Source organism: Haloferax sp. Q22 (assembly GCF_001482285.1).
In the GTDB taxonomy this organism is placed as follows: Archaea; Halobacteriota; Halobacteria; order Halobacteriales; family Haloferacaceae; genus Haloferax.
The window spans coordinates 110,751-220,148 of the sequence record NZ_LOEP01000005.1 but is presented as its reverse complement, the minus strand read 5'-3'; the positions used below and the strand labels follow the sequence as shown (position 1 = coordinate 220,148).

Sequence of the window (109,398 nt, the reverse complement as noted above, 5' to 3'; positions counted from 1 at the left end):
GGCGACGACGTTCTGGGAGGCGAACGACGCGCGCTACCTCGGCTATGAGGTCGACTACGAGGTCGACGCCGACGCCCGCAACCCGGACATGGTGGTCCGCTTTTCCGACACCATCCCCGAGTGTAGCGGACAGGCCGACGCGGTCGGCTGCGCGCCGTACATCACCCGCGCCGGCCAGATTGACCGCCCCGAGACCGTCTACATCCGAACCGGGTTCAGCGACGACTCGACGGTCGAAATCATCGAACACGAACTGGGCCACACGCTCGGTCTCGCCCACGGCGACGAGCCCGCAGCCCTGATGAACGCCACGGGCATCCTCTACACGCTCCCGCGGACGAACGCGACCGAGAAGGCGTTCCCGTGGGACGACCCGAACTTCACGGTCTACGTCGACGACGCGAACGCCTCGGACCCCGACGCGGCCCGCGAGCAGATCCGTCACGCCCTCGATTACTTCGCCGACGGCGCACCGGGGATGCCCGACAACCTCACCTACACCTACGTGGACGACCCGGCGGACGCCGAGGTTCGTATCTCCTTTGCGGACTCCTCGCCGTGCGCCCCGGGCGCGGTCTCCTGTGCCGCCGCCAGCGGCTACGACCCGGACGGGGACGGCGCGTTAGAGACGTATGGGAGCTATCGGGTCATCCTCGTCGACCTCGACACCGAGGCTGTCGGCTGGCACGTCGGCTACTGGACCGCACACTACCTCGGCGCGGAGGCCGACGACGAAAAGCCAGAGCCGTTCCGGAACGCGACGTACAACGAGCGTCGGAGCGAGTGGTGGACGTAGCGCGGTCGCCACGTCGGCCGCTCCGGCGTGTTTCGCGCCGAAAACGGCTGTGCTCGTCCGTTCGAATCGGCCGAGTCCTTCTTTGGTACGGCCCCCGTAGACACGGTCGTGATTCCCACCGACAGGCACGGTGACGCCCACCCCGCCTTCGACGAGGAGTCGTTCCGCGACGCGCTCGCCGAGTTCGGGGGCACGGACGCGGAGCGCCGGGTCGTCGCGCGGCAGGCCCGCGACCTCGCCGACTCGGGGCAGGCCGAAGCCGACCGCGGCGCGGCGCTCACGGGTGACGAAATCGTCCGCAACATGCGCGACGCGCCCGAGGGCGGCCCCGCGACGCGCTGGAACTGGTGGCTCGGGGCGCTCGAAGCCGCCCACGGCGGCTACCGCGAGTTCCAAGTCCGCCGCATCCCGAAAGCCTGACCCCCGCCCCGCGCGACGTTCTGTGGCTACGTGGCCGCCGTCTCTCTCCGTCGAGTGATGCGTCGCACTCTCCCTCGCCCGTCGTCTTTCGGGTATATTTGTCGCCTCAGTGTGGTCGGAATCTGCCGAACGTCCCCGCCGCTCCGACCGTTCAAAACCAAAGCAGATTACACGCTTGTTACAGAAAGGGTGTGTAACGCGTACGAACAACCTACCGGTGATGCCTACTCTACAATGACAGACAACTACGACGTGATTATCGCAGGCGCGGGTCCTGCAGGTGGACAGGCGGCACGAGACCTCGCCGCCCGAGGCTACGACGTGTGCGTCCTCGAAACCGAGTCCGAAGACGAGTTCCCCTCCAGGAGTAACAAATCGACCGCCGGGACGTTCCCGTCGACGATGGCCTCGTTCAATATCCCCGACGAGGTCGTGATGAACTTCACCGACGACGTCGTTCTGGAGTCCCCGAACGACCACTACCACCGGCACCAACCCGGTGCGGTCCTCGAGTTCGCGGACTTCAAGAACTGGCTCGTCGACGAGGCGGAAGCCGACGGCGCGGAGTATCTATTCGACGCGCGCGTCTCCAAGCCAATCATGGAGGGCGGCGAAATCGTCGGCGTCCGGTACAACGGCGACAAAGAGGTGTACGCCGACATCGTCATCGACGCGACCGGTCCGAGCGCACCGCTCGCCAAGGCGCTCGACGTGTGCGACCTCGACCGACAAAAGCAGGCTATCGGTATCGAGTTCGAGTTCGAGGGCATGGACCTCGCGCCCGAGGGCTACGGCGACCTCACCGACGCGATGATGCTCCGACTCGACCACGACATCGCGCCCGGCGGCTACTCGTGGATATTCCACACCGGCGGCGACACCGCGAAAGTCGGCGTCTGCTACATCCAAAACGAGGGACACCGCCACAACGCCAAGTCGGGGTACACCATCGACGACTACCTCCAGTACTGGCTCGACACCGACCCGCGCTTCGCGAACGCGGAGCGCATCGAGGGCAAACAGCACCGCGGTTCCGCGCACATCCAACTTCCGGGTCGCATGAGCACGGACAACTTCATGGCCATCGGCGACACGGTCCCGACCGTCGACCCGCTGTGGGGCGAGGGCATCGACAAGTGCATGCGCTCGGGCCGGGCCGCGGCCGCGACCGCCGACCGCGCGCTCACGAACTCCGAGCGCGACACCTCGGCGTCCGAACTCGCCGTCTACGACCAACTGTGGCACGAGCGCGTCGCGCCGAAGGTCAAAAACCGCCTGTTCATGACGGAGATGCTCTACCGCGCCTCCAACGAGCGCTACGACAAACTGCTCGAAGACCTCCATCGCCTCCCCAACGAGCAGTTGGACGCCGCGAACGGCGGCAGTCCCCTCGCCATGTTCCGCATGCTCAAGTTCGAAGACCTCTCTATCCTCGCGTCCACCGCGCGAGACTGGTTCTCGAACTAACCACCGGACGGAACGGGCATCTCTCCCGGTCCCCGCGACTCTCGTCTCTCGTCTCGATTCAGTCTCTCTTCTCTCCGCCGCTCACTCGCTTTCGTCGCGCTCGTCGCGCTCGTCGCGCTCGTCGCGCTCGTCGCGCTCGTCGCCGCCGTCACCGAGCGTCGCCAGCGCGTCGGCCAGTGCGGTCCGCGCCGACGCGACGTGTTCGTCCGCCGCCTCGTCTTCGGTCTCGCCGACGTTCGACAGCAGGTGTTCGACGTGGCCGAGTCGCGTCCGGACCACCTCGTCGTCCGGGAGCGGGCCGACTGCGAGGTCGCCCGCGACGGCCTCCGCCTCGCCGAGCCACCGGCTCGCGTCCTCGCGGACGGGCCGGGTCGCCGTCGCGGCGAGTCGGTCGTGGAGCGCCGTCACCAGCCGTTCGAGGGAGTCGCGGTCGGTTTCGGCCTCGGGTTCCGTGTCGCCCTCGGCGTCGGATTCGGGTTCGGAGCCGGTCACACCTCGGGAGACGGCGGCCGGCGTGAAAAGCGTCGAGTGCGGACTCCGGCGGGACCGACGAGCAAAAGCCCCTCCGGTCGGTACTGCCGGCAATGAAACTCCAGTTCCTCGGCGGGGCCGAGGAAGTCGGGCGCAGCGCGATTCTCGTCAACGACTCGCTGTTGCTCGACTACGGGATGCTGACCGGGAACCCCCCGCAGTTCCCCGTCGGCTCCGTAGACCCCGACGCCGTCGTCGTCTCGCACGGCCACCTCGACCACGTCGGGACGGTCCCCTCGCTCCTCTCGGGCGACGACTGGCCGGCGGTCCATTGGACGCCGCCGACCGACGAACTCGCTCGGACGCTCGCGCGCGACACGCTCAAACTCCACGGCGGGAGCTACAACTGCCCGTTCACCGAGACGCACGTCAGGCGGATGACCCAGCAGTCGGAACACCACGACTACGGGGAGGCGTTCGAGGCCGCCGGCCATGAGGTCACGTTCTACAACGCGGGCCACATCCCCGGGAGCGCCCACGTCCTCGTCGACGACGGGGAGACCCGCCTGCTCTACACCGCCGACTTCCACACCGACGACCAGCGGTTGGTCCCGGGCACGACCGACCGTCCGGACGCCGACGTGGTCATCTGCGAATCCACCTACTCCGACGTGGAACACGACGACCGCGCGACCGTCGAAGAGCGCTTCGTGGAGTCGGTGCGGACGACCGTCTGGGAGGGTGGCACCGTCGTCGTCCCCGCGTTCGCCATCGGCCGGACGCAGGAGCTTCTCATGGTGCTCGACGCCCACGACATCGACTGCTACGTCGACGGCATGGGGACGCGCGTGCTGCGGATGCTCCGGAACCACCCCAACTACGTCCGCGACGCGGCGGCGCTCAAGCGGGCGAAATCGAACGCACGCATCGTCTCGGGCCGGGACGGCCAGCGAAAGCGCATCGCCCGGCAGAACTCGGTCATCGTGACGACGAGCGGGATGCTCTCGGGCGGGCCGGCGATGACGTACATCCCCGAGATTCGGGGAGACCCGACGAACAAAATCTGTCTCACCGGCTATCAGGTCGAGGGAACGCCGGGAAGGGAACTGGTCGAACGCGGCCGGTGTGAACTCAACGGCGGGGTCGTCCCCGTGGCCGCCCGCACCGAGATGTACGACTTCTCCGCCCACGCCGACCGACACGGGCTCCTCTCGTTCCTCGACGACTACCGCGACGCCCCGGTGTTCGTCAACCACGGCGACCGCTGTGCGGCGTTCGCCGAGGAACTCCGCGCCGACGGCTACGAGGCCGCGGCTCCAGAAATCGGAACGACGGTTGAGGTCTGAGGCGCGCGGCGGCCGACGTCGGCCCACGAGTCACCGAACTCAGGGGCGTTCGTCGTCCGTCTCCGGGACTTCTATCGATCGGCTCGCGGCGACGCACGCGGACACGCGAAGTCGCGTTCGCCGCGACCGAAAGCGACCGAGGAACGAGCCGAGCGCCCCATCGAATGAATCCGAACTCATGGTTTTAGGTTGGCCTAAACAATGATAGTCGTTGCGGTCAGCGCGCGCACACTCTCCGACGGGGTCGGCGAGCGGCCGACTCCCCGCGACCGCTACCCGACCGTAACTCCTTCATTCGACCGAAACCCCTTCATTTCGCCTGCAACGAGGCGACTGTCTCGAGTTCCGACGCGTCAGTCGCGGTCGAGTCGCTCGCGGCGACGGTCGAACTCCTCGTCGTCGATGTCGCCGCGGGCGTAGGCCCGGCGGAGTTCGTCGAGCGCGTCGTCGCCTCCGTCGCCCCCGTCGCGCAGGGCACGGAACAGGAGGACGCCGCCGCCGACGACGACCGCGAGGACGAGCAGTTGACCGAGCAGTCCCATCCCCCACATCCACCACGGGACGGTCCCGCCGGTCCCGCCGTGCATCCACGTATCGTGCATCCAGCCGCCGCCCCACCCCATCGGCATGCCGCCGCCGAAGCCGGCCATCCCGAAGAGGACGGGAAGCGCGAACAGCGCGGCCAGCGCGAGCAGGACGATGCCCGCGAGTCGCGTCGAGTCGTTTGTCGTCGTCATGGTGTTCACCGGAGCGGTGGTGTCCGCTCCACAGGTGACAGTACGCGCCCCACGTTTACGTCGATTGTTGCTTCGAGCCTTCGGCTCCGCCGTCGGCAAAGCTTCCATTCCGCCGATTTGCGTCGCCCTGACTTTGGAATCCGTTCACTCCTCCGTCAGTCGTGGTTTTTCGTCGACAACTGTCGGTTCATACTTGAACCTCGCTGTCCTCTCGCCGGTATGCTTGGTCGGCTGAACGTCCTCGTCGTCAGCGGGGACGCCGCCGTTCGCGAGCGTCTCGCGACCGAACTTCCCGATTCGGTCGGCGACGCCACGACCGACGTCCGCGTCTCGACTGCTGACAGCCTCGATGCGGTTCACGCGGTGCTCGAACGAAGTCGCATCGACTGTCTCGTCGTCTCGACCGAGGTCACCGACTCGGAGGGCCGACCGCTCGTCTCGAAGCTCCGCGACGACGGCGTGCCGCTCGTCTCGTTCGAGCGGTCGCCCCCCGACGAACACGATCTCGACAACCTCGGGCACGTCGTCTACGATGCCGCCCGCAACACCGTCGGGTCGCTCGACCACCGCGCGCTCTTCGAGGCCGTCAACGTCGGGCTCGCGGTTCGCAACCTCGAAACGCTCGAACTCGTCGACATCAACCAACACTATCTGGACATCCTCGGCATCGACCGCGCGTCGGTCATCGACACGACCCCCGCTCACGTCACCGCAGCCCTCGACGGCTACGACGCCGAACGCGCCCTCGACGCGGTCGAGACCGCTCGCGAGGAGGGCGAGCACGTCTTCACGTGGCCCATCGAGAACGCGTCGGGCGACACCGTTTGGATTCGCGTCAGCCTCACGGTCGCCGAGATATCGGGACGGGACCGACTCATCTCGACGGTCGAGGACGTGACCGAAGAGCGCCGGCGCGAACGCGACCTCGAGGCGTTCAAGGGCGCGGTCGACTCCGTCGACGCCGGCGTCACCATCACCGAGAACGACCGACACGTGTACGTCAACGAGGCCGCGGCCGACATCTGCGGCTACTCGGACCCCGAGTCGATGCTCGGGACGGGTTGGGGCCACCTCCACGACGAGTCGGAGCTCGAACGGCTCAGAGAGACCATTCCGCCCGCGCTCGAAGCCGACGGCAAGTGGCAAGGTGAGGTGGCGATTCGCCGGCCCGACGACGAGCTCGTCCCGGTTCGGTTCTCCATCACGTCCCTCGACGGCGACCGCAACGTCATCGTCTTCCAGAACCTCTCCGAGCAGAAGGCGCGCGAGGACGAACTCGAACGGAGCCGCGACTTTTTGGAACGCACCCAGCGCATCTCGAAGGTCGGCGGCTGGGAACTCGACCTCGTGACCGACACACTGGCGTGGACCGACCAGACGAAGCGCATCCACGAGGTGCCGCTCGACTACGAGCCGAACGTCGACGACGCCATCGAGTTCTACGCCGCCGAGGAGCGAGACCGGGTCCGCAAGCTGTTGAACCGCTGTCGGTCCGAGGGCATCCCGTGGGAAGACGAGTTCCGACTGGTGACCGCAGAGGGATCGGAGCTGTGGGTCCGCGCCCGCGGCGAGCCCGTCATCCGCGACGGGCGCGTGGCGGCGCTCAGAGGGACGATTCAGGACGTGACCGCCCGCCGCACCCGCGAGCGCGAACTCGAACGGACGAACGCCGAACTGGAGGCACTCAACCGAATCGTCCGCCACGACATCCGCAACGACATGGCTGTCATCGTCGGCTGGGCGGAGCTACTCCGAGAACACGTCGACGGGGAGGGCGCGGACATCCTCTCGCGCATCCTCTCGACGGGTCGCCACACCATCGAGATAACCGAGGTCGCCCGCGACCTGATGGAGACGATGAGCGGCGGTGGCGTCGAGACGCGCCCGATGTCGCTCGTGAACGCCGTCGAGCGCGAACTCGCGGTCCGCCGCGAGGCGTTCCCGCACGCGACGTTCGAGGTCGACGGCGAGATACCCGACGTGGCGGTGCGTGCGAACCCGCTCATCGCGTCAGTGCTCGGCAACCTCTTCAACAACGCCGTCCAGCACAACGACGGCAGCACCGTCGTCACCGTCTCGGCGACCGTGGACGACGATGCCGACATGGCGGTCATCCGTATCGCCGACGACGGTTCGGGCATCCCCGACGCGCGGAAGCCGGTCGTCTTCGGGAAGGGCGAAAAGGGGCTCGAAAGCACCGGCACCGGCCTCGGGCTCTACCTCGTCCACCAGCTGGTCGACTCGTTCGGCGGCGAGGTCCACTTCGAGGACAACGAACCCACGGGCACGGTCGTCGTCGTCTCGCTCCCGCTCGCGTCGGCGGACTGAGCCGAGCGCAACGCGCTCAGACCGTGTCGGTCGGCTCGTGCGACTCGGCCATCTCGGTCGCGGCGGCCGCGTACGCCGCCTTTGTCTCCTCGTCGGAGACGCGGCCCAGTTCGTCCTCGGGTACGTCGATGGCGGCGTAGGTGTCGCGTACGTCGGACTCGAAACTCGTCAGCGAGCGCTCTTTGCGGTGGTAGCGCCTCCCGTCGGTGGTCGCGTACACGAGGATGATGATGTTCTGTTCGTCGTCCGAGTAGGTCCGTTCGACCAACCACGTCCGCACCTCGTTCGCCATGGTCAAGCGTACGAGCGGAACCGTGATACGTCCCCGGTCGATTCTCAGTCCTCGATACCCAACTCGTCGAGGAGCGTCTCCAGCGTGTAGCTCTGGAGCGCCCGGTGGCTGTCGCGCATCGCGGAGATGACGAACGTCGAGTTGGTCCGCTCGACCTCCGGCGTTGCCTCGAAGTCGCTGATGAGGCGCTCCACGCGGTCGGAGTCCGCGAGATGGGCGACGACGATGAAGTCTGTCTCGCCCATCGTGAAGTAGAGTTGGGTGACGCCCTCTATCTCCAGCAGTTTGTTCCCGACTTCCTCGTACGACCCGCTGTAGTCCGCCAGCACCTCCACGACCACGGTGACGCCGAGTCCGAACGCCTCTAAGTCGATGTCGTAGAGGTCGTTCTCGATGACGCCGTCGTCCTTCAGGTTGTTCAGGCGGTAGTGGATGGTCGAGACCGGGATGTCTGTCTCTTCGTGTAGCTTCTCGGGACTGCCCGTCCCGAGGTCCGCGATGGCCTTCAACAGGCGCACGTCGCGTTCGTCCATACCCTCTCGTTGCGGTCGGTGACGTAAGTCCTTGTTCTGTCCGCCGTTTTCGCCACCTCTCTCACGCTCTCGGACTATCACGAATTATAGAGAATTTACTACAGCAAATACGACTATATTCAGTTTAAAATCCAACTCAAATCGAATCACTTGTAGAAGGATTTAACAACACGCGTCTCTGAGAACTGAAACAGATTCGACCATGACGCGAACCACTTGGAGAAACATTCCGACCACGCCCCTGCTTTTCGTCGCGCTCGCGGCGATGTGGGGCACTTCGTTCGTCGCCATCGAGGTCGGCTTGGAGTTCTTCCCGACGCTCTCTTTCGCGGCGCTCCGCTACGAACTCGCGGGGCTCGTGATGCTGGCGTACGCCTGCTACTCCACCGACCGCTGGCGACCCGAGACCAGAGACGAACTGCTCGCGACGACCATCGGCGCGGTGTTCATCATCGCCGCCTACCACGGCCTGCTCTACCTCGGACAGGAACACGTCCCCGGCGCGGTGGCCTCTATCATCATCAGCCTCTCGCCCATCCTGACTGCGGTCTTCGCCTCGGTCATCCTCACCGAGGGGTCGCTGGGGAAGACCGGGACGCTCGGGCTGCTCGCCGGTTTCGCCGGTGCCGTGCTCGTCGCCGACCCAGTCTCGGCGTTCTCGGGATCGTCCGGGTCGGCGCAGGGACTCGGCATCGTCCTCATCTTCCTCGCGGCGGTGTCGTTCGCCCTCGGTGCGGTCCTCACCCGCCCGCTCCGGAGTGACCTCCCGGTCCAGTCGATGCAGGCGTGGTCGATGCTCGGTGGCGGTGTCCTGCTTCACGGCTGGGCACTCGTCCGCGGCGAGTCGCTTTCCACTATCGAGTTCGCCCCCGCCGGTATCGCGTCGTTCCTCTACCTGACGCTCGTCTCCGGCGCGGTGGCGTTCCTCCTCTACTTCGAGCTTCTGGACCGCCTCGGACCGACCGAACTCAACCTCATCGGCTACGTCGAACCCGTGGTCGCGGCGCTCATGAGCTGGGCGCTCCTCGGTCACGTCATCGACACGACGGCGCTCGTCGGCTTCGGAGCCATCTTCTTCGGCTTCGCGGCGATGAAAAAGGAAATGCTGGTGTCGGTCGCCGTCGCGGTCCGGCGACGGGTTGCCGCGTAGGTTCGGTTTCGTTCTCTGTCTCTGTGTTTGCCTTCTCGGTGAGTGCGATGCGCTTTCAGACGGCGTCAGGCGGTCGATTCGCACGCGTTGTTCGTATGGACTCGTCACGGAGGGAGTAACCGATGGCTAGCATGGCGAGAGCCTGCAAACTCCCGAAGAGGAACGGTGCCCACGGGGGAGTCCACGGACCCAGGACCGCGACGCGGGCGACGTTCACAGCGAAGGCGACAGCCGGCACGAACAAGAGAACACCGAGGAACTGTGGGTGTGAGCCAGTCCGCAGACTCGCGATGCCGACGAGAAGGAATCCGAGAACCATTGGGACGATATTCGATAGCTGAGCGGCTTCAACCCAGGTTGGCGGAGTCATCGCCACGAACTCGGCGCTCCCCACGAGGAACGTCAGCGTGAATCCGACCACGCCGAGTACTGCAAGGATGCCGCCGGCGCGCGCCAACTGGGGACCCCGGTCCGTGAGTCCATAGCACAGCCCTCCTAATCCCAAGAACGCCACCGCGTGACCGACGCCAGCAAAAACGTTCCGCGGAACGGGTAGGTCTACGAGCCACGTAACAGCGAGGCTCGCAGCATGAGCGACCAACACTACCCCGCCGACGAGAAAGAGTGCCGGACTCCACCGTTCGAGTGTGGTTAGGTGCGAAGACGCGGCGCGTTGCATGGGCGAACGTCGTCGGTGTTCGACATAATTCCCGGGATACCTGCGTACTCGGCGTGCGCCGTACTCAGCACGCTCTCAACGAACTGGCAGCGAGTACGCGTCTCAAAAAGCCCGTGTTCTCACTTTCACTCCGCTTCCGCGGGGACGCTTCCCCGGAGTCCGACCACCCGAGCCACGCTTTCGCGCTGCACGAGGAGGAATCCGGAGAGGATGACCCCGAAGCCGAGGACGGTCGCCGGCGAGACGGACTCGCCGAGGAACGCCCAGCCGGTGACGGTGGCGACGACCGGCATCGCGTAGGCGACGAGGTTGCCGCGGACGGGGCCGGCCTCGGCGAGGAGCGCGAAGTAGACCGGGTAGGCCGCGGCGGTCGCGGGCATGCCGACGTAGAGAATCGCGGCGACGAGCTCCGGCGACCACGCGACCTGCGCGACCGACTCGCCGAGACCGAGGCTGGCGGCGTGGATGCCGACGGCGGCGGCCGCCATCGCCCACGCGGTCTGCGGGAGCGTCCCGATAGAGGGGCCGACGCGCTTGAGCAGGACGGTCCCGAAGGCGACCGACAGCGCCGAACAGACGATGAGCGCCTGTCCGACGCTCCCGCCGCCGAGGACGCTCTCGGGGCCGACGATGACGACGACGCCGACGAGTCCGAGCAGGATGCCGGCAGCGTCGACCGCGGAGATGCGCGCGTCATCGAGGAGCAAGACGGCGAACACCGGGGAGGCCACGGGCATGATGCTGTACATGACGGCCGCCGCGCCGGTCGTCGCGTGCTGCTGGCCGAGGAAGAGGAACACGTTGTTCGCCCCGAGGACGAACGCGGCGCTGGCGAGGATGCCGAGCGCGTCGGCGCGGGTCCGCGGGAGCCAGTAGCCGCCGCGGACGGCGACGAGCGTCAGGAGGACGACGGCGGCGACGTCGACGCGGAAGGCCGCAAAGAGCACTGGTGGGACCGAGCCGATGGCGGCCTTGATGCCGACGAAGGAGGTGCCGAACAGCACCGCGGCCGCGACGAAGAGGACGAGGGTCCGGTGACGGCTCACGCCACCACCCCCCGCGCTGTGGCCGGCGTTCGATTCGCCGGGTGAGCGCGGGAGGTGGAGTGCGGTCGACGCTCGGTGCGTGGACGGCGTAAGGGCGTCGTCTGTATCACAACACATCCTGCGGCTTCCGAAGGCATATGTCTAACGATTGGTCTCGTTGCAGTAAGAATCGAACATTCGAGACACGGTTTCACACGATTCGTTGACTAAACAGGGATAGAAATTCTCATGGGTTGTGTTGTCACGAACCGTCGAGTTCGCGCGGACGGTCCCGCCGCTCCGGGCCGTCGAACCGGCGTCGAAAATCGGGGGACTGCGGTCAGTCGCGCTGTTCGGCTTCGACCCGATCTGCGTGTTTTTCGAGGTCGGCCGCGAGCTTCCGGGCCTCGTCGGGCGACAGCGTCAGCTTGTCCGCGTGCGGCGCGAGCGCGTCGAGTTGCGTCCAGTCGAGTTCGAGTTCGAGGGTAATCTCGTCGGGGTGTTTCCGCGGCGAGGTGACGTTGCACACCGCGAACGCCGACTCCTCGAAGTCGTGACCCGTCGCCGACGCGTCGACGAGGTCCAGCGTCGTGTAGGCGTTGACCTTCAGGATTCGGTCTGGCATCTGTGAGTAGTGTATGGTGTCGTCGTAAATAGGTAGCGCGGCGGAGTCGTCACCGACGCGAGCCGGTGCCGGGAACCGGCGACGAGCGCAGTCTGCGCGCTCAGTCGTCGCTCGTGATGGGCGTGCCGTCGCCGTGGGTCGGCGCGGGACTCGCGTCCATCGAGTCGTCTTCCGCGTAGGGGTACCACGTGCGCTTCGTGTTGTGCATCATCGGGTCCTCGTAGCTGGTCTCTTCGGGTTCGACCAGTTCGGCGAGGTCCTCTTCGTCCGTCCGGGCGACGAACTCGCGGAACGTCTCGTCGCCCTCGCGGCGCTCCTCGAAGTTCGCAAGCAGGTTCTTGATTGCGCCCGGCACCTCGTCGACGGGGACGCGCTGGGTGACCCACTCGGCGAAGTTCGGGTTCTCGCCGAGACCGCCACCGAGGCCGATGTCGAGCGCCTCGACCGGCTCGCCGTCCTTGCGGGTCTTCATGCCGCGGAGGCTGATGTCTGCAATCTGCGGCTGGGCGCAGGAGGCCGTACAGCCCGAGAGGTGGATGTGGAAGTCCTCGACGCCCGCGGGGAGTTCGACGTTCTCCTTGAGCCAGCGGGCGTAGCGGACCTGCCGGTTCTTCGTCTCCACGATGGAGAGCGAACAGAACTCGGTGCCCGTACAGGCGATAGAGCCGCGCATGAACGGGTGCGGGTCGGGCGAGTAGTGGTCGAGGAGGTCCTCGTCCTGCAGCGCGTCGAGCTTCTCCTCGGGCACGTCGGTGATGATGACGTTCTGGCGCTGGGTGATGCGAATCTCACCGGAGCCGTACTCGTCGGCGACGCGGGCGAGCTCCTTCGTGTCGTCGACGCCCATGCGACCGACGAGGACGTCGAGTCCGACGTAGTAGTTGCCGTCAGCCTGCTCGTGGATGCCGACGTGGTCGGAATGGCCGCCGTCGGCGTAGCCGGAGTTGTAGGAGTACTCCGAGCGCAGGTCGTCGCCGGCGGTCTCCAGTTCGAAGTCGACGAACTCCTCCTGGAGGACGTTGCGGAACTTCTCCGCGCCCCACTCGTCCATCAGGAACTTGATGCGGGCGTTGTAGCGGTTGTCGCGGTCGCCGTTCTCGCGGAACAGCGCGGAGATGGCTCCCGAGACCTCGGCCGCCTGCTCGGGCGTCACGAACACGTCGATGTCGCGGGCGAGTCGCGGCTCGTTACGCGAGAGGCCGCCGCCGATGCGGATGTTGAACCCCTTCGTCTCCTCGCCGTCTATCTCCTTGGTCGCGGGCTCGAGCGCGAGGTCGTTGATGTCGCCCTGTCCGCAGCCCTCGCGGCAGCCGGTGACAGAGACCTTCCACTTCCGCGGGAGGTTCGAGTGGTCGTCGTTGCCCTTGAACGTCTCGTTGAGCTCCATCGCGACGGGGAGCGCGTCGACGTGCTCGTGTTTGTCCTTGCCGGCGACGGGACAGCCGACGATGTTGCGCCACGAGTCACCGCAGGCCTGTTGCGTCGAGAGACCGACCGATTCGAGCTTCTCGAAGATTTCCGGGATGTCCTCCAGTTTGATCCAGTGGAGCTGAATCGACTGGCGGGTCGTCCAGTCGACGTAGCCGTTGCCGAAGATGGGGTTCTCGGCGGGGCCGCGGGCGTACTCGTCGGCGACCTCCGCGACGACTTCGGTCTGGCCGGGCGTCAGCACGCCGTTCGGCGTCCCGATGCGCATCATGAAGTACGACTCCTGACCGTTGCGCTGGTGGTACAGTCCCCACCATTTGAAGCGCTCGAACCAGGCGTCTCGCTCGTCTTCCGGGATGGTGTCCCAGCCCTGCTCGGCGAATTCGAGCAGGTGCTCTCGTATCTCGTTACCGTAGACCTCCGACTTCCAGCGTTCGACGTCCGTGGGCATTCGTATGAATGTCCATATACGTGCCCACGTAAGGCCCCGAGCGTACCGTCAACCCTTCCCGGTGCTGCCCAAAAGCGGAGAATGTTGCCTATTCGTCGTCGTCGCCGCGTCGAACCGGGAGGACGACCCGCTCGCGGTCGATATCGACGAATTCGCCCTCGCGGAGCCTGCCGACCGGAACCCAGCCGGGCACGCCCGTCTGGCCGCAGGCGATGCACTGGCCGTACACCCTCGCGGAGATGGTTCTACCGTCCGCGCCGACGTCGAGGATGTTCTCGACGACGAAGTCGGGAAGCTCGCACCCACAGAATGACGGGTCGTCGAGCCGCCAGAGTTCGCTCACGCTCACTTCTCTGGCGTCGTTCACGGAGACCCACGCCCCGTCGTCGAGGACGCGCAGGGAGACGCTCATACCTCACCTTCCGCGCTCCGGCTACCTATGCGGGGCGGCGCCCGCAATCCCCGCGGGGGAGCGCGACGCGCGTTTTGGCGGTCGTTCCGGCGTAGTCGTGCGATTGTGCCCGAAACCGGCCGTCAGAGGTAGGGGCAACCCGTTCCGGTAGCCGGGAGTGGGGGTACACATTACAGGTGCGGATTCCCTTATGCGGGTCCGGCCGGTACGTGGTGGTGATGAGTGACCACCGCACCGCCGTCCGACAACACGCCTCCGCCGACGTCGCCCCAGAGCTGTTCGAACAGTCGCAGGAGGGTGACGCATGACCGGCGAGGCAGAACTCGAACCCGAACGCGACCGCGAGGCTGACGCCGAGGTCGAGTCGTCGACTGAGGCGGAGGAAGAAGACCCCACGGCTCACCTCAAAGACCTCGAAGACGGTGCGGGCTGTACCGAAATCTGGTCGCACCTCTCGGAGTCTCGCGAGGAGTAACCGCCCGCCGCCCACCCGGAATCGGTCGCCGTCAGCGAATCCCCGCCCTCTGCCGTCCCTCGTTTGCGGGCCTCTAGCTACTTGCTCGTATTCCGCCCGCCGACCGCTCGCGCGCGAATCTCGCCTCTCGGGGGGACGTTTTTAAGTCCGAACGCGTTACCGTCTCGTAGATGACGAACGACGAACGCCGAACGACCGAGGTTCCGGCCGACCGACGAGAACCGGTCGGTGAACCGGTCGTCCGCGGCGACCCCGCCGTCACGGGCGATCGCGCCCGCGAGGCCGTCGGGTTCGACCCCACCGACCCCGACAGCCTTGCCGAGGCCGCCAGAACGGTCCGCTCGTTCTCCGAGTCCACCGCCGGCGACGACGACCACGTGTTCATGCTTCGCGGCGCGGCCGCCTGCGCCGCCCTCGTCCGGGGCGTCGGCTCCTACAAGCGCGCCGCCGAACGCGCCGGCGGCGACGTGTCCGTCTCTTTCATCCGCAAGTGGGCCCGCGTGCACGACCTCCCGCAATCGGTCCGCCGACACGTCGCCCGCGGGCGCATCGCCCCCACGGCCGCCAAGCACATCGCCCGCGTCTCCGGCGACGCCAGGCTTCACCTCGCGTGGGCGACGCTCGACGCCGGACTGACCGTCCGCGAGGTCCGCCGCCTCGCCAGCGAGGTCAACGACGGCACCCCCGTCGTGGACGCCCTGTCGGCCCACGGCGTCGATATCGGCACGCTCGACGTGACGCTCCCGGCCGACGTCTACCTCGAACTCCGCCGCCGCGCCTCGCTCGAAGACGCCGCCCCCGGCGACGTGGTCGCGGACGCCCTCGACGACTACCTCGACTGAAGAAAGCGCGTCGCCGTCTCCCGAATCACGTCGCGCGCCACCTCGACTTCTCCCCACTCGACTGTCTCGTCCGGAAAGTGCGCTTGGTCGATGTCGCCCGGCCCGAACAGCACCGTCGGGATACCTGCCTCGACGTAGTGCCGCGAGTCCGCTCCGTAGGTCGCACCGACGGGGTCCTCGTCGCGGCCGTCGGCTCGGAGCGCCGCGCGCAGCGACTCCACGACCGGTTCGTCGGCGTCGATTTCGGCCGGCTCGAACTGCACCGAAAAGCGCTCGAACGTCGGCGGGTGCGCCGAGAGCCACTCGTCGTCGGCGACGACGCGCGCCAGCCGTTCCTCGAACGCGGCTTCGACCTCGGCGACGGTCTCGCCCGGCGCGACGCCGAGTCTCCACTCCGCGGTGAGCGTCCCCGCGACGCTCGACGCCCACGTCCCCGCCTCGACGCGGCCGACGCAGACGGGCCACGGTATCGGGTAGTCGAAAAGCGGATGGGCGACCGCGTCGGTCCGCTCCGCTTCGAGGTCGAAGAACGCCGCCCGAATCGCCTCGAACTTCTCGATGACGTCCACGCCGCGCCACCGCGAGGCCGCGTGCGCCGTGCGCCCGGTCAGTCGGAGACGCTTCATGACCGACCCCTCGGTGGCGACGACCGGCTTGAGCCGCGTCGGTTCGGCGACGAGCGCGGCGTCTCGCTCGAACGGGTAGGGGTTGTCGAGCGCGGCCGCCGCGGCCCCGATGCCGCCTTCCTCCTCGCCGACGACGCTCTCCACGACGACCCGCCCGTCGAGGTCGAGGCCACTCGCTTCGACGGCATCCCGAAGGTCGAGCGCGGCGAACACGCACGCCGCGAGCCCCGCTTTCATGTCGGCCGCGCCGCGGGCGCTGACGGTGCCGGCCTCGTCGTCCCAGTCGGGTAAAAACGGGTCGTGGGACCACAGCTCTCTGTCGGCGGGCACCACGTCCACGTGGCCGTCGAGGACGAGCGTCCGGCCGGCGTCGGGGTCGCCGAACTCGAACGCGCCGGCGACGCTCGGTCGGTTCGCCGCGTCGATGTCGTCGGGGTCGTCGGGGAACGACGGGTGTTCGGCCAGACGCGCCGGGTCGGCGGTCCACTCGTAGGTGTCGAAGCCGAAGTCGTGCAGTCGGTTTTTGACCCACTGCTGGGCCGGGGCCTCGGCGCGGGCGACGCTCTCGAACCGGAGCAGCGCGTCCACGAAGTCGCGAAGGTCCATATTGTGGGGGACGGGAACGGGGTACAAAGCAGGAGGGGGCGGCGAAAATAAACGCTTATCAGTATCCCCACTTAAGAAACCGATGAGGGCTGGTAGCTCAGTTAGGCAGAGCGTCTGGCTTTTAGCGGGACTACGCGAGTCGCGTGGTTTCGGAAGACACCAGACGGTCGGGGGTTCAAGTCCCTCCCAGCCCGTTTCTGCGACGAACTTCGTGCGGAGTGACGCTGCTCTTCCAACTTCTACGTCAGCGAGCGACAGCATCACCGGGCTGTCTTTCGAATCGCGTTGACTACTTTCACTCTGTACCTGCCGTTCTTTCCAAACAGAACCCTTGTGGAGCTATGGACGAGATTAGTCACCCAAAGCAACGGGGACAGTGTAGTGAGGCAGCGATTCTCTTCGAATTCACTCGCCGTGGAGTCACCGTATTAGAGCCATTTGGTGACAACGAACGGTACGATTACGTCGTCGAAATCGCTGGTACATTCTATCGTGTTCAAGTGAAGACTGGCCGGTTGACGAATGGGCGAGTTCAGTTTGAAACTCGTAGCTCAGGTACCCTAACTCGACGAGTCAAAAAAGAGGGATATGACGGGCAGATAGACATCTTCGCGGTTTACGCTCCTGAGCTTGAGGAATCGTATATCGTACCAATTAACGAAGCGCCGAAAACATCCATGGGTCTCCGTGTTGAACAAGCACGCAAGAAGTCTCCAAACGTCAATTGGGCTGATGAGTTCGAACTCGACAGCTGGGTTAACAGCGTCCGGGCGTAGGCTGTGTCACTCCTTTCGTATCTCTGCTTGTAGCGGCGGTTCTAACACCGCAAGCTCGTAGTACTCACCTCCCTTTCGAAACCCGAGCACCACCTCGTCAACGTCTGTCTGTTCCCCCAGAGTTAAACGAAAATACTCGTCTGACATCGATAGTCCCTGCACAAATGTTATTGATTCAACTATATCTTGGTTTGGGCAGGTTCTGGCGGCGAACCCCCCGAAACAGAGGGTCGCGGCCCCTCAGCCCTGTTTGAACACGACGCCGCCGCCGGTCTTCGGATAGGTCCATTCGACGTTGTCGTACGGACAGCCGTAGCGGCAGGTCCCGCACTCCAGACAGTTCTCGTAGGCGATAGACGGCACGCCGTCGCCGTCCGGGTCGACTGTCCAGACCGCAGCCGGACAGACCGACGTGCACTCGTTCGTGGTGCAGTCGGCGCAGACGTCCGGGTTCTCGACGCCGAGGTGTGACTCGCCGGCGTCGCGGTACTTGACCGTGTATAGACGGTCTTCGATGCTCACGTCGGGGACGTGGGGTTGTGCGGTGCTCATGATAACATCCTCCGGAAGCGCCAGGCGCGTTTCGCCGCGCCGAACCACCCGCCGGCGGCGGCGACGAGGTGGTCGCGGGCCGCGCCCGTGTGTTCGTCTTTCGACGTTCGGTCCATCTTGAAGTACTCCGTCTCGGCGCTGGCCAGCGCGCGCGGCAGGTCCTCGAAGAGGAACTGTCGGTCCGCCGCGATAGTCCGCTGGAACCAGTCGTAGTGGCGGAGGTTCTCGACTACGAACGACTGGTCGAGGTCGCGCGTGTAGGCGGCGAGCGCCTCGGCGTCGCTTCGGTCGTCCGCCAGCGCGGCCGCGATGGCCTTGCCGGCGTGGTAGCCGCTCTCGACGGCCATGTTCGTCCCTTCGAGGTGGACGCCGCTGTTCAGCACGAGGCCGGCGGCGTCGCCGACGACGACCGCCCCGTCGTGGACGAGGTCGGGCATCGCGCGAGCGCCGCCCTCGGGGACGACGTGCGCGCTGTACTCGATGCGGCGGCCGCCGCGGATGAGCGGGGCGACCGCCGGGTGCGACTCGAAGGCATCGAGCGTCGCCTCGGGCGTCTGGCCGGCCGCGGCGTCTTCGACGCGGTAGACGACCCCAACGCTCACGGAGCGCTTGTTCGTGTAGACGAAGCCGCCGCCGACGGCCTCGCCGACGGCCCCCTCGCCGAAGTACTGGTAGGCCGCGCCGGCGTCGCCGTCGAGACGGAAGCGGTCGTCGATGGTGTCGCGGTCGAGTTTGAACACCTCTTTGACCGACACCGCGACCGCATCGCGCTCGGGGCGTTCCTTGAGGTCCGCGCCCTCGCTCACGAGCGAGTTCGCGCCCTCGGCGAGGACGACGACCGGCGCGTGAATCTCCCCGTCCGGGCGGTCCGTCGTCACGCCGACGACAGCGCCGCCGTCGCGGAGCAGTCCCGTGACCGTCGTCTCGGTGACGAGCGTCACGCCGGCGTCGACCGCCTGCTTCGCGAACCACTCGTCGAACCGCCGCCTGAGGACGGTGTACGAGTCGTTGTGGGGGTCGTCGCGCCACGCGCCGGGCCGCATCGAAATCGCGGTTTCGTCGCCGTCCGACGAGAGTATCGAGAAGCGCTTCTCGGCGATGTAGCGTTCGAGCGGCGCGTCGTCGATGTCGACTAACTCCCGAATCGTCGGCGTGTAGAGCACCCCGCCGAAGACGTTCTTCGTCCCCGGTGCGGGGCCGCGTTCGAGCATCAGCACGTCGAGGCCGTCGCGGGCCATCGTCAGCGCCGCGGCGGTGCCAGCGAGACCGGCACCGACGACGACGGCGTCGAACGCGTCGTCGTAGTTCGGCGTCTCGGTCTGGAGGTCCGGGCGTTGTAGGCCGCCGGCCGTGGTCGCCTCGTGGCTCATGCCGCCACCTCCTGTTTCTCGCGAACCATCGCAGTCAGCGCGGGAAGCACCTCGTGGAGGTCGCCGACGATGCCGTAGTCGGCGTGCTCGAAGATGGGCGCGTTGGGGTCGGTGTTGACGGCGACGACCATGTCGCTTCCGTTCATCCCTTCGAGGTGCTGGACGGCGCCCGAGATGCCCGCGGCGATGTAGAGGTGCGGCCGGACAGTCTTGCCCGTCTGGCCGACCTGTCGCGCGGGTTCGACCCAGCCCTCCTCGACGGCGGCGCGGGTGGCGGCGACTTCGCCGCCGAGCGCCTCCGCGAGTTCGACGAGCGGCGTCACGTCGCCCTCGCAACCGGCCCCGCCGGCGACGATGACGTCCGCGTCGGTGATGTCCACGACGCCGCCGACGACCCGTTCGAGGACGGTCGAAAGCGTGTCTTCCTCGGCGACGACGACGTCGACCGATTCGACGGCGTCCGCCGCGTTCTCGGTCGCTTCTGCGGGTTCGCCGGCGTCGAACACCCCGGCGCGGACCGTCGCCATCTGCGGGCGGTGGGCGGGACATTTGATGGTCGCCATGGCACTCCCGCCGAACGTCGGCCGGCTCGCGAGGAGGAGGCCCTCCTCGTCGACGGCGAGTTCGGTGCAATCCGCCGTGAGGCCGGCGTGGGCGGGCACGGCCACCCGACCAGCGAAGTCGCGGCCGGTGTGGGTCCCGCCGATGAGGACGATGCTCGGTTTGCGCGCCTCGACGAGCGCGCGGAACTGCTCGCCGTAGGGGTCGGCGCGGTACGGTTCGAACACCGGGTCGTCGGCGAGGAGCGCGCGGTCGGCCCCACGGGCCACCGCCTCCTCGGCGAGGTGGGCGACGCCGTCGCCCACGACGAGCGCGACGAGCGCTTCGCCCGTCTCGTCGGCGAGTTCGCGGCCCTTCGCGAGGAGTTCCCACGACACCGGCGCGGCCTCACCCTCGTGCTGTTCGACGAACACCCAGACGTCCCGGTAGTCGGCCACGTCGATTTCCGGCCCGCTCGCGGCGCTCATCTAGAGCACCTCCGCGAGGTGGTCGTAGAGGGCTTCGACGCTGTCGACGCGCGTCCGCTCCCGTTCGACCGGCGAGGCGGTGTCCATCCCGCCGACCTTCGTCGGCGAGTTGGCGAGGCCGACCCGGTCTTCGATGTCGAGGTCGGCGGCGGTCCACTGGACGGGTTCGAACTCGGTCTCGGCGAATATCTTCCGGTGCAACCCGGCGGGTCGCGGGTCGTTCGCGCCGAACACCATGGCGACGACGACGGGGAGCGCGGCGGCGACGCGCTCGTAGCCGCCCTCGACGTCCCGCGTGCCGACGAGGACGCCCTCGTCGGGTCGGGGGTCGAGCGACTCGGTGTAGGTGAGTTGGGCCCACCCGTTGTGGGCGGCGATGCCCGGCGGTACCTGTCCGGTCGAGGAGTCGGTGCTCTCCTCGCCGCAGATGACCACGTCGGCGTCGAGTTCTTCGGCCGCCCGCGCGAGTGCGAGGCTCGTGGGCCACGTGTCGCTGCCGCCGAACGCCCGGTCTGTGAGCAGGACGCCGCCGTCTGCGCCCGCGGCGACGGCCGCCTGCAGGACGGCGCTGGCCGGCGGCGGTCCCATCGTGATCGCGGTCACGGTCCCGCCGACGGCGTCGCGGAGCGCGAGCGCGGACTCGACGGCGTTGTGGTCGGGCTTGTTCAGCACCGCCGGCGCATCGGAGCGGTTCAACGTCCCCGTATCGGGGTCTATCGTAACGTCGTCCGCATCGGGTACCTGCTTGACGCAGACGACGATGTTCCATCCGTCATTCATAATTTGACGACGCCGTCGTGTGCGGCGCTTACCGAACATAGCACGCACCGGGCTACATACCGCCCCGCTCATTCTCGAAATATAGGAACCAAATACCCGATATTACCCCGCTCCCGACGTATCCTGGCTCAGGAGGGCCAACAAATGTACACTCACATCCTCGTTCCCGTCGATACCAGTCCGGAGTCAATGAACGCGGCGAGTCACGCGATTCGCCTCGCGGACGCGGTCGGCGCGTCGGTTCACGCGCTGTACGTCACCCGACCGCCCGTGGACACCGACGGCGACGGCGACGGCGAACGCTCGCAGTCGCGGAGCGAACGCGCCTTCGCGGACGTGGTCGAACGCGCCGAAGAACGCGGCGTCGACGTCGAGACGACAATCGTCGTCGGAGAGCCCGCGGAGTCCATCGCCGACTTCGCCAACACGTGTCGCGCCGACCTCATCGTGATGGGCACCCACGGCCGCGAGGGTGTCGACCGACTGGTGAACGGCAGCGTCGCCGAGCGCGTCGGCCGACTCGCCAGCGTCCCGGTGACGACGATTCGGCTCCGCGACGGCGAGCAGTCGGTCCGCTCGGCGCTCGAGGCACAGCGCATCGCGCGCGAAAAGCTCGCTCACACCGGCCACGACGACGCCGTCATCGAATCGCCGTCTCGACAGCGGTCCGCGTGGGTCGTCCGCGCCGCCGACGACCGCGGGGAGTACAACGTCCACATCGACAGCGCGTCCGGGCAGGTCAAACTCGTTCAGGTCGGCTGAGCCCGCCCTGCGATTTTTCGGTTATTCGAGGTCGAGGAGCGTCGCGGCCTCGTCGAGGAACTCGGCGTAGACCGACATCGCGTCCTCGATGGGTTCGGGCTCGGTCATGTCGACGCCGGCGGTTCGGAGCACGTCGAGGGGGTACTCGCTGCCGCCGAGCGCGAGCGCCTCGCGGTAGTCCGCCGCGGCCGACTCGCCCTCCTCGCGGATGCGCTCGACGATGGCCGCCGCCGCGGAGATGCCCGTCGCGTACTGGTAGACGTAGTAGTTGTAGTAGAAGTGCGGAATGCGCATCCACTCTCGGGCGATGCGGTCGTCGGTTGCCGCGGGCTCGTAGTACGCCGCTTTCAGGTCGCCGTACAGCTCGTCGAAGCGGTCGGGCGTGAGCGCGCCGTCGTCCTCGACGATTTCGTGAATCTGGAGTTCGAAGTCGGCGAACATCGTCTGGCGGAACAGCGTCGAGCGGAAGCGTTCGAGGTACTCGTCGAGGACGTGCATCCGGAGTTCGTCGTCGTCGACGTTCTCCAGGAGGTATTCGGTCAGGAGCGTCTCGTTGACCGTGGAGGCGACCTCGGCGGTGAAAATCTCGTAGCTCGCGTCGTGCCACGGCTGGGCGTCGTTGGCGAGTTCGGAGTGCATCGAGTGGCCCAGTTCGTGGGCGAGGGTGAACATCGACGCCGCGTCGTCCTGGTAGTTCATCATGATGAACGGCTGGGTGTCGTAGGTGCCCGCGGAGTACGCCCCGGAGCGCTTGCCGCGGTTCTCGTACACGTCAACCCAGCGGTCTTCGAGGCCCTCGGCCATCCGCGCTTGGTACGCCTCGCCGAGCGGTTCGACGGCCTCGACGATGTACTCTTTCGCCTGTTCGTACGGAATCTCGGGGCCGTGGTCGCCGGTGAGCGACACGTACAGGTCCCACATCTGGAGTTCGTCCGCGTCGATGGCCTCGCGCTTCAACTCGGCGTGGCGGTGGAGGTGGCCGAGGTTGTCGCGGACGGTGTCGAGCAGGTTGTCGTACACCTCGACCGGGACGTTGGGGCCGTCGAGAGCGGCCTCGCGGGCGGTCTCGTAGTCGCGGATACGCGCGGTCTTCACGTCCTTCTTGACGCTGTTTTTCAGCGAGGTGCCGACGGCGTTGCGCACGTCGGCCCAGCGGTCGTAGAACTCCTCGTGGACGGTCCGGCGGAACTCGCGGTCGGGGTGTTTCTGGAGCTTCGTGAAGTTACCCTGCGTGATTTCGACCGACGTGCCGTCGGGCTTTTCGACGGTCGGGAACTCGAGGTCGGCGTTGGCGAGCATGGAGTAGATGTCGCTCGACGCGCCGGTCACGTCCGAGAGGTCGGCGAGGACTTCTTCGACCTCCGCGGAGCGGGTGTGCTCTTTCGTCCGGAGCACGTCGTCGAAGTGGTGTTCGTAGGCTTCGAGTTCGGGTTCTTCTTCGACGAACTCGTCGACGCCGTCGCGGCCGAGTTCCTGTAGCTCGGGGTCCAGATAGCTGACCGCGCTCCGGGCCTTCGACGCCAGCGCCTCGGCGCGACCGGCCTGCGCTTGGTACTCCTGGTTCCGGGTGTCCTGGCTGCTGCGGAGGTTCGCGTAGGAGACGACCATCGACACCTCGCGGAGCACCGACTCCATCGTCTCGAGGAGTTCGAGGAGCGTCTCGGGGTCCTCGGTGGCGCGGCCCTCGTAGCTCGCCAGTTCGGGGACGCGCTCTGCGACGTCCTCGTACGCCGCCTCCCACTCCTCGTCGGAGGCGTAGATGCTGTCGAGGTCCCACTTGTACTCCTCGTCGATGTCGCTCCGCTCGGGAACCGAACTCATGTCGGGTGATTCGACGCACGCGCGGGTGGTAAGCCTTATCAATCGACGGGCGAAGCGGGGTCGAGGAGGGCGGCCGGGCCGCGGTTAGTGTCGGGTCGCTCTCGCTTCTCGGACCTGCGATCCGTCCCGGACTAAGTCCTCACAGTGCGGACAGACGCGGGGGGCGTCCATGCCCTCGGGGGCGAACACCCTGACGTAGCCTTCCGTGACGAAAGAATTGCAGTTCTGACATGTAGGCATGGCGGTCGTGCGTACCACGTCAACTGAGTTAGATGTTATGGGCGATTTTCGGCAGCCGACACCGACTCCGGCCCCGACCGCAGGGGGGTTCGATCGGCGGGGTCCGGCGGCGCAAACCCCTTTGACGGGTGAGCGTGTGGATGCCCTATGGACGACCTCTCTCCCGCAGTCCGCGAGGCGTTCGCCCGGACGTGGGTCGACGACCACCCGTGGGCGTTCCTCACCGACCTGACCGCCATCGGCGACCGGATGGCCGGCGGGCCGGGCGACCGCCGCGCGAGCACGCTCGTCGCCGACGCCCTCGCCGACGCAGGTGTCGGGCGCGTCGAGTTCGACCCCTTCGAGATGGCGCGCTGGACCCGCGGCGACACGACGCTCGACCTCACCGCACCCGACGAGCGGCGCTTCGAGGCCGTCGCGCTCCCGTACGCTCCGCGGGCGACGGTCTCCGGCCCGCTCGTCGATGTCGGCTACGGCACGCCGAGCGAAATCGACGCCGCCGACGTGGACGGCGCGCTCGCCGTCGCCAGCACGACGACCCCCGCCGGCGGTCGGTTCGTCCACCGAATGGAGAAGTTCAACTACGCCGTCGACTCCGGCGCGGTCGGTTTCGTCTTCGTCAACCACCTCCCCGGGCAACTCCCGCCGACCGGGGCGCTCCGCTACGACGAGGAGGCCGCTGCCCCCGCGGTCGGCGTGAGCGCCGAAACCGGGTCGTGGCTGACCGACTACGCGGCCCGCGGCGGCGAGGCGACCCTCGCGGTCGACGCCGAGACGACGCCCGGCGAGAGCCGGAACGTCGAGGGTCGCGTCGGCCCCGACAGCGACCGCGAACTCGTCCTGTGCGCCCACTTCGACGCCCACGACATCGCCGAGGGCGCGCTCGACAACGGCTGCGGCATCGCGGTTGTCGTCACCGCGGCGCGACTCCTCGCCGAGATGGACCTCGACCTCGGGGTCCGCGTCGTCGGCGTCGGTGCGGAGGAACTCGGGCTGACCGGCTCCGAACATCTCGCCGACCGCCTCGACCTCGACCGCGTCGCCGCCGTCGTCAACGTCGACGGCGCGGGGCGGTTCCGCGACCTCGTCGCCCACAGCCACACCTCGGAGGCGACCGCCGAGGTGGCGACCCGTGTCGGCAACGAGACGCGCCACCCGGTCGAAATCGAACCGGAACCGCACCCGTTCAGCGATCAATGGCCGTTCGTCCGCGCCGGCGTCCCGGCGCTTCAGCTCAGGAGCGAAAGCGGCGAGCGCGGCCGCGGCTGGGGTCACACCCACGCCGACACCCGCGACAAGGTCGACGACAGAAACGTCCGCGAACACGGGATGCTCACTGCACTTATCGTCCGCGACCTCGCCGCGGCCGCCGCCGACGGGGAGGTGCCGCGGCTCGACGACGACGACCTCGCCGCGGCGTTCCGCGACGCCGACTTCGAGACGGGGATGAAGGCGGCGGGTATCTGGCCCGACGGCTGGGAGTGAGTTCGGCGGTCAGTCGCGCGCGGAGGGGTCGGAACCGTCGCCGCGGTTGTCATCTGAGTCGTCGCGGTTCTCCTCGCTGTCGGTGACTTCGACCGTCAGGTCAGCTTGCGACAGCGCGCTTTCAGTCGCGGCCTCGACGACCATTCCGGCCCCGATGACGACGTAGTACATCCCGTAGACGAACGTCGGGACGGCGACGAGGAGGTAGAGTGCGAGGCCGGCGATGCCAGTCATGCTGGCGAGGAAGCCGCCGACGGCGTTGCCGACGCCGATGATAAACAGGCCGAAGACGATGCGGAGGGTGGCATCCCACGCGGCGGACCGGTCCATGCGTGAGCCGACGGCGAGCCGCGTGATGTGTCTACTGGTCGATACGCGGCGCGGGGGTGCGGCACGGGCCCGCGGTGAGGTTTGCGTGGTCGTTCTCCCGCGCGTCAGCACACCGCGAGCAGCTCGTCAAGCGAGTCGAGTTCGTAGGTCGGCTCGGCGGCCAGCTGGTAGCCGTCGCGGTGGGGTCGGCGGATGAACGCCGAGTCGATGCCAGCGCGGTCGGCCGCGACCACGTCGACGTTGCTGTCGCCGACGTAGAGCGCCGAGTCGACGCCGAGTTCGCCCATCGCGCGCTCGATGTAGTGCGGGTCCGGCTTCTTCACCCGCGCGCCTTCGACCGTCGGGTCGCGGCCGTAGGCCACCTCGAAGCGGTCGTCGATGTCGAACACGTCGAGGATGTGTTCGATGGTCGCGTGCTGGTTGTTGCTCACGACCGCCAGCGGGTGGTCGATATCTTCGAGGGCGGTTACGTCGTCGTACAGCGGTTTCGTCCCGTTTTCCAGACACGCCCGCTGGGTCGCCGCGGCGTGACTCTCGTGGTGCGACCAGAAGTCGTCGACCGGTACGTCGTGGACCGCGCAGATGCGGCGCAGGCGCGTGAGGCCGCCGTTGATGACGCCGTCGACCGTCTCGGTCGTCGGTTCGACGTCGAACTCGGCGAACGCTCGTCTGACCGCCTCCCGCTGGACTTCGAGCAGCGTCGGCTTCGTCAGCACGCCGTCGTTGTCGAAGATGACAGCGTCGTAGCACATGGTCGGCGATTCGCACCCGAACCAGGATAACGTTGCTATGTGCGACCCCAACCGCTCCGGAGGGCTATTGACTCCTCCCGCGTCCGTCAACTGCTGTCCTCGCCGACGCCGCTGCTTCTGGCGTCGTCCGCCCGCTCGACCCCGTCGCGGATGCGCGAGCCGACGCGCCAGCCGATGCGGTCTGCGAGGGCCCGTTCGCCGAAAGCCGCGGCAGTACTCTCGGCGGCCATCGAGTCCACGTCGAACTCGACGTTCGGGTAGTCGACCGCCGTGAGAAGCAGGGGCGTCGGCGGTGCGGGCGGGACGCCCTCGGGACCGTCGAGGTGGTCGGGACCGAGCACGTCGTCCACCTTCGACGGCGGGGCCGCGCCCGACCCGACGGCGCGGACGAGCGAGACGAGTCGGCGGACGAGTTCGCGGGCGAAGCCGCCGGCCTCGACGCGCACGAGGAGGAAGTCGCCGTCGCGGGTCAGGTCGCCGTCGATGGCCCGGACCGTTCCGTGGTCGTCGGGCGTGAGGTTGTGGAAGTCGTGTTCGCCGCGGCAGGCGTCGAAGGCGTCTCGCGCCCAGCCGTCGTCGAATCCGTCGCTCGGGGCGTGGAGGTCGTAGACGTACTCGCGGCGGGTCGGCCGGTGCCGGGCGTGGAAGTCGCCCGGGGCGTCGGCGGCGGCCCACGCCCGGACCGTGCCCGGTAACTCCGAGTTCAGCGCCCGCGGCGTACACCAGTCGGGACAGTCGAAGGCGACGGTCTGTGCGAGCGCGGAGACGCCCGCGTCGGTCCGCCCGGCGGCGGCGTAGTCGGTCGGTTCCTCGTCGTCGTCGCAGACGCCGAGCGCGCGGCAGGCGTCGAAGAGGGCGTCCTCGACGGTCGGCACGTCCGGCTGTCGCTGGAACCCGTTGTACGGGCGTCCGTCGTAGGCGACGCGGAAGGCGCGCATGTCGGGTGATTTTCCGGCGGACTACTTAATCGACTCCACCCGGTTCGACGACCCCGATTGACCTGTCGTCTCCACACCGTCGCCGTGACTACACGTCCGCGTCCAGTGACTGTTCGTCTTCGACCGGGGAGTCCTCGCTTCGGATGGTGAGCACCGGCACGTCGGCCATCCGGAGCACGCGTTCGGTGACGCTCCCGAGTAGGTAGCGCTCGATGCCCCGGCGGCCGTGGGTGCCCATCACGATGAGGTCCGCGTCGACCTCCTCGGCGTACCGGAGAATTGCCCGGTGCGGCGAGCCGTGTTCGACGGCCGTGACGACTTCGAGGCCGTCCGCCTCGGCCGCCTCGACGGCCTCGGAGACGATCCGCTCGCCTTCCTCCTCGTAGGCACGGACGAGGCCACCGGCGTCGAGTTGGGTCGCGTGGAGGACGCGTTCGTCGACGACGTAGAGGGCATAGAGCGTCGCGTCCGTCGTCGCGGCGAGGTCGATGGCGCGGTCGAGCGCCTCGTCGGCGGGGGCGCTGCCGTCGAGCGGGACGAGAATCCTGTCGTACATGTCACTCGTCTGTACGACGGGCGGGAACAAAAGGGCGCGCGCCGGTATCGGGGCGCGGGAATCGCGGGGGCGACTGGCGGCGCTCAGATGGACTGTCTACTCGTAGTCCTCGTAGGTCGGCGCGTCGCGGTCGCCGGGGAAGTCGTCGACGGGGACGGTGGTCTGGTCGCCGCTCGCCATGTCCTTGACCGTCACTTCACCGTTTTCGAGGTCGCGCTCGCCGACGATGACGACGGTGTCGGCGTTGACGGAGTCAGCGTAGGACATCTGCGCGCCGAAGCTCCGACCGGACACGTCTACTTCGACGACGTTGCCCGCCTCGCGGAGGTCGCGGGCGATGTCGGAGGCGACGGCCCGGGTGTCGCCGACGGTGAGGAGGTAGTAGTCGGTCGCCAGTTCCTCCTCGGGCCAGACGCCGGCGCGCTGGCAGAGCAGTTGGAGCGTCGCGCCGCCGATACCGACGCCGACGGCGGGGGTGGGCTGGCCGCCGAACGACTCGATGAGGTCGTCGTAGCGGCCGCCGCCGAACGTCGCCCGCGACACGTCGCCCGTGGAGTCGAAGCACTCGAAGACGACGCCGGTGTAGTAGTCCAGTCCGCGGGCGGTCGTCAGCGACACCTCGCAGAACTCGCCCGCGCCGAAGTCGTCGGCGGCGGCGAGGACGTTCCGGAGGTTCTCGACCGCGGCCTCGACGTTGTCGCCGCCGAACTCGGCGATTTCGTCGAGGTCGCCGCGCTCGATGAGGTCGGCGAACTCGCCGGCTTGGTCGTACGAGAGGCCGGCGTCCGAGAGCAGGCCGAGGTACTCCTCGCGTTCGACCTTCTCGGACTTGTCGACCGCGCGGACCGCGTCGGCCACGTCCACGTCGGCGTCGAACGACCGGAGCAGGCCGCCGAGGATGTCGCGGTGGGAGACGCGGAACTCGAAGTCGTCGGACGTGAGGCCGAGGTCGGTCAGCGCGTCGGCGCAGAAGGCCAGAATCTCGGCGTCGGCCTCCGGTTCCGAGGAGCCGAAGATGTCGGCGTTGGTCTGGTAGAACTCGCGGAAGCGACCCTGCTGGACCTGCTCATAGCGCCAGAAGGGCCGGGTCGAGACCCACTTGATGGGCTTCGACAGCGCCTGTTGCTTGGCGACGACCATCCGGGCGACCGTCGGCGTCAGTTCGGGCGTGAGGGTGACCTCGCGGCCGCCCTTGTCCTCGAAGGCGTACAGCTCCTCGACGATTTCCTCGCCGGACTTGTCGACGTACATCTGGGTCCGTTCGAGGTGGGGCGTCCCGATTTCGCGGAAGCCGTAGCGGGCGGCGGCGGTCTCGACGGTGTCGACGACCTCGCGCCGGGCCGACATCTCGCCGGGATAGAAGTCACGAAATCCCTTGAGTCGGTCGTACATGCGCGTTGGTTGGCGAAGGTCGCGCTTGAAACCTGTTGTTCGGGTCGACGGGCGCTCGTCGGTTTGCTGTCGGTTCACCCTCAGTTCGTCGTCGAGTCGCCGGTGCGGCGCGGTTCGTCGGGGTCGCGGACGGTTAGCCGACCAGCGCCGCGAGTGCCGAGAGGTCGCCGAGGGCGATGAGCGAGACGCCCGCGACGGCGAGGACGGCCGCGGCGAGGCGGAGCCCGAACTGTGACTCCTTGAGGACGACCCCGCCGAGGACGACGGCGACGATGGCCTGCGTGTTGACGATGGGCGAGGCGATGCTCGCCGGTACCATCCCGAAGGCGGTCGAGGTGACGTGCTCGCCGACGGCGACGAGCGCGCCGGCCGCGACGAACTTCGGAACGTCGCCGCGAACGCTCGTCCAGTTGCGGGCCGCGACGGGCAGGACCGCGAGCGCCGCGCCGGTGAACAGCACCGGGACGAACACGCTCGTCGGGATGCCGAGTTCCTGCAGGGCGACGCGCTTTCCCACGTCGCTGGCGGCGTAACAGGCCGCGCTCGCCAGCGCGAGTTGGGCGGGCCGCGAGCGGACCGCGCGCCGCAGCGGGTCGAGGAACGCCCCGCCCTCGTAGTTCGCGACGTAGACGGCGACGGTGGCAACCGCGACGCCGAGGACTTGTAACCCGGTCAGAAACTGGTTCAGAAACAGGATTTCGATGGGAAGGACGAACACCGGGACGAGCTTGTTGATGGGCGCGACGTAGGACACGTCGCCGGCGGCGAGCGCGTCGACGAACAGGATGAACGCGACGCCGACGAGCACCGCCGTGCCGGCGACGATGAGGACTCCCATCGCGCCGAGTTCGGCCAGCGAGGGGACGGCCGTGGGGTCGTACGTCACCACCGTGACCGGGAGGTACAGGAGGACGGCGAAGGCGTTGACGACGACCGTGATGACCGCGCCGGAGTACCCCGGGAAGTACCGCTTCAGGGCGAAGATGTAGACGCCCCAGACGAACGCGGCGAGAACGGAGTAGGCGATGCCGGGGTCCATGATTCATCCGGCGCGCGGCGGGGTGAAAAACGACGCGGTACGGACCGAGCCGGCGGTTACCGGACAGCGGCGTCCTCAGCGTCGGCCGTGGACGTAGCTCTGGATGTGGTCCGGGAACACCTCGTCGACCACCGCCTGCCCGTGTTCGGCGGCGATGAGTTGGCGGAGTTCGCCCTCGTAGTCGGCCTTCGGAATCTCCTCGGACGGACCGGTCTCCACGTCGAGATGCGACTCCACGAGGCGGTCGACCGCGCCGCGGCCGAACCCGGAAAGCGGCGAGAGGTAGTCGACGCCGTGGCGGTCTTCGAGGCTCTGGGCCTGCGCCCGGGAGATGGACGGGACGCGGTCGTCGCGGCGGGTGCCGTCGGCGACGGCGTCGAAATCGAGGCCGCAGACCGCTTCGAGAGCGTGTTCGTGGACGCGTTGGATGCCGCCGCGGGGGTAGCCGTCTTCGACCATGCGGGCCGTGGCCTGCGCTGCGACCTCGCGGTCGAGTTCCAGCGTCTCGAAGGCGTAGCCGAGTTCGGCCGCCGCGTCGCGGGCGTGTGTCCAGTCTTCCGTGACCCCGAAGTGGGCGGTCACGAGCGTCACGTCGTAGAAGGTATCGAGAAGCAGCGCAGCGAGCGAGGAGTCCTTGCCGCCGCTGTAGAGGAGCGCGAGTTCCACGTGTTACCGACGGCGGATGTTGAAGCTCTTCGACTCGGGCTGCAGCTCTTTCAGGAGCGCCTTCATCTTGTCGTCGTCGATGCGGCCCTGGATGCGCCCGCTCTGGGCGAGGGCGACGATTTGGCGCTCGACCTGCTCTGCGAAGTCCGGCTTGGACATCTGCACCGCGTTGAGGCGCTGGCGGGCCTCGTCGGTCAGGTGCTGTTTGAGAAGCGCCTGTTTCTGCTGTTCGGCGCGCTGTTGGGCGGCTTCCTCGGCCTGCTGTTGCTCGGCGGAGCCCTGACCGCCGCCGCCCCGCTGTTCTTGGAGTTCCTGCATCTTCTTCTTTCGAAGCTCCTCCAGTCGCTCATCGTCGGGACTGCCACTCATACCCTAGCGCACGGTCCGATGTCTGAAAACCATTACGGACCCGCATACAGACGGCTCTCGGGGAATCCGCCGTCGAAGAAGAACTCTCGGTGTGTGTCGGCGGCTCTACGCGTAGCGTTCGAGTTCCGGACGGTCGAGGTCGGAGAGCACGTCGGACGCGGCGTTGTCGAGGAAGCTCGTCCCCTCGGCGGTGATGCGGCGGCCCTCGCCCTTTGCGGTCTCGACGAGGCCTTCCTCTTCGAGCTGCTGGAGGAGCGTGCGGATGATGTTCTTACTGCCGGCGTCGCTGTGCGCACCGGAGACGCTGTAGCGGTTGGAGCCGCGCTTGAGGCCGCCGTATTCGGTGGAGAGGCGGTCGACACCGACGGGGCCGTTCATGGCGACCTTGCGGAGCAGGCTCGCGCCACGGACGTACCAGAAGTCGTCCTGCTGGGGCGGGAGTTCGCGGGTCTGGCCGCTCTTCGCGAAGGCCATCCAGTCGGGTTGCTCGATACGGTCCTCGAGTCGTCCGGCGACCTCTTCGATGAGGGCGTCCGCCGGGACGTCATAGATGGTTACCATGGCTATTGGTTCATAATCGCGGCGTTTAAAGGCATCGTATTCGCCCGATACGGGCGGTTGGAGGCTCCTGCGCCCCGACCGGCGTCTGCCGGGCCGACAGCCCGCGTCCGCGGCGTCAGGACCGCCACCCGCGCGCGCTCTCCGTGCTCATCACGAGGCCGCCGAGGACGACGGGCACCCAGTAGACGAACCCCCGGAAGACGACGACGCCTGCGGTCGCCACGTCAAACGAGACGGCGGAGCTCGCGGCGGCGACGAGGATGGCAAGCGTCCACTCGATGCCGCCGGCGCCGCCGGGAAGCGGCGTCACGCCGGCTATCGCCCCGATGGGGACGACGAACAGCGCGATGGAGAACGCGATTGGCGCGCCGATGGCGTGAAACGCCACCCAGAGCGCGACCATCTGGCAGAACCAGCCGAACCCCGACAGGCCGAGCGCGACCGCCAGCCCCCGCGGGTTCCGGCCGACGCGCTCGATAGAGCGGAAGAAGCCGTTGATGCGGCGCTCGATGCCGTCGTTCGTGGGTACCGACACCCGCGGAACGTACCGCGAAACGGTTCGGATGAACGGCGTCAGAACGCCGATAATCCGTCGTTCGAGGTCGTAACGGCGTTTCCACGCGGTGTAGACGGCCGCTGGCACGCCGACGGCGAGGCCGACCACGGCGACGAGCGCGATTTCGAGGTTGCGGCCGAGCGTCACCTCCGTGGCGTAGTAGCCCGCGCCGATGAGCGCGATGGTGATGGAGGGGACGAAGTTGATGGTGTCGACGCTGGCGATGGCCGCCAGTCCGGTCTCGTACTCGGTGTCGGCGCTCCGGGAGATGAGAAGCGCGGTCACGGGCTCGCCGCCCGCCTGTCCGAACGGGGTGATGTTGTTCGAGAACGTCGCGCCCGTGAAGATGAGAAACGAGCGGACGGTCGAGACATCCACGCCGAGTACGCCGAGGACGGTCTTCAGCGACGCGCCCCACGAGACGAGCCAGACGAGCGTGATGGCGAAGATGGCGACCAGGTAGGTCGGCTCGGCCATCGTCACCCGGTCGATGAGTTCGTCCACGCCCGCGAAGTAGAACAGGACGGCAAAGACGACGACCGCCGCTGCGAAACCGAGCACCGTCGCGCGGAGGTTCTCGCGGGCCATTTGCTGGGGATGCGTCTACGACGGGCATTAAGTCACCGGATTCGACGGCCAAGAAACAGGTCCGGACCGACGCAGTCGTGGGCTCGCGGTCCGCACCGCCGCCCGTTGTCGGATAGGTGGACATTTCCGCTCCGCCCGACACGTCCGCATATGGACGAGCGCGCCGCCCTCAGACTGCTCGCCGCGGACCTCCCCGGTGCCGGCGACGACGCCGCCGTCGTGGACGACCTCGTCGTCACGACCGACATGCTCCACGAGACGACGGACTTCCCCGCGGGGACGACCCGCTACACCGCCGGTTGGCGGGCCGTCGGCGCGTCCCTCTCGGACGTGGCCGCGATGGGCGCGAGCGCCACCTGCGCCGTCGCCGCCTACGCCGCCGTCGAACTCGACGAGACCGAACTCGGCGACTTCGTCCGGGGCGCGCGGGACGTGTGCGAGGCGGTCGACGCGGCGTACGTCGGCGGCGACCTCGACACCCACCAGGAGTTCACGACGGCGACGACGGCCATCGGCCGCACCGACGACCCGGTTCGGCGCTCGGGCGCGGAGCCGGGCGACCTGCTCTGCGTCACCGGCGAACTCGGCCGCTCCGCCGCCGCCGTCCGCCTGTTCGAGGCGGGCGAGACCGTCCGCGCGAACGACCTCTTCCGGTTCACGCCCCGCGTCGCCGCCGGCGTCGCCCTCCGCGGGTCGGCGACGGCGATGATGGATTCGAGCGACGGCCTCGCCCGCTCGGTCCACCAGCTCGCGGAGGCCAGCGACTGCGGTTTCGAACTCGACTTCGACGCGCTCCCGGTCCACGACGGCGTCGCCGAGGTGGCGACCGATTCCGACGACAGACGCGACCTCGCGGCGTTCTTCGGCGAGGACTTCGAACTCGTGTTCACGCTCCCCGAGTCGGCGCTCGACGCCGCCCGCGACGCGGCGGACGTGCCGCTCACGGTGGTCGGGAAGGCGGTCGAGAAATCCGCTGAGGCCGCCGTCATCGCCGACGGCGAGCCCGTGCCGGACCGCGGTTACACCCACGGCGGCGACGAATAGCTGACGCCGTTGGCAGCTACGGTTACTATCCGGTCGTCGAAGCCCCGGACACAGCCGAACTAACTGCCGGTCAGTTGAACCGCGATGTCTGCGATAACGTACGACGGAGCGATGACCATCACCGCGTAGGAGATAATCTGCGCAAGGCCGCCGAATATGCTCGCTGGGAAGGTGAACCCAGAGAAATCGCACGTCAGTGTTACCATCGCCAACAGGAATAACCCGACGACGTGGTAGAGTTCGTTTCTCTCCATAGGCGACGTCGAAGCTGTCTGGTGAAATACATTATGTCCGATTCGGCCCCGGCCTCACGGCGGCTTCACCCGACCGGTAGCCAAACGAACGGGTGGCGATTTGTGGCAGTCTCAGCTAGCTATTCAACACATCATACCCGTCCTATTGAGCTGTTTCACGGCCCGAGTAACCCTCTCTTCGCACTGCCGTCCGCCCGCGCCTCACCCCGGAATGACCTGAACCGGCACGAGGAGGAAACACGCCGCGCCGAGGGCGAACGTGAACAGGCCGACGGCCATCCGAACCGGTCCGAGCGGCGTCTCGTCTATCGGCTTCGCCGGCCCGTTGTAGGCGATGAACGTCGACATCAGCCCCCAGAAGAACCACAGGCCGACGGACTGGTTGAGGCCGAGGCCGCGGACGTAGTGGAGGTAGCCGGCGATGCCGAACAGGACGAGCGGGACGGCCGCCGCGAGCGACTCCTGGCGCTCGCCGAGCATCGCCCGGACCATGTGGCCCCCGTCGAGTTGACCGACGGGGAGCAGGTTGAGGACGGTGAAGAACATCCCGACCCAGCCGCCGATGACGACGGGGTGGACGACGGTTCGGGGGTCGGCGTACTCCGTCGGCTGACCGAGGACGGTCGCGATAGCGTCGAGGAGTGGCGGATTGTTGAAGACGATGGTGTCGGCCGACCCGGCGAGGACTCGACTCGGGACGGTCATCGGTTCGAGCGAGAGGCCGATGACGGTGACGACGATAGTCGCCGCGAGGCCGGCGAGCGGGCCGGCGACGCCGATGTCGAACAGCGTCTTCCGGTCGGGCATCTGCCCGCGCATACGGATGATAGCACCGAGCGTGCCGAACGGGAAGATAAACGGGATGAGATAGGGCAGCGAGACGTTGACGCCGTGGTATCGACCGACTGCGTAGTGGCCGAGTTCGTGGACCGAGAGGACGCCGAGGACGGCGGCGGTGAAGGGCCACGCCCGCAGGAGCACGAGCGGGTTCGCGGTGATGTCAGACAGGGGGATGTAGTACCACGCGTACGCGCCGACGAAAAGCGTCGAGAGGACCGTCAGCGCGAACAGCGTGATGTTCTTCCACGGGATTCCCTCGACACCCTGCGAGGCCGGCTCGACGATGACCACGTCAGTCTGTCCGAGTTCCGAGACCTGCGCTTGCACGTCGTAGCCGGCCTGCCGGAACGACGGCCAGATTTCGCGGACGAGCATCTGCTCGGGGACGAGCGACTCGCCGTAGTAGATTCGTCGGCGACCGTCTGACCGCACTTCGTGAACGTCGAAGACGGCGCGAAGTGCTTCCACCGGCGGTCCGTCCGCCGATTCGGACTGTTCCATCGACGGCAGGTAGGCGCGGGACGTTCATAAACCCCGTGACGGTCCGTCTTTGAGCCGCCGGCGACGACCGAGACGGCTCTCGCTCGGTTCGTCTGCGACCAACTTGAGAAACCGGAGCGTCGCCGAAAGCGTGCGGTCGTCGCCGTGGAGCGGGCGGGCCGTCACCGGGGGTGTGTGGTGGAGACCGTTCCAGCGGGCTTACGCGGGGGTTCGGTTACCTGTGCCGTGGGAGGGGTATCGGTTCGTCGGCGTCACGAACCGGACGGGGCAGTCGGGCAGTCGGGTGGTCGAGTCGCGTCTCGGCTTGGGTTCCGAGCGCGCTCGGTGTGTGCTGTGGGGCTGTGGGTCGTTGCGGGGTCGCGTTCAGTTCGTCCGGGGACCGTCCGGGCGGTGCGCGGTGTTGGCGCTGGCGTCGGTCGGGACCGGGGCGGGCAATGCGGGCTTCAGGCGGTCTCGACGCGCCACGTGGTCGCGCTCGTGTACGACCACTTCTCGATGGTCAGGTCCGTCGCGGAGTCGCGGAGCTTGACCATCAGTGCGCCGATTTCCTTGGGAGACAGGCCGACGTCGTCGGCGATGAATTTGCTCTTGAAGTACATCTCGCCGTCTTTCGCACGGTCGAGCAGGTACTGCTTGAGGCGGTCTTCCTTGGAGCTACTGTCGGTGGAGGGGGGTACTGTTGCGCTCATCTGGTACACCTCACTTCCACCTAATGGCCTATCACCTGTTATAAAGGAAGGTCCGTTAGAATTAGTTCGGCCGCTTTCAGCTTGAATCGACTCAAAGGGTACATTTTAGGAATCTTTGAAATCAGCTTAGATTTTTTAGAATCGATTTTGAGAAATCCTTTCTGAGAGAACTATGTTGAATATATGGGGGCAAATACGCCCCGTTTCACCCCGTCAGACGCCGGATTTTGCGGCAACAAAGTCCGCAATATCGGCCGATTTTCGCGCCTTCGCGACTATCCGCGTATTCTGAATAATCCGCCCCACCTCAGCGGTCGTGGACCCAGAACTCCTCGTCGGTGGTCGTCTCCTTCTTGAATATCGGTACCTCGTCTTTCAGGCGGTCGATGCCGTCTTCGACCGTTCTGAACGCCTCTCGCCGGTGGCCGGCGAGGACGACGACGAACACGATGTCCTCGCCGTCGCCGATGACGCCCACTCGGTGGTGCATGAGGACGCGGAGAACGCCGTCGCGCTCCTCCAACTCCGCCGAAATCGCGGCCATCTTCGACTCCGCGACGCCGTCGTACTTCTCGAATTCGAGGCTGAGCGTCGGGTCGTCGTCTTCCGATTCCTTCGCGCGCACCCGCCCGGTGAACGTCGCAATCGCTCCGGCGTACACCTCCAGCGGGTCCGCCTTCGCGCGCTCGACCAGCGTTTCGAGCGTGATGTGCGGCTCGTGTGAGTCGATTTCGGCGGCGAGGGACGCCACATCCGCCGCCCCCGCCGTTTCGGCCTCTGCGACGACGTTCGCCGCCTCCGCGCCCGCGAGCGCGACAGTCGGGACGCGAGCGTCGGGGAACCCCGAGAGAAGCGCGTAGTCGTACTCCGCCGAGAGGTCGTCGAGGAGGCCGTCGAGGTCGCGGTCGTCGCCGGTCCCGACCCAGTTGCCGTCCGGTGAGAGCCCGTACGCGGCGGCGGCGCTGTCTGTTGACTCCGGTTCGGTCGCGCTCTCGGGGAGCGATTCGACGGTGGCGACGCGGCCGTCCAACTGCGCGGCGAGTCGGTCGCAGAGCGTTGTCGCGCCCGCGCCGACGATTCCGAGGACGTGCATACCCGAAGGACGGCCCGCGGCGGTTTAAGATTGCTCCGTGCCGGTCTCGTCGGACTCGGCCGACGGCTCCGCCTCGGCGCGCGGGCGGGTCCGATAGAGGTGGACGGCGATGGCCACGCCGGCCAGACTGAGAAGCGTCGCCACCCACGGGGCCGCCGCGCCGACGTGCGTGTCGGCCGTCGCGGGGAGCGTATCGAACTGCCAGAGCGCCCAGCCGACGGAAAAACAGGCCACCAACGCCCAGTTGAAGACGGTCCGCCGGTCGAACTCGCCGCGTCGGTGGCGGGCGAGAATCGCTCCGAGGGCGAGCACCCAGCCGACGACGATGAGCGTGACCGTCTCCACGGTGACGAGTCGCATACCGGTAGTCGCCGCGAGAGTGGTTTAAAGCCCCCGACACGGGCGTCTCGCACTTGATAACCCTTAAGATGCGCTCACGGATATCCGTGTGCAATGAGAGTCGTCATCTCCATCGGCGGAAGCGTGCTCGCGCCGGACCTCGACGCCCGACGCGTGGAGGGTCACGCCTCCGTCGTCGAAACGCTCGCGCGAGACGGGTGCGAAATCGGTGCAGTCGTCGGCGGCGGCGGCGTCGCCCGTGACTACATCGGTGCCGCCCGCGACCTCGGTGCGAACGAGGTCCAACTCGACCAGATCGGCATCGACGTGACCAGAATCAACGCCCGCCTACTCATCGCGGCGCTCGGCTCGCAGGTCGACCCCAAGGTCGCCCACGACTACGAGGACGCCGGCGACGCCATTCGGCGCGGCGACATCTCGGTCATGGGTGGCGTCATGCCCGGTCAGACCACCGACGCCGTCGCGGCCGCGCTCGCCGAGTACGTCGACGCCGACCTGCTCGTCTACGCGACCAGCGTCGACGGCGTGTTCAGCGCCGACCCGAAGACCGACTCCGACGCGACGAAGTTCGAGGAGATGACCGCCGCGGAACTCGTCGGCGTCATCGGCGACATCGAGATGAACGCCGGGTCGTCCGCCCCGGTCGACCTCCTCGCCGCGAAGCTCATCGAGCGCGCGAAGATGCGCACCATCGTCCTCGACGGCACGGATCCCGACCGCATCACGCCGGCGGTTCTCCGCGGCGAGCACACGGGCACCGACATCATCCCCGAGGGCGGCGACGAACCGACCTACTGGGCTCCCTGAGATGACGACCGACGACCCCTCCCGCGGCGACGCCCCCCCCGCGGACGCGACCGACGCCGACGGCGACGCGGCCGCCAACCACCACGGCTTCTGGGCCGACGAGGTCGCCGACGAAATCGAGGCCCGCGACCCCGACGAACCGGTCGTCGTCAAGGGCGGCGTCTCACCGTCCGGCGTGGCCCATCTCGGCAACTTCAACGAGATTATGCGCGGCTACTTCGTCGCCGAGGTGCTCCGCGAGCGCGGCCACGAGGTCCGGCAGGTGTTCACCAGCGACGATAAGGACCCGCTCCGGAAGCTCCCGCGAAAGCTCGCCGACGCCGACGGCAACATCGTCGGTCTCGGCGAGGTCGACGCCGGCGCGCTCGGCCGCAACCTCGGCAAGCCGTACACGTCGATTCCGGACCCGTTCGGCGAGGCCGAGTCGTACGCGGCGCACTTCGCGGCGCTCCTGAAGGCCGACGCCGACCGCCTCGGCGTCCCGGTGGAGATGATTTCCAACACCGAACTGTACGAGAACGGTGATTTCGACCCCGTGGTCGAACACGTCCTCGAACACGCCGACACCGCCCGCGAGGTGCTGGGCGAGTACCAGTCGAAGGTCGACGAGGACTACGTTCCGTTTAATCCCGTCTGCGCCGAGTGCGGCAAAATCACGGAGACGGTCACGGACATCGACCTCGACGCCGGCACCGTCGACTACGTCTGTACCGACATGACCGTCGGCGACAACACCATCGACGGCTGCGGCCACGAGGGGACCGCGACGTTCCGCGAGGGCAAACTGCCGTGGCGCTTCGAGTGGCCCGGCCAGTGGCAGGTCCTCGGCGTCGACTTCGAGCCGTTCGGCAAGGACCACGCCGAGGGCTCGTGGCCTTCCGGCACGGACATCGCCGAGAACGTCCTCGGCATCGAGCCGCCGGTGCCGATGGTGTACGAGTGGTTCACGCTCAACGGCGAGGCGCTGTCGTCGTCCGCCGGCAACATCGTCACCGTCGCGGAGATGCTCGACCTGCTCGAACCCGAGGTGCTCCGGTACTTCTTCGCGCTCAACCCGCGGAAGGCCCGTGATCTCGACCTCACGCGACTCGACCAGCTCGTGGACGACTTCGACCGCTTCGAGCGCGCCTACTTCGGCGAGGTCGACGACGAGAGCCTGACCCGGTTCGCCGAGCGCGCCTACCCGTTCGTCGTGGACGAGGTCCGCGAGGACCGGATTCGACTCCCGTACACGTTCGCGGCCGTCCTCGGCATGACCGACGACGAGGACCTGCGCGTCAAGATGGCCCGCAACGAGGGCTTCTTCGACGAGGACACGCCCGACGAGGTGGTCGAGGAGGCGCTCGACCGGGTCGAACGCGCCCGCCGCTGGGCCGAGAAGATGGACAACCAGTACAACTACCGCCTGCAGGTCGAACTCCCCGAGTTCGACTTCGAGCCCGCGGTCGAAGCCGCCCTCGACGACCTCGCGGACTTCGTCGCCGAGGGCCACGACGGCGAGGCGATTCAGGGCGAAATCTACGAGACGGCGCGCCGCCACGACATCGAGATGGGCGACTTCTTCGCCGCCGGCTACCGCCTGTTCTTCGACGCCGAACAGGGGCCGCGGCTCGGCGAGTTCCTCGGCGAGCTAGAGCGCGACTTCGTCGTCACGCGACTCCGCCGCGAGGACTGACCTCGCCCGAACCGCGGTTCGCTGTTTGCGGTTCGATTCTCACGCCCGACGACCCGCGAGCAGCGCCGCCGCACCGAGCCCCGCGACTGCGAGCGCGCCGACTCCCGTGCCGAAGCCGGGGATGCCGGTGTCGGTCGTCGACGCCGAGGTGGTCGTCGACGCTGCGTCCTCGACGACGACGCCCTCGGCCTCCGCGAGCGCGTTCGACCCGTTACGAACCGAGACGGAGAACGTCGAGCCCGGCGGAATCTCCGAGAAGTCGAGGGTCGCCGAGAAGTTCCCGTTCTCGCCGACGACGGCCTCGCTCGTCTTGAGGAACCGCGGGCTCGTGTCGCCGGCCGACTGGACGCGGACCGAGAGCGTCGTCCCCGCTTCGAGGTCGCTCGTTCCCCGAATCGTCACGTCTTCGGCCTGCGTGACGGTCACGTTCCCGCCGGTCGTCGCGAGCGACACCGACGAGGCGTTCTGTGCTGCGGCCGCGGTCGTCCCGCCGACGAGGGTGGCGCAGACGAGGGCGGCGACGACGAACCAACGGAGTTGGATTCGTTCGAACATGCCATCCGACACTACTCGAATCCGCGAAAAATAGTTACCCGAATGTCAAATAACTCTTTGAGTTACCGGCGGCGTGTGGGCGATGACTCGGCCGGTTTCAGTTCTCCTCGATGGCGTCTATCACGACCGCGCCGACGACGGCGAGTCGCGGGTCGATACGCTCGCGGTCCACGTCGATAGTGTACTTGTCCCGGAGAGAGAACTGCTCGCTCACCGCGCCGACCGGCTCGCCGGCCGCGTCCTCGATGCGATACGAGAAGGGGATGAGCGTCGTGAGGAGTCGTCTGGCGACCGCCATCGGGACGTTGTCCTCGACGATTCGACCCACGACGGAGCCGTCGGGGCCGAGCAGTTGGTAGGTGTGTTTGGCGAACGAGAACGCGCCGCGTTTGACCGCGCCGACGCGCTCGCCGGTCCGACTGTCGACGATGTCGTAAGCGGTCGACACGTCGAAGACGCTGTCGGCCTTGACACGGAAGCGTTCCTCGCCGGTGTCGTGGTCGTTCAGCCGGAAGTCCTCTTTCAGCTTGAACTTCTTTTGCTTCGCCGAGAGGATGGGGTCGTCGCCCTCGTAGACGACGTACTTGTTACTGATGGACACTTTCTGTCGGACCTCGTAGCGGGAGCTGTCGAACACGATTCCCGATGGTCGCCGGGGTGGCTAAAACCCTTCTGGGGGACGACTTATGTCCCCGACGCGCGTACGGACGGACGGGCTCGTTCCCTCGCGAACGACGCCTACTGCGGCCTCGCCGAACCACACTTCACATGTCTCTCATCGACTTCATCCGGTCCGTGGAGGAATCGCAAGACGAATTCGACGTCGAACTGGAGGAGTTCGACGCCGACTCCGAACAGGAAGCCGTCGACGACGAGTCCTCGGGCGGCCGCTCGTACGGCCGGCTGCTCCTCGTCGCCTTGCTCCTCGTGGGCGTCGCTTACGCCGTCTCTAGGCTTCGCTCGTCGTCCGGGGACTCCTTTACCGACATCGCGCTCGCCGACGATCCCGCCGAGAGCGAGACGGCGACCGACGACGCGGCCGACGACGAAGACGCCACGGTCACCGTCGAACACGACCCCGAAGACGAGACGGAAGACGAGGCCGACGAGACCGACGACGACGACGGCGCGGTCGAAGTCGAAATCGAGTCGCCCGGCGACGACGGCGACGAGGACGAGTAACCGACGCTCCCCCGCGGGTCGGGTTCGGTTGCGGTCGTCGTTCGCGGCCGCCAACGCCCGCCCGCGGCCGTCGAACGCGGTACCGTGACCCGAACGGTGGTACCGTAACCCGAACGCCTTTTGGCGCGCGCCGCTTCCCTTCGGGCGATGAACACGCTGCTTTGGGTTCTCGCCGGCTTCATCGCCTACTCTCTCCTCGCGGCGCTGTTGCGTGCTCGCGGTATCCTCCCCGAGTACGTCCGCGTCCAAGGTCCCCTCACGACGGTCCACACCCGTCGCGGCCGCGAACTCCTCGACAGACTCGCCGCCCCCAAGCGGTTCTGGCGAGCGTGGAGCAACATCGGCCTCGGCATCGCCCTCGTCATCATGGCGGGGACGTTCGTCCTCCTCGTCTACCAGGCGATCGTCATCCTCCAGAACCCGCCCGCCCCGACGCAGGTGAACCAGCCGCAGAACTTCCTGGTCATCCCCGGCGTTAACGACTTCCTCCCGCTTTCGGTCGCGCCGGAGATTCTCTTCGGCCTCCTCGTCGGCCTCGTTGTCCACGAGGGCGGCCACGGCATCCTCAGCCGCGTCGAGGGAATTGACGTGGAGTCGATGGGCATCGTCCTCCTGACGATACTCCCCATCGGGGCGTTCGTCGAACCCTCCGAGGAGAGCCAACGCCGCGCCGACCGCGGCGGCAAGTCGCGGATGTTCGCGGCCGGCGTGACGAACAACTTCGCCGTCACGCTCGTCGCGTTCGCCCTGCTTTTCGGCCCGGTCATCGGCTCTATCACCGTCGCGCCGGGCGTCGCCGTCTCCGGCGCGTACGCCGGCTCACCGGCCGACGTGGCGGGTATCTCAGGCGGCGACCGCGTGACCGCCATCGAGGGCACGCCGGTCAACACGACGCAGGAACTCGACGCCGCGCTCCTCGCGACCGACGCGGGGACGGTGTCCGTCGAACTCGACGGCGAACGGACCGTCTCGGTCACGCGCGAACTCGTCGTCGCCGGCTCCGTCGAAGGCAACCCGGCGAACCTCACCGTCGAGTCCGGGACCGACCCGATTCGCGTGACCGCGGTCAACGGGACCGCCGTCTCGACGCGCGCCGACTTCGAGTCCGCCGTCGGCGACTCGCGGTTCGCCCGCCTCGACACTTCCGCCGGGGAGCGCACCATCCCGGTCGGTGCCTACATCACGAACGTCGCCGAGGACGGCCCGCTGTACAACGCCACGGGGACGACCCAACCCCTCATCGTCTCGTCGTTCAACGGCGAGCGAATCACCTCCTCGACGGAACTGCAGGAGGCGCTCGACCGGACTGACCCCGACCAGACCGTCGCCGTCGAAGTCTACCGCGACGGCGGCTTCGAGACGGTGCAGGTGACGCTCGGCGAGAACCCGCAGGACGGAAACGGGTTCCTCGGCGTCAACATCTTCCAGGGGACGAGCGGCCTGCTCCTGACCGACTTCGGCACGCAGGAGTACCCCGCGGGGACGTACCTCTCGCTTCTCGGCGGTGATGGTGGCGACGGTGGCGGCCTCGGCAGCGCCTTCGCCGGGTCGCCTCTGCAACTCGTCTACGTGTCGCTGCTCTTGCCCCTCGCGTCGGTCGTCCTCGGGATTCCGAACTTCCCCGGCTTCACCGGGCAGGTCGTCAACTTCTACCAGGTCGGCGGCCCGCTCGGCTTCCTCGGCGGCGGCGTCTTCATCGTCGCCAACGTCCTGTTCTGGACGGCGTGGATTAACCTCCAACTGGGGCTTTTCAACTGCATCCCCGGCTACCCGCTCGACGGCGGCCGCATCCTGCGGACCTCGACCGAGGCCGTGGTCTCGCGGCTCCCGGTCGACGACCCCCACACCGTCGTCCGCACCATCACGACCTCAATCGGGCTCACGATGCTCGCGTCACTCGTGCTCATGATATTCGGGCCGACGCTCCTCGGCTGAGCACGGTCGCCCCCCGCCGGGACCGACTCGCTTCTCTTCGACGGTTCTCGAACCGCGAAAACGACTCGCAACTTCAATACCGGATGACTCCCTAGGCCCCCGTATGGTAGAGGCCCCACAGACCGACGAGGGCTGGTTCGCGCTGCACGACTTCCGAACCGTCGACTGGGACGCGTGGCGTGACGCGCCCGAACACGAGCGCCGCCGCGCAATCGAGGAGGGCGTCGCGTACCTTGACGCCCACGAGGCGGTCGAGGACGCCGAGGCGGGCGCGTCCGCCGTCTTCTCCGTGCTCGGCCACAAGGCGGACTTCGTGGTCGTCCACTTCCGGCCGACGCTCGACGACGTCTCCCGCGCCGAACGGCAGTTCGAGCAGACCGCGCTCGCGGCCTTCACCGAGCAGCCGACCTCCTACGTCTCCGTCACCGAGGTGTCCGGCTACGTCTCGGACGACTACTTCGAGGGCAACGAGGAGGACATCGACACCGGGCTGCTCCGCTACATCGAGGGCAAACTCAAGCCCGACATTCCGGAGGACACCTACATGTCCTTCTACCCGATGTCGAAGCGCCGCGGCGAGAAACACAACTGGTACGACCTCTCGTTCGACGAGCGCCGCGACCTGATGTCCACCCACGGCGACACCGGCCGGAAGTACGCCGGGAAAATCAAGCAGGTCATCGCTTCCTCCGTCGGCTTCGACGACCACGAGTGGGGCGTCACGCTGTTCGGCGACGACCCGACCGACATCAAGGACATCGTCTACGAGATGCGCTTCGACGAGGTCTCCTCGAAGTACGGCGAGTTCGGCCAGTTCTACGTCGGCCGGCGCTTCCCGCCGTCGGACCTCGGCGCGTTCCTCGCGGGCGACGGCGTCCCGACGAGCGAGTTCGAAGACGAGTCCCACCACGGTGCTCACGCACACGGTGAGGGCGGCCACCATCACGGCGAGGGCGGCCATCACCACGGCGAGGGTGGCGACGGTCACCATCACGGCGAAGGCGACGACGGCGGCCACCACCACGGTGACGACGGCGGCGACGAGGCCGGCGACGAGGACATCCGCGGTCAGCTCGAAGACCTGAACATCTACGCCGGCACGCCCCACGGCGAGGACGTGTACGCGACGGTCCTCTACTCCGAGGCCGACGCCGACGAGCTGTTCGACGAGGTCGAGGGCCTCCGCGGCAACTTCGACCACTACCCGACGCACGTCAAGACGGCCGTTTACGAGGCCAACGAGCGCGGCCGCGTCGCCGTCGTCTCCATCTGGGAGACGGCGTCGGCCGCCGAGACCGCCGCGGGATTCCTCTCGGAACTCCCCGGCATCGTTGAGCGCGCCGGCGAGGAGTCCGGCTTCGGCACGATGGGGATGTTCTACACCGTCAAGTCCGAACACCGCGGCGACTTCGTCGAGAAGTTCGGCACCGTCGGCGGTCTCCTCGAAGAGATGGACGGCCACTTCGACACGGACCTGATGGTCAACGTCGAGGACGAAGACGACATGTTCATCGCCAGCCAGTGGCGCTCGCAGGACGACGCCATGGAGTTCTTCCGCTCCGACGCGTTCCGTGACACGGTCCAGTGGGGTCGCGACGTGCTCGCAGACCGCCCGCGACACGTGTTCTTAGCCTAACGTCCGCGACCACCGGGAGCGGGGCGAGGAACCCCGGAGGGGGTGACGAGCCTTTTGGTCCAGATTTTGCCAGCGAGCCGCGCGAGCGCAGCAAAAGGTGGCGTGTGCGTGCTGGCTGACCGCCCGCGACACGTGTTCTTGGCGTAACGCGGTCGAACGCCCAAAATCAGACTGCAGCTTTTTCTACGCGAGCGCGGCGCGAACGTCCCGGAGCTTCGGGCGGACCTTGTCGGTGCCGACGTTGTACGCGAAGTACAGCGCCACCGCGCCCATCACGACCGCCCACGCGGCGATTTCGACGTTGCCCTGTTCGAAGGTGACGAGCGCGAAGTGCTCGATGTACGCGCCGGCGACCGAGAGCACCGCGCTCCCGAGACTGAAGACGAGAAGTTCGAGGAGGTCCGGAAGCAGGTCGACGAGTGAACTACGCATGGTCGTCCCGGACTCGGTCGAGCGTTGTGTCTCTTTTGGTCCCGGCACGCGGGCTCGCCCGCGAGGCGCGCTCCGACTCCAACTCCGATTCCGTCACCGGTCGCCGCAGCCGTCCCGGAGTCCGGCCGCCCCGAGGTCCATCAGTTCCGCTCGAAGGCCCGCTCTCTTCCGTCTCCGGAGGGTGACCGCGATTGCGACCGTGACTGCGACCCGGCAACGTAGCTCTCTGTCTCGACTAGCTTGTCGAGGCGACGCTCGAACTCCTCGTCCGAGAGGTCGCCGGCCGCGTAGCGCTCTCGCAGGCGCTCGATGGCCGACTCGTCGTCGACCGGGTCGTAGGCCTCTCGGTCCGTCCTCCGCGCCCACTCGTCTTCGCCGTCTGACTCGCCGCGGAAGCGACGCAGGACGCGCCGCCCGCCGTAGGCCACCACCGTCGTCGACGGGGCGACGGCGAGGAACCAGACGACCGCCAGATGCACTTCGAGCCCCGCCATCAGCGCGATGAGCATCACCCACACGCCGGTAACCACGCCCAAAAGCGGAGGGTTCTGAGCGACGACGCGGGCCTCGCGGGAGAGTGCCGAACCGACTCGTTCGAGGACCATCGGTCGAACGTGTCTCCCTAAATACAAAAAACTGCGTCCGAGCGGGGGTAGTTAGTTTCCGTTTCCGTTCCTGTTCCCGTTCCCGTTACCGCGCCCCGGTGCATCGCCGCCTCGTCCCGGGTTATCGGCGTCGTCGCCGTCGGGGTCGTTGCCGTCAGCGCCCGTCTCGGACGTACTTCGCGGCACCGACGACGCCGGTGAGGAGCGTCAGCGCGATCCAGCGGCCGGCGTCGTCGCCGCGTTTCTTGGCGTCGAGGCTGACCAGCCACGCGAGCGCGACGTGGGCGACCGCGGTGACGCCGAGGAGAGTCTTCAGGCGACCCATCAGGCTTCGTTGCGCGCGCCCTTCGCGACGCGCTTGTCGAGGCCGGCCGCGCGGATGTCCTCGCCGTCGACCGACGAGCGGAGCGCGTCCATGCCGTCGAAGCGGTCGATGCCGAAGTTGTCCGCGTACAGTTCCTCGACGCGGGTCAGCTCCTCGTCGGTGAGCTTCGGCACGTCGGAGGCCTTCGCCCACTCGTCGATGTCGTCTTTCGTGCGGAACGTCGGCGTGACGGCCGCGGTCTCGTCGTAGCCGAGGAGGTAGGCGATGGACGCCTGCGCCATCGTCCGCTCGCCGTCGCGCTCGAGGAAGCGGAGCGCTTCGAGCTTCTCCCAGCCCGTCTCGTACCACTCGTCGGGGCGGAAGCCGCGGTGGTCGCCGGAGCCGAGTTCGGTCTCGGGGCGGACCTGCTCGTTCAGGAGGCCCGAGGAGTGCGGCACGCGGGCGATGAGGCTCGTCGAGGAGCCGGTTTCGCGGATGGTGTCGAGGAAATGGTTGCCCACGTCCTGCTCGAAGGCGTTCCAGACGATCTGGAGCGCGTCGAACTCCTCTTCGATGGCCATGTCGCCTTCGGCCAGCCAGCCGATGGAGGGGCCGAGCGCCCAGCCGGTGGCCTTGATGAGGCCCTCCTCTTTCAGTTCGTCGAGGGCTTCGAGCACGTCGGGCGTGACCTCGTCGACGTTCGCGTTGTGGAGTTGCAGGAGGTCCACGTACTCCATGTCGAGGCGTTCGAGGCTCTTTTCGGTCGCCTCGCGGACCCACTCGCCGGTTATCTCCTTGGGGAGTTCGCCGTGGCCGGCCTGTGGGTTGTTGTAGAAGTCGTAACCGATTTTGGTGGCGACGGTGACCTCGTCGCGGTAGTCGGCGAGCGCCTCGCCGACGACCTCCTCGGAGTGGCCGTGGCCGTACACGTCACCCGTGTCGAAGAAGTCGATGCCCCGGTCGATGGCGTGGTGGAGCATCTCGATGGAGTCTTCGTCCGAGCGGTCGCCCCACCAGTCGGTCCCGACGACCCACGCACCGAAGCCGACCTCGCTGACTTCGATTCCGGAGGTGCCGAGTTCGCGGTAGTGCATGGCCGGCCCTACGAATTGGGGCGACTTATTGGGTGTGTTTTGTTTTCGTCTCGTGGGAATCTCCGATGGGAGCAGCGCTCGCGTCCCGCGGTCACCCTCCAAGCGCTGTGTGAATTTGCTCGCCCTCGAGTGAATCCGCAGATTCATGCACGGTGATACCGAACCACGTCAGCAATGGACGTGATTCCGGTTCGAGTCGGATTTCTCTTCGCGACCGAACTCACGGAGGAACAGCGAGTGGCGTTCGAGTGGGCCGAGTCGATAGCGAGCGTCGAAACAATCACCCTCGACGCCGTCGCAACCGGGGAGACCGACCTTTCCGAGTTCGACGTGCTGTGGTGGCACTCTGACCGCCACGTCGACGCCGACGTGCGCTCCCTCGCGGCCGAGTGTGTGCCCGCACTAGACGCGTACCTCGGCGACGGCGGCGGACTCCTCCTGACGCTCAACGCCCTCTCGGCGGTCGACGCGCTGGGAATCGACCCCGTCGCGCCCGACGCGGTCGGGACCGAGAACTCGCCGCACCCGACCGGACTGCTGACGAAGTCCATCCACGCGGACCACCCGCTTTTCGACGGGTTCGACACGCTCGGCGTCCATCTCCAACCACCCGAAGCGCCGCGCCCCTTCGCCCGGTACGAACACGTCCTCCCCGAGAACGGGCAGGTTCTGGCGAGCACGCTCCACGGCGACGACTTCCTCGTCGCGCTCAAGTCCGTCGTTGCGTGGGATCGTGGCTCGGGCGCGGTCTACGGTATCGGTGCCGAAGTCGCCTTTCTCACCCACCACGACAACGACTTCGAGACGATGGGCGCGAACGAACACCTCCTCCGCAACGCGCTTGCGGTCCTCGGCGGCCCCGCCCACCGCAGACCGGCGTTCACCGACCGCCCCAGCGACCCGTCGGGATTCGACGCAATGCGCGAGCGACTCGGCGACGACCATCTCCGACCCCGGTACCACCTCGCCGGCCCCGCAAACTGGCTGAACGACCCGAACGGCATCATCCAGCACGACGGGACCTACCACCTGTTCTACCAGTACAATCCCGGCGGGCCGTTCCACGGGTCGATTCACTGGGGCCACGCGACCAGCGAGGACCTCCTGCACTGGACGGACCAACCGGTCGCGCTCGCGCCGGACCCGGACGGTCCGGACCGCGACGGCTGTTGGTCCGGGTGCGCCGTCGTCGACGACGAGGGCGTGCCGACGATTCTCTACACGGGCGGCCGCGACCACCACCAGCTACCCTGTCTGGCGACGACGAGCGACCCGCTGCTCCGGTCGTGGGACAAAGCGCCCGACAACCCCGTCATCGAGACGGTCCCGGACGACCTCGACATCCTCGGGACCGACGACTGGGCCGCGGAGTTCCGCGACCACGCCGTCTGGAAGGTCGGCGACGACTGGTACCAGCTCATCGGCTCCGCCATCGCAGCGGTCGGCGGCGTCGCGCTCCTCTACCGCTCGCCCGACTTGCGCGAGTGGGAGTACGTCGGTCCGCTTCACTCCGGGAACGAGGGTCACGGAACCGTCTGGGAGTGCCCGGAACTCCTCGACTTCGGCGACCACCAACTGCTGCACGTCTCGAACTACGAGGACGTGCGCTACTTCGTCGGCACCGCCGACCTCGCCGCGCCGGAGTTCGCGGTCGAACGCGAGGGCCTGCTCGACTACGGCGACTTCTACGCCCCGCAGTCGACCGTCGTCGACGACGGCCGGGCGCTCGCGTGGGGGTGGGTCAAAGAGACCCGCGGCGTCGACGCGCAGTGGCGCGCCGGCTGGTCCGGGTTGCTCTCGCTCCCGCGCGAGCTCTCGGTGAACGCTGACGGCGAATTCCGCCAGCGTCCCGCCGGAGAACTCGCCGACCTCCGCGGCCGAAGCGTCTCGCTCGACGCGAGCGCGCTCGACGCCGACGAGCACGCGTCGCTCGACCTCTCGGGCAACGCCTACGAACTCGCCGTCGATGTCGCGGTCGAAGGCGACGCGGCGTTCGAACTCGGCCTGTTCGAGTCACCGGCGCTGGGCGAGCGGACCGTCCTCCGGTACGACGGCGACCGCGTCACGGTCGACCGCGAGCGGAGCACCCGCGCCCACGACGCGGACCGAGAGCCCCGTTCGATGCCCGTCGAGGGCGACTCGGTGTCGCTTCGCGTGTTCGTCGACTGTTCGGTCCTGGAGGTGTTCGCCGACGAGCAGCGCTGTCTGACGACCCGGGTCTACCCGACGCGCGCGGACGCAGACGGCGTCTCGGTCGCGGTCCGACGCGGCGAGGGCGGCGGTCGGGTCGACGTCCGCTCGCTCGACGCGTGGGAACTCGACGCGACGTTCGAGGCGCGAAAACGAGCGTGACCGCCGCGTCCGTTCAGTAGCCGCCGCGAGTGGCGTCGCCGTCTCGCTCCCACCACGGCGTCGGCAGTTCCTCGCGTGGTAGCGGCAGGTGTCCGTGGCCGAGCGTGTCGACGAGGTCGGTCTCGTCGCCGTCGAGTGCGAGGCGGACGGTCGGTGCGAGCGTGCCGCCGAAGCGGCGCTGCTGTTCTTCGGGCGGAAGGAGTCCCACGTCGTCGAGGCTCGGCCGGTCGTAGTCGAAGTAGTTGAAGAACGACGAGACGAGCAGGTCGTCGCCATGGTCGTAGACGAGCCACGAGTACGCCTGGAAGGGCGCACCTCTCGGGTTCGTGAGCACCATCCCGTGACCGTTCAGCGGTTGGTAGTCGCCCGCGAGGTCGTCGGCGACGAAGCCGTAGAGCGCGTCGTAGCCCGTCAACTCGGGCGCGAATGTGTGGACGTGGCTGGAGACGAACAGGTAGTACGTCCCGTCGCGGACGACGAGGTGCGGACGCTCGAGTTCTTGATTGACGCAGACGGCGTCGAGAAGCGGCGGGCGGAGTTCGAAGTCGGTCGGGTCGCCGGTCGGCGAGTGGGCGATACCGACGCTGCCGTTGAACTCCTCCCAGACGGGGTCGTCGTACTCGCCGGCCCCCTCGGGGACGGGCGTGTTCGCCTCGAAGAGGAGGTACGTCTCGCCCGACGCGGGGTCCTCGAAGAACCACGGGTCGCGGAAGGTGTATATCATCCCGCGCGATTGGTCCTCGCGCTCGTACCAGTCGCCGTCCGGCGTGAGGATGACCCGATGGTCCCACGACCCCTCGATGCTGAACTCGTCGTCGTCGGTGTGGACGGTACCACCCGTCGCCAGCGCGATGCGCTGGGTGTACGTCAATTCCTCCGCGCCGTCCTCGCCCGCGGCGGTGTAGTAGAGATAGACGTCGCCCGCCTCGCTCCCCTCCGCGCTCCCGCCGTCGCCGTCAGGGTCATACATCGCCGACCCGGCCCACTGCCGCTGGCCAAGCGCGCCGCCGTCGAAGACGACGCCCCCGGTGGTCCACTCCTCGCCGTCTCGGGAGTAGAAGTAGCGAATCGTCGCCACGTCGTGGCGCTTTCCGGGGAGGAGGTCCGACGGCGACGTCAGCGAGAAGATGACCCGATAGCCGTCGATTTCGGCGATGGAGCCGTCGCGGTTCCGGAGGAACCACGTGTCCCAGATGTGCAGGTCTTCGTCCAGTCGCTCGTCCGGAGGGTAGATAACCGGTGCAACGTTCGATTCGTCGCGGTCGAGACCGGCGGCGTGTTCTCGCGTCCACGCCGGAACACCGTTTCGGAATTTTTCACTCATTACCGTGTAAACTCGCCCGGGTGTGATAGGTTTCACCATTCTTCCATTCTCCCTGACAGACACGTCGCTCGGTTCGTTTCCGACCTGCTCGCCGCTCTGGGACGGGTCGAACCTCCTCCGCCAGACGCCAATTGGACGCCCGAAACCAGCCAGTATTGCCCGGAGGAGGCCTGACGCGGGGTTCGCACAACCGAATCCATTTGAATCTCGACGGCTTACGACGGTACAATGACGAAGGTCCACGTTTCGCTTCCGGAGGACGCCGAGGAAGGCTTACAGGCGTTCATCGACGAGGTCGACGGTCGGCTCGCCTCGGACGAAGACACCTGTACGGTCGTTCGGGACACCCTCATCGACCTGTTCGGCGACCGCGAGGCGTGGGAGCGCTGGCAGAACGGCAAGCCCGTCTCGCCCGCCACCCGGGTCCGACTGCAGGGGTACGACCCCTGCAACGCGACGCTCGAAGCCGAGTACTACGCCGAGAAAGACGAGGAGAAGTTCAAGCGCTCGAAGCACCTCCAGTGGCTCTGGCGGCAGTTCGACGCGACCCCGATGGCCGACAACGTCGCCTTCGCCCTCCGGTTCCGACAGATGCTCGCCAACCACCTCTTCGAGGAGGCCGGCGACAACCTCCGCATCTTCAAGGGCGTCACCTTCTCGTACGGCCACAACATCTCCGTCGGCGACAACACGGTTATCCACGACGACGTACACCTCGACGACCGCGGGAAACTCACTATCGGCGACCGCGTCTCCATCTCCGATAGCGCCCACATCTACAGCCACTCCCACGACACCGTCGACCAGACCGAGGTCAGGAACTACCACACGACCATCGGTGACGACGCGCGCGTCACCTACGACGCGATGGTGAACGCAGGCGTCTCGGTCGGCGAGAACGCCATCGTCGGGGCTCGGTCGGTCGTACAGGGCGACGTGCCCGCGCACCACATCGCGGTCGGCTCGCCCGCGAAGAGCGTGAAAGTAAAGCCCGGCTTCGAGGAGATCGCCGAACCGCTTGACGCCGGCGGCGAGCGCCGCGCCGACGAGCGCGAGATACCCTACGAGCTCCCCGACGACATCGAGGCCTTCGACGAGTTCGACCGCGACCTCGACGGACCGGTGGATTCCCACCGACGCGAGTAACTCCCTTTTCGACGCGAGCCCGCCGCGCCGGCATCACCCGCGACCACCGCCGAGAGCGTCGGCAGACCCGTTCGACCGAAGAACCGATATAGCATGCTAACGTAAGTCAATGTGTGATGGACGTCTGGGGTTGGATCGTCGTCTACGCCCTCGGGTTGACCCTGCTCCAGCTCTTGGTCTATCGGTACCTCGTCAACGGCGGTGAGCCGACGGGTGGCGAGGGGCCCGGTCGGGACTCCGCGCGGACGGACCGCTACGCCCACCCCGAAATCGCGGCGTCGTTCGACGACGGCTCGCAGGCCGGCGTGCAGACGACGCCGACGGGCGAGCGCATCTGCCCGAACTGCGGGGTCGAAAACGAGGCCGACACCACCTTCGATCTCTGCTGGAACTGCACCCGACGGCTTCGATGACGACCCGCGGCCGAGCCCGTTTTACCAGCCCTCGACTAACTACGCGTATCATGGCCGACGACGACGAACTCCACGGCGAAATCGACGCGCTGGCCCGCGACATCGAGCGGGCGATTCTCGAATTCGACTCGGCCCTCGAACGCCACGCGATGCTTCGGCAGACCGCCCGCGAGCCGGTGTTCCGCTCCGAATCGCCGGAGCTCGACGACGTGCAGAACCTGTTTTTCTGAGTCGGTGACGCGGGTTACGTTTCGAAGACGGGATTTTGTGCGCCGACCGGGAGTGCCGCGAGTGAAACGAGCGGCACGTTGGCGAGATAGTTTCTCGCCAGAACTGAGCAAACCGACGGTTTGCGAAGGTCGGTCGGCAAACGACCGTAGGGAGTACCGTGAGTGAAACGAACGGTACGTCGGTGAGACAACGTCTCACCGGAAGTGCGCCGACCGGGAATTGAACCTGAGCCAGACGTTCCTCCTCGCGTTGCTCGTCGGCTGCGACTGGCAGGGTTCAGATTCCCTGCGCATTTCGTCTCACTACGTTCGACAGAAATGCGCCGACCGGGAATTGAACCTCACTCGCAACGCTTCACGTTGCTCGCTGCTTCAATTCCCTCGGGTCGCATACACACTCGACAGGGACGAGCAACACGCTTCGCGGTTGCTCGTCGGTTGTCTCGGTAGAAATGCGCCGACCGGGAATTGAACCCGGGCTCCGAGCTTGGGAAGCTCGTGTCCTACCACTGGACCATCGGCGCGCTGTGCTTCGCTTCGAACTGCGTTCCGAAGCAAAAATCCGTAGACTGCGGGGGCACTTGAACGTAGCGCTTCACCCCATCACAGCCCCGCGAAAACTGGACGGCCGTCCATTGTTTTCGCGTGACACGTGACTATTTGGGCCCCCGGTTCTAACCGGCGCTCATGACATCCGTCGACGTTCTCTCGGAGGACGCCCCGTTCGACCTCCTGTTCTCCGACGAGGAACTCGAAGCACACCGCGAACACATCACGACCTTCATCGAAGACACCGTCGAGGCCGCCGGAGCCGACGGGGCCGTCCTCGGTCTCTCCGGGGGTATCGACTCGACGCTCACCGCCTTCCTCGCCGTCGAGGCGCTCGGGGAGGAGAACCTCCACGGCCTCGTCATGCCGAGCGTGGCGAACGCCGAGGACATGATGAGCGACGCCGAGGGGGTCGCCGAGATGCTGGGAATCGAGTACGACGTGGTCGAGATTCAACCCATCGCGGAGACGTTCTTCGACACGTTCCCCGAGGCGGCCGACGACCGCATGGCGGCCGGAAACGTCTACGTCCGCACGCGGGCGGTGCTCAACTACTTCGTCGCCAACCACGAGAACCGCATCGTGCTCGGGACGGGCAACCGCGCCGAGGCGATGACCGGCTACTTCACGAAGTACGGTGACCAGGCGGTCGACTGCAACCCCATCGGGAACCTCTACAAACAGCAGGTCCGCCAGTTGGCCGCCCACGTCGGCGTCCCTGAGGAACTCGTGTTACAGACGCCCTCTGCCGAGATGTGGACCGGACAGACCGACGAGGACGAACTTGGGCTCACCTACGACGCGCTGGACGCGATTCTTGCGCTCCACGTCGACGGCCCGCTCTCGAAGTCCGCGACGGTCCGCCACCTCGGCGTGACCGAAGAGCAGGTCGACCGCGTGGTCGGCCTCGTCGAGGGCAGCGCCCACAAGCGGTCGATGCCCCCCGCGCCGTCGGCGCTCGACGTGTAGGTCGCCACGGCCCCGCCGCCCCGCCCGCTGAACTCACTTTTCGCGCGACGCCGCGATGTCGTCGACGTTCGTCCGATGAAGCTCCGCGAAGCCGGCGGCTTCCCGTTCGAGCCGCGCCTCCCGGCCGTCGCGGTCGCGCAGTCGTTCCTTGATGATTCGGAGCGACCGGTGGTCGTTGTCGGCCATCGACGCCGCGACCTCGCGCGGGTCGTCGACGATTCGGGAGACGAGGCCCATCCGGAGGGCTTCGTCGGCATCGACGACGCGGCCCGAAAGCGAGAATTCGAGGGCGTGGCCCTCGCCGACGACGCGCGGGAGACGGACTGTCCCGCCCCACGCGCCGAACAGGCCGAGTCGGACACCCGGTTCGCCGAGGGTCGCACGCGGGGTGGCCACCCGCACGTCGCAGGCGAGCGCGAGTTCGACGCCGCCGCCGCGGGCCGCGCCGTCGATGCCGGCGACGACGACCGACTCGGCCGTTTCGATTGCGTCGGCGACGCGTTGGCCGTGTTTCGCGAACGCTTCCGGGTCGTCGAGGTCGGCGACGCTGTCGAGGTCCGCACCGGCGCAGAACGCCGGGCCGCTCCCCCGGAGGAGGACCACCGGCGCGTCGGCATCGATGACCGCGGCTTCGAGGGCGTCGAGGTCAGTCGGTCTGAGCGCGTTCCGTCGTGCCGGGCGGTCGATGGTCACGACCCGGAGGTCGCCGTCGTCCGTCGTCCGTATCATACGCCCGTTGTGCCGTGGTTTTCCAAAGGTCTTTGCCCTCCCAACCGTAAGTCTCGGCCGATGGACGACGCCGTGCGAGCCCGCGAGGCCGCGCGCGAGGCCCTCTCCGACATCGAGCCCGAGGCCCTCTGCGCGGCGCTGGACGAACGCCTCGACGCCGCCTCCCTGACGCCGGCAGTGCTCACGTTCGTGAGCGCGCGGGCCGTCGAACCGAAGGTCGACCTGAACGGGCTGGCCTCCCGCGCGGCCGGAGTGCAACTCATCTACGAGGGCCTCCGGCTCACCCGGTCGCTCGCCCACGACGAGCCGTGGACGCATCTCGATAGCCCCGAGGAGGACACCGACGCCGACCTCGACATCCTCGCGGCGGACGTGCTCGTCTCGCGCGGCTTCTACCTCCTCGCCCGAACCGAGGCCGCCGACCACGCCGTCGAGACGGTCCGCGCCTTCGGCCGCGACCAGACTCGCCGCCGCTCGGCAGACGAGGCGGCACGCCCGGACCTCGACGGCGAACTCGAAGTGAACATCTGCACGCTCGCCGTCGTCGCCGGCACCACGGCCGTCGGCTCGGCCCCGCCGACCGCCCTCGTGGAGTACGCCGCCGGGCTGGCCGACACCCACGACGGCGACTTCCCCCCGGCCGACGAGACCGTCTCCGAGGGGACCGTCGAGCGCATCGCGGCCCTCTACCGAGGCGGCGGCGGAGACGACGCGGTCACCTCCGCCGCGGACCGCTAATCGACATACGCTACCACGGTTCCGGGTCGGTTCGAATCGAAACCCCTAAAGAGTAACCCGGACAACCAAGGAATGCCTGCCTGGGTAGCTTAGCGGTAAAGCGCGTCCTTGGTAAGGACGAGACCCCGGGTTCAAATCCCGGCCTAGGCTTGAATCGTTTCCTTCACATCCCGGTTTTACCTTCCGTAGACACGCGTATACCGCCAAACAGTTGGCGGACGCAGGTCGCGCGAGGTGGTCGGCATGACCGGCTACGTCGAGCCGGCACCTCACGAGTTCGCGGCGAACTACCTCTTCGACGCGAACGGGCTAGCTCCGTTCTTCGCCGCCGACTCGCAAGTGAAGGCGGGAGGTGGAAGCCAGCGCTCCGAGTTCCACGACCGGGGAGAACGGTGGGCGGTCACGCTGTACTACCAGGACAGCAACGTCGTTCATCCCGGCTCTCGGCTCCCAACCGGCACCGAGTGGCGACTCGACGAGATGCGAGAGTTCCGGCTGAAAGTTAAGCGCCACGGAGAAGAGGACCCGGTCGGACAGCAGAGCTTCAACGCCCACATCACGCCCCGATGGCAGGGGATGAAAGTCCAGAAGCGCGATGGCACTGTCTCCGACTACTCGGTCCCGGACGGAATTCGCGAAGCGGTCAACGTGAAAATCCAGGGGTCGAACATCGACTTCCACCGCTATCTGCAGCTGCTTCAGTCGGCTGCGTTAGCCGTCGGAATCCGTGCCGACTACTTCGAGGAACCCCACGAGTACAGCAACGTCCAAGACGCCGAACGGTACGTGCGCGTCCACGAGGACGCCAGTGGTCCGGTACACGCTCGTGAGGGTCCGATAGCGTCGATGGGGCACTTGCTCGAATCTGACCGGCAAGGGTACCGTAAGGTTGTGCAGAACGACGACGACGATCACGGCCGTAATCTGCCGGGATACTATCACACCGTCACACTCGGCCCGCGTCGTATTCGCGAGGCGTTCCCAGACCACTCGCTCCCGAAGGAGATTAAGCACTACTACGCGAGAGAAGCGCTCAGCCAGGGAGATGACTCGCCTCTCGCGCATCCGAAGGTCGGCGCATCGTACCAGGTGAGCCGGTGGGACGAGAAGTTGGGAGTGACCCCGGAAGAGCTGAACCAACTGGAGCGAGAGCTCGATCAAACGGTCCTGTCTGTCCTCGCTGATGCTGGCCTCGACGTGGCACCGTCACGGGGAGAAGGTCCGTTTGTCTCGGATGCGTACTTCGAGGTGGAGACGACCGAGAACGGGCCCGACCCGATTGGGCTCGATCTGACGCACATCCGGAGCACCCAGGAGAGCGTCGTTATTCGCCACCTCGCCGACGGCCTTAGCCCGGTCCAGTGGGAGAGCCTGCAGACGCTCGTTACGGACGGCGGTGTGGTTTCGCCTGCCGACATCGCGGACGAGCACGGCCGTCACGTCGAGAGCGTCAGGCGGGCGCTGCGTGGCATCGAGGACCTCGTGGTCCGCGAGTACGCGAAGGTGAGTCTCCGGTCGAGCTACGTTGCTGAACTGGTTCACGACGCGGTACAGGAAGCGCAGGACGCTATCAAGCGAGCGGCCGAGACCGGAGCGAAGGCAATCCGGGCTGCCGAACAGGGGATGGAGGAGACGATGAGGGTCTTCATCGCCTGGGCAGCTCGTCACGATATCGACGTGGACGACGCGCTGAGTCGGCGAGAGGCTCGGATGAAGCTACGCGTCGGTGAGCCTGGGAGAGAAACGCGCCGAGCGATAAAAGAGGGATTCCGAATCTGGCAGGAAGCAGGATTCCCAGTCGAGCGGTTCCGGATGGCTCAGGTTCGGTTCAAAGACGGCGGGCTGTCCGATGCGTGGCGGTACCTGAACCCCGGATAACGGGGCAGGTCGGGAGTGGCAACACTATCTGAACACTCATTTTGCGGTGTATTCTGCTGGTAATTGGGTGATGATTCGCCCGTAGTCTAACATCTGAGGGAAGTCCCTGTGTCCTGCAGGTCCACCGCCTGACTGGAATCCAACCCGGGGGGTTTGGATTCCAGTTAGGGGTGTGCCTAAGGGCACAAAATTAAAACACTCCGCTGCCGCTGCAGCGGCCGTTCCAGTTGATGCACTCGAAGGGAGGGTGTGGAACGGTGCTCTTCTCTAAGACATCTTTGAACAGTAGACTTCACCTGAGAAAATTATAACTTCGGTGTTTCTGTCCTTCGTATGCATCAGAAGAGACCTGATCGCAGAGAAAGCCGATTAAAGAAATTGAACGCCGAATCCTATGATGAAGAGTAAAAAGCCCATTCCTCGGGTGTAGAGTGCCCAATTTTCCTTTCCGTCCACTCTAGTAGACACCCAATCATCAAATACCTGTTTTGAACAGACAACATCCCATTTTCTATTTTCCCAAATATATTCATTAAGGTCGTCAAAGCCATCCGGCACAGATTGACCTGTTCCGTTTTCCATTAAATCTCCATACGGGCCATCACTCTCCTCATCATACACTGCGAACAGTGACTTCGGGACCCCCGGCCCTGGTTTCTCCATGAGAAAATATGCTGGCTTTTCCCGGATTTCCCCATCCCATTCTTCCTGTACAGTCGAAAGCACGGCCTCATATTCCTCAGACCCATCTAACAGAGACGATTTATCGAATAATTCTCTGCGCCCCTCTGTGAGAACAGAGGGGGTGAGCAATAACTTTAGAAAGGGGAGATCCGGCAGAACCATCGTTACTGCGCCTAAAAACTCGACTACGATCCCAACTGCAGAAAGTGAAACCATACGCCGGAAGATTTGCTCAATGTATATATTCTCCTCGGAATACAGTTAGTGGTCGCCAGTTCATGAGATGTATTGTGAATCTTTAGAAGAGGTCGGAGTACGAGAACTGGGTATCAGGTGGCATCTCCTCACCCGACCAATCATTGAGTGATTCCATTGACCAAGCCTTCTCACATTCCTCGCAAGCAAATATTTGCCGGGGATTGTGAACCAGCATTGTGGTTCCGCAGTCTTTGCAGGTACGACCGCTGTATTCTATTTTCGTCATATTGGCCGAGAACTAAGTACAGGTTGATAAATCCAACTGAATTCAGGATGAGAGTCCATCTGAATCTTACTTTGCGTTAAACTTGATTCCTAGAGACCAAAGAGTTCAAGCGATTCAGTGCATCTCTCAAGCGACAAATGCAACGTAGCTAGTCATACCGTTAGTGTTCCACCCTTTACCCGAAGCCACTCCCGTCTTTCCCGATAGTCTGGGACCAGTGTCCCAACGGTATTCCAGAACGCATCTGAGTGCTCGTCGTGCTTGAAGTGAGCGAGCTCGTGAGCTACAACGTAGTCCTGAATCTTCCTAGGAGCAAGAATCAGACGCCAATGCAGGAATACCTTCCCGGGTCGATACTCGCCCCACCGACGCCGGAGCGTCTTCACCTCGATGTCTACCTCGTCGAGACCCAACTTTTCGAGGTAGCTGTTTGCCCGCGCTGGAAGCTTCTCAGCCGCCTCCCGAATGTACCAGTCGACGACGGCCTGCTGTTTTCTTCGAGTATTTCCCGGATCAGATTCAGGAACGGTCAGCTCGAAGCGTGTCCCATCAAATCGTAGTTCTGGTTCGGGAACGTCCCCCTCGCTTACTTGGAGCCGGTAGCGACGGCCGTTGTAGAGAAGTTTCTCACCACTCAAGTACTCCTTATCCAGCGGTGGATCGTCTTGCTCGGCGAGGCCGTATAGCGTTTCGAGAATCCACTGCTTTTTGTCCGCAAGGACCTCCTCAACATCGTCCAGGGACGCTTCCACGGGTGCCCGGACGGTCAGCTCCATCGAGCCGTCCATCGAGAGCCCGATAGTAGAGCGGTCGGGGCTCCACTCAATTTCATAGGGGACGACAGTCTGACCGATATGGTACTCTCTCATGGCTTGTAGTGCGCTCTGGCAAGTTCTACGATCCGATTCGTGAGCTGGGTACGCTCGCTGTCCGACATGGACACGTCGGCCTGGATCAGTCGGAGTTTCACCTTCTTCCGAAGCTTCTGCTGGAGGGATACCTTCTGTTGCCACTCGACGACGCTGGCAACGTCTTCGACCTCCGCAACGATGTCGCCGGTCAAATCGACCAGCGCCTCTTGGTCGACGGTCCGGTCTTCGGTTTCGAGTACGTCTTCCAGCGCGTGATAGAAGGACAGCTCCGTCTCGTCGGCGAGCCCCTTCGAGCGGGCCTGCTGGTCGCGAGAGCGCATTTCGTCGAGGACCTTCCTGAGCTCCTCGATGATTTCGCGGTCACTCATACGCTTCTGTTTATACTTCTCAATGAGTTCCTCGACGCGCTCCTGGAGCGAACCGTACTGAACCGGGTCTTCGTCGAAGCGAACCGAAATCTCGTGTTTGACTGCGTGGCGCATCTCACTTGCCCGGGCTTCGTCGTCCTCTAGGCTATCAATCTTCGCACCAAACTCCCCCTCGTCCATTATCGAGACCGGGTCGTCGTTGAGCACGTCGATGCCTTTCGAGCGGATGTGTTTCTGAATGAGCTCCCGAACCTTCTCGCCGCAGCCCTCTAGATTCATCGAGTCGTCCCGGAAGCGTTGCTTTGCCCGGGCGTAGATTTCGCTGAGGCGGTCGAGGTCGCTCTTGTAGGGGTTCGCCATCGGATCAGGCAGCACGATGTCCATCAGCTGCGAGAAGCGCTTGTACGCGTTCTTGAACTCGATTCGGGTGTCCTCCGGTTCGAGCGTCTGGAGACACGCCTCCATGTCCTCGATGTCGTCGAAGAACGAGACCGCCTTACGGTGGGCGGCTTCGAGTTCCGGCTTCTTGTCCGACAGCGGGACCATCGCGTGCTTCACGTCGTCGTCGCTGAACATCGCCAGAGCCGTCTTGAGGTCGTCGGAGATACCGTAGTAGTCGACGATGAGCCCGTGATTCTTCTCCGGGAACGGCCGGTTGACGCGGGCGATAGCCTGTAGGAGGTTGTGTTCTCGCAGCGGTTTGTCGAGGTACATCACCTGGGCAACCGGCGCGTCGAATCCGGTGAGCAGCATATCGCACACGACCAGGAGCTCGACCTCGCCGTTGGGGTCGACGAACTCCTCTTTGTACTTCGAGAGCTCCGTATCGCTCGGTGCCCACTCCTTGACCTCCTCGGGGTCGTTGTGGCCGTGCGAGATGACGACGCGGGACTCCGGACCATTCAGCGCGTCGAGTTTCTTCTTGTAGCGGATGGCTGCCCGCTTGCTGGTCGTGACGACCATCCCCTTGAACGGCCGGGCGATCTCGTTCTCGAAGTGCTCGACGATGTCGAGCGTCACCTCTTCAATGCGTGCCTCTGCCTCGGCGAGGTCGCGCTCTTGGGCGTACCGCTTCTGAATCTCGGCCTTCTCCTCGTCGGTCCGGTCCTGAAACACGCGGTCGAAAATGCGGTCGAGGTTCGCGCCTTCGAGGTGAATGTCGGCCAGCCGCCCCTGATAGAGAATCTCGACGGTGGTGTCGTCTTCGAGCGACTGGTCGATGGTGTACGTGTCGATGTAGTTGCCGAACGTCCGACGCGTGTTCTTCTCGTCCTTCTCGATGGGCGTCCCGGTGAAGCCGACGTAGTAGGCGTTCGGCAGCGCCGTGCGCATATTGTTCGCGAGCTTCTTGTACTGGGTCCGGTGGGCCTCGTCGACCATCACGTAAATGTCGTCGTCGCGGGAGAGCACCGGGAAGTCTCCCTCTTCGTCCTCGTGCAGCTGGAACTTCTGGATGAGTGTGGTGATGGTCTCTCCGGCGTTGGTCTTGAGCTTCTCGCGGAGGTCGTCGATGTCCTCGGCCTTCTTCGGGTTCGGGAAGCCGCAGCGCTTGAACGTCGCGTGAATCTGGTCGTCGAGCGCGGTCCGGTCGGTCACGAGCAACAGCGTTGGATCGGGCTTCGCCCGCCGGAGCTTCAGCCCGAGGAAGAGCATCGTCAGCGACTTGCCCGACCCCTGGGTGTGCCAGACGACGCCGCCCTGAGCTTCTCGTCGGCTTCGGTGCTCGATACGCTCAAGCGCCTTCTCGACGGCGCGGTACTGCTGGTAGCGGGCGACCAGTTTCACGGCCCCGCTCTGTTTCGTCTCGAAGACGGTGAAGTGCCGCAGTTGGTCGAGGAGTCGCTCGGGCTCAAAGAGCGCGTACAGCATCCGGTGCTGTGGCGAAAGGTAGTCGACGCCGAGCAGGTCGGCGATGTCTTCGTCTTCGAGCGGATACGGGTCACGCCACGGTTTGTACTGACCCTTGGGCGTCCCGTAGGTGCCCATCACCGCGCCCTCGTACCACGTCGCCACGGAGAACTGGTTGTACCGAAATAGCTCTTCTGCACCCTCCTTGCCGGTCTCGGTGCGCTCGTTCTGGTAGCGCTGGAGCTGTTCGAGCGCCTCGCTTCGCGGTTCGGCAATTGTCGGAGCCTTGCACTCGACGACGCCCAGCGGGATGCCGTTGACGAACAGGACGATGTCGGGCTTGATGACCTCTATCGGTCCTTCGACGCGGAACTGATTGAGGGCAAAGAAGTCGTTGTTCCCGGGGTTCTCGTAGTCGATGTACTTGACCGTCTGGTGTTTCAGCCCGTGGCCGAGGTCCTGCTTGACCGAGGTGTGCCGGACGAGTTTTTCGTGTATCTGCTCGTTCTCGTCCATCGTGCTCGTCCCGGCGACCTGCTGAATCTCGCGGACAGCCTTGTTCAGATTGTTCTCGTTTAGCCACGGATTCAGGCGTTCGACGGCGGCGCGAAGTCGGGATTCGAGTACGGCCGAGGATTCCGTCTCGCGGGGATCGAGCCAGGTGGTTCGCTGCTGGTCGACGACCTCCCAGCCGAGTTGCTGGAGCGTGTTGAGGGCTGGCCGTTCGGACTCGGCGTACTCGCTGGGCATGGGTTAGTCGGTGTTGACGCGGACCTTACCGGTGAGGAGGTCCTGCATGAGGCCGCGCTTGAGTTCTTGGAGCTTTTGCTTGGTTTCCTTTTCTTCGACTATTTTTTTGTCGGCAGATTGGAGAATATTGACGATACGCTCTTGATGCTGTTTAGTGGGTACTGGAACTTTGAGATTCCTGATATCGGTTAGGCTCACTTCGGGGAATGTACTGACACCGCTAAGCTCGATGATGTAGTCCATGATATGATTGAGATAGTAGTAGAGATATTCCTCACTGAGTCCGTCATCGCAATGGAAGGCGATAATCCCTTGATTCGTCCCTGCAGGAACAGTACAAATCGCAGTTTTCCCGATACCGTAAGATCGGCTAGTGAACATTACCGATGGAGCCGGTACAACATTTACAGAGGTACTATCAAGACCCGCCTCTGTCAGTTTCCTCTTGGAATCAGAGATATACTTTTCACCCCGTTCGTATAGGTCAGATAAGTCGTCTGGTGTCACCCAAACGATGTCTCCACCGTAATACTCCGAATTACTCGTTTTCGGAGTGTTCCCTTTTTCAACAGACGCAACCTCTGAAAAGGATTTAATCTCCCAATTGAATGGGATTTTTTCTGTCTTTGCACCGAGACGGACTTCTCTATACTCATCAGACAACCCCTTTCCTACGATCAGGTCTTGTCGAAGCCCGCGCTTCAACTCTCCCGTCTCCTTGATAATCTCGTCTGTCTGCTGAATCTGCTCGTCGACCGTCGAGAGGATGTCGGCGATGCGACGCTGTTCGGGGAGTGGGGGGAGCGGGATTTTGACTTGTCCAAGTAGAGTCAAGTTCAGTCCTGAGCGGCCCCCTCCTGCGAGAGCACGAAGGCGTGAATATTTCGCGTCCAGAGAAAAGTAGAGATAGCGATAATCGAGCTTCTTATCATTAACGAGGTATGCGCCTACAGACTGGTTCGCGGTAAGTGGGATTTCGTTTATCGCGACAGTTCCTTTCGTTTTACCCTGCCCATTTAGTCCGATTAGAACGGAGTGTTCTGGAATAACCTCTGCTCGTGAGGCGCTTTTTCCCTCTTCGGTGATTCGACCCTCGACATCCGTGATGTACCGCTGGTGAATGTCACCGGAGCGCATCCAGGGTATCTCCCCATCCCAGTATTCATCGACACTGGTGTCTGGCGTACCACCCATTGTTCTTTGGACATATTCGTCGTTGTCGAGACGAACCACCTCCCAATCTTCGGGGATACTTTGTGTTTCGGGACCGATTTGGACCTCCTTGTACCCCTCTCTCTGGTCAGAGTGCTCAATCGCCTCGCTCATCGGTACTCTAACTCCTCCATGTACTCCTGAAGCTCCTCGTCGGTTTTCCGGCGTTCCTCAGCCAGTTCGTCCAACTCCCGAAGCTTCTCGCTCACGTCGATGGGTTCCTCGGGCTCGGTCGTGTCGACGTAGCGCGGTACGTTCAGGTTCCAGTCGTTCTCCTCAATCTCTTCGAGGTCGACCAGCCGACTGTGATGGTCCTCCTCGCGTCCAGTGAAGTGCGTCTCGGCGAGGTACTCGACGCCCTCCTCAGTCAGCTGGTTCTGGTTCGACAACTCCTCGAAAATCTGCACGCCGGACTCCCGAAGCGTCTGGTCCTCGGCGTAGATGAACTGGACCTTCCCCTCACGCTCTGCGGGCTTGTCTTTGTTCATGATGAGGATGCAGCCCGGCGACGACGTGTTATAAAAGAGGTTCTCGGGTAGCGCGATGACGGCCTCGATGAGGTCCGCTTCCAGAACCGGCTTGCGAATCTTCTTCTCCGAACGCGAGCGGAACAGGATGCCGTTGTCCATGACGATACCCGCCTTACCAGTCTCCGAGAGCGACGCGAGCATGAGCTGAATCCACGACCAATCACCGCGGTTCTTTGGTGGCAGCCCGTACGGGAAGCGATTGTACGGCTCGTTCTCCTGCACCCACTCCTTGCTCCACTTCTTCTGGTTCCACGGCGGATTCGCGACGACGCGGTCGAAGACCTCCAGCTCGTCGTGCTCGGTGACGAACTTCGGTTCGGTGATGGTGTCGCCCTTCGCGATTTTGGCGTCTTGCAGTTCGTGCAGGAGGACGTTCATCTGGCCGATTGCCCACGTATTCAGGTTCTTCTCCTGGCCGTAGAGTGAAATGTCCTCTCGGTCGCCACCTTCCTGCTCGACGTGCTGGGCGGAGTAGATGAGCATCCCGCCGGAGCCACACGCGGGGTCGTAGACGCGGTCCCCCGGCTCCGGGTCGACGCAGTCGACGAGCAGCTGCACGACCTCGCGGGGCGTGTAGAACTCGCCGCCCTTCTTCCCGGCGTCGTCGGCGAACTGCCGGATGAGGTACTCGTAGGCCCGGCCGAAGATGTCGGGGTCTTCGAGGTCCTCGTTCCGGTAGCGGTGCTTCGAGAAGTGCGTGACGAGCTCGTCGAGCGTGGCGTCACTGAGCCGGTCCTTGTCGTTGAAGTCGACGGAGGTGAGCACCCGGTCGGCGATGGCGTCGTTCTCGTCCTCGACGGCTTCGAGCGCCTTGTTGAGTGCCGCGCCGATGTCGGTGTCCTGTGCGGCGATGTGGTCCCAGCGGGCGCGGTCGGGGACCCAGAACTCTTCGTGGAGGTCGCGGTCGCCGCGAACCGTCTCCTCGTCTACGTCGTACTCCTCGGCGATTTCCTCTGTCTCCTCTTCGAAGCGGTCGTTGATTCGCTTCAGAAACAGCAGGCCGAAGATGTAGTTCTTGTAATCGGCCGCGTCGATGCTGCCGCGGAGGATGTCGGCAGCCTCCCAAAGGTGAGATTCGAGCGTGTCGAGATCGAGGGTCTGCCCGCCCTCGGTATAGCGGAGGAGACTCTCGTCGTCAGAAGCCATACCCCTACGGTGTTCCTTTGGCTTTTTATTGTTTTCTAGGACCGCCGAGACCGAGGTCCCACTTCATTTCTTCCGAATTGGATTGAACTTTCACCAATCTATTTATCTAGCGTATCCGTCAGTATACGTGTGACATCCCACGTTTCGTGCCGTCTCCCGGCGGCTCTCGGAGAACAGCTTGACTCGGCCGCAGCCGAGAACAACGCCTTCCGGTCGGAGTTGGTGCGGCGAGCAATCCGGTACTACGTTCGGGAGAATCCGGACGGTATCGACGTACTCGACCAATCGCAACGGCGGAGTGCCCGGTCCCGGTCGACCAATTCCGAAGAGAACAGCGCCACGTCCCGCCCGGAACGGACGACTGCAACCGACCAATCCGGGACGGGGTCGCCCTACGATCCGACGGAGGAGCTGTTTTGAATCCCTCTCCGGAGAACGTCGAGGGTCGGGTGGTTCGGTCCCACAGCTTCGAGCACTCGGTGCAGCACCAGGTGAATTGGTCGCACGCCCTTCTGGCGGTGGTCGTGTTGGTCGCGGTATGGAAGCTCTCGGCCGTCGCAGAAGGGACCAAAGACCGGCGAAAAAACCGCGAAATCAAGGGCTGAAATTTGACCAATTTCGGGCCGCAGTCTTGCGGTTTTGTGAAGGGTCAAATGAGAACTTAGACTTATTACATACCGGGTATACGGATGGATACGTAGGTATACAGGAACGAAACACGACATCGCACGCTCACGACGTGGCGCACGTCGTGCCGCAACCAGGCGAGCGAGGTATCGCGATTGGAACCCGTGCTACCTCCGCTCGAAACACGGCACGACGGTGGTGGGATCGTCGGCAAGGCCGCGAATCCCTATCGGCACTGCGGGCCGGTGGGGCTTAAACTTTCGTCGGTCTGCTCGGCGCTCTCCTCATCGTCGGTGTACCCGGCCGGGAACGGGGTACGACCAACACACGACCAAAATGCCGAGTACCGAAAACGTCTGCCGGCAACGAATCGACTACGACCTCCCCATCCGAGAGAGCTTCTCGGAACGTGAAGAGGCGATCTACGATAACGCCTATTCCGAGGTCGAAAATACGCTAGCCATCATCGCCGAAATCCAGAATGGGCGAATGGACGAGGATGGAAATATCTCCGAGCCACTCACCCTTACCGAGGTGAGGACCATCCAAGAGGTTGGCGTGCACCTAGACCGGGCTCTGACAGTAATCGAAGCCCTGGAAGATATTTCAGAGGGGGTCCTATGAACGAGGAGGACCTCGACGAGTTCGTTCGCGAGAACAGCGAGATGCTCAGCCGAGTGCTCGCCTGCGGTAATGAAGAGGCCCGTGCCTACGTCTTGGCACTGCTCGCCAACTGTGACGGCGTTGAGAGCGTCGAGAACGTCGAAGAGCAACTGGGCCGAATCAAGCTAGAACTGGCCTGAGGAGATGTTAGTTCTCCGAGAGAGCGTCGGCGAACTCCTGAGCGTCCCCAAAGAGGTCGGGGTTGTTTTCCAACAAGTCAGTGAGGTCACGAGCGCGTTGGAAGTCCTCGATGAGTTCCGGCTTTTCCTGGGCGAACTGAAACAGCGCGTCCCGGACTTTCTGTTGCTGCTCGTCAAGCGATTGAACACCCGCGTGACTGATGGCCTGATTACAGAAGACACAGGCCGGCTCGTGGCGCGGCGTGTCCCTACCGCAGCGGGGACATTCGACCGGGCCAATCGGTTCCGGCTCTTCTTCGTCGATTTCGACCCCCTGCATTCGGGCGTATTCGTCCTCTGCTTCCCCACCGAAGCGGGCGACGTAGTGCGCGGTTGCGTCGCTTCCGCGCTTCCGGCCCTGTCTGTCCTCGATATAGGCTTGGTTCATACCCTTCTCAGCCAACCAGGAAGCGTTAGACTTCCTGAAGTTGGTCGGGGTCACCGGCTTCGTGACGCCGGCCCGCTGGGCCACGTCGTCGAAGATAGACCTGAACCGCCGGTAGGTGAGTTCCTCCGGTTTGCTGAGCTTCGACCAGAGAGGTGCGTCACCGTCGTCCGATCCTGGATGGTCGGACAGCCATCGCTGAAGGTAGGGAACGCTCGGGATGAGGAGGACGGAACGCTGTCCCATTTTCCCGTCGACGAAGACGCGGAGACCGTTCTTCGCGTCGGTCACATCGCCGACGGTGAGGTCTTGGAGTTCCCCGCTTCGAGCTCCGGCGTCGAAGGCCACGGCAACCAGAGCGGCGTCCCGGGCGTTTCGGGTCTCTTCGATCATAGGGAGAACGTCCTCTTCCCACTTCAGCATCTCCGACGGGTTCGGGACCGGGTCGTGGCTGCTCGACGTTCCCGAAGGAATCCACTCGATACTGCCCGGGATCTCGTCGTCCTCGGAGACGCGCCGACCGAAGACGCGGAGCGCTGTCCGGTAGTCGTGGTTGGTGTACTCGTTCGTATACGTCTGGTTGATCCAGCGAACGATGTCTTCGGTCGCGTCCCGGTCTTCGAGGGTGTCGGCCAATCCGCCGACCTCCTCAGCGATTCGGGTGCAGTGCCGAAGCAGCTTGTCGTGTCGGTGGTCGGTGTACTCCGACTTCAGGAGGTAGATGGTGTCGCTGAACTGAAGGAGGACCTCTCGGTCCTCCTCGCTGATGTCGTTAGAGTCCTGGATGCGTTCACGGAGGGACTCGACTTTGGCTCGTGTGTCGGACATTCCGATAACTTAACATTGATACCAGAGATTATGAAGATGATGTTCACATCCCGGCCTAGGCTTCTAATTCGGCCCAGAGGTGTAATGCGCCAACGGCGCGGCGTTCTAATTAATCTTAGGCCGACTTTCTGCCAACAGTCCCACCCATTTACTGGCAAGTTTCGCTGGCTAAATGCGGCGAGAAGGAGACCCGTGAGCGCAGGGTGTTCCCGCTGTCTTGCGATTTGGGAAAATGACTGGATTTGACTTCCCCGGGAAAGCACATTAATTTGAGCGACTAAAGTCGTGCCCGCCCAATGTTGGCGGAAGTTTGATTTTTCACCAGAAACAACATTTTCTTAATCAATGCGTCCCGAGGAGAGATTCGCTGAACGTGTCCGTGGTGCTTTTGCTGGGATGGTTTTGACACTCTTAGCAACTGTTGCAGGACGAATAATGGAGGCCGCCAGCCAAACTCAGGCAACAAGCGAATTTTCGGTTGGCTTGATTTCCAGCCTCATCACGTCGTTTCCGGGGTTGGTGACTCTCGCTGGAATCATTGGTGCGACCGTTCTTGCAGGGCCATTTGGATTCATCGGCGCGATAATGGAGACTGTTGGAGCATCTCAACTCTTGAATAACCCGGGAGAAGGGAGTATCTGGTTGATATTCCTTGGAGCCGGGCTTGTCACAGTCGGAAGCCTGATTCCTTGGTTGAAGGTGTTTTCTGTGATGTTCGGCTCCAACTCAAGATATTGAATAGGTGAATCAATAATCACAACCCAAAGCGATGATGAATCCTATCCGAGAAGGTATTGTTCGGCTTTTGTTTGGTGTTTCTCGATATCTTCCTTTGGGTAATTGATTCGGTGTGAGTTTTCGAGGCACCAATCATAGTATTCTTCCAGAGTATTATACAGAAGTTCGTCAATGTCATCTTTGAGGAATATGAACCAGTCATACCAAGTTCGTTCAATAGGTTCCTGTCCACTCGGGGCAAATGCTCGTGCGGACTCGTCAATATAGATTCCAAAAGGTGGCGCTTTAGGTTCATTTTGGACTGCCTGAATCATTGGGAGACCAAGGAGGAGAGATTCAGCGTAATCTGACCCGGTGATGAACTCTTCATTAACACCGTCATCAAGATTCTCACCGTGAACTATCGGGCCGAAGGCGAGCGATGCCCGAGGTATATAAACATATTGCGGCTTTCTATTTTCAATATTATCTTTTGCTAATTTCGCAAACACATCTTGGAGCAATTCTAGCATTGAGTCTTTAGATTTTGAAGTCAGGTATACACCATCCATTATTGGGTAGTGAGTGACCTCATCCCTATCCATAGCCTCATCAACCGCTACGTGAAGATTCAGAATATCAATAGCAGAAGTTTCGACCGAAGTCGCCATCGTGTTCTGAATACCCATCAAATCAAGCCAGCAGACGTACTCCTTAGTAACACCGGATAGTTGGTCAGAATCAGTATACACGTGGGGAACCTCTATATCCTCCATCATCTTCTTAAGAAAAGAGTAGTTGCATAATGAAAGTTTGGTAGATTGACACCGAAATCTGAAAATCAGATATCTCTGATATGATTTCGTCTCCTCTCAGCCTTCTCCGCACTCGTCCCCTTGTCGTAGTGCTTGTCCAGCACCTTCCCGCTCATATTGACTCGCTCGCCAGTCACGTCCTTCGGCTGACCCGCGTTCCGAGCCGCAGTCACGTACCCACGTCGGAGCGCGTGCGGGCTGACCGAGCCGGGGCACTTGGACGAGGCGTTCCACGAGAGGGCCTCGCAAGTGTCGAGTTCCCGGTTGAACGGGCAGTTCCCGCCGTTGTAGATGCACGGACGGGTCGCCGTGTAGACGTACCGCTGAATGGTCGTCTCCACCACCCGTCCGCTCTTCGAGGCGAGGAGCGGCTTCCTGCCGTGTTCGTCCTCCACGTTGGGGCGGTTCTGGTCGATGTAGTCCGTGATGACCTCGGCCATATCGGGCGTGATGAGAACGTCCCGTTCGGCCTTCTCCTTGTTCTTGAGTGGTGTTCCTGTCTCGGGTCGGTGACGGAGTTGAAGCGCCGGGCGACCCTCATCGAAGTCGCCGAGGTCGAGCGCCCGAAGACCACTGATTCGCATCCCGGTCTTCCACAGAATCAGTAGCGTGACGTGCCGGTTGCTGGCGTACTGGTACTTGCTGAGGAAGTCGAGTACCCCCACGGCCTCCTCCCGAGTGAGGAGGTCGTCACAAATCTCGTCGTTCTCGCTGACTTGGGGAATCCGAACCATATCCGCCATTCCGCGTGGGACTGCCGTGATGTGTTCGCAGAACTCGATGAACTGCTTGATGGTCATCATATCCTGCCGGGCCGTGATGACCTTCACGTTGGACAGGCGGTACTCCTTGTACCGCTGGATGAGTTCGCTGTCGAGGTTGTTGAGGGTCTGGACTCCCTGTTCGTCCAGCCAGTTGCAGAACTGCCGCAGACTGGTTCGGTAGTTCTTCAGGGTCTTCCGGGTCACGCCCGGCTCCTTGTCCTTCAGAAATCGGTTCTTCGCTTCGTGTGGTGGTGTGGCTTTGAGTGCCATTGGTGTTCTCCGGGTACACCTCTAAACGGCACACCGGGTACGTGGGCGTGAAAACGCCCGGCGGACGAGTGCCCGCGGTTCTTCCCGGCCTAGGCTCTTCTCGAAATCCAACCGTCGAGCGAGGCGTCTCGTCGCCGAACGGTTGTCGGATTCCGTGCGAGACTGAACCCTCCCACTCGCACTTTCACTCCTCCCAGTCCCACCACGCTTCATCACCCTCCGAACCCAACACGTTCGCCGTCGAATACCGCCCCACCTCGTCTTCGGTCAACACGTTCGCCCACGAGACTCGCTCACCACTCGCTCCCGGTCCTCGGCTGTCGTACTCCGCGTATTCGACCGTCGCCTCGGCTTCCGGGCGCGACCAGTTGTGCCAACCGGCGGGAAGGACGTGCGAGTCCATCCACGTGCGAACAAACGCGGTCCGGGCGTGGTTCCGCCACGGCCGGCCGAGATACACCTCGGAAACGTCGGCGTCGGCGGTCAGTTCGCAGTCCAGAAAGACGAAGCCGAAGGGCTCGCTCTCCGGCGTGGAGGCGGCCGTCACGTACGAGTCGGCTTTCGAGTGGACGCGGCAGTCCTCGAAGACGGCGGTCGCGCCGCCGAAGACGAAGTCGGTCGTCCCCTCGACGTAGCACTCCGAGAAGTACTGGCGCGCGCCCTCGCCGGCGGCGTAGACGGTGTCCTGGTGGCCGAGGAAGCGACAGTTCTCGAAACTCGCCCGGTCGGCGTCGACGTGGAGGGCGACGGCCTGTCCGACCGGATCGGCGCTGTTCTCGACGGTCAGGTCGCGGGCGCGGAAGTCGTTGCCGCGGACCTTCAGCGTGTAAGTGAAGAAGGTGCTGTTGCGCCCGCGGTCGATTTTCTCGAAGTGGTCGTCGTGGGTGATGACCGTCTCTTCGGCGCTCTCGCCGACGAGAGTGATGTCGGGGTTCCACGCGTGGACTTCGACCTTCTCGTCGTACACGCCCTCTCGGACGAGGATGCGGATGCGGTCCGGCGGGAACGACTTCGCGCCGTCGATGGCGGCCTGAATCGTCTCGTAGTCGCCGGTCCCGTCCTTGGCGACGACGTAGTCGTACTCGTCGTCGCCGTCTCCGGTCGAGAGCCCGCCGAGCAGTCCTGCCGCCGCCACCGCCGACGCGAGGACGAGCATGAGGTGCGAAAGCATACGGCGTACGTGAGTCCAGTACGGTATACGCTTGGTGGGTTCCGGTGGAAATCACGGGAGACGGTCGGGGGGACCGACCGCCGTTCGCTCAGGAGGCACGGACAGCGCGTTCGGTCAGGAATTCGGACTCACTCGCCGAGTTACCGTTCGAAAATATCAGCCGCAGAGCCGGTTCTTCCCGGTTCGTTCACGCGTGTTCGGAGTGACCGGCTGCATCGCCGGCCGCGTCCTCGCCGGGGAGACTCGGTCTGACGTTCCGGTTCGAGCGGAACACGTTCTCCGGGTCGTAGCGCGCCTTGACCTCGCGGAGACGGTCGAAGTTAGCTCCGTACGTTGCTTGGACGCGGGCTTCGTCTTCGTCCATCGTCTGGAAGTTGATGTAGTTCCCACCGGTCGAGTAGGGTCTGAACTCCGTCCACGCGTCGCGGACCCACTGTCTGAAGACCGCACCTTCGACTTCGTCCGGCTCCCACATGCCCGCGGCACCGATGACGAACGTAGCGTCCCGGTTGCCGACGACCCCGTCGTCGGCGTCACGGTCGTTGAGCGCGCCGCCGATGTGCGCCACCACCACCTGTGCGCCCGGAATCGGGCAGTCGAGCGTCAGTCTCTCCATCGTCGATATCAGGTCGTCGCTCAACTCTGACGCGAACTCCGTCTTCCAGTAGTAGTGGTTGCCTTTCGGTTGCGTCGCGTCGAGATACGACTGAATCTGGGTGTACGGCTGCGCTTTGAGTAGGTCGATAATCGGCTCTCCGAGCGCGCGAATGGGTGCGAGCGCCTCGTCCGCGTCCGCCGGGTCGCCGGAGTAACAGACGGCCATCGCGCAGATGTGCTTTCCGTGCCACTCGGGTGGGACGAACGGGGCTGCCGGTGCCCGGCGGAGCAGCAGGAAGACCGTCAGCTCTCGAGGAGCCTCGGCCGTGAGGCGCTGATAGGCCGCTGTCACCTCGTCGGCGCGGTCGAACGGCCAGGCGATGAGCCCGCCGTAGACCGTCGGGCCGACCTCGTGGAGACGATACGTGAACGACGTGACGACGCCGAGGTTCGCCCCCGCGCCCCGAACCGCCCAGAACAGGTCGGGGTGTCTGTCGCGGCTGGCTCGGAGAACCGCACCGTCGGCGGTGACGATTTCGACCGAGTCGAGGTTATCGACGGTCCAGCCGAACCGGCGGGTCAGGTAGCCGAACCCGCCGCCGAGCGTCAGCCCGGCGATACCCGTCTCGGAGACGAACCCGAGGGGCGTTGCGAGGCCGTGGAGCTGCGTCTCGCGGTCGATGTCGCCGAGGAGACAGCCGGACTGCGCCGTCGCGGTTCGCGCCTCGGGGTCGACGACGACGCCGCGAAGTCGGGACATGTCGATGGTCAACCCGCCGTCGGCGATGGCGGTGCCGGCGATGTTGTGGCCGCCGCCCCGGACCGACACGAGTAGGTTGCGTTCGCGGGCGAAGTCGACGGCCGCGACGACGTCCGCGGTGCCCGTCGGTTGGACGACGAGCGCCGGTGATTTCTCGACTAATCCGTTCCAGAGCCGCGTCGCGTCCTCGAACCCCTCGTCTTCGGGGGCGAGCACCGAACCACGGAGTTGCTGGGCGAACGCGTCGATGTCCTCGTCGGACAACGTTGTCGTCGCTCCATCCCGTGTCGTGAGTGTTGTTTGTGTCATGGTACACCTGTCGTCGGGCGGAGTCCACCGCGTCGCGCCCGACAGTGACTAATACTACGTCGAGTGCTAGCATAAGACGCTATGTTCGGATTCCGAACGTACCGGTGTTTCTGACGCTCTCTCTCCCGATATTGATCGATGCGTGGTTCGGAGCGCTGGCCGGAGAAGTCGTGTCGGGTGCTCGGCAGACACCGCTCTCGGCCAGGGTGGAGAGTCGCGGCTCCGAGCGGAGTCGCGGGAGTCGAAAAAACGGGGGCTTACCGGAGGTCGCGGACGAACCGCTCCGGCACGTAGTCGACGACGTGGTCGGGTATCGCCGCGACGGCGGTCTCCGCGATGGCGACCATCGGTTTCCGGAGCAGGACGTAGACGCCGGAGACGGCGACCGCGGCGATGACGAGCGTCTCCGCGAGGCCGTCGAAGGCGAGGACCGGCGGGACGGCAAAGGCGAGCGTCAGCGCGAGATCCTCGGGCGCGCCGTCGTAGCGAATCAGGCGCTTCGGAGCGAGCCACCGGCCGTTCCAGTGGTCGTAGACGGCGCGCTCGGAGGTGCCGAGCCACGGCTTGAGTTCGAGGCCGCCGCCGAGCACGTCGGACGCGGAGTGGAGCGCGGCCGCCGCGAGGAACAGCGCGACAGCGAGCGTCGTGGTCGTCGGGTTCAGCGCGGCGACCGCTACTGCGGGCACGGCGAGCGCGCTGAAGTACACGGGGAAGTGGAGGGTCTTCCGGTGGCCCGCGTACAGGTCGAAGTCGGGGAACAGGCCGCCGAGTGCGGCCGCGAGCACCGGGAGCATCCCGGCCTCGGGGACCAGCGCCCACACGGCGGTGCCGAGGACGACACCCGCGAGGGCGTGAGTGGTGGCCATCATCGGTGGGGCGTATGCAATCTGGAGGAAAAACGATGTCGGTGGTCGTGCTAGCTAGCATCACGGTCGAATTTAGGGCGCTCAGGCCGTATCACACCGCAATGGTCCCCAGTCGAATCGAGCGACTCGCGGGGCGGGCGATTCAGGCTATCATCGTGTGTATCTTTCTCGTCGGTCTCTACACGCGGAACCTGAGCGTCGTCGTCAACGCGGTGCTCGCGCTGGCGGCGACGTTCCTCCCCGCGGTGCTCCGCCGCGACTGGCAGATTCGGCTCCATCCCCTTCTCGGCCTCTGGTTAGCGCTGGCGGTGTTGCTCCACGCTATCGGCATGCTCGGTCCGTACCACTCCATCGATTGGTGGGACCACGTCACCCACACGCTCTCGGCGACGGTCGTCGCGGCGGTCGGCTACGTCACCGCGCGGGCCGTCGACGAGTACACCGAGACCGTCTACCTCCCCGACCGCTTCATGTTCGTCTACATCCTGCTTTTCACGCTCGCGGCCGGCGTGTTCTGGGAGGTACTGGAGTTCGGCGCGCGCCTCGCCGCCGACGCCGTCGGCTCGGAGGCCGTCCTCGTTCAGTACGGACTCGGCGACACCATCGTCGACCTCGTCTTCGACACGGTCGGCGCGGTGCTCGTCGCCCTCTTCGGGACGCCATCACTCGCGGACACCATCGATTCGGTCACGGAGCGACTCGAACGGACTCGACCCTGACGGGGGCCATCTTTTAGCCACCTGGTGTGCATACTACTACCATGAAATTCGTTATCGTTGGCTACGGCCGTGTGGGCTCGCGGACCGCCCGCGTGCTCCGGGAGGAGGGCCACGACGTGACAGTCGTCGACAACAACGACAAGAAGGTCGACCGCGCCCGCGACGAGGGATTCGAGGCGGTTCTCGGCGACGGCGGAACCGAAAGCGTCCTGCGGGAAGCGGGCGTCGAGGGCGCGGACGCCGTCGGCGGGCTGACCGGCGACCCGAACATCAACTTCGCGGCCTGCATGCTCGGAAAGGAGTACGACTGCCGGACGGTCATGCGCATCAGCGAGGACTACCGTCAGGAGATTTACGAGCGCTACGCTGACGACGTGGACGAGATTATCTACCCCGAACGACTCGGCGCGGCCGGCGCGAAGACGGCGCTCCTCGGCGGCGACTTCAACGCTATCGGCGACCTCACCGACCAACTCCGACTGACGACGGTAACCGTTCCCGACGGCGCGCCTATCGTCGGCGAACATGTGGCCAACATCGACCTCGGCGCGGACGGTCGCGTCTACGCCCACGGCCGGGAGCGCGAGCCGATGACGATTCCGCTGCCGGGGATCGTCGTCGAACCCGGCGACCAGCTCGCGCTCCTTACGGAGCGAAACGCGTTGGAGCAGGTCCGGTCGAAACTGCTCGGCTGACTCCTGTCCCCGAACCGACGCTCTTCTCTTCGCGTCGCCACCGCTCGTACCAGTGCCACTTGTGCTGACGCCTGTCGCGCCGAGATGTCTCTCTGCGGTGCGGTCTGCCTCGGAAAACAGCGCCGTGGTGGCGGCGCCGCGTTGTCGTACCGGGGGAAACCAGAACGACGATGGTGGTGGTGGTTTTCGTGCCGGGCGCGCCGGTGGGAGGATGGGAACTGAGGCCGAGTGCGCGCCCTATCACCGGGTACGTACGGGGGACCTTAAATCTGCGTCAGACAGGGGTCACACGCTATCTACGTGCAATATCTGCTGTTATACCACCGCCGAGATTGCCGTTCGTCTCCCGCGCTCAGTAGACGAGTTTCCCCTCGACGAACCGGCGGACGCGGTCGTCGTTCGGCGACTCGAACACCCTCGCGGTCGGTCCCGACTCGATACACGTCCCGTCGAGGATGACGGCCGTCCGGTCCGACACCCGTCGGGCCTGCTGCATGTCGTGAGTCGCGAGCGCGACGGCGATGCCCCGGTCCCGCGCCGCCCGCATCGCCGACTCGATGGCGGCGGTGTTCCGCGGGTCGAGGTTCGAGGTCGGTTCGTCCAGCAGTAACACGTCGGGGTCGGGTGCGAGCGCCCGCGCGATGGCGACGCGCTGGGCCTCGCCCGCCGACAGCGAGCCGGCGTCGCGGTCGACCTTGTCGAACATCCCGACTGTCCGAAGCGCATCCTCGACCGTCTCTGACGGCTCCTCGCGGCCGAACAGCCCCTCGACCGCCTCGCGGACGCGAGCCGACCACGGCCGGCGGACCCGGAGCCCGTAGGAGACGTTCTCTTCGACCGTCGTCGAGAAAAGGCTCCGCGTCTGGAACGCCATCCCGACCCGGCGTCTGACCGCCAGTCGGCGCGCTTCGGGGAGCGCCCACACGTCGTCGTCGCCGACTTCGACCGTTCCCTCGTCCGGTCGCTCGAACATGGCGAGCAGTCGGAAGAGCGTCGTCTTGCCCGTCCCCGATGGACCGACGACGGCGAGAATCTCGCCCGGTTCGACGGCGAGCGAGATGTCTTCCAGTACCGCGCCGTTGCCGAAGCCGTGGCCGAGGTCGTGAGCCGCGAGTCGGGTCCTGCCGCGCCCCGTCCCGTTCGACGCCGGGTCGGGTGCGGTGGTCTCGTCGGACTCGCTGGCACCGGTGTCGCCGGCCCCGGGTCGCTCGGTTGTCATCGTCCCCTCCCGTTCCGGCCGGGGGTGCGGTCGCGGAAGCGCGCGCCGAGGGCGTTCACGCCGAGGACGAGCGCGAGCAGGATGGCGCCGAGCGCGATGCCCGTCTCGATGTTCCCCTTCCGCGCCTCGACGGTGATGGCCGTCGTGAGCGTCCGGGTGAACGACGTGCTGTCAGAGAAGACGATGTTGCCACCGACGATGAGCACGGAGCCGACCTCGCTGATGGCGCGGCCGTAGGCGGCCAGAAGCGCCGTGACGATGCCGTAGCGCGCCTCGCGGACGACCAGCAGGGCGACGTCGGTCGAGGTGCCGCCGGCGGCGAACGCGGCGTCTCTGAGATCCTGTGGAACCGACTGGACGGCCGAAAGCGAGACGCTCACGAGGACGGGGAGCGCGAGGATGGTCTGCGAGAGAATCATCGCCTCGGGCGTAAACAGCAGGTCGAACGTCCCGAGCGGTCCCGAGCGGGACAGCGCCAAGAGGACGACGAGCCCGACGACGACGCTCGGAAAGCCCATCCCCGTCGAGATGATGGAGGTGACGACCGACTTCCCGTAGAAGTCGCGGAACCCGACCGCCAGCGAGATTGGAAGGCCGAGCGCGGCGCTCAGCGCGACCGCCGCGGTGCTCACGTACAGCGAGACGGCCGTGATGCTGACGAGGTAGGTGAGGTTCAGGTCGCCGAGGCCGAACACGGTCGGTGGTGGGGTCCGACCGGACTAAAAGTCCTCGGGGACGTGCTGTGCCACCCACGACTCGAACTGCGCGTCGGAGACCGACGCCGACGACGAGGCGTTCTCCCCGCCGTCGTAGTTCTCGGGGACGTACTGGCCGAACTGCGGCTCCTCCGAGAGCGCGTTGGGGAAGAACAACTGCGACCCGTTAGCCGTGTAGTTGCTGATTATCTCCTGTCCCTCGGGGCTCGTGAGGAAGCCGGCGTAGGCCATCGCCAGCGAGTAGTTCACGTCGGGGTACTTCGCTGGGTTCACCGGGATGACGCCGTAGGGGTTCTTCAGGATGGTCGGGCCGCCTTTGAGCGGGCCCTGGACCTGGATTTCGAGGTCGATGTTGTCCTGCGTCGCGAGGAACGTCCCGCGGTCGGAGAGCGTGTACGCGCCCGACTGGTCGGCCTGCACGAGCGTGTCGCCCATGCCCTTGCCGATTTCGCGGTACCACGTCCCCGACGGCTCGACGCCAGCGGCCTCCCAGATGAGCAGTTCCTTCTTGTTCGTCCCGGAGTCGTCGCCGCGGGAGACGAACGTCGTCTCGGCGTCCGCGATGGTCGCGAACGCGTCGGCCGCGCTCTCCATCCCCGAGATGCCCGCGGGGTCGTCCGCCGGCCCGACGACGACGAAGTCGTTGAACATCACGTCCCGGCGGTTGACGCCGTAACCGTCTTGCAGGAACTCGTCTTCTGCGCCGCGGGCGTGGACGAGAATCACGTCCGCGTCGCCGTTCCGCGCCGTCTCGATGGCCGCGCCGGTCCCCTGCGAGATGGTCTTCACCCGAGCGTTGAACTTCTCTTCGAACACCGGGTTCAGGGCGTCCAGCAGCCCCGTGTCGTACGTGCTGGTCGTCGTCGCCAGCGTCAGCTCTTGGGTCGCGCCGCTCCCACTTTGGCTCCCTCCGGAACCCTCCGCAGTCTCGTTGTTCGCCTGCGGGGGATTCGCGTTCCCCGTGCATCCGCTCAGTCCGAGAACCGCGCCAACACCGGCCGCCTGTAAGAAACGCCGTCGCTCTATCGCCATGCATTGTGGTTCGGCGAATGCGAATTAACTGTTTCCCACTCAATGTAATCACAAACAATTTCAATATCGAGGAATTGTAACTGTTCGAGTCCGAAACCGGTTGCGTCGGATTCTTTTCGACCCGTCTCGTGGTAGCGGACATGAGTTGGGAGTCGCTTTTCGCTCGCGCCGCCGCCTACGAGACGACCGAAGCCGACATCACCGAGGCGCTCCGCGCCCGCCGAGGCGACGATGCCTGAGACGGACCCCTCGCCCGCGCGGGTCGTCGCTGACGCCGACGTGCTCGCGGCCGACCTTCTCGTCGATGGTCCGTCCAGGGCGGCGCTCGACCACCTCCGCCGGCACTCGTGGACGACGCTCGTCGCCAGCGACCCGCTCCTCGACGACGCCGAGTCAGTCGTCGCCTCGCTCGCGGACGCCGACCTCGCGGCCGACTGGCGCGAGAAGGTCGGCTCGTGGGTCGAACTCGTCTCCCACCCGGACGGCGATAACCCCGCGCTGGCGTCGGCCTACCGCGGCGGCGCGATGCATCTCCTCACGTTCGACGACCGACTCAGTTCTGCGCAGGCGGGCGCGGCGCTCGGCGGCCGCTTCCCGGTCAGTATCCGCCACCCGAAGGCGTTCGCGTCGCTGTTCGCACCGGAGAGTCTCTACGTCGAAGTCGAAGGCGGGTCGTACCCCGGCCCGGACCGCGACCCGCGGGCGTAGCCGCCGGCCGCCGCCCCGACCCCCGACCACTCGTCGGGTCAGTCGCCGTTGACGATTCGAGTCACCGCGAAGATGGCGAGGACGGTCACGAGACCGAAGCCGACGGCCACACCGAGTCCCTGCGAGGCGTCGCCGAAGAACACCGCGATGGCGGCGAAGACGGCGATGCCGTAGCCGCTCGCCGCGCCGGCGGCGACGACGCTCGCTCGGTTCATGCGTTCTCGTACGCGCCCGCGGTCCCTGAGTGTGAACCCCCGCGATTGTGGGGAGTGACGGAACCGGGGTCGGCTGTCAATCTGGCGGACCGCGTGCGGTCGGTACCGCTGGAGGGGCTGGTGACGAGTGGAGGGCGTTTATCGCAGTCGGGGGGCATCACGGCTAGTCTGCTCCCGCCGAACGTATCAACCTGTTTGCTCGCGAACTAGTTTCGACGTTAGTTCCCGTCGTCGGTGGTCCCGGCGCGCTTGACGGTACAGCCGAGTGATTCGAGTTTCGTTGCGGCCGCCGGCACGTCGTCCTCCCGGACGAGCACGTGGTCGGTCGAGTACGCCGACAGCGCGAACACCGAGATGTCCGCTTCGGCGAGCGCGCCCGCGACCCGCGCCAGAAAGCCGACGAGTTCGAACGGTAGGACCATCTCGAAGGTGAGTCGCTTCCAGCCCCATTCGACCTCGACGGCGGTCGCCTCGTCGACGCGTTCCTCTTCGACGACGACCGTCGTCTCCTTGTCGTCTCGAATCGTCGCGAAGGCGTCCGGGTCGCCCCGCTCGGCCTTGACGACCGCGTAGGTCGCCGCCGAGACGGTCACGGTCCCGCCCTCGAAGAAGTCGCTCGGGTCCATGCGTCTCGGGGTCGCTCCGGCGGGGTAAGCGTAGCGGCTGGTAGCGGTGGTCGGCTCGCTATCGCTCAGGCGGCTCTGTTGAACTCCTCAGTCAGGATAGACGAGATTCGCCTCGCTACCGCTCGGCGAACTTCCGTCGGACGCTTCACGCCCGACGACGTACGCCTCACTGACGTTCGGCGTACCACGTCGCGAACTTCGCTAACGCCCGCCCGCGGTGGGAGATACCGTTTTTCTCCTCGGTGCTCATCTCCGCGAACGTCGCGCCGTCGTGTTCGAAGATGGGGTCGTAGCCGAAGCCGTCCTCGCCGCGGGGCGGGACGATGCGCCCGTTGATGCTTCCCGTAAAGAGCTTCACCGGGAGCGCCTCCGTCTCTTCCGCGTCCTGTTCCGCGCCGTGGGCGGCCGCGACGGTCCGGTCGTCGCGGTCTATCGGGTCCGGACTCGCCTCGAAGGGTTCGCCGTCACAGTACGCGAGGACACAGCGGAACGAGGCCCGCCGGGGCTCGTCGAGTTCGGCCGCGGCCAGCCGGTAGACCGTCTCGACGCCGAGGGTGTCTTGGACGTACGAAGAGTACGGACCGGGGAAGCCCTCGAAGCCGTCGATGAAGAGACCGGAGTCGTCCACGAGCACCGGTTCGTCGGCGTAGCGGTAGGCCTCGCGCGCGCCGTGGGCCGCGATGGGACCGAGTTCGGACGCCTGCACCTCGGTGTAGTCGAAGTCGAGTTGGGTCACGTCGTCGTCGAGGTACGAGAGCGCCTCACGGACCTTCCCCGCGTTCGTGGTGACGTATCGAAGCATGCCCGCCCCTCCGCGGGCGGACGTAGAAAAGTCGTCGGTGTCGGTCGCTTCGCCTCAGTCGACGATGACTTCGACGGGGCCCTCGTCGGCCTCGGCCTCGTCTTCTTTCTCCTCTGCCTTCTGGCGCTCGTTCCAGAGGAGGCCGCCGGCGACGAGGAGAACGACCCACGACCGCCAGCTTGCGAGGTTCAGCGTGTAGCCAATGCCGAACGGCTTTTCGACCAGCATGCCCTTGCCGGGCTGCCAGTACGACGAGAGCAGTCGGCCGGCGCTCGGGCGCTCGAAGTTGTACGGGATGCCGAAAAGCGTTCCGCGCTGCGGTTTGTCTGCCATGTGAGACGAATACGCCGGCTCGGGATAAATCGTTTTGGCCTTCCGACAGGGAGTCCGCGGCGACCTACCGGTACCGGCCGCGTGACTCGACCTCTCGCAACCGGGCGATGACCTCCTCGGAGCCGACGGCCTCGTAGCCCGATTCGAGCGCGTCGATGAGGGGGTCGGCGTCGTCAGCGGTCCCCTCGACGCTCTGGGTGAACACGTGGAGGTCCATCGCGTGGTCCTCGACATGGCCCGTGTGGAAGCCGAGGCCGAAGTCGATGAGATACACGCGCGGTTCGCCGTCGGGTCCGGTCCCGACGCGGACGTTCCGCGTCGTCGGGTCGCCGTGGACGATACCTGCCTCGTGGAGGCGCGCGAGGTACTCGCCGACGACGCGGACTGATTCGGAGTCCAGTCGCTCCGCGAGGTCCGCGTCGCCGACCCGCTGGAACGTGATAACGCCGTCGACGGGGTCCACGTCGCGGACGACGGGCGTCCGAACGCCGGCGCGCCGGGCGTCGCTCGTCAGCCGCGACTCGGCTTTCGTCCGCTCACGGCGGAGTCTGTCGTCCAGTTCCGGGTGGCGGTACGTCTTCGGAACGCGCCGCTTGACGACCTCGTCAGCGCCGATGTCGACGGTCGCTTCGGCCCCGCGAATCGCGCCGTCATCAGTGTAGGCGCGCGCGACCGACTCGTCTGCGCCGCGCCACGTCACGTCGACCTGGTCGGGGCGGAAGTTCGGGTCTACGGTCGATTCCTCGACCGCGAGCGTGTCGCCCGCGGCGAGCATGCGCGCGCCGAGCACGGCTATCATGCCGGCGTTGTCGCGGAGGAACCGCGGTTCCGGTGCGTGGAACTTCGCGCCGCGTTGGTCGCACATCTCCGCGAGCATCTCGCGCAGACGGGCGTTCTGGCCCACGCCGCCGCCGAGGACGAGTTCGTCCGTCCCCGTCAGCGACAGGGCGCGCTCGGCCACCTCGGTGAGCATGGCGAAGATGGTCTCCTGCAGCCCCGCGCAGATGTCGGGCACGGGCGTGCCCGCGTCCGCCTCGTCCTTCGCGGCGCTCATGATGCCGGAAAACGAGAAGTCCATCCCCTTGACGACGTACGGTAGTTCGACGTAGACGCCGTCCTTCGCGGCCGCCTCGACTTTCGGGCCGCCAGGATGGGTCCAGCCGACGTGGCGGGTGAACTTGTCGATGGCGTTGCCGACGCCGGTGTCCATCGTCTCGCCGAGGACGCGGTAGCGGCCGTTGTGGTAGCCCAGCAGGTGGGCGTTCGCGCCCGAGGCGTTCAGACAGACCGGCGAGTCGAAACCGGACTGATAACGGCCGATTTCGAGGTGCGCGACCATGTGGTTGACGCCGAGCAACGGCACGTCGAGCGTCTGGGCGACCGAGCGGGCCGCGGTGCCGACGATGCGGAGACACGGCCCCAGACCGGGGCCGCGGGAGAAAGCGACGCTGTCCACGACGGGGCCGTCGCCGTCGTGTCGCTCCGCGGCGTGCGCGAGCGCGGTCTCGACGACCTCGGGGATCGCGGTCCCCATGTGCTCTGCGGCCTCGCGCGGGTGGATGCCGCCGCTGTCGGGCTGGTACGGGTCAGATTCGATGAAGACGTGGTCGGCCGAGGGGTCTGGCGTCCGCCCGGTTCCGGAGCGGAGCGCGTCGGGGTCGTCGGTCTCGAAAACCGCGGCGCTCGCGGCCCACGCTGTACCTTCGATTCCGAGAATGCGCATCGAGTGTGAAGAAACGGCGGTTCGAAGCCGGGACTACGCCTCTTCGGCTTCGACTTCGGCGTCGGTGATCTTGTTGCGCTCGAGCATGTGCTCCTGCTCGACGTCGCGCGCGAACTCGGGGCTCTCGTAGACCTTCGCGTAGCCCGCGGTCTTGCGCATGCCGAACTTCGTGTCGAGTTCGTGGACGACGACCTCGTCGGAGTCCTTGTTCAGTTTGGCCGCGAGCGAGTCGCGGACCGACAGACGAGAGGGCGTCGCTTCCTCGTGGACGATCTCGAATCGAACGTCCGTCCGGTGCAACATGGGGTTCTCCTCCTCGGAGATGATTTCGATATCCATGGTTCAGTTACCAGTAATTCCCTCCGAAGCAAGTAAAAGGATTTCGAAGGGACGAGCGCGCCCGCGTCTCAGGCGTCGATGGGCGCGACCACGGCGTCGAAGTCGCCGTCGAACTGCGCGAGGAGGTCCCGCATCTCGGTCTTGACCGCGTCGGTGACGGTCACGCGGACCATCCCCTCGTCGGGCTGGCCGTAGACGACGGTCGAGCCGACGGGCGCGGCGAGCACCGCCGGGAGCGTGGCGAGGTCCTCTTCGCCCTCGACGAGGAGCGTCGTCGGCTCGTCGGCGTCGAGCGCGGCCACGAGCGCGGCCACGAGGTCGACGGAGACGGTTCCCGGTTCGTTTTCGACCTCGACGAGGCGGCCGGTCTCGACCGCGCGGCGAATCTCCTCGCCGACGGCCTCGCGCTTCGTCTTGCCGTCGATGACTGCCACGTCCGGCGGGCGACCGGCGCGGCGGAGGTGGAAGGTGACGACGTCGCCGACGGCGACGAGCGGCGCGTCCGCGTCCTCGCTGGATGCGTCTGCGAGGAGGTCGTCGGCCTCGGTGTACACCGGGCCGAACGGCTCTTTGAACGCCGCGCGAAGCGCCGTCGGCAGGGTGAGCATGCTCAGCGGACCTTGAGCGCGTAGCCACCGGGTTCGGTGACGTTCATCTCGGTGGCGATTTCGCTGTCTTCGGGGTGGGTGATGACGACGTAACCCGCCCAGTCCTCGGTGAGACTGCTCGACCCGCAGTTCTCGCACGTCTGTTTGTCCGGATCGTTGACGAAGTGGCACTCGCGGCAGGCGAGACGGGGCTTCGCCATCAGTTACCCTCCGCCGAGGCCTCGCTCTGCTGGCGCTTCGATTCGAGCCAGCCGTGCTTGCCGAGCCCCGGCTGTTTGGCCGTGAGGCCGATCTTCGAGTCGCGCGGGTTGCGCTCGTCGATGCTCTTCGTGACGATGCGTGCGCGCACCTCGTCGTCGACGGCGAGCGTCTGGTTGGACTCGGTCGACGCGAGCTGTTGATTCTCGCCGTCGTAGGCGAGATATTCGTCGGATATCTGCGAGACGTGCAGCAGCCCGTCGACCGGTCCGATGCCGACGAAGGCACCGAACTCGACGACTTCGACCACGATGCCGTCGACGACCTCCTGCATGTCGGGGTCGTAGGTGATGGCGTCGAAATCGGCCTCGTAGTAGACGCCGGGGCGGTTGGGCAGCACGGTGCCCTCGCCGATGTCGTTGACGTTCACGACGCTCACGACGCTCCCCACGTCCTCGTCCATCCGTCCTTCCAACTTGTCCTGCAACAGTCGCTTGACCCGCTCGGGCGTCACGTCGCCCAGGTGTCGGGGTGGGACTTCGACTGTATCTTTGAGTCGTACCCGTTTGTACATAGTTTCGTTAAGGTTCCGTGATTGCCAGCGTGGCGTGCCCCCGGATGCCGACGACGGGAATCCCGCAGTCGAGCACCCGGTCACGGAGGGGCTTGTCGTTCGTGACGACGTAGTCGGCCTCGCCCGATTCGGCGAGTTCGACGACCGCGTCGTCGGCGTACGATTCCTCGGTTTCGACCGCCCGGCACCGGGTCGCCAGGTCCGCGCCCACGCTCGCCGCGACGCCTTCGGTCCCGGCGCCCGCCGAGAGCTTCTCCAGCTCGTCGAGGACGGCAGTTGGGACCACGAGGTCCGCGTCGGCCGCGAGCAGCCGGTCGAGCTCATCGAACACGCGGACGTTGAGTTCGACCGGCATCATGAGCGCGTTCGTGTCCATGACGACTACGGTGGCGGTCACGTCACTTGAGCGTCCCGATACCGATGAGCCGCCAGCGGGCGCCCACGCGGCGGTTGATGGCTATCTTCGCACCTTCGGCGGCGCAGACGGGGCGCTTGAGCGAGACTTCCGCCTCGCCGCTTCGCGCGCTCGTCACCGCGCCGACCGTGGTCGCGGTGCCGACGGTGAGCATCAGGGGCTCGCCGGTGGATATCTCGTCGATACCCTCGTCTTCCTCGCCGCCGACGACGCGGTCGAGCAGTTCAACGTCCATGGTGAACTGCTCGCGCGTCGGCGGGAGCGTGCCGGGCTCGCCGGCGACCTGTCCTGCGAGTGCGTCGCCCTTCGTGAAGCTCGGGTCGAGACCGGTCCCGACGCCGCAGAGGCCGCCGGGGCGGACTTCATCGACCATGTTGCCGCCCGCCTGCAGCGAGCGGACCTCGGTCGTGATGGAGCGCCATTCGGTCTGGCCCTCCTCGTCGACTTCGCGGCCGGGGCGGAGTTCGAGTTCATCGCCCTCCTCGAGCTTACCGGCGACGACGCTGCCGCCGATGACACCGCCCATGAGGCCGTCCCAGGTCGTCCCCGGGCGGTTGATGTCGAAGCTGCGCGCGACGAACATCCGGCTGTTTTCGGTCTCGTCGCGGTCGGGCGTCGGAATCTCCTCCTCGATGGCCTCGATGAGGAGGTCGAGATTGACCTCCTGCTGGGCGCTGATGGGGACGATGGGCGCGTCTTCGGCCACCGTTCCCTCCACGAACTCCTTGATCTGTTCGTAGTTGTCGAGGGCGCGCTCGCGGTCGACGAGGTCGACCTTGTTCTGCGCGATGACGATGTTCTCGATGCCGATGATATCGAGCGCCATCAGGTGCTCGGCCGTCTGGGCCTGCGGCACGTCCTCGGTCGCGCTCACGAGCAGGATGGCGCCGTCCATGATGGCGGCACCAGAGAGCATGGTCGCCATGAGCGTCTCGTGACCGGGCGCGTCGACGAACGAGACGGTGCGGAGTACGTCCGTCTCATCGCCGTCTTCGGTCTCCTCTTCGACCGTGTAACACTCCGGCGCGTCAACGCCGGGAATCTGACGGAACGTCGCGTCGGCGTACCCCAGTCGGATGGAGATTCCGCGCTTCATCTCCTCCGAGTGTTGGTCCGTCCACGAGCCGGACAACGCTTGAACGAGCGTCGTCTTTCCGTGGTCGACGTGACCGACGAGTCCGATGTTCACCTCCGGTTGTTGTGGGTTTTTCGTCACCATTGACCTCCTGAGAGTAATCTTGCGTGAACTTGGCTCCGAACGACTGATAAAGGTGCTGTTCTCGGACCGGGGCTGCTGTGGCTACGTCGGGCGGTCACACACCGCGCGCGGCGATTCAGCGGCGTCTCCCGCTCCCGGCGACGCCTCGAAAAATGGTTCGTCGTGCCCCCCAGCACGACGGTTCGCGGACCGATTCGAGTACCCCCTCGAACGGCTATCGAGTCCGGAATCCGTCGGTTATTCGACGCCCTTGACGAGCGAGCGAAGCTCCTCGCGGTAGGCGTCCGGCGTGAGTTCGAGGTCGATGTCGACCGAGACCTCGATGGCCTCGGTCGGCTCCTTGGTCACGCTGAGTTCGATGTTCTCGCCGGGGTGTGCGCCGCCGGCGACGAGAATCGTCCCGTCGTGCTCCAAGACGGCCAGCATCCCGCTCACGTCGAACTCCTGGCTCTCGATGGTGAACTCCTTTTCGTCGGTGAACGGGAACGTGATCTCGTCGAAGGCAATCGTGGCTCCGTACTCGGTCACGCGCGCCGAATCACCGGTGTCGACCGTCGTCGACCGCGTGTCCGTCTGTTCGATGTCGGTCACGTCCACGTCCCGCAACTGCCCCTCGTAGTGTTTCCGGGCGTGCTTCTCGACCAGGTCGACGACCGTCCCGCGGACCGTCCCCGGGAGGTTCGACAGGCTCGGATTGAGCGTCACGCGCGTCGCGAAGAACAGGGAGAACTGCCCCTCGGCCTGTCCGAGCGTCTTCTCTTTCAGCGTCTCGGAGAGGTCCATGTCCTCGTAGACGAGCGTCTCGAACGCCGCGGAGACGCTCGCCGGGCCGACCGACCGCTCGAACGCCGGGTCGAGGGAGTGTCCCCCGATGTACTCCCAGCCGCCGGCTTTGAGCGCCCCCTTCGGAACCTGCGGCGGTGCCCTCGCGGCGCTCGCGGTCGTCCCGGAACTACAGCCGGCGAGGCTCGCGAGCCCCGCGCTGGCCGCGATACCGAGGTACGTCCTCCGTCTGATACTGTGGGTTGCGTTGTTTTCCCCCTTCATCGGTCAGTACTGCCGCGCTCTGTTTCAAATATGTACCTCCCCGAAAATCAAATGCGAGAACACCGACACGACCTGTCGGCGACTCCGAGAGCGACCTTTTTGCCGCTCCGTCCCCGACCGTCTCACGTGCCCGCTCCGGTGTCGTCGCCCTCGGAGTTCGCCTTCGAACTGGCGCTTTGCGCCCACCTCGAACAGACGACAGACTGGCTGCCTGCGCGCCAACTCGGCGCGTCGGTCGCCTCGCCGGGGAGTCGCATCATCGACGTGTGCGCCGTCGTCCCGGGGCCGGGATTCGACGAGCGCGCCTGCATCACCGACAGCGCGATACCCGCAACGGCCATCGAGAGCGACGTGGGGGCCGGAAGCGCCGTCTTCTGGCGCGACGGCTTCGACTGCCACCCCGGCCGCGCCCGGCGGGCCACCGACCGCGCCGTCGAGGTCGGCTTCTTCGAGTCCGAGCGCCGCCGGAGCCGAGAGTACGTCCGCCGCGCCGCCCGCTATCCAGACGACTGGTTCGCCCGACTCGTCGGCATCGAGAACAAGCCCGACCTCGGCAGTCCCGGCGACCTACTCCGACAGCTTCGCCTCGACGTGAGCCTCGCGGTCTTCGACGAGGTGATTCTCACGACTGAGAGCTACGTCACCGGCGCACACCTCAACCGCATCCCCGAGGAAGTCGGCGTCTGGCGCTTCGACCCCGACACCGGCGACCGGGAGGTGGTCCGCGAGCCACGCCCGCTGTCGCCCCACTCCACCGGCGTCGAACCTATCGAGTACCATTCGCTCCACACCGACGTGGCGCTCGTCTCGCCCGCGGAAAAGCGAACCGCGCGCCTCCGACTCGCCGAGCGAGCCTACGGGAAAGGGTGGCGCGCCTACGACCTCCCCGCCTGCGCCCACGCCCGCGTCGACGCCGACGGCCGCCCCGTCTGTGCCCACTTCGACCGCGTGGTCGACCCCGGCTCCGAGTGCGGTGCCGACTGCTCGGCGTTCGACGCGGCCGCCCCGCCCGAACTGGACCGCGACGGCCTCCGCGAGTCGCGGACGGGTTGGGTCGCCGACCCGCCCGGCGCGGTTCGCAGACAGTCGGGACTCGACCGGTACTTCTGACTCGCCCAGCCTCCCGCCGAGTCGCTACTCGTTCCGCTCGTCTGAGTAGACCCAACCGAGCGTGGCGACGACGCCGAACCCGACGACGAACACCGCGCCCTCGACCCAGTTCGGCTCGCCGGACCACGAGGCGACGAGGAACCAGACGACGCCGGCGACGACTGCCATCGGCGTGCTGTATCGGAGCGCCGCGAGGATATCGGTCACGACCGTCTCGACGCGCCCCGGTCGCAAAACCGCACCGGACTGCCGGGTTCGCTCCCGGCCCTCACTCCGCGTCGGCCCGCTGTTCCATGTAGTTCCAGTAGGTGACGAGCGCGACGCCGATGACGATGACGAGGGCGAACTGCACGGCCGCCCCGAAGAAGTCGAGGCGGCCCGTATCGACGTACGTCAGGACGAAGTTCGTTGCGGCGGCGACAAAGCCGGCGACCATGAGATACCTGAACGCCCTGTCTCCGGCAATAGTTCGCAGCTTCACAGGTCGTACACCTCGCCGTCGACCGCCAGCGGCTCCTCGAACGCCTCGTCGGCGGGGTAGTAGTGTGCCACGTGGACGAGGCGCGTCTCGTCGGCGTTCAGTTCCTCGCCGAGCGCGATGGCTCCCTCGCGGGTCATGTGCTTCGTACCGAAGGTCCGCGCGACCCCGTTTTCGTCGTAGTCGTCGCCGCCGATGGGGTGGTACTCGCAGACCGACGCGGGGACGATTGCCTCGGCGAGAAGCAGGTCGGGGTTCCGGAGCACGTCGCGGGACGCCTCGGGGATGGCGTAGGTGGAGTCGCCGGACAGCGAGAGCTTCGCGCCCGTCTCGGGGTCCTCGATGGCGACGCCGTAACAGACCAGCGGCGGGTGGACGACCGGCACGAACGTCACGTCGAGGCCGCAGGCGCGGAACGATTCGAACGGCGTCTGGTCTTCGACCGAGATGCGGTCGAGGTAGTCGAACTTCGAGCGAATCGCGTCGGCGACGCTCTCGCCCGTGACCGGGTCGACCTCGTCGGCGGCGTGGACCGCGAGGTCGTCGAGGAGTCGGTAGACGTTCCCGAGGCCGTCGAGATGGTCGAAGTGGATGTGGGTGACTAAGGCCTCGTCGGGAAGCGGCACGTCCTGCGTGAGAAACTGATGGCGGAAGTCGGGGCTGAAGTCCACGAGGAGCGACTCGCCGGTCCGCTCGTTTTGCACGTGGACCGAAAAGCGCGTCCGCTCGATGCCTCGCTCGCGGGCCGCGAGGCAGGTCTCGCAGTCGCACCCGACGGTGGGCGTGCCGGTCGTGTCGCCGGTCCCGAGGAGGGTCACGCGCATTGACTCAACCACGGGGGCGGCGAGGTATAAACGTGGCCGACCGCGGCGAGTCAGGACCGGTATATCTGCCGGAATTCGACCACGGGGTGGAACGTCCCCGAGAGCGTCGTCGCTTCGAACTGGAGGTTCGCAGTAATCGTGCGCGGAACCGCCGAGACGAGCGCCTCGAATTCGACGGACGGCGTTCGTGCTTCACCGCTCCGATTCGGCCACACCTCGTAGGCGAGCATCACGCGCCTCGCTTCCCCGTCGTCGTAGCCAATCCCCCGGCTGATGTCAGCTAACGACTCGACGCCGAGTCGCTCTCGCGCCGTCGTCATCGCTTCGACTCCCGCGACGGTCCCGCCGACTCGCGTCACCCACGACGACGCCGGTTCTCGTTCGTACACCGGCTCTTTCGTCGTTCCCGACTCGTTCACGTGTTTGCGATAGTCGGTGCGTCGCCGAATCTCCCCAGTCTCTGGGTAGTAGTCGTACTTCGACGACGCTCGGTAGTCGCGCGAGATTGTAATCGGGTCTCCAGAGGCGGGCGCAGGATTTGACTCCGGTTCGGGAAGGGGCGTCTCGGTGGACGATTCGAGGTCCGACGTACACCCGGAAAGCGCCGTGAGAACCCCGCCCGCCGCAATCGTCCGAATGAATCGGCGTCTGCTGGAGGGCATCGGCTCGCCGTTTGCGACCCACTAGTAAATATTTTGTCAGAAAGACGGAGTTACTGCGCCGCGCCGGCGTCCTTCTGTGTCTCGCCTTCGTGTTCGTCCGCGTGGTCGTGGTCGTGGTCGTGACTGTGGTCGTGACCGTCGTCCGAACCCGACCCCGCGACGAGTTCCGACGAGTCGGACATCATGTCGAGGTTCTTCAGGTTGTCACGCTCTTCGAAGTCGGCGACGGCCTCAAGCAGGTCGTCCTGCGTGAGTTCCATCCGCTCTTCGGTGAGCGCTTCGAGGACGGCCTCGCGGAGGACGAGTCGGAGGTCGGAGCCGGTGAGGCCCTCCGTCACGTCGGCGATGGCCGAGGGGTCGAACTCGTCGATGTCCATTCGGTTCGTGATGACCCGGAGGATGTCGGCGCGCATCCCGCGGTCCGGCTTGGGGAAGTTGACGATTTCGTCGAAGCGCCGCCACGCCGCCGAGTCGAGCTGGTCGGGGTGGTTGGTCGCGCCGATGAGAATGACCTCGTCACGAATCAGCGAGATGTCGTCGATGCTCTTGAGCAGCGTGTTGACCGCGCGCTTGAGCGCCGCGTGCTCGTCCGACCGGCGGGTCTTCGCCACCGAGTCGAACTCGTCGATAAAGAGGATACACGGCGACAGCCGCTTTGCGACCTCGAACGTCTTTTCGACGTTCTTGGCCGTCTCGCCGAGGTACTGGCTCGTAATCATCGAGAGCTTCACCTCGACGAACGGGAGGCCGAGCTCGTGGGCGAGCGCCCGCGAGACGGTGGTCTTGCCGGTCCCCGGCGGGCCGACGAACAGGATTTTCCCGATTTCGCGGAGGCCGATGTCCGCGAGGTATTCGCGGTGTTCGATGGCCTTCATCAGCTTGTGAATCTCGCCTTCTTGGTCCGTCGTGAGCACGAGGTCGTCGAGGGTCATCTCGATTTCCTCGGGCGCGCGGACCTGCACGAGGTCGAGCATCTCGGCGTCGTCCTCGTCGTCGAAGTACTCGTCCAGCAGGCTGTCTATCCACACGCGGTCGGCGTGAATCGGCCGGGTCTGTTCTCTGGCCTCTGCGTGGGTCACGTCCACGTCGTCTCGGTCCTCGACCGACTTCGCGACCGTCGGATTCGTCACGAGCCGGTCGTAGTCGGCTCGTTTGACGAACCACTCCAGCGCCATCTCGGGCTGCGTCAGAGAGAGGCGGCCGGAGAAGTCCTCGCGCTGGGTGAACATAAGGTCGGAAATCGCGTCCCAGGGGTGTTCCACGCCGGTCGCCTTCCGCGCGATGGACTCGGTCACAACGAGCGGTCGCTCGATGCCGGCCATCGACGAGTCGTCCTCGTCGCCGTCGTCCTCGGCGTCCGCCCAAAAGACGCGTCGATACCGCGGGGGAAGGTCGTTTTCGTCAAGCGTTCGGTCGTCGGTGTAGAGGTGGGCCGTCAGCAGAAACTCGACAACCTCGAGCGCCCGTTCACTCATCCCCCAGAAATTGCCCGGGGAGACGCATAAGAGCGTCGGAGCGCCGCCGCTGGTGCGCGCGACCGAACTTCCCCGATGACAAGGAACTTGGCGCGATCCCGTCGTGCGACGTTAATTTCAGAAAAACAATTCAAAAACATATCCGAAAATGGATTTATTACGCGATTATATTCCTTTCATACGCTTGTATATTGTCTCTTTCTTCAGAATACTCGGGGAAAATATTCTTTCTTAAACGATTAGGGTTTTATGGTTATCTTCCGCCACTGTGAGCCAAGATAGTGAAATGATATTCACGAATGGTACGAGATGCCTGCCCAAATGCGGTACATTCTCGACGAACAGCCGGTGGTGAATCGCGTGGCGAAACAAGTCCCGACGACCTGCATGCGCTGTGCCGTGGGCTGTGGACACGTCCACCTCGGCTCCGACACCTCGTACGGGCTGGAAGCGGTTCGGGGGGACCCTTCACACCCCGTCAACAACGGGCTGGCCTGCGGTCGTGGCATCCGCGAATCGGCCGACCCTGACGGGTCGTGGCTCACGCGGCCGCTCGTCAGGGAAGACGGGGAACTCCGGCAGACCTCGTGGTCTGACGCGCTCGCGCGCGTCGGCGACGCCATCACCGACGCGATGGCCGACGACCCCGACGAGGTCGCCGTCCTCGGGAGCGGCCAACAGACGAACGAAGCCGCCTACGCCCTCGGGAAACTCGCCCGCGGCGGTATCGGCACCCGAAACTACGACGCGAACACGACGCTCTGCATGGCGAGCGCGGTCAAAGCCTACTACCGCGCCTTCGGGAGCGACGCGCCGCCGCCGACCTACGACGACATCCCCGAGGCGGAGACCCACCTCGTTTGGGGGGCAAACCCGGCTGTCGCCCACCCCGTAATGTTCCGGTGGATTCGGCAGTCGGCCGACGACGGCGACCTCGTCGTCGTCGACCCCGTCGAGACGAAGACCGCGTCGGTCGCCGACGACCACGTCGCCATCGACCCCGGCGGCGACCTCGCGCTGGCGCAGGCGGTTCTCGGCCATCTCGTCGAGACCGACCGCGTGGACGAGGCGTTCGTCGCGGAGCACACCGAGGGGTTCGACCGCGTCGTCGACGAACTTCCCCCGGTCGAGGAGGCAGCGTCGGAGGCCGGCGTCACCCTCGACGAGGTCGAGAAACTGGCGTCGCTCCTCGACGCGCCCACGCTCGTCTACTGGGGTATGGGCGTCAACCAGAGCGTCCGCGGCACCGCGACTGCCGGCGCGCTCGTGAACCTCTGTCTCGCCTCCGGTAACCTCGGTCCCGGCTCCGGCCCCTTTTCTCTCACCGGCCAGGCGAACTCGATGGGCACCCGCGTCGTCTCCTCGAAGGAGACGTGGCCCGGCCACCGACCGTTCGAACACCCGGACCACCGCCGGACCGTCGCCGAGGCGTGGAACGTGCCCGTCTCCCGGCTCCCCGACGACAACGGACCCGGGCCGGTCGGCATGTTCGAGTCGTCGCCGTCGGTCGTCTGGACCGTCGCGACCAACCCGCTCGCCGGGTTCCCGGACGCCACGGCCGCCCGCGAGGTCCTCGAAGACTCCTTCCTCGTCGTGCAGGACGCCTTCCGGTCCGAGACGGTCGAACTCGCCGACGTGGTGCTCCCCGCGGCGACGTGGGGCGAATCCGAGGGGACCACGATGAACATGGAGCGGACGGTCTCGCGGGTTCGTCCGGCCACCGAGACGCCGCCGGGCGTCAGACAGGACCTCGACATCATCGCCGACGTGGCCGCTCGTGTCGCGCCCGGACTGCTTCCGAGACCGTCGGTCTCGCCGAGCGACGTGTTCGACGAGTTCGCCGCCCTCACCGAGGGCACGGACGCCGACTGCTCGGGGCTCTCGTACACCCGTCTCGACGGCGAGCGCGCCGTCCGCTGGCCCGCGCCGGACCCGACGAGCGAGGGTGGCTACCGCTACTACGACGACGCCGACGGGGAGTCGGACGACCCGACGTGGTCGTTCCCGACCCCGTCCGGGAAGGCGCAGTTCAGCGCGCTCTCTGGATCGTCGCTCCCCGAACCCGCCGACGAGTCGTACCCGCTGACGCTCACGACCGGCCGCGAGGCCGACGGGTACAACACCGGGGTCCGCACGCGCAGCGACACGCCGGACGAGCCGGTCGCCCGCGCGCACCCCGACACAATCGACGCGCACCGCGACGCGGTCGCCGACCCCGAGGGCGACCGCCGAACCACCGTCGTCTCCCGCCGGGCGTCGGTCCCGGCGACGCTCGACCCCGACGACGCCGTCCCGCCGGGCCTTGTCTGGCTCTCTATTCACCATCCGATGACTAATCGACTTACCAGCCCTGCGGTCGACCCGCAGTCGAACGAACCGAACTTCAAGCAGTGCGCCGTCCGCCTCGAACACCCCGAGGCGACCGCGTCAACCGACCTCCTCGCGGCCGAGGTGAGCGACTGATGGCGCTCGCCGCCGCCGGCGGACGGCCCCGCGAACTCGAACGCGCCGCCGCCTGAGAATGGCCGACGAGTCGCACCCTCACCTCGACACCGGCCGTGCGGGCATCATTCTCGCCGGCGGTCGGTCGACTCGATTCGGCGGCATCGACAAGGCGACGGCCACCGTCGGCGGCCAGCCCATGATTCACCGGGCCGCCGCCTCGCTCGACCCCGTCGTCGACGAACTCGTCGTCAACTGCCGCGCCGAACAGCGGGACGCGCTCGCCGGCGCGCTCTTGGACTTCGACGTCCGGTTCGCGGAGGACTCCCATCCCGACCGGGGGCCGGTCTTCGGCCTGCGAACCGCGCTGCGGGCGACGAGCGCCGAGTACGCGGCGGTCCTCCCGTGCGACATGCCGCTCGTCCCGAGCGGGTTCATCTCGCACCTCTTCGGCCGCCTGCAGGGCGGCGCCGGCGTCGTCCCACGGGTCTCTGAGACGATGCAACCGCTCCCCGCAGTCATCCACTGTCGCGCCGGCGTGGTCGCCTGTACCGACACCATCCGAGCCGGTGACGACCGCCTACAGGCCGTGATGTCCGCGCTCGACGTCACCGTCCTCGACGACCGCGAAGTGGAGGCTCACGCGGGAACGCACGCGTTTCACAACGTGAACTCCTTCGACGACTTGCGCGCGCTCGCCGCTCGTCGGTGAGTCGCGTTCGAGTCACATACCACATTATCGTCCATTATGTTCAATTGAGATTGTCCAATAACAGACCGACTATCTGCCCAAAATACAACCTTATATTCGGAATATTCGGTTATAGAATGGACGAATATGGCTTATGGGGGCGATTTCTAAATATTCTCAACGAATACTCTTATGAACCTCTGTCGAGTCGTGTTATCACGAAACATGACCAAGTTCGCAAACAAACGCACAGGAATAGTGGATGATTGCCCACTGGTGGTCGGAAATGGCGAGTAAGAAGGAAGCGTGGAAGTCGGAGCTCTACGGCGACGCGGTTCGCGAGAAGATCGAGGAGTTCGCCGAGAAAGGCGTCGACGCAATCCCCGAAGACGAGCGCGACAAGTGGTTCACGCGCTTCAAGTTCTGGGGCGTCTTCCAGCAGCGGACGGGCCAGGACTCGTACTTCATGATGCGGCTGACGAACGCCAACGGCGTCCTCGAACCGGGGCAGCTCCGGGCCATCGGCGAGGTCGCGCGCGACTACGCGTCCGGGCCGGTCGAGAACCCCGAGTTCGGCGACGCCTGGTTGGACCTGACGACGCGCCAGTCGATTCAGCTCCACTGGCTCGAACTCGAAGACATCCCCGAGGTCTGGGAGAAGCTCGAAGCGGCGGGCGTCTCCTCGCGGTCCGCCGGCGGCGACACGATGCGGAACATCACCGGCTGTCCGGTCGCCGGCCGCGACAAACACGAGCTCGTCGAGTCCCAGCCGCTTCTCGACCGCTTCCAGGAGGACCTCCGCGGAAACGACGCCCTGTCGAACATGCCGCGGAAGTTCAACATCAGCGTCACTGGCTGTCGCGAGGGCTGCGCGCAGGACTCGATAAACGACGTGGGGCTCGAACCCGCGAAGAAGGAGATTGACGGTGAGACCGTCACCGGCTTCAACGTCCGCGTCGGCGGCGGCCTCGGCTCCCGAAAGCCGCGCGTCGCCCGCGACCTCGACATCTTCGTCGCCGACGAAGAGCGCGCCTACGAGGTCGTCCGCGGCTTCGTCGAACTCTACCACGAACACGGTAACCGCGACGTTCGGGCTCGCGCCCGCAGTCGCTTCTTCGTGGACGAGTGGGGCACGGAGAAGATTCGCGACCTGCTCCAGGAGGAGTACGTCGACTTCGAACTCCCGTCTGCGGGCGAGAACATCCGCGACGAGTACACCTACAACGCGGGCCGCCCGGAGTCCGACGGGAAACACGACCACGTCGGCGTCCACGAGCAGGCCAACGGCGACTACTACGTCGGCCTCAGCGTCGCGGTCGGTCGGCTCACGGCGTCCGACGCCATCGAACTGGCCGACATTGCCGACGAGTACGGCTCCGGCGAGGTCCGTCTCACCCGTCGCCAGAACCCGCTTCTGATGGACGTGCCGGAGGAGAAGCTCGACGACCTACTCGCCGAACCGCTCCTCGGGAAGCACACGCCCGTACCCAACCCGTTCCAGCGCGGCACGGTCGCCTGTACCGGCACGGAGTTCTGTTCGCTCGCGCTCACGGAGACGAAAGCCCGGACCGCTCGGATGCTCCGGTGGCTCCGCGACAACGTGGACGTACCCGACGACGTGAGCCAACTGAAGATCCACTATTCCGGCTGTACCGCCGACTGCGGGCAGGCGAACACGGCCGACATCGGCCTGTTCGGCATGCGCGCCCAGAAGGACGGCGAGATGGTCGAGGCCATGGACATCGGCGTCGGCGGCGGCATCGGCGAGGACCCGTCGTTCGTCGAGTGGGTTCGACAGCGCATCCCGGCCGACGAGGTCCCGGGTGCCATCGCCTCGCTCGTGGAGGCGTTCGCCGAGCGCCGCGAGCCCGGACAGACGTTCCGCGAGTGGGTCGAAGCCGAGGGGACCGAGGCAGTCACCGAGTACTGCGTCCCCGAGGAGACGGATTTCGAAGCGCCGTACATGCACGACGCCAAGCAGTCGTGGTACCCGTTCGCCGAAGAGGAAGCGAAGGCCGAACAGCCGGTCACGAGCGACTGACCATGACCGAACGCACCGCATCTGACAACCCGGCTGACGACGCCGCCGACGTGTCTTTCGAGCACGCCTCGGCGGACGTCGCGCCGGAGCTCTTCCCGGCGGAGCCAACAGTCGCCGACGCGGGTACCGGCGGAATCCCCGGTCGGCCGGACAGCGACTCCGCCACTCGTTCCTGACGTTCCGAGACTCGGTGCCGTCCGTCTCCACTTTCACCGTTTTCTCGGCGTTTTTCGACCCGAAGAACAACTCGTTACGACGAATAGTGAGTTCTAAACTATTTATGGTGTTCGAACCCCGATGATGTGCCATGCCAGAGCCAGTCATCGCGGCCGCGTACCGCACGCCGTTCGGCAAGGCGGGCGGCGTGTTCGAAGACGTTCGAAGCGAGGACCTCTCGGTCACGCTCATCGACCACATCCTCGACGAACACGACGTCGACCCCGACGACGTGGAGGACCTGATGTGGGGCGTCGCCCAACAGCGCACCGAACAGGACAACAACGTCGCCCGCGTTATCGCGCTCCTGTCGGCCCTCGGCGAGGGGACGCCCGCGACGAGCATCAACCGCTGGTGCGCCTCCTCGATGCAGGCTATCATCTCCGCGTCCGACGCCATCGCCGCCGGCAACCGCGAGTGCATCGTCGCCGGCGGAGTCGAGAGCATGTCCCGCGTGCCGATGGACGGCGACTCCTACCAACACCTCCACCCGGAACTGAGCGAGCAGTACAACATCTTCCAACTCCAGATGGGGATGACTGCCGAGAAGGTCGCAGACGAGTACGAGGTCTCCCGCGAGGCCCAAGACGAGTTCGCGTTCCGGAGCCACCAGCGCGCCGCCGAGGCGACCGACTCGGGCCGCTTCGACGACGAAATCGTCCCGGTCGAGACGGAGGATGGCGTCGTCACCGAGGACGAGGGTATCCGCCGCGACACCTCGATGGAGATTCTCGGCGGCCTCGACCCCGCCTTCTCGGGCGACGGCTCCGTCACCGCCGGCAACTCCTCGCAGATAACCGACGGCGCGGCCGCGGTCCTCGTCACTAGCCGCGAGTTCGCCGACGAACACGGCCTCGACGTGCTCGCCTCGGTCGGCACGAACAACGTCGCCGGCGTCGACCCGACGGTCATGGGGATCGGTCCGGTCCCGGCCACCCGCGGCCTCCTCGACCGCGCCGGCACCGACATCGACGACTACGGCCTCGTCGAAATCAACGAGGCGTTCGCCAGCCAGTGTGAGTACTCCCGCCGCGAACTCGGTATCGACGCGGACAAACTCAACGTCAACGGCGGCGCAATCGCGCTCGGCCACCCCCTCGGGGCGTCCGGCGCGCGCCTGCCGGTGACGCTCATCCACGAGATGCAAAAGCGGGACGTGGACCGCGGCCTCGCGTCGCTCTGCGTCGGCTTCGGCCAAGGAGCGGCAATCGAGTTCAGTCGGTAGGTTCACCCGCGTTTTTCACCCTGATCCGTCCCGGGAAGCGAGCGAAATTCGTGGACTGCGTGTCAGTGGTTCCCCGAACCGCTGACCTCGGCTATCGCTCACAAACATACGTGCGCCTTCCGTCACGTTCATACTCCGGAAGTCGGGAATATCGCGGTGATGAATCTCACGACGACCGTACTGTCGGGGGCCTTCGCGACGCTGGCGGCCGCCGGGGCCGCCTCCGCGGGGTTCGTCCCGAGGCCCGACCTCGGCGCGCCCGTCTGGTACGTTCTCGTCGCGCTCACCGTCGGCTACTGGGCGGTGTTCGTCCGCTGGGCGCGGCGCTGACTGGTCGGGGACGACGCGAAAAAACCGAACCAAGCGGGCGGCGAGAGCCGCTACTCGGGGTTGACTAACTCTTCTGCGTCTCGGACGGCCTCACGCTCACCGATGATGGTGATGCGGTCGCCTTCTTGGAGCGTGAACTCCGCGTTGGGGACCGTCGTGTCGCCGTTCCGCGAGACGAGCGTGATGAGACAGCCGTCGGGCAGTTCCGGTCCGACCTCTCGGATGGTCCGACCGACGAGTTTCTCAGCGGTGACCTGAACCTCCTGAACGTCGCCGGAGCGACCGATTTCACCCATCCAGTTCGACATCGACGGGCGCTCGATGTAGTTGTCGAGCGCCTGCGCTGTGGCGATGGTCGACGAGATAGTCCGGACGCCGAGTTCTTCGAACGCCTCGACGTTGTCGGGGTTGTTCGCCCGCGCGAGGACGCTCTCGGGTTCGAACTTCGAGTTCGCCAACTGCGCGACGAGCAGGTTCACGTCGTCGTCGCCGGTCGCGGCGACCACGAACTTGGCGTTCGCGGCCCCCGCGGAGCGTAAGACGCTTGTGTCGGCTCCATCGCCGTGATGGACGGTAAAGCCCATGTTCCGGGCCGTCTGGACTACTTCTTGGTCCTCTTCGATGAGGACCACGTTCTCTCCGCGGTCTGCGAGGCGTTCGGCGAGCGCACGGCCCACTTTCCCGCCTCCGATGATGAGTACACGCATTGGGATGACGTCGAGGTATTCTGCGATCTGGCGAGCGAGGCCGGCCTCGAAGACGACGGTCGTCAGGATGACGAGGAACACCGTGCCGACGAGAATCGAGGCGCTCTGGTTCAGCGCGGCGGCCTGTTGGGTCAGTCCCTCGGCCGCGAGCCGTGTCGCCTCCTCTTGGAGGGCGATGGCGAACAGCGAGGCCACGGACGCGGGGATGATGCCGCGCGGGCCGACGAAGCTCATGAAGAGCTTCTCTTCTCTCGTGAACCGGTCGCCGCGTGCCGAGATGAAGACCAACAGCGGTCGAATCACGAGCGCGACGGCGGCGACGACGGCGAGGCCGCCGACGCCGAGGTTCAGGAGGTTCTGGAAGTCCAACAGCGCCGCGAGGGCGATGAAGACGAACGACAGCACGAGCAGCGTGATGTCGCCCTTGAACGCCGAGATCTCCTCTTCGTACGGCACGTCCGCGTTACCGAGGAGGATGCCGGCGGTCGCCACCGCGGCGATGCCGGCCTCCGTGGCGACGTAGTCGGCGGCCGCGTAGGACACGAGCGCGCCGGCGAGGACGAGCAGGCGCGCGTTCTGCGGCGCGTTGCCCGGCGAGAGATCGACGTACCGGAGCGCGTAGTACAGCGCCCCGGCGACGATTGCGCCCATGACGACGCCGACGCCGAGGCGCTCGGCGAACAGGACCACGAGGGCGTCAGGGCTACTGACGCCTTCGAGGATGGCCTCGAAGATAACGACGGCGACGATGGCCGCCGTCACGTCGTTAACGATACCTTCCGTGTCGAGCGCTGCGCCGACCCGGTCGCGGACCGGGACGACTTCGAGAATCGGTGCGATGACCGTCGGCCCGGTCGCGACGAGGAGCGCGCCAACGAGGAACGACACCGGCCACGGCGCGCCGAGCGCGTAGCGGACGACGACGCCCGTTGCGACGAACGCGATTATCGCCCCGACGGTGACGAGTCGGAACGTCGCGGCGGGCGCTTCCCGTAACTTGTCGATTCGAAGGTGGAATGCACCCTCGAACACGATGATGGCGACCGAGAGACCGACGATGGCCTGTAGTGCGTTCCCGAACGAGTCGGGAGAGATGACGCCGAGGACCTCCGGTCCGAGCAGGATGCCCGACGCGATGAGGAACACGACGCTGGGGACCTGGAATCGGTCCGAGAGCACCTGCGAGACCACGCCGATGCCGATTATCGCGGCGACGAGCGGGATGAGGTTGGCTCCTCCTGCTGCGGCCACTTATATCGCCTCCATTGATTCGGTCCATGTGGCGACGGAAGATAAGTCCACACATCTCGGGCGGTATCTCCGCGGACTCGGGAGGGCGTTCGGCGAAAACACGGCTGGGGACGTTTCGGCTGTCCGATCTCACTGGGTCGCGGCTCGCCCGCCGCCCCGACGCTCTTCGCTCCGGCGGTCCTCGTCGTAGATGAGCGACACCTCGTCGGCGTAGCGGTCGAGGATGTTCCGGCGCTTCTTTTTCATCGTCGGCGTCATCAGGTCGTTCCCCTCCGTGAACTCCTCGGGAACGACGCGGAACTGCTTGATTCGCTCGTAGGACTCGAAGTTCTCGTTGGCCGCCTCCACTTCGGCCTCGATGCGCTCGTACACCCGGTCGTCGCGGCAGATGGCTTTCGGGTCCTCCGGGAGGTCGATACCCTCCTCGTCGGCCCACTTCCGCAGGCCGTCGAAACTGGGGACGATGAGCGCGGAGACGAACTTGCGACCGTCGCCGAGGACCATGCACTGTTCGACCACCGCGGAGGAGGCGAACGCGTCCTCGATGGGGCCGGGCGCGACGTTCTTCCCGGTCGAGAGGACGAGAATCTGCTTGGCGCGCTCGCGGAAGGTGATGTAGCCGTCGGGCCGGAGTTCGACCACGTCGCCGGTGCGGAACCAGCGATTGCCCTCGTCGTCCTCGACGAACGCCGCCTCGGTCTCTTCGGGGTTGTTCCAGTAGCCCTCGGTGACGCTCGACCCGCGGACGAGTAGTTCGCCCACCTCGCCGCCCGCGTCCCCGAGTTGGTCGCCGACGACGGTCGTGTCGAGTTTCGTCTCGACGTTCCGGAGCGGATAGCCGATGGTGCCGATTTTCGGCTCTTCAGGGGGGTTGACCGAGATGACGGGCGACGTTTCGGTGAGGCCGTAGCCCTCGTAAATCGGGAGGCCCATCGCGTGGTAGAGCGCGCACAGTTCGGCCGAGAGGCTCCCGCCGCCGCTGATGAAGAACTCGAGGTTGTCTCCGAGCGCCTCGCGCACCTGTCCGAACACGAGGCGGTCGGCGAGGCGGTGTTTCGCGGTGAGCAGGTACCCCGGCGCGTCGGTCGTGTGGTACGCCTGCCCGACGCCGACGGCCCACTCGAAGATGCGCTTTTTCGCGGGCGACTCGCTGGCTTGCGCCCGAATCGCGTCGTAGAGCTTCTCGTACACCCGCGGGACGCTCGTCCCGGTCGTCGGCCGGACGAGTTGGAAGTCCTCGCGGAGCGTGTCGGGGCTTTCGGCGTAGGCGACGGCCGCGCCCGCCGCGAACATCATGAAGTGGCCGGCCATGCGCTCGAAGACGTGGGCAAGGGGCAGGAACGACAGCGCCACCGAGTCGGGGCCGATGACCGGCGTGTCGCCTTTGTCCGGGCGCGGACCGAAGCGCCGATAGCTCTCGTTGACGTTCGACCGGAAGTTCCAGTGGGTGAGTTGGACGCCCTTCGGCTGGCCCGTCGTCCCCGAGGTGTAGATGAGGCTGGCGAGGTCTTCTGGCTCGCGCTCGTCCAACCACGACTCGTAGGCCGCCTCGTCGTACACCTCCTCGCCGCGGCGGTAGAGTTCGCCGAGCGTCAGCACGTCGTCGCGGTCGTCGTGGCCGTCGTACTCGTCCACGACGATGATAAACCGCAGATCCAACTCGTCTTCGACGGCGAGCACGCGTTCCAGTAGCTCCTCGTTCTCGACGACGACGGCGTTCGCGCCCGGGTCGGAAAGCAGGTACTGCACCTGTCGCTCCGACGACGAGGTGTACACCGTGGTGACGACGCCGCCCGCGCCGAGGACGGCGAAGTCCGTCTGGGCCCACTCCATGCGCGTGTGCGCGAGAATACCGACCCGGTCGCCGGCCTCGATGCCGAGGTCGCGGAACCCGGTCGCGAGGCGGCGGACGATGCCCCGCATTTCCTCGTAGGTCAGGTCGGCGTAGTCGCCGTCGGGGGCCGCGGGAACGACGCCCTCAGCGACCAGCGACCGCCGGTAGACGCCGCCTTTGTACCGCTGTGCGACTCGCGTGGCGTTCCGCGACGCGCTCGATTCGAACATCCGTGGGAGGGTCGTCCGCTCGATGACAGGGTCGTCGAACGCCGCCTCCGCGTCCCGCCAGTCCATGTTCTGTTAGTAATGATTCAACATTTAAAACTATGTACGTTGGGTCTGTTGAAACACCGCGATAGCGCGGGGAAACGCTGATTTCGAACCCGAGCGCGGTGCTTTTGGGTCGGCAGCGGTAGTGTCAGTGCGTCACTCGTCGTCGCCGATGTAGTCGAGGTAGCCGAGCACGCCGCGGGTGTTCAGGCGTTCTTCGTCGCGGGCCTTCCGCTCGCCCCACACCTCGGCCATCTGGCTGTGCTCGACGAAGTGGTCGATGACGGCCTCGTCGTCGTCGAGTTCCGCGCGCTTCTGTCGGATGGCCTCGACCCACTCCACGAGGACGCGCTTGTACGCCTCCGCGAGGTCGGTGTCGTAGGGCTTCGGGCCGAAGTGGCCGAAACAGACCGTCTCGGGGTCGATGTCCTCGATGGTCCGCACGTCGTCGAGCGCCTTCTGGAGGTGGAACTGCGAGGGCGGCGAGGTCTGGCGGAGCGTCCGCGACTTCGGCTCCCAGATGCCCAGCGCGTCGCCGACGAACAGCACGTCGTCGCCGTCGTCGTGGAACATCACCTGGTGCGGCGCGTGGCCGGGCGCGTGATGGACCGTGAGCGTCCGGTCGCCGAGGTCGATTTCGTCGCCGTCGGTGAGGCTCTCGACGCGCTCTTCTTCGATTGGGAGGGGTTCGTCGTAAAACTGCCATTGGTCTTCGACGGCCGCCTTCGTGCCCTCGATGAGCCGCGACGGGTCCACGAGGTGCGGCGCGCCGATTTCGTGGGTCATGACGGTCGCGTCGGGGTAGCGCTCGGCGAGGTAGCCCGCGCCGCCCGCGTGGTCGAGGTGGACGTGCGTCGGCAGGATGTACGCGAGGTCGTCGACGCCGGCCTCGTCGAGCATTCCGAAGACGTGCTCTCTATCGGCGGCGATGCCGGTGTCGATGAGCGCCGGTTTCTCGGCGTCAACGAGGTAGACCGAGCCGTACTTCTCGACCTCGTACATGCCGCTGTCGACGTAGTAGATGTCAGTGCTGTCCGGGACGGGTTCGACGTCGCCAATAGCCATAGTTGACGGCCGTCTCCGGGGAAGAAAAGCGTTCGGCCGCCGCGTTCTCGCCCCCGTCCTTCGGCGATGCGATACGATTTTCCCGCCCGCCCGGAAACCACAGCCCAATGATTGACAGGCAACTGCTCCGCGACGAACCGGAGCGAGTTCGCGACGCGCTCGCCGCCCGCAACATGGAGGGCGTGGACATCGACCGCGTCCTTGACGTGTACGACGAGTGGCGCTCGCTGAAGGCCGAGGGCGACGACCTCCGCCACGAGCGCAACGAGGTCAGCCAGAAAATCGGTCAGCTGAAGCAAGAAGGGAAAGACGAGGAAGCCCAGGAGGCTATCGACCGCTCGGGCGAACTCAAGACGGAGCTACAGGAGCTCGAAGCCCGCGCCGACGAACTCGAAGCGGAACTCGACGAGGCGCTCATGGAACTGCCGAACCTCCCCCACGAGTCGGTTCCGGTCGGGGCCGACGAGGCCGATAACGAGGAGGTCCGCCGCGTCGGCTTCGACGACCTGCGCGACCTCCCCGACGAGGTGACGCCGCACTACGACCTCGGCGAGGAACTCGACATTATCGACGAGGGTCGCGCGGCCAAGACCACCGGCTCGGGCTTCTACTTCCTGAAAGGCGAGGGCGCGATGCTCGAACACGCGCTCGTCCAGTTCATGCTCGACGTGCACCGCGAACAGGAGTACGTCGACCTGTTCCCGCCGATTCCGGTCAAGACCACCTCGATGGAGGGCACCGGTCAGCTCCCGAAGTTCGCCGAGGACGCCTACCGCATCGGCGGCTCGGAGACCGAGAACTACGAGGACGACGACCTGTGGCTCTGTCCCACCGCGGAGGTCCCGGTCACGAACATGTACCGCGACGAGATTCTCCTGAAGGACGACCTCCCGCTGAAACATCAGGCGTACACGCCGAACTTCCGGCGCGAGGCGGGCGAACACGGGACCGAGACCCGCGGCATCGTTCGCGTCCACCAGTTCAACAAGGTCGAACTCGTCAACTTCGTCGAGCCCGAGGAGTCGTACGACCGGCTCGAAGCGCTCGTCGACGAGGCCGCCGAAGTGCTCGACCGCCTCGGCCTGCCGTACCGCGTCCTCTCGCTTTGCACCGGCGATCTCACCTTCGCGTCGGCGAAGACCTACGACCTCGAAGTGTGGGCCCCCGGCACGGAGTCGGACGACGCCCCCGAACAGGGTGGTCGCTGGCTTGAGGTCTCGTCGGCCTCGAACTTCGAGGACTTCCAGGCGCGCCGCGCCGGCCTCCGATACCGCCCCGAGCGCCACGAGTCGGCCGAGTACCTCCACACGCTCAACGCGTCGGGCACGGCCGTCGGCCGCGTCATGGTCGCGCTGCTCGAATACTACCAAAACGAGGACGGCACGGTCGACGTGCCCGAACCGCTCCAGCCCTACATGGGCGGCCGTGAGGTCATCGAGGGCCACGAGCCCGTCGGCGAGGCCGCCGTTGGTGCGGGTAAGAAGGACTGAGCGACTGACGCACGCCGCGACCGCGAGTTTCTGTTCTTTCTCTCGTCTTTCCCGCGACTCGCGCCGTCAGTTCGCCGTCGATGACTTGACGAACGTCTTCAGGTCCGAGAGCTTCCCGTCGTGGGCACGGAACCGGTCGAGAAAGACGAACAGTTCGTCGCCGTCGCGGTCTTCGAGGTGGCCGCGGACGACGATTTCGTCGTCGGACTTCGACTGGATGTAGCGCTCGATGACGTGTCGCGTGTCCTTCTGCGGCCTGTCGTCCCGCATGAACGAGACGAACTCCTCGCGCCCCGAGAGCGTCATGTCGCCGCGGTGCTGGACGAACTCCGGTTCGAGGATATTCCGAAGCATGTCGTATCCGTGGTGGTCGAGCGCCGTGTAGTACTGCCGGGCCAGATACGTCGCGTCGGGATGCACGCCCTCTCTTCGTCGGCGGGCGGGAAGAATCCGACGCCGGCTCGCCTCGCCCCTCGCGTCGCGCGCGCCGACACCGCGTTCGGGACGCTTTTCTCGGCCAGTCGCGTACCCTGGGTGTGGACCTGCACGTTCGATACGAGGGCGACGACGACCCGAAGAAGTGCACGGCGAAGAAGCTCGAACGCTTCGACATGGCCGCCCTCCACGGCTCCGACCGCGAGACCCCCTACGGCGTCGTGCTCAACCCCCACGCCGACAGGGCGCTGTCGCCAGCCGACGCGGACACGGGCGCGCTCGTCGCGCTCGACTGCTCGTGGGAGTCGGCCGGCGAGGCCATGTTCTCGCTCCCCGGCGAGCACCGCGCGCTCCCGTATCTCGTCGCCGCCAACCCCGTGAACTTCGGCCGCCCGATGCAACTGACGACGGTCGAGGCGATAGCCGCCGCGCTCGTCATCTTCGGCGAGAAGAAGCGGGCCGAAGACGTGCTCTCGAAGTTCAACTGGGGCCACACGTTCCTCGAACTCAACGAGGAACCGCTGCGCCGGTACTCGGAGTGTGCGGACTCGACCGAGGTCGTCGAGATTCAGCGGGAGTACCTCGAACGCGGCGAGTAACACTCGACTACGGAGCGGCGAACCGCGTCGATTCCGCCTTCAGAGTCGGCTCGACGTCCAGTTGAGCGCGACGGTCGTCCCGGTGTCGACGCGCTCGGTCGGCGTCACTTGAATCACTCGCGCCCACGTCCCGCCGCTCGGCGCGGTGTAGTTCATCCCGCCGCAGTAACAGTCGACTTCGAGCGCGGGGTCTTCTTCGTCGTGACCGTCGTACGGATAGCCGGTGCGAGACCACGCGCTCCAGTCGATAGTGTCGCTGTCGTGGCGCGCGACGAGCGTGACTTTCAGCGGCTCTCCGATGGTCGTCGTCCCGTAGTGGATGTCCTCGCGGTCGGTATCGACGGTGTCGAGCGCCTGCGGCGACTCGGGGAGCAAGTCGACCTGCGAGAGGTCTTGGGTGTCGTACGTTTCCGTCGCCTGCACTTCGGCGTCGTCCGGCGCGCGGTACACCTCCGTCGTAAACGGAAGTGACGAGTCTTCGAGCCGAAAGCCGAGCAAGACCTCGTCCGAGGGGACCGATGTCTCCTCGACCAGCGTCGGGTGTATCTCCTCGGGGTTCTCGACGAAGTCGGCGGCTTCGAGCCCGCTTTCGGTTGTTTCTTCCTCCTGTTCGGTCGTCTCGTTCGCGGTCGTCGTGGTCTGCGTCTCGGTCGTGGTCTGTGTCCCCGCGTCGGTCGTTCGCGTCGTCTGGTCCGAGTCCCCGGACGAGCTACATCCAGCGAGACCGGTGAGGCCGGCGACGGCGACACCGCAAATCGATTGGAGGGTTCTTCGACGGGTGTGCGTTGACTCCTTACCCATGGCCGTCGGGTGTGGTCCCTCCCCCTTAGAGACCCGAGACAGTTTACGTGAAATAATGGGGCTTAGGACCATGCTAAACCCCGATTTCTGGACTATCGAACTCGGTGAGGTCGCGGTCGCGGCCCCGCGCTGTCGGGCTACCCCTTCACCCACGCGCCGACAGCCCCGGCGATGGCGCTGTCGATTGCGAAGATGAGCGTCAACACGACGCCCGCGACGAGGACGCCGACGCCGCCGAGGAGGCCACCCAGCGGCCCACCGGCGAGTCCGAGAAGACTCCCGAGCAGGGCCGCGAGGAGCGTCACGACGATACCCGAGATGGACCCCGCGACGAGGCCGTTCCACGCGCCGTTACCGAGCGTGCCGCCCGCGAGGTAGCCCGCCGCGAAGCCACCGAGGAGACCCGCCCCAATTTGGCCGATGAGCGGGAGCGCGAGTCCGCCGGTGCCGACGACGACGATGACGACGAACCCGACAGCGACCGCTTTCCAGTCAGTCATGGGTCGAAGTAGGCCGCGGGCGGGCAAGAACTTCGTGGCGGTCGGTAGGTGCTCGGCCGCTCGCTCACGTCAGCGCCCGCGAGCCGGTCCGGCCGCGACCCCCTCGCTTCCAGTCGAACCGTGCGTGAGACCTGCACGGAGAATCCACCGCTCGAAGCGCCGAGCCCCAAACGGACGCGCTTTTACGGCTCGGCCATGTAGCGGACTGCAATGATTTTCGAGTCTCTCCCGACCACGCCCCGGTCGGACGAACTCATCGACAAGGCCTTCTCGCGGGCCGCGCGCACGGGGCGAGCGAAGCAGAACAAGTTGG

Annotated in this window: 118 protein-coding genes and 3 tRNA genes (2 of these 121 running past the window's edge); 43 read left to right on the top strand and 78 right to left on the bottom strand. The window is 65.8% G+C overall.

Annotated elements, in window-relative coordinates; genetic code table 11:
• The 3 genes from AM590_RS02035 to AM590_RS02025 all read left to right on the top strand — a co-directional run.
• Window positions 1-796, top strand: partial view of a matrixin gene (locus AM590_RS02035; protein WP_058825980.1) — the 3' portion only. Its footprint begins 311 nt before the window's first position; only the last 796 of its 1,107 coding nucleotides appear in the window; the start codon falls outside the window, past its left edge; it ends in the stop codon at window positions 794-796.
• Between the two features lie 108 nt (window positions 797-904).
• Window positions 905-1,216, top strand: coding sequence for a hypothetical protein (locus tag AM590_RS02030; protein WP_058825979.1), 312 nt, complete (start codon window positions 905-907; stop codon window positions 1,214-1,216).
• A gap of 234 nt (window positions 1,217-1,450) precedes the next feature.
• Window positions 1,451-2,683, top strand: coding sequence for a digeranylgeranylglycerophospholipid reductase (locus AM590_RS02025; RefSeq protein WP_058825978.1), 1,233 nt, complete (start codon window positions 1,451-1,453; stop codon window positions 2,681-2,683).
• An 81-nt stretch (window positions 2,684-2,764) separates the two neighbouring features.
• On the opposite strand, the gene AM590_RS02020 is transcribed toward AM590_RS02025, so the two are convergent.
• Window positions 2,765-3,175, bottom strand: a complete 411-nt coding sequence (locus tag AM590_RS02020) for a hypothetical protein (RefSeq protein WP_058825977.1) — start codon at window positions 3,173-3,175, stop codon at window positions 2,765-2,767.
• Between the two features lie 92 nt (window positions 3,176-3,267).
• Here AM590_RS02020 and AM590_RS02015 point away from each other — a divergent pair, with 92 nt between their 5' ends.
• Window positions 3,268-4,500, top strand: a complete 1,233-nt coding sequence (locus AM590_RS02015; protein ID WP_058825976.1) for an MBL fold metallo-hydrolase — start codon at window positions 3,268-3,270, stop codon at window positions 4,498-4,500.
• Window positions 4,501-4,539: 39 nt separating this feature from the next.
• On the opposite strand, the gene AM590_RS20715 is transcribed toward AM590_RS02015, so the two are convergent.
• Window positions 4,540-4,680 (bottom strand): hypothetical protein, encoded by a 141-nt coding sequence (locus AM590_RS20715; RefSeq protein ID WP_172795737.1) that lies wholly within the window; start codon window positions 4,678-4,680, stop codon window positions 4,540-4,542.
• Between the two features lie 173 nt (window positions 4,681-4,853).
• Entirely contained in the window at window positions 4,854-5,237 is a 384-nt protein-coding gene (locus AM590_RS02010) for an SHOCT domain-containing protein (RefSeq protein ID WP_058826021.1), read from the bottom strand.
• 219 nt (window positions 5,238-5,456) lie between these two features.
• Here AM590_RS02010 and AM590_RS02005 point away from each other — a divergent pair, with 219 nt between their 5' ends.
• On the top strand, window positions 5,457-7,565 hold the full coding sequence (locus tag AM590_RS02005; protein ID WP_058825975.1) for a PAS domain-containing sensor histidine kinase: 2,109 nt from the start codon (window positions 5,457-5,459) through the stop codon (window positions 7,563-7,565).
• Between the two features lie 16 nt (window positions 7,566-7,581).
• On the opposite strand, the gene AM590_RS02000 is transcribed toward AM590_RS02005, so the two are convergent.
• Complete coding sequence (locus AM590_RS02000) at window positions 7,582-7,857, bottom strand: hypothetical protein (RefSeq protein WP_058825974.1); 276 nt, start codon at window positions 7,855-7,857, stop codon at window positions 7,582-7,584.
• A gap of 44 nt (window positions 7,858-7,901) precedes the next feature.
• Window positions 7,902-8,390 carry an Lrp/AsnC family transcriptional regulator gene (locus tag AM590_RS01995; RefSeq protein ID WP_058566265.1) on the bottom strand — a complete coding sequence of 163 codons (489 nt, stop codon included), beginning with the start codon at window positions 8,388-8,390 and terminating at the stop codon, window positions 7,902-7,904.
• 202 nt (window positions 8,391-8,592) lie between these two features.
• Here AM590_RS01995 and AM590_RS01990 point away from each other — a divergent pair, with 202 nt between their 5' ends.
• Window positions 8,593-9,540, top strand: a complete 948-nt coding sequence (locus AM590_RS01990; RefSeq protein ID WP_058825973.1) for a DMT family transporter — start codon at window positions 8,593-8,595, stop codon at window positions 9,538-9,540.
• Between the two features lie 55 nt (window positions 9,541-9,595).
• Here AM590_RS01990 and AM590_RS01985 read toward each other — a convergent pair whose 3' ends face one another.
• The 5 genes from AM590_RS01985 to AM590_RS01965 all read right to left on the bottom strand — a co-directional run bounded on the left by AM590_RS01985 (window position 9,596) and on the right by AM590_RS01965 (window position 14,160).
• Window positions 9,596-10,219 carry a hypothetical protein gene (locus AM590_RS01985; RefSeq protein ID WP_058825972.1) on the bottom strand — a complete coding sequence of 208 codons (624 nt, stop codon included), beginning with the start codon at window positions 10,217-10,219 and terminating at the stop codon, window positions 9,596-9,598.
• A 125-nt stretch (window positions 10,220-10,344) separates the two neighbouring features.
• Complete coding sequence (locus tag AM590_RS01980) at window positions 10,345-11,265, bottom strand: DMT family transporter (RefSeq protein WP_058826020.1); 921 nt, start codon at window positions 11,263-11,265, stop codon at window positions 10,345-10,347.
• 319 nt (window positions 11,266-11,584) lie between these two features.
• Entirely contained in the window at window positions 11,585-11,869 is a 285-nt protein-coding gene (locus tag AM590_RS01975; protein WP_058825971.1) for a DUF6360 family protein, read from the bottom strand.
• Window positions 11,870-11,969: 100 nt separating this feature from the next.
• A complete protein-coding gene (locus AM590_RS01970) occupies window positions 11,970-13,748 on the bottom strand; it encodes a nitrite/sulfite reductase (protein WP_058825970.1) in 1,779 nt (592 codons plus the stop codon).
• Between the two features lie 88 nt (window positions 13,749-13,836).
• Window positions 13,837-14,160: a hypothetical protein gene (locus AM590_RS01965; protein ID WP_058825969.1), complete on the bottom strand. Its 324-nt coding sequence runs from the start codon at window positions 14,158-14,160 to the stop codon at window positions 13,837-13,839.
• A 304-nt stretch (window positions 14,161-14,464) separates the two neighbouring features.
• On the opposite strand from AM590_RS01965, the gene AM590_RS20710 reads away from it, so the two are divergent.
• Together AM590_RS20710 and AM590_RS01960 are read left to right on the top strand one after the other, a co-directional pair.
• Window positions 14,465-14,635, top strand: coding sequence for a hypothetical protein (locus AM590_RS20710; protein WP_008096575.1), 171 nt, complete (start codon window positions 14,465-14,467; stop codon window positions 14,633-14,635).
• A 170-nt stretch (window positions 14,636-14,805) separates the two neighbouring features.
• The gene (locus AM590_RS01960) at window positions 14,806-15,477 is read left to right on the top strand and encodes a hypothetical protein (protein ID WP_058825968.1); all 672 of its coding nucleotides are present in this window, start codon (window positions 14,806-14,808) and stop codon (window positions 15,475-15,477) included.
• Here AM590_RS01960 and AM590_RS01955 read toward each other — a convergent pair.
• Window positions 15,465-16,709 carry a M20/M25/M40 family metallo-hydrolase gene (locus tag AM590_RS01955; protein ID WP_058825967.1) on the bottom strand — a complete coding sequence of 415 codons (1,245 nt, stop codon included), beginning with the start codon at window positions 16,707-16,709 and terminating at the stop codon, window positions 15,465-15,467. The genes AM590_RS01960 and AM590_RS01955 overlap by 13 nt on opposite strands.
• 86 nt (window positions 16,710-16,795) lie before the next feature.
• On the opposite strand from AM590_RS01955, the gene AM590_RS01950 reads away from it, so the two are divergent.
• Together AM590_RS01950 and AM590_RS19660 are read left to right on the top strand one after the other, a co-directional pair.
• Window positions 16,796-16,903, top strand: a tRNA-Lys gene (locus AM590_RS01950).
• A 147-nt stretch (window positions 16,904-17,050) separates the two neighbouring features.
• Window positions 17,051-17,485 carry a group I intron-associated PD-(D/E)XK endonuclease gene (locus AM590_RS19660; RefSeq protein WP_082677627.1) on the top strand — a complete coding sequence of 145 codons (435 nt, stop codon included), beginning with the start codon at window positions 17,051-17,053 and terminating at the stop codon, window positions 17,483-17,485.
• Between the two features lie 6 nt (window positions 17,486-17,491).
• On the opposite strand, the gene AM590_RS20305 is transcribed toward AM590_RS19660, so the two are convergent.
• The 5 genes from AM590_RS20305 to AM590_RS01930 all read right to left on the bottom strand — a co-directional run bounded on the left by AM590_RS20305 (window position 17,492) and on the right by AM590_RS01930 (window position 21,215).
• The gene (locus AM590_RS20305; RefSeq protein WP_157575406.1) at window positions 17,492-17,632 is read right to left on the bottom strand and encodes a hypothetical protein; all 141 of its coding nucleotides are present in this window, start codon (window positions 17,630-17,632) and stop codon (window positions 17,492-17,494) included.
• Window positions 17,633-17,725: 93 nt separating this feature from the next.
• On the bottom strand, window positions 17,726-18,037 hold the full coding sequence (locus tag AM590_RS01945; RefSeq protein ID WP_058566271.1) for a ferredoxin family protein: 312 nt from the start codon (window positions 18,035-18,037) through the stop codon (window positions 17,726-17,728).
• Window positions 18,034-19,407 (bottom strand): FAD-dependent oxidoreductase, encoded by a 1,374-nt coding sequence (locus AM590_RS01940; RefSeq protein ID WP_058825966.1) that lies wholly within the window; start codon window positions 19,405-19,407, stop codon window positions 18,034-18,036. The genes AM590_RS01945 and AM590_RS01940 overlap by 4 nt, the downstream gene beginning before the upstream one ends.
• On the bottom strand, window positions 19,404-20,435 hold the full coding sequence (locus AM590_RS01935) for an electron transfer flavoprotein subunit alpha/FixB family protein (protein WP_058825965.1): 1,032 nt from the start codon (window positions 20,433-20,435) through the stop codon (window positions 19,404-19,406). The genes AM590_RS01940 and AM590_RS01935 overlap by 4 nt, the downstream gene beginning before the upstream one ends.
• A complete protein-coding gene (locus AM590_RS01930; RefSeq protein WP_058566274.1) occupies window positions 20,436-21,215 on the bottom strand; it encodes an electron transfer flavoprotein subunit beta/FixA family protein in 780 nt (259 codons plus the stop codon).
• A gap of 144 nt (window positions 21,216-21,359) precedes the next feature.
• On the opposite strand from AM590_RS01930, the gene AM590_RS01925 reads away from it, so the two are divergent.
• Entirely contained in the window at window positions 21,360-21,977 is a 618-nt protein-coding gene (locus AM590_RS01925) for a universal stress protein (protein WP_058825964.1), read from the top strand.
• Window positions 21,978-21,998: 21 nt separating this feature from the next.
• On the opposite strand, the gene pepF is transcribed toward AM590_RS01925, so the two are convergent.
• Complete coding sequence (gene pepF, locus AM590_RS01920; protein ID WP_058825963.1) at window positions 21,999-23,798, bottom strand: oligoendopeptidase F; 1,800 nt, start codon at window positions 23,796-23,798, stop codon at window positions 21,999-22,001.
• 387 nt (window positions 23,799-24,185) lie between these two features.
• Between pepF and AM590_RS01915 the strand changes: the two genes are divergently transcribed.
• The gene (locus tag AM590_RS01915; protein WP_058825962.1) at window positions 24,186-25,523 is read left to right on the top strand and encodes a M28 family metallopeptidase; all 1,338 of its coding nucleotides are present in this window, start codon (window positions 24,186-24,188) and stop codon (window positions 25,521-25,523) included.
• A 9-nt stretch (window positions 25,524-25,532) separates the two neighbouring features.
• On the opposite strand, the gene AM590_RS01910 is transcribed toward AM590_RS01915, so the two are convergent.
• The 10 genes from AM590_RS01910 to AM590_RS01865 form a co-directional block, all read right to left on the bottom strand.
• Window positions 25,533-25,853: a hypothetical protein gene (locus tag AM590_RS01910; RefSeq protein ID WP_058825961.1), complete on the bottom strand. Its 321-nt coding sequence runs from the start codon at window positions 25,851-25,853 to the stop codon at window positions 25,533-25,535.
• Between the two features lie 104 nt (window positions 25,854-25,957).
• Window positions 25,958-26,605 carry an HAD family hydrolase gene (locus tag AM590_RS01905; RefSeq protein WP_058825960.1) on the bottom strand — a complete coding sequence of 216 codons (648 nt, stop codon included), beginning with the start codon at window positions 26,603-26,605 and terminating at the stop codon, window positions 25,958-25,960.
• Between the two features lie 86 nt (window positions 26,606-26,691).
• Window positions 26,692-27,543 (bottom strand): tRNA pseudouridine(38-40) synthase TruA, encoded by an 852-nt coding sequence (gene truA, locus AM590_RS01900; RefSeq protein ID WP_058825959.1) that lies wholly within the window; start codon window positions 27,541-27,543, stop codon window positions 26,692-26,694.
• Between the two features lie 88 nt (window positions 27,544-27,631).
• Window positions 27,632-28,099: a universal stress protein gene (locus AM590_RS01895; protein ID WP_058825958.1), complete on the bottom strand. Its 468-nt coding sequence runs from the start codon at window positions 28,097-28,099 to the stop codon at window positions 27,632-27,634.
• Window positions 28,100-28,195: 96 nt separating this feature from the next.
• Window positions 28,196-29,491 carry a histidine--tRNA ligase gene (gene hisS, locus AM590_RS01890; RefSeq protein ID WP_058825957.1) on the bottom strand — a complete coding sequence of 432 codons (1,296 nt, stop codon included), beginning with the start codon at window positions 29,489-29,491 and terminating at the stop codon, window positions 28,196-28,198.
• Between the two features lie 133 nt (window positions 29,492-29,624).
• Complete coding sequence (locus AM590_RS01885) at window positions 29,625-30,530, bottom strand: EamA family transporter (protein WP_058825956.1); 906 nt, start codon at window positions 30,528-30,530, stop codon at window positions 29,625-29,627.
• Between the two features lie 75 nt (window positions 30,531-30,605).
• Entirely contained in the window at window positions 30,606-31,196 is a 591-nt protein-coding gene (locus tag AM590_RS01880) for a tRNA (5-methylaminomethyl-2-thiouridylate)-methyltransferase (protein WP_058825955.1), read from the bottom strand.
• 3 nt (window positions 31,197-31,199) lie between these two features.
• Entirely contained in the window at window positions 31,200-31,565 is a 366-nt protein-coding gene (locus tag AM590_RS01875) for a DNA-binding protein (RefSeq protein WP_004976420.1), read from the bottom strand.
• Window positions 31,566-31,670: 105 nt separating this feature from the next.
• Window positions 31,671-32,126: a 30S ribosomal protein S19e gene (locus AM590_RS01870; RefSeq protein ID WP_004041740.1), complete on the bottom strand. Its 456-nt coding sequence runs from the start codon at window positions 32,124-32,126 to the stop codon at window positions 31,671-31,673.
• A 115-nt stretch (window positions 32,127-32,241) separates the two neighbouring features.
• Entirely contained in the window at window positions 32,242-33,270 is a 1,029-nt protein-coding gene (locus AM590_RS01865; protein ID WP_058825954.1) for a lysylphosphatidylglycerol synthase transmembrane domain-containing protein, read from the bottom strand.
• Between the two features lie 150 nt (window positions 33,271-33,420).
• Here AM590_RS01865 and thiL point away from each other — a divergent pair, with 150 nt between their 5' ends.
• Entirely contained in the window at window positions 33,421-34,314 is an 894-nt protein-coding gene (thiL, locus tag AM590_RS01860; protein WP_058825953.1) for a thiamine-phosphate kinase, read from the top strand.
• A 59-nt stretch (window positions 34,315-34,373) separates the two neighbouring features.
• Here the strand turns inward: thiL and AM590_RS01855 are convergent, their stop codons facing one another.
• The 5 genes from AM590_RS01855 to AM590_RS01835 form a co-directional block, all read right to left on the bottom strand.
• Window positions 34,374-34,568 carry a hypothetical protein gene (locus tag AM590_RS01855; protein ID WP_058825952.1) on the bottom strand — a complete coding sequence of 65 codons (195 nt, stop codon included), beginning with the start codon at window positions 34,566-34,568 and terminating at the stop codon, window positions 34,374-34,376.
• A 201-nt stretch (window positions 34,569-34,769) separates the two neighbouring features.
• Window positions 34,770-35,909, bottom strand: coding sequence for a site-2 protease family protein (locus tag AM590_RS01850; RefSeq protein WP_058825951.1), 1,140 nt, complete (start codon window positions 35,907-35,909; stop codon window positions 34,770-34,772).
• Between the two features lie 443 nt (window positions 35,910-36,352).
• A complete protein-coding gene (locus AM590_RS01845) occupies window positions 36,353-36,598 on the bottom strand; it encodes a hypothetical protein (RefSeq protein ID WP_049917659.1) in 246 nt (81 codons plus the stop codon).
• Between the two features lie 307 nt (window positions 36,599-36,905).
• Complete coding sequence (locus tag AM590_RS01840; protein WP_058825950.1) at window positions 36,906-37,691, bottom strand: molybdopterin synthase; 786 nt, start codon at window positions 37,689-37,691, stop codon at window positions 36,906-36,908.
• A gap of 24 nt (window positions 37,692-37,715) precedes the next feature.
• A complete protein-coding gene (locus tag AM590_RS01835; RefSeq protein ID WP_058825949.1) occupies window positions 37,716-38,051 on the bottom strand; it encodes a hypothetical protein in 336 nt (111 codons plus the stop codon).
• 93 nt (window positions 38,052-38,144) lie between these two features.
• Between AM590_RS01835 and pyrH the strand changes: the two genes are divergently transcribed.
• Together pyrH and lysS are read left to right on the top strand one after the other, a co-directional pair.
• Window positions 38,145-38,858 (top strand): UMP kinase, encoded by a 714-nt coding sequence (pyrH, locus tag AM590_RS01830; protein WP_058825948.1) that lies wholly within the window; start codon window positions 38,145-38,147, stop codon window positions 38,856-38,858.
• A gap of 1 nt (window position 38,859) precedes the next feature.
• Entirely contained in the window at window positions 38,860-40,533 is a 1,674-nt protein-coding gene (gene lysS, locus AM590_RS01825) for a lysine--tRNA ligase (RefSeq protein ID WP_058825947.1), read from the top strand.
• Between the two features lie 39 nt (window positions 40,534-40,572).
• Here lysS and AM590_RS01820 read toward each other — a convergent pair whose 3' ends face one another.
• On the bottom strand, window positions 40,573-41,088 hold the full coding sequence (locus AM590_RS01820) for a BGTF surface domain-containing protein (RefSeq protein ID WP_058825946.1): 516 nt from the start codon (window positions 41,086-41,088) through the stop codon (window positions 40,573-40,575).
• A 97-nt stretch (window positions 41,089-41,185) separates the two neighbouring features.
• Window positions 41,186-41,725 carry a hypothetical protein gene (locus AM590_RS01815; RefSeq protein ID WP_058825945.1) on the bottom strand — a complete coding sequence of 180 codons (540 nt, stop codon included), beginning with the start codon at window positions 41,723-41,725 and terminating at the stop codon, window positions 41,186-41,188.
• A 131-nt stretch (window positions 41,726-41,856) separates the two neighbouring features.
• Here AM590_RS01815 and AM590_RS01810 point away from each other — a divergent pair, with 131 nt between their 5' ends.
• The 3 genes from AM590_RS01810 (at window position 41,857) to AM590_RS01800 (ending at window position 45,841) form a co-directional block, all read left to right on the top strand.
• Window positions 41,857-42,270, top strand: a complete 414-nt coding sequence (locus tag AM590_RS01810) for a hypothetical protein (protein WP_058825944.1) — start codon at window positions 41,857-41,859, stop codon at window positions 42,268-42,270.
• Between the two features lie 147 nt (window positions 42,271-42,417).
• Window positions 42,418-44,205 carry a site-2 protease family protein gene (locus tag AM590_RS01805; RefSeq protein ID WP_058825943.1) on the top strand — a complete coding sequence of 596 codons (1,788 nt, stop codon included), beginning with the start codon at window positions 42,418-42,420 and terminating at the stop codon, window positions 44,203-44,205.
• A gap of 103 nt (window positions 44,206-44,308) precedes the next feature.
• The gene (locus AM590_RS01800) at window positions 44,309-45,841 is read left to right on the top strand and encodes a heme-binding protein (RefSeq protein ID WP_058825942.1); all 1,533 of its coding nucleotides are present in this window, start codon (window positions 44,309-44,311) and stop codon (window positions 45,839-45,841) included.
• Between the two features lie 183 nt (window positions 45,842-46,024).
• On the opposite strand, the gene AM590_RS01795 is transcribed toward AM590_RS01800, so the two are convergent.
• The 4 genes from AM590_RS01795 to AM590_RS01785 all read right to left on the bottom strand — a co-directional run bounded on the left by AM590_RS01795 (window position 46,025) and on the right by AM590_RS01785 (window position 48,276).
• A complete protein-coding gene (locus AM590_RS01795) occupies window positions 46,025-46,273 on the bottom strand; it encodes a hypothetical protein (protein ID WP_058825941.1) in 249 nt (82 codons plus the stop codon).
• 140 nt (window positions 46,274-46,413) lie between these two features.
• Entirely contained in the window at window positions 46,414-46,878 is a 465-nt protein-coding gene (locus AM590_RS01790) for an SHOCT domain-containing protein (protein WP_058825940.1), read from the bottom strand.
• A gap of 154 nt (window positions 46,879-47,032) precedes the next feature.
• Window positions 47,033-47,203, bottom strand: a complete 171-nt coding sequence (locus AM590_RS20705) for a hypothetical protein (protein WP_006601108.1) — start codon at window positions 47,201-47,203, stop codon at window positions 47,033-47,035.
• A complete protein-coding gene (locus AM590_RS01785; RefSeq protein ID WP_058825939.1) occupies window positions 47,203-48,276 on the bottom strand; it encodes an aldo/keto reductase in 1,074 nt (357 codons plus the stop codon). Before AM590_RS01785 ends, AM590_RS20705 begins: the two co-directional genes overlap by 1 nt.
• A gap of 174 nt (window positions 48,277-48,450) precedes the next feature.
• Here AM590_RS01785 and AM590_RS01780 point away from each other — a divergent pair, with 174 nt between their 5' ends.
• Window positions 48,451-50,628 carry a GH32 C-terminal domain-containing protein gene (locus AM590_RS01780; protein WP_058825938.1) on the top strand — a complete coding sequence of 726 codons (2,178 nt, stop codon included), beginning with the start codon at window positions 48,451-48,453 and terminating at the stop codon, window positions 50,626-50,628.
• A 13-nt stretch (window positions 50,629-50,641) separates the two neighbouring features.
• On the opposite strand, the gene AM590_RS01775 is transcribed toward AM590_RS01780, so the two are convergent.
• Window positions 50,642-51,952 (bottom strand): glycoside hydrolase family 68 protein, encoded by a 1,311-nt coding sequence (locus tag AM590_RS01775; protein WP_058825937.1) that lies wholly within the window; start codon window positions 51,950-51,952, stop codon window positions 50,642-50,644.
• A 228-nt stretch (window positions 51,953-52,180) separates the two neighbouring features.
• Here AM590_RS01775 and AM590_RS01770 point away from each other — a divergent pair, with 228 nt between their 5' ends.
• From AM590_RS01770 to AM590_RS01760, 3 genes are all read left to right on the top strand, one after another.
• The gene (locus AM590_RS01770; protein WP_058825936.1) at window positions 52,181-53,098 is read left to right on the top strand and encodes an acyltransferase; all 918 of its coding nucleotides are present in this window, start codon (window positions 52,181-52,183) and stop codon (window positions 53,096-53,098) included.
• A gap of 116 nt (window positions 53,099-53,214) precedes the next feature.
• Window positions 53,215-53,511, top strand: a complete 297-nt coding sequence (locus tag AM590_RS01765) for a hypothetical protein (RefSeq protein ID WP_058825935.1) — start codon at window positions 53,215-53,217, stop codon at window positions 53,509-53,511.
• Window positions 53,512-53,561: 50 nt separating this feature from the next.
• Window positions 53,562-53,741, top strand: coding sequence for a hypothetical protein (locus AM590_RS01760; RefSeq protein WP_004976393.1), 180 nt, complete (start codon window positions 53,562-53,564; stop codon window positions 53,739-53,741).
• A gap of 453 nt (window positions 53,742-54,194) precedes the next feature.
• On the opposite strand, the gene AM590_RS01755 is transcribed toward AM590_RS01760, so the two are convergent.
• Window positions 54,195-54,265, bottom strand: a tRNA-Gly gene (locus AM590_RS01755).
• Window positions 54,266-54,428: 163 nt separating this feature from the next.
• Between AM590_RS01755 and AM590_RS01750 the strand changes: the two genes are divergently transcribed.
• On the top strand, window positions 54,429-55,259 hold the full coding sequence (locus AM590_RS01750; RefSeq protein ID WP_058825934.1) for an NAD+ synthase: 831 nt from the start codon (window positions 54,429-54,431) through the stop codon (window positions 55,257-55,259).
• 33 nt (window positions 55,260-55,292) lie between these two features.
• Here AM590_RS01750 and AM590_RS01745 read toward each other — a convergent pair whose 3' ends face one another.
• Window positions 55,293-55,988 carry an enoyl-CoA hydratase/isomerase family protein gene (locus AM590_RS01745; RefSeq protein WP_058825933.1) on the bottom strand — a complete coding sequence of 232 codons (696 nt, stop codon included), beginning with the start codon at window positions 55,986-55,988 and terminating at the stop codon, window positions 55,293-55,295.
• A gap of 60 nt (window positions 55,989-56,048) precedes the next feature.
• On the opposite strand from AM590_RS01745, the gene AM590_RS01740 reads away from it, so the two are divergent.
• The 3 genes from AM590_RS01740 (at window position 56,049) to AM590_RS01730 (ending at window position 58,604) form a co-directional block, all read left to right on the top strand.
• Window positions 56,049-56,726, top strand: a complete 678-nt coding sequence (locus AM590_RS01740) for a hypothetical protein (protein ID WP_058825932.1) — start codon at window positions 56,049-56,051, stop codon at window positions 56,724-56,726.
• A gap of 78 nt (window positions 56,727-56,804) precedes the next feature.
• Window positions 56,805-56,876, top strand: a tRNA-Thr gene (locus AM590_RS01735).
• A 93-nt stretch (window positions 56,877-56,969) separates the two neighbouring features.
• On the top strand, window positions 56,970-58,604 hold the full coding sequence (locus tag AM590_RS01730) for a hypothetical protein (RefSeq protein ID WP_058825931.1): 1,635 nt from the start codon (window positions 56,970-56,972) through the stop codon (window positions 58,602-58,604).
• A 369-nt stretch (window positions 58,605-58,973) separates the two neighbouring features.
• Here the strand turns inward: AM590_RS01730 and AM590_RS20300 are convergent, their stop codons facing one another.
• The 5 genes from AM590_RS20300 to AM590_RS01710 all read right to left on the bottom strand — a co-directional run bounded on the left by AM590_RS20300 (window position 58,974) and on the right by AM590_RS01710 (window position 66,498).
• A complete protein-coding gene (locus AM590_RS20300; RefSeq protein ID WP_157575405.1) occupies window positions 58,974-59,504 on the bottom strand; it encodes a hypothetical protein in 531 nt (176 codons plus the stop codon).
• A gap of 420 nt (window positions 59,505-59,924) precedes the next feature.
• A complete protein-coding gene (locus AM590_RS01725) occupies window positions 59,925-60,641 on the bottom strand; it encodes a M48 family metallopeptidase (protein ID WP_058825930.1) in 717 nt (238 codons plus the stop codon).
• Window positions 60,638-63,610 (bottom strand): type I restriction endonuclease subunit R, encoded by a 2,973-nt coding sequence (locus AM590_RS01720; protein WP_058825929.1) that lies wholly within the window; start codon window positions 63,608-63,610, stop codon window positions 60,638-60,640. Before AM590_RS01720 ends, AM590_RS01725 begins: the two co-directional genes overlap by 4 nt.
• Window positions 63,611-63,613: 3 nt before the next feature.
• A complete protein-coding gene (locus AM590_RS01715; RefSeq protein ID WP_058825928.1) occupies window positions 63,614-64,936 on the bottom strand; it encodes a restriction endonuclease subunit S in 1,323 nt (440 codons plus the stop codon).
• Entirely contained in the window at window positions 64,933-66,498 is a 1,566-nt protein-coding gene (locus AM590_RS01710; RefSeq protein ID WP_058825927.1) for a class I SAM-dependent DNA methyltransferase, read from the bottom strand. The genes AM590_RS01715 and AM590_RS01710 overlap by 4 nt, the downstream gene beginning before the upstream one ends.
• A gap of 129 nt (window positions 66,499-66,627) precedes the next feature.
• Here AM590_RS01710 and AM590_RS21420 point away from each other — a divergent pair, with 129 nt between their 5' ends.
• The 3 genes from AM590_RS21420 to AM590_RS01695 all read left to right on the top strand — a co-directional run bounded on the left by AM590_RS21420 (window position 66,628) and on the right by AM590_RS01695 (window position 67,928).
• Window positions 66,628-66,918: a CopG family transcriptional regulator gene (locus AM590_RS21420; protein WP_058825926.1), complete on the top strand. Its 291-nt coding sequence runs from the start codon at window positions 66,628-66,630 to the stop codon at window positions 66,916-66,918.
• Window positions 66,919-67,461: 543 nt separating this feature from the next.
• On the top strand, window positions 67,462-67,749 hold the full coding sequence (locus tag AM590_RS01700; protein ID WP_058825925.1) for a hypothetical protein: 288 nt from the start codon (window positions 67,462-67,464) through the stop codon (window positions 67,747-67,749).
• Window positions 67,746-67,928, top strand: coding sequence for a hypothetical protein (locus tag AM590_RS01695; RefSeq protein WP_058825924.1), 183 nt, complete (start codon window positions 67,746-67,748; stop codon window positions 67,926-67,928). The genes AM590_RS01700 and AM590_RS01695 overlap by 4 nt, the downstream gene beginning before the upstream one ends.
• 7 nt (window positions 67,929-67,935) lie before the next feature.
• Here AM590_RS01695 and AM590_RS01690 read toward each other — a convergent pair whose 3' ends face one another.
• Window positions 67,936-69,180 carry a tyrosine-type recombinase/integrase gene (locus tag AM590_RS01690; protein ID WP_058825923.1) on the bottom strand — a complete coding sequence of 415 codons (1,245 nt, stop codon included), beginning with the start codon at window positions 69,178-69,180 and terminating at the stop codon, window positions 67,936-67,938.
• Between the two features lie 345 nt (window positions 69,181-69,525).
• Between AM590_RS01690 and AM590_RS01685 the strand changes: the two genes are divergently transcribed.
• Entirely contained in the window at window positions 69,526-69,918 is a 393-nt protein-coding gene (locus AM590_RS01685; RefSeq protein WP_157575404.1) for a hypothetical protein, read from the top strand.
• Between the two features lie 41 nt (window positions 69,919-69,959).
• Here AM590_RS01685 and AM590_RS01680 read toward each other — a convergent pair whose 3' ends face one another.
• The 5 genes from AM590_RS01680 to AM590_RS01660 all read right to left on the bottom strand — a co-directional run bounded on the left by AM590_RS01680 (window position 69,960) and on the right by AM590_RS01660 (window position 75,452).
• Window positions 69,960-70,676: a hypothetical protein gene (locus tag AM590_RS01680; protein WP_058825921.1), complete on the bottom strand. Its 717-nt coding sequence runs from the start codon at window positions 70,674-70,676 to the stop codon at window positions 69,960-69,962.
• A gap of 62 nt (window positions 70,677-70,738) precedes the next feature.
• On the bottom strand, window positions 70,739-71,746 hold the full coding sequence (locus AM590_RS01675) for a site-specific integrase (RefSeq protein ID WP_058825920.1): 1,008 nt from the start codon (window positions 71,744-71,746) through the stop codon (window positions 70,739-70,741).
• 184 nt (window positions 71,747-71,930) lie between these two features.
• Window positions 71,931-72,917, bottom strand: coding sequence for a pectinesterase family protein (locus AM590_RS01670; RefSeq protein WP_058825919.1), 987 nt, complete (start codon window positions 72,915-72,917; stop codon window positions 71,931-71,933).
• A gap of 187 nt (window positions 72,918-73,104) precedes the next feature.
• Window positions 73,105-74,538, bottom strand: coding sequence for an FAD-binding oxidoreductase (locus AM590_RS01665; protein ID WP_253805817.1), 1,434 nt, complete (start codon window positions 74,536-74,538; stop codon window positions 73,105-73,107).
• Between the two features lie 302 nt (window positions 74,539-74,840).
• Window positions 74,841-75,452 (bottom strand): metal-dependent hydrolase, encoded by a 612-nt coding sequence (locus AM590_RS01660; protein ID WP_172795736.1) that lies wholly within the window; start codon window positions 75,450-75,452, stop codon window positions 74,841-74,843.
• A gap of 98 nt (window positions 75,453-75,550) precedes the next feature.
• On the opposite strand from AM590_RS01660, the gene AM590_RS01655 reads away from it, so the two are divergent.
• A complete protein-coding gene (locus AM590_RS01655; protein ID WP_058825917.1) occupies window positions 75,551-76,168 on the top strand; it encodes a hypothetical protein in 618 nt (205 codons plus the stop codon).
• A 41-nt stretch (window positions 76,169-76,209) separates the two neighbouring features.
• Entirely contained in the window at window positions 76,210-76,863 is a 654-nt protein-coding gene (locus AM590_RS01650) for a TrkA family potassium uptake protein (protein WP_058825916.1), read from the top strand.
• Between the two features lie 352 nt (window positions 76,864-77,215).
• On the opposite strand, the gene AM590_RS01645 is transcribed toward AM590_RS01650, so the two are convergent.
• Genes AM590_RS01645 through AM590_RS01635 form a run of 3 tightly spaced genes read right to left on the bottom strand, consistent with a single transcriptional unit; the run spans window position 77,216 to window position 79,830 of the window.
• Window positions 77,216-78,082: a phosphate ABC transporter ATP-binding protein gene (locus AM590_RS01645; RefSeq protein WP_058825915.1), complete on the bottom strand. Its 867-nt coding sequence runs from the start codon at window positions 78,080-78,082 to the stop codon at window positions 77,216-77,218.
• Window positions 78,079-78,777, bottom strand: a complete 699-nt coding sequence (locus AM590_RS01640) for an ABC transporter permease (RefSeq protein ID WP_058825914.1) — start codon at window positions 78,775-78,777, stop codon at window positions 78,079-78,081. The genes AM590_RS01645 and AM590_RS01640 overlap by 4 nt, the downstream gene beginning before the upstream one ends.
• 24 nt (window positions 78,778-78,801) lie before the next feature.
• Window positions 78,802-79,830: a substrate-binding domain-containing protein gene (locus tag AM590_RS01635; RefSeq protein WP_058825913.1), complete on the bottom strand. Its 1,029-nt coding sequence runs from the start codon at window positions 79,828-79,830 to the stop codon at window positions 78,802-78,804.
• Between the two features lie 231 nt (window positions 79,831-80,061).
• On the opposite strand from AM590_RS01635, the gene AM590_RS01630 reads away from it, so the two are divergent.
• Complete coding sequence (locus tag AM590_RS01630) at window positions 80,062-80,538, top strand: PIN domain-containing protein (RefSeq protein WP_058825912.1); 477 nt, start codon at window positions 80,062-80,064, stop codon at window positions 80,536-80,538.
• A 38-nt stretch (window positions 80,539-80,576) separates the two neighbouring features.
• On the opposite strand, the gene AM590_RS20700 is transcribed toward AM590_RS01630, so the two are convergent.
• The 12 genes from AM590_RS20700 to AM590_RS01575 form a co-directional block, all read right to left on the bottom strand.
• Complete coding sequence (locus AM590_RS20700) at window positions 80,577-80,753, bottom strand: hypothetical protein (RefSeq protein ID WP_172795735.1); 177 nt, start codon at window positions 80,751-80,753, stop codon at window positions 80,577-80,579.
• Between the two features lie 218 nt (window positions 80,754-80,971).
• Entirely contained in the window at window positions 80,972-81,379 is a 408-nt protein-coding gene (locus AM590_RS01625) for an ACT domain-containing protein (protein ID WP_058825911.1), read from the bottom strand.
• A gap of 166 nt (window positions 81,380-81,545) precedes the next feature.
• Window positions 81,546-82,181, bottom strand: coding sequence for a non-canonical purine NTP pyrophosphatase (locus AM590_RS01620; protein ID WP_058825910.1), 636 nt, complete (start codon window positions 82,179-82,181; stop codon window positions 81,546-81,548).
• Window positions 82,182-82,235: 54 nt separating this feature from the next.
• Complete coding sequence (locus AM590_RS01615; RefSeq protein WP_058825909.1) at window positions 82,236-82,514, bottom strand: DUF5808 domain-containing protein; 279 nt, start codon at window positions 82,512-82,514, stop codon at window positions 82,236-82,238.
• A gap of 64 nt (window positions 82,515-82,578) precedes the next feature.
• Window positions 82,579-84,237 carry a bifunctional N(6)-L-threonylcarbamoyladenine synthase/serine/threonine protein kinase gene (locus AM590_RS01610; protein ID WP_058825908.1) on the bottom strand — a complete coding sequence of 553 codons (1,659 nt, stop codon included), beginning with the start codon at window positions 84,235-84,237 and terminating at the stop codon, window positions 82,579-82,581.
• Between the two features lie 33 nt (window positions 84,238-84,270).
• A complete protein-coding gene (locus tag AM590_RS01605) occupies window positions 84,271-84,576 on the bottom strand; it encodes a 30S ribosomal protein S24e (protein WP_004976369.1) in 306 nt (101 codons plus the stop codon).
• A gap of 68 nt (window positions 84,577-84,644) precedes the next feature.
• Window positions 84,645-85,184 (bottom strand): GTP-dependent dephospho-CoA kinase family protein, encoded by a 540-nt coding sequence (locus tag AM590_RS01600; protein WP_058825907.1) that lies wholly within the window; start codon window positions 85,182-85,184, stop codon window positions 84,645-84,647.
• A gap of 2 nt (window positions 85,185-85,186) precedes the next feature.
• On the bottom strand, window positions 85,187-85,384 hold the full coding sequence (gene spt4 / locus AM590_RS01595; RefSeq protein WP_004041779.1) for a transcription elongation factor subunit Spt4: 198 nt from the start codon (window positions 85,382-85,384) through the stop codon (window positions 85,187-85,189).
• On the bottom strand, window positions 85,384-85,956 hold the full coding sequence (locus tag AM590_RS01590) for a DNA-directed RNA polymerase (protein ID WP_004041780.1): 573 nt from the start codon (window positions 85,954-85,956) through the stop codon (window positions 85,384-85,386). Before AM590_RS01590 ends, spt4 begins: the two co-directional genes overlap by 1 nt.
• 7 nt (window positions 85,957-85,963) lie before the next feature.
• Window positions 85,964-86,332 carry a twitching motility protein PilT gene (locus AM590_RS01585; protein WP_058826019.1) on the bottom strand — a complete coding sequence of 123 codons (369 nt, stop codon included), beginning with the start codon at window positions 86,330-86,332 and terminating at the stop codon, window positions 85,964-85,966.
• A gap of 22 nt (window positions 86,333-86,354) precedes the next feature.
• Window positions 86,355-87,590: a translation initiation factor IF-2 subunit gamma gene (locus tag AM590_RS01580; RefSeq protein WP_058825906.1), complete on the bottom strand. Its 1,236-nt coding sequence runs from the start codon at window positions 87,588-87,590 to the stop codon at window positions 86,355-86,357.
• Between the two features lie 237 nt (window positions 87,591-87,827).
• Window positions 87,828-88,637: a DUF6517 family protein gene (locus tag AM590_RS01575; protein WP_058825905.1), complete on the bottom strand. Its 810-nt coding sequence runs from the start codon at window positions 88,635-88,637 to the stop codon at window positions 87,828-87,830.
• Window positions 88,638-88,763: 126 nt separating this feature from the next.
• Between AM590_RS01575 and AM590_RS01570 the strand changes: the two genes are divergently transcribed.
• The gene (locus AM590_RS01570) at window positions 88,764-89,747 is read left to right on the top strand and encodes a DUF5787 family protein (protein WP_172795734.1); all 984 of its coding nucleotides are present in this window, start codon (window positions 88,764-88,766) and stop codon (window positions 89,745-89,747) included.
• A 24-nt stretch (window positions 89,748-89,771) separates the two neighbouring features.
• Here the strand turns inward: AM590_RS01570 and AM590_RS01565 are convergent, their stop codons facing one another.
• From AM590_RS01565 to AM590_RS01545, 5 genes are all read right to left on the bottom strand, one after another.
• On the bottom strand, window positions 89,772-89,954 hold the full coding sequence (locus tag AM590_RS01565; RefSeq protein WP_241768023.1) for a hypothetical protein: 183 nt from the start codon (window positions 89,952-89,954) through the stop codon (window positions 89,772-89,774).
• 61 nt (window positions 89,955-90,015) lie between these two features.
• Window positions 90,016-90,228: a hypothetical protein gene (locus tag AM590_RS01560; RefSeq protein ID WP_058825904.1), complete on the bottom strand. Its 213-nt coding sequence runs from the start codon at window positions 90,226-90,228 to the stop codon at window positions 90,016-90,018.
• Entirely contained in the window at window positions 90,225-91,049 is an 825-nt protein-coding gene (locus tag AM590_RS01555) for an MBL fold metallo-hydrolase (RefSeq protein WP_058825903.1), read from the bottom strand. The genes AM590_RS01560 and AM590_RS01555 overlap by 4 nt, the downstream gene beginning before the upstream one ends.
• A 50-nt stretch (window positions 91,050-91,099) precedes the next feature.
• Window positions 91,100-91,711, bottom strand: coding sequence for a hypothetical protein (locus AM590_RS21060; RefSeq protein ID WP_253805812.1), 612 nt, complete (start codon window positions 91,709-91,711; stop codon window positions 91,100-91,102).
• A 50-nt stretch (window positions 91,712-91,761) separates the two neighbouring features.
• On the bottom strand, window positions 91,762-93,186 hold the full coding sequence (locus tag AM590_RS01545; protein WP_058825902.1) for an ATP-binding protein: 1,425 nt from the start codon (window positions 93,184-93,186) through the stop codon (window positions 91,762-91,764).
• A 321-nt stretch (window positions 93,187-93,507) separates the two neighbouring features.
• Here AM590_RS01545 and nasA point away from each other — a divergent pair, with 321 nt between their 5' ends.
• The 6 genes from nasA (at window position 93,508) to AM590_RS20690 (ending at window position 100,131) form a co-directional block, all read left to right on the top strand.
• Complete coding sequence (gene nasA / locus AM590_RS01540) at window positions 93,508-95,649, top strand: assimilatory nitrate reductase NasA (protein ID WP_172795733.1); 2,142 nt, start codon at window positions 93,508-93,510, stop codon at window positions 95,647-95,649.
• 58 nt (window positions 95,650-95,707) lie between these two features.
• Complete coding sequence (locus tag AM590_RS01535; protein ID WP_058825900.1) at window positions 95,708-96,340, top strand: molybdenum cofactor guanylyltransferase; 633 nt, start codon at window positions 95,708-95,710, stop codon at window positions 96,338-96,340.
• A 265-nt stretch (window positions 96,341-96,605) separates the two neighbouring features.
• Window positions 96,606-98,360, top strand: a complete 1,755-nt coding sequence (locus AM590_RS01530; protein WP_058825899.1) for a nitrite/sulfite reductase — start codon at window positions 96,606-96,608, stop codon at window positions 98,358-98,360.
• A gap of 2 nt (window positions 98,361-98,362) precedes the next feature.
• Window positions 98,363-98,536 (top strand): hypothetical protein, encoded by a 174-nt coding sequence (locus AM590_RS20695; RefSeq protein WP_172795732.1) that lies wholly within the window; start codon window positions 98,363-98,365, stop codon window positions 98,534-98,536.
• 131 nt (window positions 98,537-98,667) lie between these two features.
• Entirely contained in the window at window positions 98,668-99,801 is a 1,134-nt protein-coding gene (locus tag AM590_RS01525) for a thiolase family protein (protein ID WP_042662246.1), read from the top strand.
• Window positions 99,802-99,960: 159 nt separating this feature from the next.
• The gene (locus AM590_RS20690) at window positions 99,961-100,131 is read left to right on the top strand and encodes a hypothetical protein (protein ID WP_172795731.1); all 171 of its coding nucleotides are present in this window, start codon (window positions 99,961-99,963) and stop codon (window positions 100,129-100,131) included.
• Between the two features lie 50 nt (window positions 100,132-100,181).
• On the opposite strand, the gene AM590_RS01520 is transcribed toward AM590_RS20690, so the two are convergent.
• From AM590_RS01520 to AM590_RS01510, 3 genes are all read right to left on the bottom strand, one after another.
• Window positions 100,182-102,089: a cation:proton antiporter gene (locus tag AM590_RS01520; RefSeq protein WP_058825898.1), complete on the bottom strand. Its 1,908-nt coding sequence runs from the start codon at window positions 102,087-102,089 to the stop codon at window positions 100,182-100,184.
• Between the two features lie 129 nt (window positions 102,090-102,218).
• The gene (locus tag AM590_RS01515) at window positions 102,219-104,219 is read right to left on the bottom strand and encodes a long-chain fatty acid--CoA ligase (RefSeq protein ID WP_058825897.1); all 2,001 of its coding nucleotides are present in this window, start codon (window positions 104,217-104,219) and stop codon (window positions 102,219-102,221) included.
• A gap of 132 nt (window positions 104,220-104,351) precedes the next feature.
• Window positions 104,352-105,260, bottom strand: coding sequence for an MBL fold metallo-hydrolase (locus AM590_RS01510; protein WP_058825896.1), 909 nt, complete (start codon window positions 105,258-105,260; stop codon window positions 104,352-104,354).
• 107 nt (window positions 105,261-105,367) lie between these two features.
• Between AM590_RS01510 and serS the strand changes: the two genes are divergently transcribed.
• Window positions 105,368-106,750, top strand: a complete 1,383-nt coding sequence (gene serS / locus AM590_RS01505) for a serine--tRNA ligase (RefSeq protein ID WP_042662241.1) — start codon at window positions 105,368-105,370, stop codon at window positions 106,748-106,750.
• A 66-nt stretch (window positions 106,751-106,816) separates the two neighbouring features.
• Here serS and AM590_RS01500 read toward each other — a convergent pair whose 3' ends face one another.
• Window positions 106,817-107,170: a nuclear transport factor 2 family protein gene (locus AM590_RS01500; protein WP_042662240.1), complete on the bottom strand. Its 354-nt coding sequence runs from the start codon at window positions 107,168-107,170 to the stop codon at window positions 106,817-106,819.
• Between the two features lie 116 nt (window positions 107,171-107,286).
• On the opposite strand from AM590_RS01500, the gene AM590_RS01495 reads away from it, so the two are divergent.
• On the top strand, window positions 107,287-107,784 hold the full coding sequence (locus AM590_RS01495) for a DUF367 family protein (RefSeq protein ID WP_042662239.1): 498 nt from the start codon (window positions 107,287-107,289) through the stop codon (window positions 107,782-107,784).
• Between the two features lie 39 nt (window positions 107,785-107,823).
• Here the strand turns inward: AM590_RS01495 and AM590_RS01490 are convergent, their stop codons facing one another.
• Both AM590_RS01490 and AM590_RS01485 read right to left on the bottom strand, forming a co-directional pair.
• Entirely contained in the window at window positions 107,824-108,585 is a 762-nt protein-coding gene (locus AM590_RS01490) for a hypothetical protein (protein ID WP_058825895.1), read from the bottom strand.
• 137 nt (window positions 108,586-108,722) lie between these two features.
• The gene (locus tag AM590_RS01485; RefSeq protein WP_004976340.1) at window positions 108,723-109,085 is read right to left on the bottom strand and encodes a DUF5518 domain-containing protein; all 363 of its coding nucleotides are present in this window, start codon (window positions 109,083-109,085) and stop codon (window positions 108,723-108,725) included.
• Between the two features lie 210 nt (window positions 109,086-109,295).
• On the opposite strand from AM590_RS01485, the gene AM590_RS01480 reads away from it, so the two are divergent.
• Window positions 109,296-109,398, top strand: the start of a protein-coding gene (locus tag AM590_RS01480) for an NOG1 family protein (protein WP_058825894.1). 875 nt of this gene lie beyond the right edge of the window; 103 of the gene's 978 nt are visible here — the first part of the coding sequence; it begins with the start codon at window positions 109,296-109,298; its stop codon lies off the right edge, out of view.

What these genes read in the sequence shown, in the direction of transcription:
- nasA (WP_172795733.1), top strand. Translation starts at nt 93,508, where the DNA reads ATGCGGTACATTCTCGACGAACAGCCGGTGGTGAATCGCGTGGCGAAA.
- AM590_RS01910 (WP_058825961.1), bottom strand. Translation starts at nt 25,853, where the DNA reads ATGGACCGGTCCGCCGCGTGGGATGCCACCCTCCGCATCGTCTTCGGC.
- AM590_RS01700 (WP_058825925.1), top strand. Translation starts at nt 67,462, where the DNA reads ATGCCGAGTACCGAAAACGTCTGCCGGCAACGAATCGACTACGACCTC.
- AM590_RS01985 (WP_058825972.1), bottom strand. Translation starts at nt 10,219, where the DNA reads ATGCAACGCGCCGCGTCTTCGCACCTAACCACACTCGAACGGTGGAGT.
- AM590_RS01995 (WP_058566265.1), bottom strand. Translation starts at nt 8,390, where the DNA reads ATGGACGAACGCGACGTGCGCCTGTTGAAGGCCATCGCGGACCTCGGG.
- AM590_RS01775 (WP_058825937.1), bottom strand. Translation starts at nt 51,952, where the DNA reads ATGAGTGAAAAATTCCGAAACGGTGTTCCGGCGTGGACGCGAGAACAC.
- AM590_RS01600 (WP_058825907.1), bottom strand. Translation starts at nt 85,184, where the DNA reads ATGCTCACCCTGCCGACGGCGCTTCGCGCGGCGTTCAAAGAGCCGTTC.
- AM590_RS01750 (WP_058825934.1), top strand. Translation starts at nt 54,429, where the DNA reads ATGACATCCGTCGACGTTCTCTCGGAGGACGCCCCGTTCGACCTCCTG.
- AM590_RS01765 (WP_058825935.1), top strand. Translation starts at nt 53,215, where the DNA reads ATGGACGTCTGGGGTTGGATCGTCGTCTACGCCCTCGGGTTGACCCTG.
- AM590_RS01895 (WP_058825958.1), bottom strand. Translation starts at nt 28,099, where the DNA reads ATGTACGACAGGATTCTCGTCCCGCTCGACGGCAGCGCCCCCGCCGAC.
- thiL (WP_058825953.1), top strand. Translation starts at nt 33,421, where the DNA reads ATGGACGAGCGCGCCGCCCTCAGACTGCTCGCCGCGGACCTCCCCGGT.
- AM590_RS01970 (WP_058825970.1), bottom strand. Translation starts at nt 13,748, where the DNA reads ATGCCCACGGACGTCGAACGCTGGAAGTCGGAGGTCTACGGTAACGAG.
- AM590_RS01940 (WP_058825966.1), bottom strand. Translation starts at nt 19,407, where the DNA reads ATGAGCCACGAGGCGACCACGGCCGGCGGCCTACAACGCCCGGACCTC.
- AM590_RS01930 (WP_058566274.1), bottom strand. Translation starts at nt 21,215, where the DNA reads ATGAATGACGGATGGAACATCGTCGTCTGCGTCAAGCAGGTACCCGAT.
- pyrH (WP_058825948.1), top strand. Translation starts at nt 38,145, where the DNA reads ATGAGAGTCGTCATCTCCATCGGCGGAAGCGTGCTCGCGCCGGACCTC.
- AM590_RS01535 (WP_058825900.1), top strand. Translation starts at nt 95,708, where the DNA reads ATGGCCGACGAGTCGCACCCTCACCTCGACACCGGCCGTGCGGGCATC.
- AM590_RS01685 (WP_157575404.1), top strand. Translation starts at nt 69,526, where the DNA reads ATGCGTCCCGAGGAGAGATTCGCTGAACGTGTCCGTGGTGCTTTTGCT.
- AM590_RS20710 (WP_008096575.1), top strand. Translation starts at nt 14,465, where the DNA reads ATGACCGGCGAGGCAGAACTCGAACCCGAACGCGACCGCGAGGCTGAC.
- AM590_RS01525 (WP_042662246.1), top strand. Translation starts at nt 98,668, where the DNA reads ATGCCAGAGCCAGTCATCGCGGCCGCGTACCGCACGCCGTTCGGCAAG.
- AM590_RS01800 (WP_058825942.1), top strand. Translation starts at nt 44,309, where the DNA reads ATGGTAGAGGCCCCACAGACCGACGAGGGCTGGTTCGCGCTGCACGAC.
- AM590_RS01960 (WP_058825968.1), top strand. Translation starts at nt 14,806, where the DNA reads ATGACGAACGACGAACGCCGAACGACCGAGGTTCCGGCCGACCGACGA.
- AM590_RS20700 (WP_172795735.1), bottom strand. Translation starts at nt 80,753, where the DNA reads ATGAACCGAGCGAGCGTCGTCGCCGCCGGCGCGGCGAGCGGCTACGGC.
- AM590_RS19660 (WP_082677627.1), top strand. Translation starts at nt 17,051, where the DNA reads ATGGACGAGATTAGTCACCCAAAGCAACGGGGACAGTGTAGTGAGGCA.
- AM590_RS01670 (WP_058825919.1), bottom strand. Translation starts at nt 72,917, where the DNA reads ATGCTTTCGCACCTCATGCTCGTCCTCGCGTCGGCGGTGGCGGCGGCA.
- AM590_RS01655 (WP_058825917.1), top strand. Translation starts at nt 75,551, where the DNA reads ATGGTCCCCAGTCGAATCGAGCGACTCGCGGGGCGGGCGATTCAGGCT.
- AM590_RS01845 (WP_049917659.1), bottom strand. Translation starts at nt 36,598, where the DNA reads ATGAGCGCAACAGTACCCCCCTCCACCGACAGTAGCTCCAAGGAAGAC.
- AM590_RS01990 (WP_058825973.1), top strand. Translation starts at nt 8,593, where the DNA reads ATGACGCGAACCACTTGGAGAAACATTCCGACCACGCCCCTGCTTTTC.
- AM590_RS01795 (WP_058825941.1), bottom strand. Translation starts at nt 46,273, where the DNA reads ATGCGTAGTTCACTCGTCGACCTGCTTCCGGACCTCCTCGAACTTCTC.
- AM590_RS20300 (WP_157575405.1), bottom strand. Translation starts at nt 59,504, where the DNA reads ATGGTTTCACTTTCTGCAGTTGGGATCGTAGTCGAGTTTTTAGGCGCA.
- AM590_RS01710 (WP_058825927.1), bottom strand. Translation starts at nt 66,498, where the DNA reads ATGGCTTCTGACGACGAGAGTCTCCTCCGCTATACCGAGGGCGGGCAG.
- AM590_RS01680 (WP_058825921.1), bottom strand. Translation starts at nt 70,676, where the DNA reads ATGATGGAGGATATAGAGGTTCCCCACGTGTATACTGATTCTGACCAA.
- AM590_RS01875 (WP_004976420.1), bottom strand. Translation starts at nt 31,565, where the DNA reads ATGAGTGGCAGTCCCGACGATGAGCGACTGGAGGAGCTTCGAAAGAAG.
- AM590_RS01720 (WP_058825929.1), bottom strand. Translation starts at nt 63,610, where the DNA reads ATGCCCAGCGAGTACGCCGAGTCCGAACGGCCAGCCCTCAACACGCTC.
- pepF (WP_058825963.1), bottom strand. Translation starts at nt 23,798, where the DNA reads ATGAGTTCGGTTCCCGAGCGGAGCGACATCGACGAGGAGTACAAGTGG.
- AM590_RS01545 (WP_058825902.1), bottom strand. Translation starts at nt 93,186, where the DNA reads ATGAGTGAACGGGCGCTCGAGGTTGTCGAGTTTCTGCTGACGGCCCAC.
- AM590_RS01590 (WP_004041780.1), bottom strand. Translation starts at nt 85,956, where the DNA reads ATGTACAAACGGGTACGACTCAAAGATACAGTCGAAGTCCCACCCCGA.
- AM590_RS20705 (WP_006601108.1), bottom strand. Translation starts at nt 47,203, where the DNA reads ATGGGTCGCCTGAAGACTCTCCTCGGCGTCACCGCGGTCGCCCACGTC.
- AM590_RS01515 (WP_058825897.1), bottom strand. Translation starts at nt 104,219, where the DNA reads ATGGACTGGCGGGACGCGGAGGCGGCGTTCGACGACCCTGTCATCGAG.
- AM590_RS02015 (WP_058825976.1), top strand. Translation starts at nt 3,268, where the DNA reads ATGAAACTCCAGTTCCTCGGCGGGGCCGAGGAAGTCGGGCGCAGCGCG.
- AM590_RS01975 (WP_058825971.1), bottom strand. Translation starts at nt 11,869, where the DNA reads ATGCCAGACCGAATCCTGAAGGTCAACGCCTACACGACGCTGGACCTC.
- AM590_RS01945 (WP_058566271.1), bottom strand. Translation starts at nt 18,037, where the DNA reads ATGAGCACCGCACAACCCCACGTCCCCGACGTGAGCATCGAAGACCGT.
- AM590_RS01925 (WP_058825964.1), top strand. Translation starts at nt 21,360, where the DNA reads ATGTACACTCACATCCTCGTTCCCGTCGATACCAGTCCGGAGTCAATG.
- AM590_RS01650 (WP_058825916.1), top strand. Translation starts at nt 76,210, where the DNA reads ATGAAATTCGTTATCGTTGGCTACGGCCGTGTGGGCTCGCGGACCGCC.
- AM590_RS01530 (WP_058825899.1), top strand. Translation starts at nt 96,606, where the DNA reads ATGGCGAGTAAGAAGGAAGCGTGGAAGTCGGAGCTCTACGGCGACGCG.
- AM590_RS20695 (WP_172795732.1), top strand. Translation starts at nt 98,363, where the DNA reads ATGACCGAACGCACCGCATCTGACAACCCGGCTGACGACGCCGCCGAC.
- AM590_RS01485 (WP_004976340.1), bottom strand. Translation starts at nt 109,085, where the DNA reads ATGACTGACTGGAAAGCGGTCGCTGTCGGGTTCGTCGTCATCGTCGTC.
- AM590_RS01605 (WP_004976369.1), bottom strand. Translation starts at nt 84,576, where the DNA reads ATGGATATCGAAATCATCTCCGAGGAGGAGAACCCCATGTTGCACCGG.
- AM590_RS02010 (WP_058826021.1), bottom strand. Translation starts at nt 5,237, where the DNA reads ATGACGACGACAAACGACTCGACGCGACTCGCGGGCATCGTCCTGCTC.
- AM590_RS01625 (WP_058825911.1), bottom strand. Translation starts at nt 81,379, where the DNA reads ATGGACCCGAGCGACTTCTTCGAGGGCGGGACCGTGACCGTCTCGGCG.
- AM590_RS01620 (WP_058825910.1), bottom strand. Translation starts at nt 82,181, where the DNA reads ATGCTTCGATACGTCACCACGAACGCGGGGAAGGTCCGTGAGGCGCTC.
- AM590_RS01510 (WP_058825896.1), bottom strand. Translation starts at nt 105,260, where the DNA reads ATGGCTATTGGCGACGTCGAACCCGTCCCGGACAGCACTGACATCTAC.
- AM590_RS01555 (WP_058825903.1), bottom strand. Translation starts at nt 91,049, where the DNA reads ATGCGCGTGACCCTCCTCGGGACCGGCGACACGACCGGCACGCCCACC.
- hisS (WP_058825957.1), bottom strand. Translation starts at nt 29,491, where the DNA reads ATGTACGACCGACTCAAGGGATTTCGTGACTTCTATCCCGGCGAGATG.
- AM590_RS01740 (WP_058825932.1), top strand. Translation starts at nt 56,049, where the DNA reads ATGGACGACGCCGTGCGAGCCCGCGAGGCCGCGCGCGAGGCCCTCTCC.
- AM590_RS02000 (WP_058825974.1), bottom strand. Translation starts at nt 7,857, where the DNA reads ATGGCGAACGAGGTGCGGACGTGGTTGGTCGAACGGACCTACTCGGAC.
- AM590_RS01840 (WP_058825950.1), bottom strand. Translation starts at nt 37,691, where the DNA reads ATGCACGTCCTCGGAATCGTCGGCGCGGGCGCGACAACGCTCTGCGAC.
- truA (WP_058825959.1), bottom strand. Translation starts at nt 27,543, where the DNA reads ATGCGCGCCTTCCGCGTCGCCTACGACGGACGCCCGTACAACGGGTTC.
- AM590_RS01725 (WP_058825930.1), bottom strand. Translation starts at nt 60,641, where the DNA reads ATGAGAGAGTACCATATCGGTCAGACTGTCGTCCCCTATGAAATTGAG.
- AM590_RS01805 (WP_058825943.1), top strand. Translation starts at nt 42,418, where the DNA reads ATGAACACGCTGCTTTGGGTTCTCGCCGGCTTCATCGCCTACTCTCTC.
- AM590_RS01490 (WP_058825895.1), bottom strand. Translation starts at nt 108,585, where the DNA reads ATGGGTAAGGAGTCAACGCACACCCGTCGAAGAACCCTCCAATCGATT.
- AM590_RS01745 (WP_058825933.1), bottom strand. Translation starts at nt 55,988, where the DNA reads ATGATACGGACGACGGACGACGGCGACCTCCGGGTCGTGACCATCGAC.
- AM590_RS01580 (WP_058825906.1), bottom strand. Translation starts at nt 87,590, where the DNA reads ATGGTGACGAAAAACCCACAACAACCGGAGGTGAACATCGGACTCGTC.
- AM590_RS01615 (WP_058825909.1), bottom strand. Translation starts at nt 82,514, where the DNA reads ATGGCAGACAAACCGCAGCGCGGAACGCTTTTCGGCATCCCGTACAAC.
- serS (WP_042662241.1), top strand. Translation starts at nt 105,368, where the DNA reads ATGATTGACAGGCAACTGCTCCGCGACGAACCGGAGCGAGTTCGCGAC.
- AM590_RS01695 (WP_058825924.1), top strand. Translation starts at nt 67,746, where the DNA reads ATGAACGAGGAGGACCTCGACGAGTTCGTTCGCGAGAACAGCGAGATG.
- AM590_RS01855 (WP_058825952.1), bottom strand. Translation starts at nt 34,568, where the DNA reads ATGGAGAGAAACGAACTCTACCACGTCGTCGGGTTATTCCTGTTGGCG.
- AM590_RS01780 (WP_058825938.1), top strand. Translation starts at nt 48,451, where the DNA reads ATGGACGTGATTCCGGTTCGAGTCGGATTTCTCTTCGCGACCGAACTC.
- AM590_RS01885 (WP_058825956.1), bottom strand. Translation starts at nt 30,530, where the DNA reads ATGGACCCCGGCATCGCCTACTCCGTTCTCGCCGCGTTCGTCTGGGGC.
- AM590_RS20305 (WP_157575406.1), bottom strand. Translation starts at nt 17,632, where the DNA reads ATGTCAGACGAGTATTTTCGTTTAACTCTGGGGGAACAGACAGACGTT.
- AM590_RS01610 (WP_058825908.1), bottom strand. Translation starts at nt 84,237, where the DNA reads ATGCGCATTCTCGGAATCGAAGGTACAGCGTGGGCCGCGAGCGCCGCG.
- AM590_RS01645 (WP_058825915.1), bottom strand. Translation starts at nt 78,082, where the DNA reads ATGACAACCGAGCGACCCGGGGCCGGCGACACCGGTGCCAGCGAGTCC.
- AM590_RS01575 (WP_058825905.1), bottom strand. Translation starts at nt 88,637, where the DNA reads ATGAAGGGGGAAAACAACGCAACCCACAGTATCAGACGGAGGACGTAC.
- AM590_RS01935 (WP_058825965.1), bottom strand. Translation starts at nt 20,435, where the DNA reads ATGAGCGCCGCGAGCGGGCCGGAAATCGACGTGGCCGACTACCGGGAC.
- lysS (WP_058825947.1), top strand. Translation starts at nt 38,860, where the DNA reads ATGACGACCGACGACCCCTCCCGCGGCGACGCCCCCCCCGCGGACGCG.
- AM590_RS01715 (WP_058825928.1), bottom strand. Translation starts at nt 64,936, where the DNA reads ATGAGCGAGGCGATTGAGCACTCTGACCAGAGAGAGGGGTACAAGGAG.
- AM590_RS21060 (WP_253805812.1), bottom strand. Translation starts at nt 91,711, where the DNA reads ATGCCCTCCAGCAGACGCCGATTCATTCGGACGATTGCGGCGGGCGGG.
- AM590_RS01955 (WP_058825967.1), bottom strand. Translation starts at nt 16,709, where the DNA reads ATGGACCTTCGCGACTTCGTGGACGCGCTGCTCCGGTTCGAGAGCGTC.
- AM590_RS01770 (WP_058825936.1), top strand. Translation starts at nt 52,181, where the DNA reads ATGACGAAGGTCCACGTTTCGCTTCCGGAGGACGCCGAGGAAGGCTTA.
- AM590_RS01675 (WP_058825920.1), bottom strand. Translation starts at nt 71,746, where the DNA reads ATGGCACTCAAAGCCACACCACCACACGAAGCGAAGAACCGATTTCTG.
- AM590_RS01630 (WP_058825912.1), top strand. Translation starts at nt 80,062, where the DNA reads ATGCCTGAGACGGACCCCTCGCCCGCGCGGGTCGTCGCTGACGCCGAC.
- AM590_RS01965 (WP_058825969.1), bottom strand. Translation starts at nt 14,160, where the DNA reads ATGAGCGTCTCCCTGCGCGTCCTCGACGACGGGGCGTGGGTCTCCGTG.
- AM590_RS01850 (WP_058825951.1), bottom strand. Translation starts at nt 35,909, where the DNA reads ATGGAACAGTCCGAATCGGCGGACGGACCGCCGGTGGAAGCACTTCGC.
- AM590_RS01810 (WP_058825944.1), top strand. Translation starts at nt 41,857, where the DNA reads ATGTCTCTCATCGACTTCATCCGGTCCGTGGAGGAATCGCAAGACGAA.
- AM590_RS01660 (WP_172795736.1), bottom strand. Translation starts at nt 75,452, where the DNA reads ATGATGGCCACCACTCACGCCCTCGCGGGTGTCGTCCTCGGCACCGCC.
- AM590_RS01690 (WP_058825923.1), bottom strand. Translation starts at nt 69,180, where the DNA reads ATGTCCGACACACGAGCCAAAGTCGAGTCCCTCCGTGAACGCATCCAG.
- spt4 (WP_004041779.1), bottom strand. Translation starts at nt 85,384, where the DNA reads ATGGCGAAGCCCCGTCTCGCCTGCCGCGAGTGCCACTTCGTCAACGAT.
- AM590_RS01915 (WP_058825962.1), top strand. Translation starts at nt 24,186, where the DNA reads ATGGACGACCTCTCTCCCGCAGTCCGCGAGGCGTTCGCCCGGACGTGG.
- AM590_RS01905 (WP_058825960.1), bottom strand. Translation starts at nt 26,605, where the DNA reads ATGTGCTACGACGCTGTCATCTTCGACAACGACGGCGTGCTGACGAAG.
- AM590_RS20715 (WP_172795737.1), bottom strand. Translation starts at nt 4,680, where the DNA reads ATGAGTTCGGATTCATTCGATGGGGCGCTCGGCTCGTTCCTCGGTCGC.
- AM590_RS01760 (WP_004976393.1), top strand. Translation starts at nt 53,562, where the DNA reads ATGGCCGACGACGACGAACTCCACGGCGAAATCGACGCGCTGGCCCGC.
- AM590_RS01585 (WP_058826019.1), bottom strand. Translation starts at nt 86,332, where the DNA reads ATGGACACGAACGCGCTCATGATGCCGGTCGAACTCAACGTCCGCGTG.
- AM590_RS01865 (WP_058825954.1), bottom strand. Translation starts at nt 33,270, where the DNA reads ATGGCCCGCGAGAACCTCCGCGCGACGGTGCTCGGTTTCGCAGCGGCG.
- AM590_RS01635 (WP_058825913.1), bottom strand. Translation starts at nt 79,830, where the DNA reads ATGGCGATAGAGCGACGGCGTTTCTTACAGGCGGCCGGTGTTGGCGCG.
- AM590_RS01785 (WP_058825939.1), bottom strand. Translation starts at nt 48,276, where the DNA reads ATGCACTACCGCGAACTCGGCACCTCCGGAATCGAAGTCAGCGAGGTC.
- AM590_RS02005 (WP_058825975.1), top strand. Translation starts at nt 5,457, where the DNA reads ATGCTTGGTCGGCTGAACGTCCTCGTCGTCAGCGGGGACGCCGCCGTT.
- AM590_RS01790 (WP_058825940.1), bottom strand. Translation starts at nt 46,878, where the DNA reads ATGGTCCTCGAACGAGTCGGTTCGGCACTCTCCCGCGAGGCCCGCGTC.
- AM590_RS01870 (WP_004041740.1), bottom strand. Translation starts at nt 32,126, where the DNA reads ATGGTAACCATCTATGACGTCCCGGCGGACGCCCTCATCGAAGAGGTC.
- AM590_RS02025 (WP_058825978.1), top strand. Translation starts at nt 1,451, where the DNA reads ATGACAGACAACTACGACGTGATTATCGCAGGCGCGGGTCCTGCAGGT.
- AM590_RS01820 (WP_058825946.1), bottom strand. Translation starts at nt 41,088, where the DNA reads ATGTTCGAACGAATCCAACTCCGTTGGTTCGTCGTCGCCGCCCTCGTC.
- AM590_RS01730 (WP_058825931.1), top strand. Translation starts at nt 56,970, where the DNA reads ATGACCGGCTACGTCGAGCCGGCACCTCACGAGTTCGCGGCGAACTAC.
- AM590_RS01835 (WP_058825949.1), bottom strand. Translation starts at nt 38,051, where the DNA reads ATGCGACTCGTCACCGTGGAGACGGTCACGCTCATCGTCGTCGGCTGG.
- AM590_RS20690 (WP_172795731.1), top strand. Translation starts at nt 99,961, where the DNA reads ATGAATCTCACGACGACCGTACTGTCGGGGGCCTTCGCGACGCTGGCG.